94 protein-coding genes and 4 tRNA genes (1 of these 98 running past the window's edge) are annotated in these 115,343 nt (G+C 57.3%); 54 read left to right on the top strand and 44 right to left on the bottom strand.

Features of this window, described 5'->3' with window-relative positions; all coding sequences use genetic code 11:
• The 5 genes from hisF to AD948_RS14580 all read right to left on the bottom strand — a co-directional run.
• Positions 1 to 266, bottom strand: partial view of an imidazole glycerol phosphate synthase subunit HisF gene (gene hisF / locus AD948_RS14600; protein ID WP_006557736.1) — the start only. Its footprint begins 523 nt before the window's first position; the window shows 266 of its 789 coding nt (coding positions 1–266); its start codon is at positions 264 to 266; its stop codon lies beyond the left edge, outside the window.
• A complete protein-coding gene (gene hisA / locus AD948_RS14595) occupies positions 266 to 1,600 on the bottom strand; it encodes a 1-(5-phosphoribosyl)-5-[(5-phosphoribosylamino)methylideneamino]imidazole-4-carboxamide isomerase (protein ID WP_006557735.1) in 1,335 nt (444 codons plus the stop codon). The genes hisF and hisA overlap by 1 nt, the downstream gene beginning before the upstream one ends.
• Positions 1,600 to 2,262: an imidazole glycerol phosphate synthase subunit HisH gene (gene hisH / locus AD948_RS14590; RefSeq protein ID WP_061472503.1), complete on the bottom strand. Its 663-nt coding sequence runs from the start codon at positions 2,260 to 2,262 to the stop codon at positions 1,600 to 1,602. The genes hisA and hisH overlap by 1 nt, the downstream gene beginning before the upstream one ends.
• Positions 2,263 to 2,387: 125 nt before the next feature.
• A complete protein-coding gene (hisB, locus tag AD948_RS14585; protein ID WP_061472508.1) occupies positions 2,388 to 2,984 on the bottom strand; it encodes an imidazoleglycerol-phosphate dehydratase HisB in 597 nt (198 codons plus the stop codon).
• A 64-nt stretch (positions 2,985 to 3,048) separates the two neighbouring features.
• Complete coding sequence (locus AD948_RS14580; protein ID WP_061472502.1) at positions 3,049 to 5,130, bottom strand: NAD(+) synthase; 2,082 nt, start codon at positions 5,128 to 5,130, stop codon at positions 3,049 to 3,051.
• A gap of 160 nt (positions 5,131 to 5,290) precedes the next feature.
• Between AD948_RS14580 and AD948_RS14575 the strand changes: the two genes are divergently transcribed.
• Positions 5,291 to 5,365 (top strand) — tRNA-Gly (locus AD948_RS14575).
• Positions 5,366 to 5,780: 415 nt separating this feature from the next.
• Here AD948_RS14575 and AD948_RS14570 read toward each other — a convergent pair.
• The gene (locus AD948_RS14570; protein WP_061472501.1) at positions 5,781 to 8,249 is read right to left on the bottom strand and encodes a glycosyltransferase; all 2,469 of its coding nucleotides are present in this window, start codon (positions 8,247 to 8,249) and stop codon (positions 5,781 to 5,783) included.
• A 184-nt stretch (positions 8,250 to 8,433) separates the two neighbouring features.
• On the opposite strand from AD948_RS14570, the gene AD948_RS14565 reads away from it, so the two are divergent.
• Together AD948_RS14565 and AD948_RS14560 are read left to right on the top strand one after the other, a co-directional pair.
• On the top strand, positions 8,434 to 11,304 hold the full coding sequence (locus AD948_RS14565) for a glycosyltransferase (RefSeq protein ID WP_211264493.1): 2,871 nt from the start codon (positions 8,434 to 8,436) through the stop codon (positions 11,302 to 11,304).
• A gap of 376 nt (positions 11,305 to 11,680) precedes the next feature.
• A complete protein-coding gene (locus AD948_RS14560; protein ID WP_006557726.1) occupies positions 11,681 to 13,114 on the top strand; it encodes a beta strand repeat-containing protein in 1,434 nt (477 codons plus the stop codon).
• Between the two features lie 322 nt (positions 13,115 to 13,436).
• Here AD948_RS14560 and AD948_RS14555 read toward each other — a convergent pair whose 3' ends face one another.
• On the bottom strand, positions 13,437 to 14,366 hold the full coding sequence (locus AD948_RS14555; protein ID WP_061472500.1) for a rhamnan synthesis F family protein: 930 nt from the start codon (positions 14,364 to 14,366) through the stop codon (positions 13,437 to 13,439).
• Positions 14,367 to 14,479: 113 nt separating this feature from the next.
• Between AD948_RS14555 and AD948_RS14550 the strand changes: the two genes are divergently transcribed.
• Positions 14,480 to 14,749: an HU family DNA-binding protein gene (locus AD948_RS14550; protein ID WP_006557723.1), complete on the top strand. Its 270-nt coding sequence runs from the start codon at positions 14,480 to 14,482 to the stop codon at positions 14,747 to 14,749.
• A gap of 130 nt (positions 14,750 to 14,879) precedes the next feature.
• Here AD948_RS14550 and AD948_RS14545 read toward each other — a convergent pair whose 3' ends face one another.
• The 4 genes from AD948_RS14545 to AD948_RS14530 all read right to left on the bottom strand — a co-directional run bounded on the left by AD948_RS14545 (position 14,880) and on the right by AD948_RS14530 (position 19,940).
• Positions 14,880 to 16,130 (bottom strand): MFS transporter, encoded by a 1,251-nt coding sequence (locus tag AD948_RS14545; protein WP_061472499.1) that lies wholly within the window; start codon positions 16,128 to 16,130, stop codon positions 14,880 to 14,882.
• Between the two features lie 50 nt (positions 16,131 to 16,180).
• The gene (gene prpB, locus AD948_RS14540; RefSeq protein ID WP_035382543.1) at positions 16,181 to 17,113 is read right to left on the bottom strand and encodes a methylisocitrate lyase; all 933 of its coding nucleotides are present in this window, start codon (positions 17,111 to 17,113) and stop codon (positions 16,181 to 16,183) included.
• The gene (gene prpC / locus AD948_RS14535) at positions 17,110 to 18,282 is read right to left on the bottom strand and encodes a bifunctional 2-methylcitrate synthase/citrate synthase (RefSeq protein WP_006557720.1); all 1,173 of its coding nucleotides are present in this window, start codon (positions 18,280 to 18,282) and stop codon (positions 17,110 to 17,112) included. Before prpC ends, prpB begins: the two co-directional genes overlap by 4 nt.
• A 77-nt stretch (positions 18,283 to 18,359) precedes the next feature.
• Positions 18,360 to 19,940: an MmgE/PrpD family protein gene (locus tag AD948_RS14530; protein WP_061472498.1), complete on the bottom strand. Its 1,581-nt coding sequence runs from the start codon at positions 19,938 to 19,940 to the stop codon at positions 18,360 to 18,362.
• Positions 19,941 to 20,059: 119 nt separating this feature from the next.
• Between AD948_RS14530 and AD948_RS14525 the strand changes: the two genes are divergently transcribed.
• Entirely contained in the window at positions 20,060 to 21,478 is a 1,419-nt protein-coding gene (locus tag AD948_RS14525; RefSeq protein WP_006557718.1) for a helix-turn-helix transcriptional regulator, read from the top strand.
• Between the two features lie 11 nt (positions 21,479 to 21,489).
• Here the strand turns inward: AD948_RS14525 and AD948_RS14520 are convergent, their stop codons facing one another.
• Positions 21,490 to 24,132, bottom strand: coding sequence for a glycosyltransferase family protein (locus AD948_RS14520; protein WP_061472497.1), 2,643 nt, complete (start codon positions 24,130 to 24,132; stop codon positions 21,490 to 21,492).
• Positions 24,133 to 24,395: 263 nt separating this feature from the next.
• Between AD948_RS14520 and AD948_RS14515 the strand changes: the two genes are divergently transcribed.
• Positions 24,396 to 25,760: a DUF2142 domain-containing protein gene (locus AD948_RS14515; protein ID WP_169797418.1), complete on the top strand. Its 1,365-nt coding sequence runs from the start codon at positions 24,396 to 24,398 to the stop codon at positions 25,758 to 25,760.
• A 318-nt stretch (positions 25,761 to 26,078) separates the two neighbouring features.
• Here the strand turns inward: AD948_RS14515 and AD948_RS14510 are convergent.
• The 5 genes from AD948_RS14510 to AD948_RS14490 form a co-directional block, all read right to left on the bottom strand.
• Positions 26,079 to 26,153, bottom strand: a tRNA-Gln gene (locus AD948_RS14510).
• 70 nt (positions 26,154 to 26,223) lie between these two features.
• Complete coding sequence (locus tag AD948_RS14505; protein WP_061472495.1) at positions 26,224 to 26,874, bottom strand: hypothetical protein; 651 nt, start codon at positions 26,872 to 26,874, stop codon at positions 26,224 to 26,226.
• A gap of 99 nt (positions 26,875 to 26,973) precedes the next feature.
• Complete coding sequence (proC, locus tag AD948_RS14500) at positions 26,974 to 27,795, bottom strand: pyrroline-5-carboxylate reductase (protein ID WP_061472494.1); 822 nt, start codon at positions 27,793 to 27,795, stop codon at positions 26,974 to 26,976.
• A complete protein-coding gene (locus AD948_RS14495; RefSeq protein WP_035382550.1) occupies positions 27,795 to 28,295 on the bottom strand; it encodes a type III secretion system chaperone family protein in 501 nt (166 codons plus the stop codon). Before AD948_RS14495 ends, proC begins: the two co-directional genes overlap by 1 nt.
• Before the next feature lie 93 nt (positions 28,296 to 28,388).
• A complete protein-coding gene (locus AD948_RS14490) occupies positions 28,389 to 28,679 on the bottom strand; it encodes an accessory factor UbiK family protein (protein WP_035382658.1) in 291 nt (96 codons plus the stop codon).
• Positions 28,680 to 29,080: 401 nt separating this feature from the next.
• On the opposite strand from AD948_RS14490, the gene AD948_RS18425 reads away from it, so the two are divergent.
• Both AD948_RS18425 and AD948_RS14485 read left to right on the top strand, forming a co-directional pair.
• On the top strand, positions 29,081 to 29,251 hold the full coding sequence (locus tag AD948_RS18425; protein ID WP_006557708.1) for a hypothetical protein: 171 nt from the start codon (positions 29,081 to 29,083) through the stop codon (positions 29,249 to 29,251).
• A complete protein-coding gene (locus AD948_RS14485; RefSeq protein WP_006557707.1) occupies positions 29,248 to 30,174 on the top strand; it encodes a DnaJ C-terminal domain-containing protein in 927 nt (308 codons plus the stop codon). Before AD948_RS18425 ends, AD948_RS14485 begins: the two co-directional genes overlap by 4 nt.
• Before the next feature lie 142 nt (positions 30,175 to 30,316).
• Here AD948_RS14485 and AD948_RS14480 read toward each other — a convergent pair whose 3' ends face one another.
• Positions 30,317 to 30,733, bottom strand: a complete 417-nt coding sequence (locus AD948_RS14480) for a hypothetical protein (RefSeq protein WP_148262717.1) — start codon at positions 30,731 to 30,733, stop codon at positions 30,317 to 30,319.
• A 180-nt stretch (positions 30,734 to 30,913) separates the two neighbouring features.
• On the opposite strand from AD948_RS14480, the gene AD948_RS14475 reads away from it, so the two are divergent.
• Entirely contained in the window at positions 30,914 to 31,210 is a 297-nt protein-coding gene (locus AD948_RS14475) for a hypothetical protein (RefSeq protein ID WP_061472493.1), read from the top strand.
• Positions 31,211 to 31,407: 197 nt separating this feature from the next.
• Here the strand turns inward: AD948_RS14475 and AD948_RS14470 are convergent, their stop codons facing one another.
• The 5 genes from AD948_RS14470 to AD948_RS14450 form a co-directional block, all read right to left on the bottom strand.
• Positions 31,408 to 32,166, bottom strand: coding sequence for a 2OG-Fe dioxygenase family protein (locus AD948_RS14470; protein ID WP_061472492.1), 759 nt, complete (start codon positions 32,164 to 32,166; stop codon positions 31,408 to 31,410).
• On the bottom strand, positions 32,159 to 34,825 hold the full coding sequence (locus AD948_RS14465) for a mechanosensitive ion channel family protein (protein ID WP_408736073.1): 2,667 nt from the start codon (positions 34,823 to 34,825) through the stop codon (positions 32,159 to 32,161). The genes AD948_RS14470 and AD948_RS14465 overlap by 8 nt, the downstream gene beginning before the upstream one ends.
• A 33-nt stretch (positions 34,826 to 34,858) precedes the next feature.
• Positions 34,859 to 35,503, bottom strand: coding sequence for an RDD family protein (locus AD948_RS14460; protein ID WP_006557700.1), 645 nt, complete (start codon positions 35,501 to 35,503; stop codon positions 34,859 to 34,861).
• Positions 35,504 to 35,571: 68 nt separating this feature from the next.
• Positions 35,572 to 36,819, bottom strand: coding sequence for a bifunctional glutamate N-acetyltransferase/amino-acid acetyltransferase ArgJ (argJ, locus tag AD948_RS14455; protein ID WP_061472490.1), 1,248 nt, complete (start codon positions 36,817 to 36,819; stop codon positions 35,572 to 35,574).
• Between the two features lie 75 nt (positions 36,820 to 36,894).
• The gene (locus tag AD948_RS14450) at positions 36,895 to 37,851 is read right to left on the bottom strand and encodes a peptidylprolyl isomerase (protein ID WP_061472489.1); all 957 of its coding nucleotides are present in this window, start codon (positions 37,849 to 37,851) and stop codon (positions 36,895 to 36,897) included.
• 236 nt (positions 37,852 to 38,087) lie between these two features.
• Here AD948_RS14450 and secA point away from each other — a divergent pair, with 236 nt between their 5' ends.
• From secA to thiD, 17 genes are all read left to right on the top strand, one after another.
• Positions 38,088 to 40,811: a preprotein translocase subunit SecA gene (gene secA / locus AD948_RS14445; protein WP_061472506.1), complete on the top strand. Its 2,724-nt coding sequence runs from the start codon at positions 38,088 to 38,090 to the stop codon at positions 40,809 to 40,811.
• A 39-nt stretch (positions 40,812 to 40,850) separates the two neighbouring features.
• On the top strand, positions 40,851 to 41,600 hold the full coding sequence (locus tag AD948_RS14440) for a YebC/PmpR family DNA-binding transcriptional regulator (protein ID WP_035382568.1): 750 nt from the start codon (positions 40,851 to 40,853) through the stop codon (positions 41,598 to 41,600).
• Positions 41,601 to 41,602: 2 nt separating this feature from the next.
• Positions 41,603 to 42,109 carry a crossover junction endodeoxyribonuclease RuvC gene (gene ruvC / locus AD948_RS14435; protein WP_006557695.1) on the top strand — a complete coding sequence of 169 codons (507 nt, stop codon included), beginning with the start codon at positions 41,603 to 41,605 and terminating at the stop codon, positions 42,107 to 42,109.
• Positions 42,106 to 42,714 carry a Holliday junction branch migration protein RuvA gene (ruvA, locus tag AD948_RS14430; RefSeq protein ID WP_006557694.1) on the top strand — a complete coding sequence of 203 codons (609 nt, stop codon included), beginning with the start codon at positions 42,106 to 42,108 and terminating at the stop codon, positions 42,712 to 42,714. The genes ruvC and ruvA overlap by 4 nt, the downstream gene beginning before the upstream one ends.
• On the top strand, positions 42,711 to 43,790 hold the full coding sequence (gene ruvB, locus AD948_RS14425) for a Holliday junction branch migration DNA helicase RuvB (RefSeq protein WP_006557693.1): 1,080 nt from the start codon (positions 42,711 to 42,713) through the stop codon (positions 43,788 to 43,790). The genes ruvA and ruvB overlap by 4 nt, the downstream gene beginning before the upstream one ends.
• Positions 43,787 to 44,200: a tol-pal system-associated acyl-CoA thioesterase gene (ybgC, locus tag AD948_RS14420; RefSeq protein WP_006557692.1), complete on the top strand. Its 414-nt coding sequence runs from the start codon at positions 43,787 to 43,789 to the stop codon at positions 44,198 to 44,200. The genes ruvB and ybgC overlap by 4 nt, the downstream gene beginning before the upstream one ends.
• Before the next feature lie 95 nt (positions 44,201 to 44,295).
• Positions 44,296 to 45,036, top strand: a complete 741-nt coding sequence (tolQ, locus tag AD948_RS14415; protein ID WP_176364784.1) for a protein TolQ — start codon at positions 44,296 to 44,298, stop codon at positions 45,034 to 45,036.
• A 3-nt stretch (positions 45,037 to 45,039) separates the two neighbouring features.
• Positions 45,040 to 45,471 carry a protein TolR gene (gene tolR, locus AD948_RS14410; RefSeq protein ID WP_039905388.1) on the top strand — a complete coding sequence of 144 codons (432 nt, stop codon included), beginning with the start codon at positions 45,040 to 45,042 and terminating at the stop codon, positions 45,469 to 45,471.
• Positions 45,472 to 45,498: 27 nt separating this feature from the next.
• Positions 45,499 to 46,491 carry a hypothetical protein gene (locus AD948_RS14405; RefSeq protein ID WP_061472488.1) on the top strand — a complete coding sequence of 331 codons (993 nt, stop codon included), beginning with the start codon at positions 45,499 to 45,501 and terminating at the stop codon, positions 46,489 to 46,491.
• A gap of 25 nt (positions 46,492 to 46,516) precedes the next feature.
• On the top strand, positions 46,517 to 47,881 hold the full coding sequence (gene tolB / locus AD948_RS14400) for a Tol-Pal system beta propeller repeat protein TolB (RefSeq protein ID WP_006559844.1): 1,365 nt from the start codon (positions 46,517 to 46,519) through the stop codon (positions 47,879 to 47,881).
• Positions 47,882 to 48,323: 442 nt separating this feature from the next.
• Entirely contained in the window at positions 48,324 to 48,800 is a 477-nt protein-coding gene (gene pal, locus AD948_RS14395) for a peptidoglycan-associated lipoprotein Pal (protein ID WP_006559846.1), read from the top strand.
• 137 nt (positions 48,801 to 48,937) lie between these two features.
• Positions 48,938 to 49,825 (top strand): tol-pal system YbgF family protein, encoded by an 888-nt coding sequence (locus AD948_RS14390; RefSeq protein ID WP_082741173.1) that lies wholly within the window; start codon positions 48,938 to 48,940, stop codon positions 49,823 to 49,825.
• 89 nt (positions 49,826 to 49,914) lie between these two features.
• Positions 49,915 to 51,144 (top strand): tRNA lysidine(34) synthetase TilS, encoded by a 1,230-nt coding sequence (gene tilS, locus AD948_RS14385; protein ID WP_248846052.1) that lies wholly within the window; start codon positions 49,915 to 49,917, stop codon positions 51,142 to 51,144.
• Between the two features lie 177 nt (positions 51,145 to 51,321).
• A complete protein-coding gene (gene ftsH, locus AD948_RS14380; RefSeq protein WP_045541832.1) occupies positions 51,322 to 53,268 on the top strand; it encodes an ATP-dependent zinc metalloprotease FtsH in 1,947 nt (648 codons plus the stop codon).
• Positions 53,269 to 53,337: 69 nt separating this feature from the next.
• Positions 53,338 to 54,372 carry a dihydropteroate synthase gene (gene folP, locus AD948_RS14375; protein WP_061472486.1) on the top strand — a complete coding sequence of 345 codons (1,035 nt, stop codon included), beginning with the start codon at positions 53,338 to 53,340 and terminating at the stop codon, positions 54,370 to 54,372.
• A 135-nt stretch (positions 54,373 to 54,507) separates the two neighbouring features.
• Positions 54,508 to 55,866 (top strand): phosphoglucosamine mutase, encoded by a 1,359-nt coding sequence (gene glmM / locus AD948_RS14370; RefSeq protein WP_058987760.1) that lies wholly within the window; start codon positions 54,508 to 54,510, stop codon positions 55,864 to 55,866.
• Positions 55,867 to 55,891: 25 nt separating this feature from the next.
• Complete coding sequence (gene thiD, locus AD948_RS14365; protein ID WP_061472485.1) at positions 55,892 to 56,719, top strand: bifunctional hydroxymethylpyrimidine kinase/phosphomethylpyrimidine kinase; 828 nt, start codon at positions 55,892 to 55,894, stop codon at positions 56,717 to 56,719.
• Between the two features lie 61 nt (positions 56,720 to 56,780).
• On the opposite strand, the gene AD948_RS14360 is transcribed toward thiD, so the two are convergent.
• Positions 56,781 to 57,539 carry a response regulator transcription factor gene (locus AD948_RS14360; protein ID WP_039903913.1) on the bottom strand — a complete coding sequence of 253 codons (759 nt, stop codon included), beginning with the start codon at positions 57,537 to 57,539 and terminating at the stop codon, positions 56,781 to 56,783.
• Between the two features lie 466 nt (positions 57,540 to 58,005).
• Here AD948_RS14360 and tsaE point away from each other — a divergent pair, with 466 nt between their 5' ends.
• The 6 genes from tsaE (at position 58,006) to AD948_RS14330 (ending at position 68,119) form a co-directional block, all read left to right on the top strand.
• The gene (gene tsaE / locus AD948_RS14355; RefSeq protein WP_082782472.1) at positions 58,006 to 58,452 is read left to right on the top strand and encodes a tRNA (adenosine(37)-N6)-threonylcarbamoyltransferase complex ATPase subunit type 1 TsaE; all 447 of its coding nucleotides are present in this window, start codon (positions 58,006 to 58,008) and stop codon (positions 58,450 to 58,452) included.
• 102 nt (positions 58,453 to 58,554) lie between these two features.
• Complete coding sequence (gene addB, locus AD948_RS14350; protein WP_061472483.1) at positions 58,555 to 61,671, top strand: double-strand break repair protein AddB; 3,117 nt, start codon at positions 58,555 to 58,557, stop codon at positions 61,669 to 61,671.
• On the top strand, positions 61,668 to 65,234 hold the full coding sequence (gene addA, locus AD948_RS14345) for a double-strand break repair helicase AddA (RefSeq protein ID WP_082782471.1): 3,567 nt from the start codon (positions 61,668 to 61,670) through the stop codon (positions 65,232 to 65,234). Before addB ends, addA begins: the two co-directional genes overlap by 4 nt.
• Before the next feature lie 124 nt (positions 65,235 to 65,358).
• Complete coding sequence (gene trxA / locus AD948_RS14340) at positions 65,359 to 65,685, top strand: thioredoxin TrxA (RefSeq protein WP_006558158.1); 327 nt, start codon at positions 65,359 to 65,361, stop codon at positions 65,683 to 65,685.
• Between the two features lie 152 nt (positions 65,686 to 65,837).
• A complete protein-coding gene (gene accD, locus AD948_RS14335; protein WP_045541761.1) occupies positions 65,838 to 66,758 on the top strand; it encodes an acetyl-CoA carboxylase, carboxyltransferase subunit beta in 921 nt (306 codons plus the stop codon).
• Positions 66,759 to 66,769: 11 nt separating this feature from the next.
• Entirely contained in the window at positions 66,770 to 68,119 is a 1,350-nt protein-coding gene (locus tag AD948_RS14330; protein WP_061472505.1) for a bifunctional folylpolyglutamate synthase/dihydrofolate synthase, read from the top strand.
• 70 nt (positions 68,120 to 68,189) lie between these two features.
• On the opposite strand, the gene AD948_RS14325 is transcribed toward AD948_RS14330, so the two are convergent.
• Positions 68,190 to 68,264 (bottom strand) — tRNA-Thr (locus AD948_RS14325).
• Between the two features lie 160 nt (positions 68,265 to 68,424).
• On the opposite strand from AD948_RS14325, the gene cysS reads away from it, so the two are divergent.
• Together cysS and AD948_RS14315 are read left to right on the top strand one after the other, a co-directional pair.
• Positions 68,425 to 69,771, top strand: a complete 1,347-nt coding sequence (cysS, locus tag AD948_RS14320; protein WP_061472481.1) for a cysteine--tRNA ligase — start codon at positions 68,425 to 68,427, stop codon at positions 69,769 to 69,771.
• Positions 69,768 to 70,541 (top strand): RNA methyltransferase, encoded by a 774-nt coding sequence (locus AD948_RS14315; RefSeq protein ID WP_006558163.1) that lies wholly within the window; start codon positions 69,768 to 69,770, stop codon positions 70,539 to 70,541. Before cysS ends, AD948_RS14315 begins: the two co-directional genes overlap by 4 nt.
• Before the next feature lie 451 nt (positions 70,542 to 70,992).
• Here AD948_RS14315 and AD948_RS14310 read toward each other — a convergent pair whose 3' ends face one another.
• On the bottom strand, positions 70,993 to 71,658 hold the full coding sequence (locus tag AD948_RS14310) for an alpha/beta hydrolase (RefSeq protein WP_035382606.1): 666 nt from the start codon (positions 71,656 to 71,658) through the stop codon (positions 70,993 to 70,995).
• A 136-nt stretch (positions 71,659 to 71,794) separates the two neighbouring features.
• Entirely contained in the window at positions 71,795 to 72,007 is a 213-nt protein-coding gene (locus AD948_RS18230) for a hypothetical protein (protein WP_140385826.1), read from the bottom strand.
• Between the two features lie 115 nt (positions 72,008 to 72,122).
• On the opposite strand from AD948_RS18230, the gene AD948_RS14300 reads away from it, so the two are divergent.
• From AD948_RS14300 to AD948_RS14275, 6 genes are read left to right on the top strand one after another with little or no spacing between them, the layout of a single operon-like run.
• Positions 72,123 to 73,268 (top strand): cysteine desulfurase family protein, encoded by a 1,146-nt coding sequence (locus AD948_RS14300; protein WP_061472480.1) that lies wholly within the window; start codon positions 72,123 to 72,125, stop codon positions 73,266 to 73,268.
• Between the two features lie 57 nt (positions 73,269 to 73,325).
• The gene (locus AD948_RS14295) at positions 73,326 to 74,510 is read left to right on the top strand and encodes a cysteine desulfurase family protein (RefSeq protein ID WP_061472479.1); all 1,185 of its coding nucleotides are present in this window, start codon (positions 73,326 to 73,328) and stop codon (positions 74,508 to 74,510) included.
• 43 nt (positions 74,511 to 74,553) lie between these two features.
• Positions 74,554 to 74,868 (top strand): ferredoxin family 2Fe-2S iron-sulfur cluster binding protein, encoded by a 315-nt coding sequence (locus AD948_RS14290; RefSeq protein WP_006558169.1) that lies wholly within the window; start codon positions 74,554 to 74,556, stop codon positions 74,866 to 74,868.
• A gap of 34 nt (positions 74,869 to 74,902) precedes the next feature.
• Positions 74,903 to 75,985: a tRNA 2-thiouridine(34) synthase MnmA gene (gene mnmA, locus AD948_RS14285; protein ID WP_006558170.1), complete on the top strand. Its 1,083-nt coding sequence runs from the start codon at positions 74,903 to 74,905 to the stop codon at positions 75,983 to 75,985.
• A gap of 12 nt (positions 75,986 to 75,997) precedes the next feature.
• Positions 75,998 to 76,669: a glutathione S-transferase gene (locus AD948_RS14280; protein ID WP_061472478.1), complete on the top strand. Its 672-nt coding sequence runs from the start codon at positions 75,998 to 76,000 to the stop codon at positions 76,667 to 76,669.
• Positions 76,670 to 76,702: 33 nt separating this feature from the next.
• Positions 76,703 to 77,842 carry a glycosyltransferase family 4 protein gene (locus AD948_RS14275; RefSeq protein ID WP_061472477.1) on the top strand — a complete coding sequence of 380 codons (1,140 nt, stop codon included), beginning with the start codon at positions 76,703 to 76,705 and terminating at the stop codon, positions 77,840 to 77,842.
• Between the two features lie 85 nt (positions 77,843 to 77,927).
• On the opposite strand, the gene AD948_RS14270 is transcribed toward AD948_RS14275, so the two are convergent.
• From AD948_RS14270 to rfbB, 7 genes are all read right to left on the bottom strand, one after another.
• Positions 77,928 to 78,599 carry an RluA family pseudouridine synthase gene (locus tag AD948_RS14270; protein WP_061472476.1) on the bottom strand — a complete coding sequence of 224 codons (672 nt, stop codon included), beginning with the start codon at positions 78,597 to 78,599 and terminating at the stop codon, positions 77,928 to 77,930.
• Positions 78,596 to 81,190, bottom strand: coding sequence for an FtsK/SpoIIIE family DNA translocase (locus AD948_RS14265; RefSeq protein WP_061472475.1), 2,595 nt, complete (start codon positions 81,188 to 81,190; stop codon positions 78,596 to 78,598). The genes AD948_RS14270 and AD948_RS14265 overlap by 4 nt, the downstream gene beginning before the upstream one ends.
• A 180-nt stretch (positions 81,191 to 81,370) precedes the next feature.
• Positions 81,371 to 82,360: a glycosyltransferase family 2 protein gene (locus tag AD948_RS14260; protein WP_248846050.1), complete on the bottom strand. Its 990-nt coding sequence runs from the start codon at positions 82,358 to 82,360 to the stop codon at positions 81,371 to 81,373.
• 69 nt (positions 82,361 to 82,429) lie between these two features.
• Positions 82,430 to 83,341, bottom strand: coding sequence for a dTDP-4-dehydrorhamnose reductase (gene rfbD / locus AD948_RS14255; protein ID WP_061472473.1), 912 nt, complete (start codon positions 83,339 to 83,341; stop codon positions 82,430 to 82,432).
• A 15-nt stretch (positions 83,342 to 83,356) separates the two neighbouring features.
• Complete coding sequence (gene rfbC, locus AD948_RS14250; protein ID WP_006558177.1) at positions 83,357 to 83,914, bottom strand: dTDP-4-dehydrorhamnose 3,5-epimerase; 558 nt, start codon at positions 83,912 to 83,914, stop codon at positions 83,357 to 83,359.
• Positions 83,915 to 83,982: 68 nt separating this feature from the next.
• Positions 83,983 to 84,864, bottom strand: coding sequence for a glucose-1-phosphate thymidylyltransferase RfbA (rfbA, locus tag AD948_RS14245; protein ID WP_211264495.1), 882 nt, complete (start codon positions 84,862 to 84,864; stop codon positions 83,983 to 83,985).
• Positions 84,865 to 84,890: 26 nt separating this feature from the next.
• A complete protein-coding gene (rfbB, locus tag AD948_RS14240; protein WP_039903931.1) occupies positions 84,891 to 85,949 on the bottom strand; it encodes a dTDP-glucose 4,6-dehydratase in 1,059 nt (352 codons plus the stop codon).
• A gap of 169 nt (positions 85,950 to 86,118) precedes the next feature.
• Between rfbB and AD948_RS14235 the strand changes: the two genes are divergently transcribed.
• Together AD948_RS14235 and AD948_RS14230 are read left to right on the top strand one after the other, a co-directional pair.
• Complete coding sequence (locus tag AD948_RS14235) at positions 86,119 to 88,290, top strand: hypothetical protein (protein ID WP_211264492.1); 2,172 nt, start codon at positions 86,119 to 86,121, stop codon at positions 88,288 to 88,290.
• Between the two features lie 15 nt (positions 88,291 to 88,305).
• Positions 88,306 to 89,001: a histidine phosphatase family protein gene (locus tag AD948_RS14230; protein ID WP_061472471.1), complete on the top strand. Its 696-nt coding sequence runs from the start codon at positions 88,306 to 88,308 to the stop codon at positions 88,999 to 89,001.
• A gap of 42 nt (positions 89,002 to 89,043) precedes the next feature.
• Here AD948_RS14230 and treF read toward each other — a convergent pair whose 3' ends face one another.
• The gene (gene treF / locus AD948_RS14225; RefSeq protein ID WP_248846049.1) at positions 89,044 to 91,506 is read right to left on the bottom strand and encodes an alpha,alpha-trehalase TreF; all 2,463 of its coding nucleotides are present in this window, start codon (positions 91,504 to 91,506) and stop codon (positions 89,044 to 89,046) included.
• Positions 91,507 to 91,711: 205 nt separating this feature from the next.
• Between treF and tldD the strand changes: the two genes are divergently transcribed.
• From tldD to AD948_RS18420, 3 genes are all read left to right on the top strand, one after another.
• Positions 91,712 to 93,169: a metalloprotease TldD gene (tldD, locus tag AD948_RS14215; RefSeq protein ID WP_039905898.1), complete on the top strand. Its 1,458-nt coding sequence runs from the start codon at positions 91,712 to 91,714 to the stop codon at positions 93,167 to 93,169.
• A 187-nt stretch (positions 93,170 to 93,356) separates the two neighbouring features.
• Positions 93,357 to 94,616 (top strand): tyrosine--tRNA ligase, encoded by a 1,260-nt coding sequence (gene tyrS / locus AD948_RS14210; RefSeq protein ID WP_061472469.1) that lies wholly within the window; start codon positions 93,357 to 93,359, stop codon positions 94,614 to 94,616.
• 38 nt (positions 94,617 to 94,654) lie between these two features.
• Positions 94,655 to 95,050, top strand: coding sequence for a hypothetical protein (locus tag AD948_RS18420; protein ID WP_169797416.1), 396 nt, complete (start codon positions 94,655 to 94,657; stop codon positions 95,048 to 95,050).
• 263 nt (positions 95,051 to 95,313) lie between these two features.
• Here AD948_RS18420 and AD948_RS14200 read toward each other — a convergent pair.
• From AD948_RS14200 to AD948_RS18885, 8 genes are all read right to left on the bottom strand, one after another.
• A tRNA-Thr gene (locus AD948_RS14200) sits at positions 95,314 to 95,388 on the bottom strand.
• A gap of 66 nt (positions 95,389 to 95,454) precedes the next feature.
• Positions 95,455 to 95,868, bottom strand: a complete 414-nt coding sequence (dksA, locus tag AD948_RS14195; RefSeq protein ID WP_035382626.1) for an RNA polymerase-binding protein DksA — start codon at positions 95,866 to 95,868, stop codon at positions 95,455 to 95,457.
• 184 nt (positions 95,869 to 96,052) lie between these two features.
• A complete protein-coding gene (locus AD948_RS14190) occupies positions 96,053 to 97,387 on the bottom strand; it encodes an O-antigen ligase family protein (protein ID WP_156479051.1) in 1,335 nt (444 codons plus the stop codon).
• 48 nt (positions 97,388 to 97,435) lie between these two features.
• Positions 97,436 to 97,996 (bottom strand): single-stranded DNA-binding protein, encoded by a 561-nt coding sequence (gene ssb / locus AD948_RS14185; RefSeq protein ID WP_061472466.1) that lies wholly within the window; start codon positions 97,994 to 97,996, stop codon positions 97,436 to 97,438.
• A gap of 309 nt (positions 97,997 to 98,305) precedes the next feature.
• A complete protein-coding gene (gene rsmD, locus AD948_RS14180) occupies positions 98,306 to 98,920 on the bottom strand; it encodes a 16S rRNA (guanine(966)-N(2))-methyltransferase RsmD (protein ID WP_061472465.1) in 615 nt (204 codons plus the stop codon).
• Between the two features lie 2 nt (positions 98,921 to 98,922).
• Positions 98,923 to 99,702, bottom strand: a complete 780-nt coding sequence (locus AD948_RS14175; protein WP_006558633.1) for a pseudouridine synthase — start codon at positions 99,700 to 99,702, stop codon at positions 98,923 to 98,925.
• Positions 99,699 to 100,427, bottom strand: a complete 729-nt coding sequence (locus AD948_RS14170) for a gamma-glutamyl-gamma-aminobutyrate hydrolase family protein (protein WP_006558634.1) — start codon at positions 100,425 to 100,427, stop codon at positions 99,699 to 99,701. The genes AD948_RS14175 and AD948_RS14170 overlap by 4 nt, the downstream gene beginning before the upstream one ends.
• Positions 100,428 to 100,557: 130 nt before the next feature.
• Positions 100,558 to 100,689 carry a hypothetical protein gene (locus tag AD948_RS18885; RefSeq protein WP_254909387.1) on the bottom strand — a complete coding sequence of 44 codons (132 nt, stop codon included), beginning with the start codon at positions 100,687 to 100,689 and terminating at the stop codon, positions 100,558 to 100,560.
• A gap of 280 nt (positions 100,690 to 100,969) precedes the next feature.
• Between AD948_RS18885 and AD948_RS14165 the strand changes: the two genes are divergently transcribed.
• The 5 genes from AD948_RS14165 (at position 100,970) to AD948_RS14145 (ending at position 109,394) form a co-directional block, all read left to right on the top strand.
• Positions 100,970 to 101,437, top strand: a complete 468-nt coding sequence (locus AD948_RS14165) for a nucleoside deaminase (protein WP_006558636.1) — start codon at positions 100,970 to 100,972, stop codon at positions 101,435 to 101,437.
• A gap of 277 nt (positions 101,438 to 101,714) precedes the next feature.
• On the top strand, positions 101,715 to 103,178 hold the full coding sequence (locus AD948_RS14160; RefSeq protein ID WP_375600760.1) for a trypsin-like peptidase domain-containing protein: 1,464 nt from the start codon (positions 101,715 to 101,717) through the stop codon (positions 103,176 to 103,178).
• A gap of 465 nt (positions 103,179 to 103,643) precedes the next feature.
• Positions 103,644 to 104,774, top strand: coding sequence for an efflux RND transporter periplasmic adaptor subunit (locus AD948_RS14155; protein WP_248846048.1), 1,131 nt, complete (start codon positions 103,644 to 103,646; stop codon positions 104,772 to 104,774).
• Complete coding sequence (locus AD948_RS14150; RefSeq protein ID WP_006558640.1) at positions 104,767 to 107,859, top strand: efflux RND transporter permease subunit; 3,093 nt, start codon at positions 104,767 to 104,769, stop codon at positions 107,857 to 107,859. The genes AD948_RS14155 and AD948_RS14150 overlap by 8 nt, the downstream gene beginning before the upstream one ends.
• Entirely contained in the window at positions 107,856 to 109,394 is a 1,539-nt protein-coding gene (locus tag AD948_RS14145) for an efflux transporter outer membrane subunit (RefSeq protein ID WP_156479050.1), read from the top strand. The genes AD948_RS14150 and AD948_RS14145 overlap by 4 nt, the downstream gene beginning before the upstream one ends.
• On the opposite strand, the gene AD948_RS14140 is transcribed toward AD948_RS14145, so the two are convergent.
• On the bottom strand, positions 109,374 to 110,147 hold the full coding sequence (locus AD948_RS14140) for a Crp/Fnr family transcriptional regulator (protein WP_061472462.1): 774 nt from the start codon (positions 110,145 to 110,147) through the stop codon (positions 109,374 to 109,376). The genes AD948_RS14145 and AD948_RS14140 overlap by 21 nt on opposite strands.
• Positions 110,148 to 110,443: 296 nt before the next feature.
• Between AD948_RS14140 and AD948_RS14135 the strand changes: the two genes are divergently transcribed.
• The 4 genes from AD948_RS14135 (at position 110,444) to AD948_RS14120 (ending at position 115,248) form a co-directional block, all read left to right on the top strand.
• A complete protein-coding gene (locus tag AD948_RS14135) occupies positions 110,444 to 111,289 on the top strand; it encodes an OmpW/AlkL family protein (protein ID WP_035382689.1) in 846 nt (281 codons plus the stop codon).
• Positions 111,290 to 111,293: 4 nt separating this feature from the next.
• A complete protein-coding gene (hemN, locus tag AD948_RS14130) occupies positions 111,294 to 112,673 on the top strand; it encodes an oxygen-independent coproporphyrinogen III oxidase (RefSeq protein ID WP_061472461.1) in 1,380 nt (459 codons plus the stop codon).
• A gap of 140 nt (positions 112,674 to 112,813) precedes the next feature.
• Complete coding sequence (locus AD948_RS14125; RefSeq protein ID WP_061472460.1) at positions 112,814 to 113,491, top strand: 2OG-Fe(II) oxygenase; 678 nt, start codon at positions 112,814 to 112,816, stop codon at positions 113,489 to 113,491.
• Positions 113,492 to 113,610: 119 nt separating this feature from the next.
• The gene (locus AD948_RS14120) at positions 113,611 to 115,248 is read left to right on the top strand and encodes an electron transfer flavoprotein-ubiquinone oxidoreductase (protein WP_035382646.1); all 1,638 of its coding nucleotides are present in this window, start codon (positions 113,611 to 113,613) and stop codon (positions 115,246 to 115,248) included.
• Positions 115,249 to 115,343 lie beyond the last annotated feature (95 nt).

The following is a 115,343-nucleotide window of genomic DNA, read 5'->3' as shown; positions in this document are numbered from 1 at the left end:
ATGTCTTCTGTGGCGCGCACACCGCCACCTACCGTCAACGGCAGGAAAATCCGCTCTGCAGTGCGGCTGACCACGTCCAGAATCGTGTCACGGTTTTCGTGGCTGGCGGTAATGTCCAGAAAAGTCAGTTCGTCAGCGCCAGCGGCATCATACAGTGCTGCCTGTTCAACCGGGTCCCCCGCATCGCGCAGGGAGACAAAATTGACGCCTTTGACAACGCGTCCGTTTTTGACATCCAGGCAGGGAATAACGCGCAGTTTGAGCATCAGGCCAGAACCTTGAGCGCTTCTGCGGGAGAAACACGGCCATCATACAGAGCACGGCCTACAATCACGCCCTCGATACCGGGAGCCTGATCGGCGGCTTTGCGCAGGGCTGCCAGATGGTCGATCGAGCCAACACCGCCGCTGGCGATAACCGGAATGGTGACCGTATTGGCCAGAGCAACCGTCTGTTCCAGATCAAGACCTTCCAGCATGCCGTCCCGGCTGATCTCCGTGAAAATAATGGCGGCAACGCCTGCTTCCTGCATGCGCAGCGCCAGTTCCGTGGCCTGCATGTCTGAAACTTCTGCCCAGCCTTCCGTGGCGACGTGGCCGGAACGGGCATCAATGCCCGCCACAATGCGGCCCGGAAAGGCGCGGCATGCTTCGCGCACCAGCGCCGGATTTTTTACAGCGACCGAACCAAGAATAACGCGCGTGACGCCAGCTTCCAGCCAGGAGGCAATGGCCTTCATGTCACGCAGTCCCCCGCCAAGCTGCATGGGGACAGTTGATGCTTCCAGAATGGCCCGTACGGCGGGCACGTTGGCGGACTGCCCTGCAAAAGCGCCGTTCAGATCAACGGCATGCAGCCACTTGAACCCGGCATTACACCAGGCACGGGCCTGTGCTGCGGGATCATCTGAATAAACGGTGGCATCTTCCATCTCGCCCCGGCGCAGACGTACGCAGGCGCCATCTTTCAGATCAATGGCGGGGTAAAGCGTCAAAGGGCGGGAAGAGGAGGATGTGTATTCGGCGGGAGCAACGTCTGCCTGGGTCATGCGGGGTGCTTCTGCTGTTGCGGGACGGGCGTTATCAAGAAGTTTGGTAAAGAACAGGCCAGATACGGTCTGATCGCCAATGCGGGCATAGTGTGGATGGGTACCCCACTGTTCAAAACCCGCCTTGCGGAACAGATCAATGGCGGCGGTCTGGGTTTCTGGCACATCCACGTTCAGCACACGGTAGCCCATGCTGCGGGCGGCGTTTTCCACCTCCTGCAACAGGAGGGTGCCTAGCCCCTGCTTCCGGGCATAAGGCGCAACAAACAGGTGCATCAGCGTGACGCACATGGCCTGAGCCTCGTTATTGCGGGCGGCGCGGACCAGTTGCGCACAGCCGACAATCACGCCATCCAGCCGCACGGCAAACAGCATGCGTTCGGGCACCAGAAGCAGCCCTTTGAAATAGCGCGCCAGAACCTGCCGCCCCTGCGGCTGTATCCAGCCAAAACCGCCACCGTCCAGAATGGCGGCATCTACGGCTTCACACAGGGCCTGAAGATCATCTTCATCCAATTTAAGGATACGTTGAACGGGTTTTTTCCGAGACATCAGACCGCCCAGCGTGTTTCAGGCTGCCAAGCCAGAAAATTGGCCAGAATCCGCAGCCCGACGGTCTGGCTTTTTTCAACATGGAACTGCGTGCCCGCCACATTGCCGTTGCAGACAAAGGCGGGCACGGCCCCTCCGTAATCCGTGGTGGCGATCAAGGTCTCCGGCGCAGCCCCTTGCAAGGCATAGGAATGCACAAAATAACCGTGCGGAGCGGTGCCCAGTCCTTCCGTCAAGGGGTGGGGCTGGGTGAGGTTGAGTTCATTCCAGCCCATCTGTGGCAGCCGCAGGCCGGGGGCTTCCATGGGCGCAATGTCTCCCTTTATCCAACCAAAGCCGGGGGTGACGCCGTGTTCCAGCCCGCGCTCGGCCATAAGCTGCATGCCCACGCAGATACCCAGAAAAGGCGTGCCGTTGCGTGTGGCGGTGAGCAGCGCATCCTTCAGGCCCGGCTGCGTATCCAACCCTTGCGCGCAATCCGCAAAGGCTCCCTGACCGGGCAGGACGATACGGTCGGCCTCCAGCACTGCGGAGGGTGAATTGGTAATGGTGACTGTGGCCGCAATGCCAGAGAGTTCGGCCGCGCGTGCTGCTGCGCGTGCTGCGGAAGCCAGATTGCCGCCTTCATAATCAATAACGGCAATGGAGAGAGACTGGGTCATGGGACCTCGCACTTATGGTCCTGTTTGGAAAACGGGCTGGCATACCCCGGAGGGGCAGCGCCCGCTGGATCATTCTGAAACAGGCTGAGCAGGCAGCCACGGCGTGGCGCCAGACCCGGCCCTGTTTACAGCACTCCCTTGGTTGAGGGAATGGCCCCCTGCGCCCGAGGGTCCATCTCAACTGCCATGCGCAGGGCGCGGGCAAGAGCCTTGAACGCGGCTTCTGCAATATGGTGGCAATTTTTACCTGCTTTTTCCGTCAGATGCAGGGTGATCATGCTGGACATGGCAAAGGCGCGGAAAAATTCTTCCACCAGTTCGGTATCCAGTTCACCAATGCGGTCGCGGTCAAAAGTGGCGTCAAATGCCAGATAGGGACGGCCGGAAAGGTCAACCACAGCTTCACACAGCGCTTCATCCAGCGGCACAAGCGCGTGGCCAAAGCGGCGCACACCCCGTTTGTCGCCCAGCGCCTGCCGCAATGCCTGGCCCAGTGCTATCCCGGTATCTTCTACGGTGTGATGACCATCAATATGCAGGTCTCCCCGCACTTTTACCGTCAGATCCAGCAGGCCATGTTTGGCCAGCGCTGTCAGCATATGGTCAAAAAAACCGATGCCGGTATCAATGTCTGCCTGTCCTGATCCATCCAGATCAAGAGTGACGGCAATATCTGTCTCGCTGGTAACGCGATGAAGGGTGGCTTGGCGCGGAGTGCTCATGATGCGGAGTCTATAGCCGAAGAGTGCGGCAGATACCATCATGCATGCGGTGGGGCAGAACCTCTCAGGGAACGTTCTGTTCCAGTTCCGTCAGCCAGAGTGTGGCATTGCCATCAGACGGAGCGCGCCAGTCTCCACGGGGAGAAAGGCTGCCGCCAGCCATGATTTTCGGCCCGTTGGGCATGGCGGAGCGCTTGAACTGACTGGTGGCGAAAAATCGCCGCAGGAAAACGCGCAGCCAATGTTTGATGGTGGGCAGATCATACGTCTTCCGTTCGGCTTGCGGAAAGCCAGGTGGCCACGCGCCTGCATCGGCGTTCTGCCATGCCTGTTGCGCCATGTAGGCGATGCGGGAAGGGGGGAAGCCGTAGCGCAGCACGTAAAACAGGGTAAAATCATGCAGGGCGTAGGGACCAATAATGTCTTCCGTGCTCTGGATGCTTCCATCCGCGCCCGCAGGCACCAGTTCCGGGGAGATTTCCGTGGCCAGAATGGTGGAGAGCAGGGGCGTGACATCAGCCGAGAAATGGCCCGAGGCGATGGCCCAGCGAATGATGTGCTGGATAAGGGTTTTTGGCAGGCCCGCATTCACATTGTAATGGGCCATCTGATCGCCTACGCCATAAGTGCACCAGCCCAGTGCAAGCTCCGAAAGATCGCCGGTGCCAATCACCAGTCCATTATGCATATTGGCCAGCCGGAACAGGAAATCCGTGCGCAGTCCTGCCTGCACGTTCTCAAAAGTGATGTCATGCACGGGCTCGCCTTGTGCAAAGGGATGTTTGATCTCCTTGAGCATAAGGGTAGCTGCGGGGCGGATATCCAGAAGCTCGTTGCCTGTGCCAAGAGCCGCCATAAGGGCCTGCGCACTGGCGAGGGTTTTTTCCGTCGTGCCAAAACCGGGCATGGTGTAGCCCAGCACGGCGGAACGCGGCCAGCCGAGTTCATCTGCGGCGCGCACGGCCACCAACAGCGCCTGCGTGGAATCCAGCCCCCCGGAAATGCCGATGACCATGGTTTTGGCGCCACTGGCGCGCAGGCGTTGCTTGAGGGCGGTTACCTGAATGGTAAAGGCTTCAAAACAGTCCTGCGCCAACCGCGCGGGATCACTTGGCACAAACGGAAAACGTGCAAGTGGGCGGCGCAGTCCCAGGTCTGCCTGTGGTGGGGCGAGTATGAAGGATATTCGCCGCCAGTCTGGCGCGTTGGCTGCCATGGCCTGCGCGTTGGCCGCAAAGGAGCCCATGCGCAGGCGTTCCTGCCGTAACAGCATGAGATCAATATCTGCCGTGACTGTCTGAGCCGTGGAGGGAAAGCGTTCGCTCTCGGCAAGCAGGACACCATTTTCAAAGATGGAAATCTGGCCATCCCACGCCACATCGGTTGTGGATTCGCCAGCGCCTGCGGCGGCGTAAATATAGGCCGCAACGCACCGCGCAGATTGGGACTGGCACAGAAGTGTGCGTGTCTCCGCCTTGCCGACTGTGATGTCACTGGCGGAGGGATTGGCGAGCAGCGTAGCCCCCGCCAGTGCTGCCAACGTGCCGGGCGGGACGGGGACCCACATATCCTCGCAAATTTCCACTCCCAGACAGAACCCGGGTAGATCTGTGGCATCAAACAGCAGATCCGCGCCGAAGGGCACAGCCCTGCCATCAAGAAGGATGCTTTGCCCACGGACTCCTGCACCCGGGGTAAAATGCCGGGCTTCATAAAACTCCCGATAGTTTGGCAGAAAGCTTTTAGGCACGACCCCCAGAATGGTGCCGCGATGCAGAATGACGGCACAATTATACAGGGTGTTGTTGTGGCGAAGGGGAGCACCCACAACCAGAACGGGCAGGAGAGATGCTGACGCTGCAGCAAGGTCTGTCAGCGCTTTTTCCACAGCGTTGAGCAGAGTTTCCTGCTGGCGCAGATCATCAATGGCGTATCCTGACAGCCCAAGTTCGGGGAAGACGCACAAAGCGCATCCTTCTTCCGATGCTGTTTGGGCTGCGGCAAGAATACGCTGCACATTGGTGGCCGGGTCTGCCAGAGAAACAGGAACGGTGCAGGCCGCCACACGGGCAAAGCCCTGATGATACAGGGCGTGAAATGGGGAAACCGGCATGAACAGCCCTCCTGAACCTGAAACGGGCGTCATGATTACAGACAAGCCTTTTTAACGCCAATATGCAGGCGAACCATCCCTCCAAATGGTGATGAGGGAAGGGAGGCAGAGAGGGCTGAAACAAAAGCATAAAAAAATTTGAAATACCCTCTTGCGCGTTTTCTCTTTCCCTCGTAGAAGGTGGCCATCCGATGCGGGCGTAGCTCAGGGGTAGAGCACAACCTTGCCAAGGTTGGGGTCGTGGGTTCGAATCCCATCGCCCGCTCCAGATTTTCCCAAGAAAATCAGGAGCTTAGATGAATGAAAATTTTGTTCATCTAGCTGCATCGTATATCATCAGAATGTAAAAATAAAATCGCTAATGTTTGTCATTATGGCAGGCAGATTTGCGCGCACATTTTTTGAAGAAAAGTAGCCTGAAAGCTCCTGTTAAGCTGAGGCAGGGGAATCGCTTTCTTGAGATGGTCCTTATTTAACGCGATTTACGTCCCATCACAGTCTGCCAGGTCGCTTGTGCCTCACACGAAAACCTATGTGCAGGCACGCCACAAGCATTGGTTGAATCATAAAGTTTAGCCAACCACACAAGACTGACCACTCAGAAGGCGTAGTGGAAAGGCAGACGTGGGAAACATCGAAAAGAGGTCTGAAATCATGCTCTGGATATGACAGCCAGTTCAATTTTAAACCGCTGTCTCTGTTGGTGTGTCGTCTCTGGGGGCAGCGTGGGGGTGTGTCAGGCGCAGCCAAGGGTGCCGTGCTTCCAGAAGTGACACAATCTGAGGTTTGTGATCAGGCGTTTCTGTTACCGCATTCGTCATGGACGATGTGTGGCGGCGGTACTGCGCCAGAATTTCCGGTACATGGACACCAACGAAGCCGCGTTCTGCAAAATTGCACCAGAGGTCAAAGTCCTCCCAGCCCATGGCGTCACGCTGCACATAATAGCCGCCTACGGCTGCCCATGCCCATTTGGCCACCATGGCCATGGCATCAATGTAGTTGGATGGCACAAAGGCAAGAGGTTGAAAGGGACGGTTACCCAGAACGCCGTTATGGATACGGGCACCGAATTGCTCGATTATAGGATAAGCAAAGGCAGCCCCTTCAGTCTTTAGCGCCTCAATAAGGCGCTCACAGGCAGTTGGTGCCAGCCTGTTATCTGCATCCAGTTGCATGACGTAAGGGGTTTCTGTTGCTGCCATACCAATATTGCGTGCGCCGCCAAGGCCTGCGTTGGAAATAGAGCGCAAGACAAGCAGCCGATTGAAACGGGATGTGTGTTTTGCCGCCCATGCCAGAATCAGGGGTACGGAGCCATCGGTGGAGCCGTCATCCACAATAATCAGGTCAAGCATGTCCAGCGTTTGCGCCACGACACTTTCAAGGCCTTCCAGAATGAAATGTTCATAGTTGTAGGAGGTGACCACAACACTCACATCAGCCTGATCCAGTTGGTCATGCAAAAAGAGTGTTTCACTATCCGGTACAACGGGGATAAGAGGTGTCGTGTCTCTGCTGCCGGTTATCAGGCGGGCGCTGGCTTGAGCACACTCCAGCCCGGCACCCATGGAGAGCACGGCATCGCGTGCCAGAAAGCTCAACCGTTCCGGGCCAAAGAACCACAGGGCGCAGTTGAATGCGTTGCAGGCCAGTTTCTGCCGAAGAGCAGGATCGCGAATAAGCGTAAGCAGGCCCTCCCGCCATTCGTCCGCCGTGCTGGCGAGCAAGCCATTCTGCCCGTGTTGGATAATCCGCCGGAAGGGGGCGGTGGGTGAGGCTATGGAACAGACATTTCCAAGCGCTGCTTCAAAGAGCTTGATCTCGCTTTTGGCTTCGCAGAACACATTGTCAGTCTCAAGCGGAATGATGGAAATATCAAACCGGGCCATTTCGGCAGGAAGATCGACAAGAGGCACAAAGGTGCGCCATTCAATTTGTTCTTCCAGCCCGCTCAGTTCAGGAAATTCTTCCATCAGCAGCAGAGGAAGGGTGTCGTTCACTGTAAACAGCACAAGCCGTAGCCGGTTATCTGCCCGCAACAGGTCTGCCAGCACCTGTGAAACAAGTTTGAAGTCTCGTTGATGCGTGCGTGACCCGGCGGCGTATCCAATGCGGATAAGACCATCTGGCCCGATAAGCTGCTTGCGGCGGGCGGCAAGGCGGCCCCGGCGTTGGGTTTCATGATCAAATGTGTTCGGTAGCACCACCACAGGTCTTACGCCGGTCATGAAGAGTTCGTCGGCCAGTTCGAGGGTGGTGGTGAACGCCATGTCACATTTTTCAACGGTTTGTTTGAAATCTGTGAAAATCTGGCAGGTGGTTTCTTCTGTAACTGTCCAGCCGTGACGAATGCCGTCAATAATCTCGATTTTTGCGAGGTCCGGCCGGAAAACCAGATCATCGATGTCAAAAATTGTAGGCTTTCCCTGCTCCTGAAACAGACGCAGCATGATGCTGACATGCTCACTCATGCGGGTACGCCAGATGACAAGGGCATCCGCCCAGTTGACATCATCCGGCCCTACAACAGGGCAATCAAGCACGCGCACTTCAACGCCAGCCGCCGCAAAGGCTGCCGCCATCCGTTCGCACCGATAGATGCGGCCTGTAGTATCCAGCTCTCCGGCAACAAACAGAATCTTGCGCGGCCCGCTGTGAGGGGGCGGAAGAGGCCGATGGGCGGGACGCTGTGGAAGAGAGGGAGGAATGGAAGGAAGAGCTTCCAGAACGGGTGCGTCAGGTAAGGCCGGTGTTACAGGAGGATAGCGCAGAGTGCGCCAAAGACGACGCAGGCGGGAGGGGTGAGGAGTCAGCGTCCGGGCTGTTTCTGCCAGTGCTCTCTGATGGTCCGCCAACTGGGTGGTGATAACCTGGAAGGCGCGTTCTCGTTCTGCCTCGGCCTGTTCGAGCAACTGGATGCGTCGTGTTTGATCCGCAAGGGCGCTGCGGGCGAGGGAAAGTTCTGTCAGGGCGTCTGCCAACGCAATTCTGAGTGCCCGATTGTCTGCAGGAGTCTCCGTCTGCGGGGTGTTGGCCGGAGCAGGAGGGCGTGGATGGAGCGAGCCATGCTCTGCATGGGCCGGAAAAGGAGAGGCCTTGTGCTCTGACAGGTGGGTAGCAGACACTGAGGCGGAGGGACGCTGGGGCATTCTCTTCTTTTCACTTTGAAAACGGCAAGCCGAAACTGAAATCAAATAAACCAAATATCTGAGTGATATATAAATCTTCGGGAAGGCCCGTCAAAGTGTGCGTGTCAGGAACGATCTTCTGTTCAGGCGTTTCTGTAGCAAAGAGCCAGTATTACTGGGGCATTTGAGGGTATATCTTGTTTTTATGGACAGCCATGAGGAAGAACGGCATGTTTCGGGCATGACTGACGTGATGCGTGATCCGGTTTCTTTGCTTGGTGTAAAAGAGGACCTTCCTCAGAGCGAGGGGGCCTCCGCGGATGATGCGCTCCTGCAAAAGCAGCTTCACCTGGCGGAAGATCTGGTGGTGGGATATCGCGCTAGTGCGCGCCTGCATTCCCTGCGATCAGATGGCATGTTCTCTGCTCTGGCGTCCGAGCGTCATTACCGGCATCTGGAACGGACATCTCTTTCATGGAAAGTGACCATGCCTCTGCGGGCGGTGAGGTCTCTTGCGGCAGGGCGCATGCCCTCCGGGCGGCCGGTAAAAGAGGTTGTGCAAAGGGTGCGTGAGATTGCGCAGGATGAGGGGTGGCGCGGTGTGGCGGAGCGCCTTCATGCCCGTTTGCCGGATATTCCACGGATAGGGGTTTTCGGGCGCAAATCCGTAAGGTCTCTTTCCAGATCAACCGAGAAAGAAAGCCGCAAACGCGCAGAAGACGTCTACCTCAGTTCCCTCCCTGCCCGAACGACGGATGATTTCCAGCCTCTGTTTCTGATCATTGCTGAACTTTCCATTCCGCAATGCGCCAAATATCGCGTGTGGCAACGGCAGGAGGCGCTGGAAAGCCTCGGCTGGCGGGTTGTTGTGGTGGAATGGTACGATATTACGCGTGCGCTTTCCCTGTTGCAGGTCTGTACCCGGGTGGTCTTCTACCGCGTGCCTGGAAACAAGGATGGGATGCAACTGATAGATGAGGCGCATCGGCTTTCCCTTTCACCATGGTGGGAAGTGGATGACCTTATTTTTGACCCGGCGTCTTATGAGAAAAATACCAACCTGAAAACACTCTCCGGGGCAGAGCGGCGTAATGTGCTGGAAGGCGTAGCCAATTATAGAAAAGCCCTGCTTGCCTGTGGTCGGGCTATAGCGTCTACCCGCGGGCTTGCGGACGCCATGCGCCAGGCCGGCGTGAATGATGTTGCCGTTATTGAGAACGCCCTGGATGTAGAAACACTCACGTCGGCAAACGCGCTCCGTGCCCAGCCTGCTCAGGCAGAAGGAGAAGATCAAAGCCAGATCGTTGTCTTTTACGGGTCTGGCACCAAGACGCATGATATGGATTTTCGGGTTGCCGCACCGGGAATCCTGGCCGCCATGCAGGCAAACCCACGCATACGGTTGCAGATTGTTGGTGATCTGACTCTTCCATCAGAGTTTGACGCTTTGGGAGACCGGGTGGAAAGGCTGCAAGGGCGCTCCTATGCGGCCTATTTGCAGCTTCTTGCGCAGGCGGATATTGCCATTGCTCCTCTGGAGCCCGGCCTTTTCAATGATGCAAAAAGCAACATAAAATATCTGGAAGCGGCAGTTCTCGCTGTTCCCTCCGTCTGTTCTCCGGCTCAGGCCTTTGCGGATGCTATTGAGACGGGAACAAACGGCTATCTGGCCGCGACCCCGGAGGACTGGAAAACGGCTTTGCTGGCGTTGGCGGATAATACCGCGTTGCGCCATGACATTGGCGAAAAGGCGCGGGCCGATATTCTGGCGCGTTATCGTCCGCAGGCGGTGGCACAACAGCAGGTTCTTCCCGCATTTGGCGCACCCGTTAAGCCTGATTATACACGACCCCGCCTTATGGTTGTGAATGTGTTCTTTGAGCCCCGTTCATTTGGCGGGGCAACGCTGGTTGCGGAGGAAATGGCGAAAGCCATGCAGCAGCGGGGCATGGATGTTGCGGTCATGACCTCTCGTCCGTCTCTGGAGGATCTGCCGAACTCAGCCCTGCGGTATCAGGTGCATGACATGCAGGCACTTTCTGTTCCCGTGCCGGAAGACCCTATTGCAGGTCTGGATAACCCGGCGATTGGAGAAATTTTCAGAAGTTGGGTTCAGGCCTGGCAGCCGGAGATTGTGCATTTTCATGCAACCCAGGGGCTGGGCACATCCTTGGTGCGTGTGTGTCAGGAACTGGGCGTTCCTTACATTGTCACTTTGCACGATGCGTGGTGGTTATGTGATCGCCAGTTCATGGTGCAGAAAAACGGCCGATACTGTTTTCAGAAAACCATAGATCTGCGGGTGTGTGAAACCTGTGTGCCCGGTGCGCGGCATCTGTCGGAACGGATGCTCATGATGCAGGAATGCCTGAAATATGCCTCCCGTCTCCTGAGCCCTAGCCAGTCTCATCTTGAGCTGTATGCAGCCAATGGCGTTCCGGTTGACCAGCTTGTTGTCAACAGGAACGGCTTTGTCTGGCCCAAACGCCCGCATCTCAGGCGTAAACCGGGGGCACCTGTTCGCTTCGGGTATGTGGGGGGGAATGAGGCCGTAAAAGGGTTTCCCCTTGTAAGGAAAGCCTTCGAGGCATTGGAAAGAACAGATTGGGAACTGGTGCTGGTTGATAATACACTCAAGCTCGGATTCAAATCGATTGATACACGTTTATGGAAAGTAGGCGGGAAAGTGGAGGTCATTCCGTCCTATACTCCTGAAGAAGTTGATGATTTTTTTGATAGAATCGATGTTCTTCTTTTCCCTTCCCAATGGAAAGAAAGTTTTGGCCTGACAGTGCGTGAAGCTCTGGCGCGTGATGTATGGGTTGTCACAACCGCGCCCGGTGGTCAGTCTGAAGACGTGGTTGATGGGGTAAATGGCACTTATATAGAACTGGATGGGCGGTCTGAAGGATTGAGGCGCGCCATAAGCTCATTACTTGAGAATGCCGCCATGCTGGAAAATTATGAAAACCCTCTTAAGGGGGCGCTGCCCACCTATTCGGCGCAGGCGGATCAACTTTTGAGCCTGTATGAAGCAGTTCTTTCCGAAGAAAAACAGAGTCGAGTCTGCCTGTAAGAGGGAAATGACAGCAATATTTTCTCATTTAGATAGAATGCAGAAATGTTGCTGTTGAGAGGACAGGCGAGTAGAAAAGGCCGGTCGTTGTGCAATTGTGCGCATTGGCGAGTCTATTGGCTGTAAACCGCAAGAAAAATGCTCTGCTATCTTGGTGCGGTACTTGACGCTGTAGTTTTGTAACGTACGGTCAAAAGAACTGACCGCGTTTCTGTTATGAGACGGGGGTGTTAAAAAAGCGAATATACCCGGCAAATACTCAAAATATGCTTGCAAGCTCGCGGATGATTCGCCTAGAACTGAACATGACAGAAGTATGCCGCTGTGAAGGTAAGGGTTTTTCGCGCCGCAGCGGAGAGTGAGAAGGACGAAATAAATGGCGATTATCACCGTTGTCGGTGCGTCAGGTGGACAGGTACAGGTTACTGTCGATGGTTCGCAGAACTCGACCCTCGTCAAGCAGGCTGACGCTCTTTCCTCTAAGCTGAGCGGCGTTGTCGATACGCTTGATGTGCGGTACCTGACCCCGGGCGCTAATAATGGACAGGCTGGTAGCAACCAGGCTGGATACGGAGTGATCACCTCCGCTGGTTCCTACAACGTAGCAGGCAATACCGAATGGCTGTCCATCGGGTCTGACCCCACGGCGCAGGCGGGTTCCGCTCTTGCCGGTTGGGTGAATGTTGATATCACCAAGGACACGGCACAGAACGTAACGGTTCTGGGTGGCACCGAAGCCGGTATCTCTTTCCGCGCAGGCAGCCAGAGCGGCACGTTCCTGGCTGGTTCCGGTGACAACCGTTTCCAGGGCAGCAACCTCAGCACCGCTGGTGACTGGAACATCCTGACCGGTGACGGCAACGATATTATTGATACCGGTGCTGGCAACAACACGATTGCCGCAGGCGCTGGTGACAACACCATCACGCTGGGCACGGGTGTTAACTATGTCCACTCCGATGGGCAGGACACCATTACCGCAACGGCAGGCACGCAGAACATCACCCTGAACGGTGCCAGCTCTGTTGTGCAGGTGGGTGCAAACTCTCTGGTTGTTGATAACAGCGCCGATGGTGAGCAGATCACGGTTGGCGGTGGAAGCACTGTTATCGGTGGTTCCAACGGTAATGATACCAGCGTTCCGCACACCTCCATCAACCTGGCCGGTTCTACCGGAACGGTTATTGGTGGCCAGCTGAGCACCATTTCCGCTGCTTACGGTGACTTTGAAGTTTCCAACACCAATGCAGCCAACGTGGATGTCAGCGGTTCTCTGACCTTCATCCGTGGCACGGGCGTTACCACCATCACGGCTGGCCAGACCACCATCTTCGGTGCAAACGGTCTGGATGCGATTGTCAACTCTACGGCTGGCACGTCTCTGTTTGTTGCAAACGAAGGCAACGAAACGCTGGATGGCGCTTCTTCCGCATTCGGTATTCATGCATTCGGCACAACCTACGGCACGGGTAACCAGCTTTTCATCGGTGGTTCTGCCAGCGATACGCTGGTTGGTGGCGTGGGCAACGCAACCATGCAGGGTGGCACGGGCGCAGCAAACGTGTTCGGCTTCCGTGACGGGATTGCTGGTGCAGACTACACCATCTCTGACTTCGGTAGCGCAGCCGGCAACTCTGTCCTGCTGGTAAACTACGGTTACAGCGATGCAGACCTGCAGAAGGTTCTGGATGCTGCAACGCATAAAGATGGCAACACGACCATCACTCTGTCTGACCAGAGCCAGATTACGTTTGTTGGCGTTGACAGCCTGAACACCAGCCAGTTCAACATTGCTAACAACATTAAATAAGATCTCAGTTTAGATTTTATGTGTTGAAGAAACCGGGCTTAACAGCCCGGTTTTTTTATGGGGAATGTTAAACAACGAGGTGGTATGCCTTTTAAAAGGGCTGCACATAAGAGTGTATTCATTTCTTAAGTGATAGTATCATTATTGTATTTTATTCGGTCAATATTTCGATGTGGCGTTATTCCTGATAGAAATTGTTTTTCTGTAAAATGATAAGTAGAATCGAATAGAATTTTTCAAAAGAGAATAATAAAAATATATTTTCTGTAATAACAAAATATTAAGAGTTCAGTCTTTTTCAGTTTTTGATTGCGTCAAAATTCTAACATTTAAAATAATCAGATATGCTTACGGCTTTATAAAGTAATCGTCCTTTCCAGGTTGATTTCTGCCGAAATGACCGAGGAGGATGTTGGCTCAGGTACGTTTCAATCCATTCCGGGTCAAAACCACACTGTGGAGGAATGATCGAGCGCCAGTTTTTGACTTCTGAAAGAGCGAAAGGGTTATCGCGAAGTAATTCCTGTTTCAGAAAAGGAACTCGGCCTGACTGAATAAGCGAACGCCAATGGGAATGCATGGGGTTGGTGGGGAATATACGGGCGAATGGACTGCTTTCATCACTCCATAACGCATGCAGAGGAATTTCTGCTGAACGCAGAGCAACGGAAAGCCCAAGTTCGCCATGCCATATAATTTCAGCGCGTGTCATGTCTTCAAAGGGAAGGGAGAAGACTCTTTGAACGGCATCCTGTTCAAATGTGGCACGAGAAAAGCCGATAAACCAGGACTGCAGGTGCGGCGTAACGGCACGGGACGCCACTAGTCCCCACGCAGGGCGTGTATCGGCCTGTAAAAGCCGGAGAAGAGGGGGAAGGGGAGCGAGTGGACCAAAGACACTATCATTCGCAAACAGGATATAGGGCGCGGTCTGAACGAGGTTCTTGCCGAGCAGAAAACGCCATGCGCCAAAATCAAGGCCGCCATTGGGCCGGTGCCAGACGGTAAAAGCCTGCGCGTTACAAAACAGACGCGTTTCTTCTGTTATAACTGAACAGCCGGAGAGTACAATATGCACTGTCAGGCCACAGCGTTTGAGATTTTTCAGGTAAAAACAGGTATATGGCGGCAAATTACCATTTGGCGTATAGGCAGCAAACAGGCAGACTGATCCCGGTGGAAGGGGACCCGAAGGGGCACTTTCAACAGCGTTTTCGCTGATGGTGGCGGGAGAAATCGAAACTGAATGCATTTTTAAGTTGGTTTTTTCGTGAAAATATGACTACAAGCCGCGAGTGTTGTTGGTTATCGTAACCGAATAATTGTTACTCACATAGTTCTGTCTGAAAAGGAGATACGGTCTCAATGAGCAAGGCCTTTATTGCTGCGGTGATCCAGGATTCGATCAACTGCACCGGCGTGGCCGCCAATCAGGCAGCGAACGATCTGATGGATGCGATCATAGAAGAACTGAAGCGGGAAGGTGGGTTTACCCTGCCGTCTTTCGGAACGTTCACTGTCCGCAAAACCAAAGCTCGCAAAGCGCTGAATCCTCGCACGGGTGAACCTGTGAAGGTGAAAGCCGGCAAGACCGTTCGTTTCAAGGCCAGCCCCAACCTGAAAAAGGCGGTCTGAGCCTTTACGGCCACACGCAGGAAGCATTTCAGTTTTATTACAATGTTTCTTGGTCGAAACAGCTCGGAAGGGAGACCTTCCGGGCTGTTTTTATATGAGACCAACCGGACAGGCTGGAGGATTGTACCGATCAGTCCGGTTTGATGTCTTCCAGCCGGTCGAGTTGCCTGAGACCGGGGAACAGGGTCATCCACAGGCCCGTAATGGCCAACGTCCCCAAGCCTCCAACAACAACGGCAGGGACGGCGCCGATCAGGCTGGCCAGCATGCCGCTTTCAAATTCGCCAAGCTGGTTGGATGAGCCAATAAACAGCATGTTCACGGCGGAAACGCGCCCACGCATTTCATCTGGTGTGCCTAACTGAACAAGAGAGCTGCGGACCATCACGCTGATAACGTCCGCCCCGCCCAGAACCGCCAGCGCCAGAACGGAGAGCGGAATGGAGCTGGAAAGGCCAAACAGAATGGTGGCAACGCCGAAGATGGCGACGGAAACAAACATCCATTGCCCAGCGTGCCGCCCCAAGGGGTAGCGGGCCAGCACAGCGGCTACGCCCAACGCCCCAATGGCAGGGGCTGCCCGCAGAAGACCCAGCCCCCATGGCCCAGCGTGCAGGATGTCCGTGGCGTAGAGAGGCAGCATGGCGGTGGCGCCCCCTAACAGCACAGCAAACAGATCAAGCGAGAGTGCACCCAGCATGGTGGGACGGCGGCGCAGGAAGGCGATACCCCCAAAAACCGCCGCCAGGCTTGCTGGCTGCCTGGCACGGGCGGGAAAGCGGAGCGTCATGGAAAAGGTGGCGAAGGCCGAGATGGCAAATCCAATGGCGCAGAGGGCGTAGCAGACGTCGGCTCCCAGCCCATAAAGCAGCCCGCCTAAAGATGGCCCGGCGATGGATGCCACCTGAAAAAGGGAGGAAGAAAGTGCTGCCGCCCTGGGAAAAACCGCAGCGGAGACCATGGAGGGCAAAAAGGTCTGCTGTGCGGGCATTTCAAAGGCGCGGCACATGCCAAACAGGGCGACCAGCCCATAAATCATGCCTGGTGCAAGATGATGGCTGAAGGAGGCCACCGCCATGAAGGCGGCTGCTATGGCTTCGATGGTCTGGCAGGTGATGACAATCCGGCGTCTGTCATGCTGGTCCGCCGCGTGGCCTGCGGGAAAAATGAACGCAACCATGGGAAGGAACTGTGCCAGCCCCACAAACCCGAGCGCGGCGGCGCTGTGAGTGAGGGCATAAATTTGCCAGCCCACAGCCACGGCCTGCACCTGAGAGGAAAAAGCAGACAACGTGCGTGCTGTCAGAACGGCTTTCAGGCCGGGTAAAGCGAGAAGAGGCGTAGAAGCCGCCGGATGATCTGTCATGATGAGGCTGTTCATAGCAGGATAACAGTGCCGGAACAGCCTCTGGCGTAAAAACGGCTGTGTGATCAGGCCGCTTTAGGAGTACCTGCCCGTGTTTCTGGCAGGACGGTGGTGATGATGCTGGCATCCAGCGCTTCATACTCGTGATAGCGTAGGGTTTTGTAGAGTTCTTCCCGAGTCTGCATTCGGCTCAGCATGGCTTCCGTGCTGCCGTTCTGGGCCAGTGTGGCGTACAAGTCCGCCTGCGCCTTGTTTGCGACTCGTAATGAACTGACAGGCCAGATGACCATGCGGTAGCCCATCTCTTGGAACTCCGACGCTGTGAAAAAGGGCGTGCGTCCAAATTCCGTCATGTTCGCCAGAAGGGGGACATCCGGCAGGCGGCGGGCGAATTCGCGGAACATCTCCGCCGTTGTCAGCGCTTCGGGGAAAATGGCATCTGCCCCGGCTTCATAATACAGGCGGGCGCGGGCAACGGCCCCGTCCATGCCTTCCTGTGCGGCGGCATCCGTGCGGGCAATGACCACCATGTCCCGCCTGGCTTTGGCGGCGGCGGCCACTTTCAGCGCCATATCATGCGGTGTGCTGAGCTTTTTATCGTTCAGATGGCCGCATTTCTTGGGCAGAATCTGATCTTCCACATGCACGGCGGCGGCTCCCGCTTCTTCAAAGGCCCGCACCATGTTCATCACATTCAGAATTTCCCCATAGCCCGTGTCTCCATCCACCAGCAGCGGCAGTTCTGACGCGCGGACAATCTGGCGGATGAAGAAACAGACCTCATCAACCGTGATAATGCCCAGATCCGGCAGGCCCATGCTGGCTGTCATGGCGGCACCAGAGAGGTAGAGGGCATTGAACCCGGCATCCTTTGCCTGCAAGGCCGCTTGCCCGTTATGCGCACCGGGCAGTTGCAGAATGCCTGGTTGTGCCAGCAGTTGCCGGAACCGTTGGCCAGCAGGAATGGTGGGCTGCGTTTTGCCTGTTAGGTACGTCATGCTGCGTTCTCCAGTCCATCCCGTTCATGCAGGGAAGGGAATCGGCGGTTTTCGGGGCCGGTATAGGTGGCAGAGGGGCGGATGATCTTGCCGTCCTGCCGTTGTTCCAGAACATGCGCGCTCCATCCTGCTGTGCGGGCGATGACAAACAGGGGCGTGAACATGGCGGTGGGAATGCCCATGTGGCTGTAGGCCACGGCGCTGAACCAATCGAGATTGGGGAACATCTTGCGCTTGTGCGCCATCACCCCCTCAATCCGTTCGGCTACATTATAGAGGCGGCGTGACCCGCTTTTCTGCGCCAGCTTCAGGGCGGCCCGCTTGATGATCTCGTTCCGGGGGTCCGAGATGGTGTAAACTGGGTGCCCGAAACCGATGATTACTTCCTTGGCGTCCAGCCTGCGCAAAATGTCGGTTTCGGCGTCCTCTGGGCTGGTGTAGCGCTGCTGGATTTCAAGCGCGACCTCGTTTGCCCCGCCATGTTTGGGGCCACGAAGCGCACCGATTCCCGCCGTAATGGCGGAATAAATGTCCGATCCCGTGCCCGCCACCACACGGCAGGTAAAGGTGGAAGCGTTGAACTCATGCTCCGCATAGAGAATGAGTGAGCTGTGCATGGCGTTCACCCAGTGTTTGGGCGGCGTGCGTCCGTGCAGCAGGTGCAGGAAGTGCCCGCCAATGCTGTCATCCTCCGTTTCCACGGCAATGCGGCGGCCATGGTTGGAGAAATGGTACCAATACAGCAGCATGGACCCCAGACAGGCGATCAGCTTGTCCGCTATGGTGCGGGCTCCGGCGCTTGGAGTATCCGGCCGTTCGGGCAGAACACAGCCAAGGGTGGAAACGCCCGTGCGCAGAACATCCATGGGGTGTGTTGCGGCTGGCAGGGATTCCAGAACGCGCATTACGGCATCTGGCAAGCCCCGCAGGCTGCGGAGGCGTTCTTTATAAAGCTGTAGCTCAGCACTATTGGGCAGATGCCCATGAATCAGCAGATGGGCGACTTCTTCAAAGGAACAGGCTTCGGCCAGATCCTGAATGTCATATCCACGGTAATGCAGATCATTCCCGCTCTGGCCGACGGAGCACAGAGCGGTGTTGCCTGCTGAAACGCCAGAAAGAGCCACGGATTTTTTCTGGCGGGGATGGAGCGTCGTGGTGTTGTCCATATCACGGGTCTCCCAAAGCGGGTGCCTTGACGGCACTTTTGATCTTGTTGGTGGCGATGTGGTCAGGCTGGTAAGGGTCAGGCCGAAGTGGCCAGAGCCGGGGTTTCTCGTGCAGGTGCGTCCGATGGATTCTGGCGGGTCGCGCTTTGGCTGAAGTCAAAAATGCCGGGGTTGAGATTCCGCGAGATACGGTTGGGCGGCACCACAAGGTCCAGCGCGAGCAGATCGGCCGGTTTCAGATCAGGCAGCCTTTGCACCAGTTCCAGAAAACGTTCGGATTCGGAAGGCGAGATCAGATCTTCCGTCAAAGTCTTGAACTTGCGGATGTAGTCTGCTCGCTGCCAGGGCGTTCTACCCAGCGGATGGGCATTGGCCACAGCCTGTTCTTCTTCCAGAACGCGTCCGTCTTTCATGCGGATGATGATCTTGCCGCCAAACGCTTTTACAGCCGGGTCTTCTGCATGGTAACGCGCCGTCCATTCCGGTGTTTCCACGGTGCGGATTTTACGCCACAGGCGCACGGTGTCCGGGCGTTGAGCGCGCCCGGGCTCGTAGGAATGGACGTGGTGCCAGCGACCATCCTGCAGGGCCACCGCCACAATATACATGATGGAATGGTCGAGCGTTTCACGCGATGCCGTGGGGTCAAATTTCTGCGGGTCGTTTGAACCGGTGCCGATCACATAATGGGTGTGGTGGCTGGTTTCGATCAGAATGTCTGCCACATCCTCAAAGTTTTCAATCTGCTTGCCTAGACGGAAGGCCAGATCAATCAGGGCCTGACTCTGATACTCAGCAGAATGTTCCTTGGTGAAGGAGGAGAGAATGGCCCGTTTGGGTTCGCCGGGTGCGGGGAGGGGAACGGTGTAGTGTGCGTCCTTCCCGTCCAGCATCCAGGCAATCACGCTGTCTTCCCCTTCATAGATCGGGCTTGGTGCGCCTTCACCCCGCATGGCGCGATCCGTGGCTTCCACGGCCATTTTTCCGGCGTGGGCCGGGGCAAAGGCTTTCCAGGAGGAAATCTCGCCCTTGCGGCTTTGGCGGGTTGCGGTGGTAACGTGCAGAGCCTGCCCAATGGCCTGATAAATAACGGCGGGCGGCAGTTTGAGCAGTGTGCCAAGACCAGACGCTACGGAGGGACCAAGATGCGCAACGTGGTCAATCTTGTGCTTATGCAGGCAGATGGCGCGGGTGAGATCAATCTGGATCTCGTACCCGGTGGCAACGGCTCGGATCAAATCCGCACCGGAGGAGGCGCATTGTTGGGCGACCGCCAGCAGGGGAGGGATGTTGTCTCCCGGATGGGAGTAGTCCGCTGCCAGAAAAGTATCGTGATAATCCAGTTCGCGCACGGCAGTTCCGTTGGCCCACGCGGCCCATTCTGCGTGCACGCGGATATCCGGCCCCAGCCCGAACAGGGTGGCCCCGCCAGGGTGAGCGTGTGCGACAGCCTGAGCCCGCGCACTCATGACCGGATGCCGGTTGAGAGACGCCAGCGCGACGGAGGCGTTATCAATCACGCGGTTGATGACCATTTCCGCCACCTCGGGTTCCACCGGCACAGGGTCAGCAGCGACTTCGGCAATTTTCCATGCCAGTTGTTCTGTGCGGGGCAGGCGGTCGGTTTCGGGGTGAACGGTAACCTGATGGGATTGCATGGTCAGACCCTTTGATTTGTATCCTTGGCCTGAGTGTTGCAGAGTAGCCCCTCAAGAAAGAAGCTGGATAAAAGCGGAAAGAGGCGAAGAAAAACGCCCGTATTGCAAAGATTGCGAACATGAAAAAACCAGCCACAAAGCTGTTTGTAGGAAGCCGGTTGAACACGCTGCGGCAGCAAGCCGGATTGACGCAGGCTGTTCTGGCGCAAAAGCTGGGTATTTCAGCCAGCTATCTGAACCAGATAGAGCGGGATCAACGCCCCCTGCCGGAGCGGCATCTGGAAGATGTATGCCGGGTGTTTGGCGTAAGCCCTGCATATTTCAGCGATATGGAAGAAGTGCGTCTGGTTCAGGCTTTGCGGGAAGTTCTGGCAGACCCCCTGTTTGACGCAGCCCGGCCGAATTTTTCAGAAATGCTCACAGCCGCGCAGAAAGCACCCGCACTGGGGCATGCAGTTATGCAGCTTTACAGTGCCTACAGAAATGCACAGGAGCAGGCTGCATCTCTGGCGGATGCACCGCCGCAGCCCGTGATAGAGCCGTATGAAGCTGTGGGGGACTGGGTGCAGGCCAATCACAATTATTTTCATGCGCTGGATAGTGCGGCTGAAGCCCTTTACGGAAAGCTGGCCCCGAAGGAAGGATGGTTGCACCCCGCACTGATACAGTATCTGCAAGATGAGCACCGCCTTCAGATTGTAACAGATCACGCCCTGGAGCAGCGCGGCGTGCGGTGGCGTCTGGAGCAGAAAACCAATACCCTGTTTCTGTCTCAGGATGTTTTGGCTGAAGATAGTCTGTTCTGTCTGGCGCAGGTTGTAGGGCAACTGGAGCAGGGGGCCGTGATGGACCGTATTCTGCGGCGGTCCGGCCCCAAAGGGGAGAACGCCCGTGCTCTGGCCAGGCTGTATCTGGGCAATTACTTTGCAGGAGCTCTTCTGCTGCCTTATGAATTATACAGAACGGCGGCAGTGGAAATGCAGCATGATATAGACCGGTTGCACCGTCGGTTTGGTGTTAGCTTTGAGCAGGCCTGCCACCGGCTGAGCACGTTTCAGCGTCCCGGGGCGGAGGGTATCCCGTTTTACTTCATGAAGTTGGATATTGCAGGAAACATTCTGAAAAGTTTTTCAGCAAACCATTTCATGCAATCACGTTTTGGTGGTCCTTGTCCTTTGTGGAACATCTTTCGGGCGTTCACGACACCGGGGCAGGTGCAGGTACAGCTTTCCCGCATGACGGATGATGTTGTGTACCTGAATGTGGCCCGCACCGTGCGGCATAGCAGCATGTCTTATTTTGATCGCCCGCGTCAGGTTGCCGTTGTGCTGGGTTGCGATATTCGTCACGCAGGGCGGATGATTTACGCAGCAGGCTTGGATGTAGCCGATCAGAGAAATGCGGTGCCTATTGGCCCAGGCTGCCGGGCCTGCGCGCGGGATGATTGTCGCCACCGCTCTCTTCCTGTTTCAGGAAGAGGTATAGATGCAGGAAGTGAGGAGCGCGGGGTTGTACCGTACCGCGCTGCCAAGATGTAAGTGGACAGTGTTTAGTGCAAGGAGATGGAACGAGATCGGTAAAAACCTATTCCCGTTCCCAACAATCCAACAATAAACAGGAAAAGCATTAACATTCCTTTGGGTGGAGAATAGGTGAACGTAATGGTGTTGTGGCCAGAAACAAGATTTGCTGTCTGAAAAAGCCCGTCTTTTGTAGCCCCTGTTTTTGTGTGCACACCGTTTACAGTGACATGCCATCCCGGATAGGCAATTTCCTGACGAACAAGAGTGTCTTTGTTTTTGCAATCAGCTTCAAGTTTCTCTGTAGAGTGAATTGTCAAATGACAGTTGTCTGCAGAAAAATAAGGGGCAGAATTGGAAAGTTTCCATATGGTTATGTAAGGATCCTGATAGGAAAGCGTCACATAGTCCGGTGGATCAAATTCTGTCTGAAGTGGCATCATGGGAGACAGTTCACCATTTTCTTTATTCTGCCACACCCAGACTGCCGGTTTAATGTTATTGCCATCTGTAGAGATGGACCAACTTAAGTCTTCAGGGCCGGTGATAGCCAGTTTCTGATCAAGAGAAATAAAGATAACGGTGTTGTCCGGAGTTTGATCTACGGATGTCGTTCCTGATTGACACACATCGTTGCTACATAATCTGACATTGATTTTTCCTGTAGCTCGCCCAGAAAAAGTGCCAACGGCAATGCCAACCTTGCTTACAGCGGCCCCCTTGTTGCGGGGAGCAGGGATATGGCCGGAGAGGGGGCCTGCGGTGAAATCATATGCTTGAGCATTTCCTGCAACTGGGTGAGTTAGAAGAATGTCTTGCCAGATATTTTTTTCGGGGGAAGCTGCGACGAGCCCGACGCCATGTTGGCTTAGCCAGTGCAGGCTGCTCAACGTATTGGGTGAAGACGCGGAAAGGTAAAGATTCATATCATGGATAGATGAGGCATCACTGTATTTCTGACCGAGACCTGGTGTATAAAACCCGCTAGGATCGATATTCGGATCGATGTTGGCGTCTAACGTTTCTGCAAAAACACGCGGAACCGGCAGGTAAGTATAGTTAACAGACTTAATACCGTAATAGGCGCCATAATTTGGCGGAAGAGTTCCAAAAGAGACAACACGCGTGAAGGCTGTTTCTCTTTTGAGCCAGTCAAGGGCCGGATAGTCAATTTTTGCGTTACGTGATCCACACAGCAGGGGCACACAAAATAACAGAACAGCATTTGTTATGCCGATAGACGAAAGAAAAACATCTTTCTTTTTTGTGCTGATAGCTACAAAAACAATTAAAAATAGAATAGAAAATCCCCATAAAGTAGAAGCATAATTCAATAAATTGGCATGGGGAAGATGTTGTTGCAGCGTCAGTGCATGCCTTGCGTAAAGAAGAGAGAGCAATGCTGCCGAAAAAATAATGCCGCCCATTAAAAAGATCGACGATTTCTTCGATGTTTTCATATGTGAATAGCTATCAATTGTTATGGCAGCCAAAAGAGTTAATGCAAACCACCAGCCCGGTGAGGCATAGACAAAAAACATTGTCTGCCGAATGAGGGGTATCAGGTCTATAATTTTGCTAACAAAATGTACACCCTCGGCTTTCATGGCTGTAAAAACAAGCCACGCACCTAAGAGATAACGCAAACTACTGTATGATGTTGATGGTATTGTAAACGCAAGAGCCGCTAACGTAAGCAAACCCAGATCAATATATCCTCCCGTATGCCACCAGAGCTCTACTAGATCCATACTCCCTTGTTCCGCACCAAAAAGAGGAGGGCCAAAAAGGTAGGGGAAAAAATGAAGGGCTGTACTGCCGGAAAGAAAATGAGCATTCCCGAAATCAGCATTCATACCAACAAGAGAAACAGGCAGAGAAAGGGCAAAAGAAAGCCATGCCGGTGCTGAAAGACAGAGCCCCAAGATACCACCGCAAAAGATGCGGAAGATAATGGCTTTTCTATAAAAACGGGGCGATTGGAAAACACGCCATGTAATAATAGCAAGTGCCAACAGCCCATTCATGTAAGCTGTTTCTGGAAAGCCTGCAAGAATACTGCCTGCAATGGCAAGGGTTACAAGGAGCCATCCCCCACGTTTTTTATTTTCAACAGCGTTTGCAACATTAAATCCTCCCCAAACAAGAAGAGGCAGAAATGGCAGAGGCATTATTGGGCCATGCCCAAACCATGCGAATGTGCCTGAAAATTCACAAAGTATTCCCATGAAGATACAAGCTGGAAGGCTCAACTTCATGGATTTTCCAAGACCAAATGCGCATAAACCGGTCAGAACCTGAAGGGCTGCTTTAATGAGAATGACACCATGCGGCAAAGCAAGAAGTAATATGAATGGAAGAAATAAAGCAGAGTTTTGCATTTCAGCGGCTAAAGGCATCCCTAAGCCTGTGTAAGTATTCCACCAGGGAATATGCCCTGAAAGCCATTGTAATGCAGCCTCGTGACCGAGAGCTTCCGTTGTTGCGCCCGCATTGGGATCAACCCACCCGGGGGTTCCAAACAACAGCCATGAGATGCCACGCACGCCGGGCCCTGCTGTACGGTAGGCGGGATCTTCAATGAGTAAACCCAGAAGGTCAGGTAAGTGTGCAATGAACGGCAGCAGGACAAGGCATAAAATTGGAAGATAAATACGTGGGGAAGAGTTCACGATATAAAACTTTCATCCAATTAAAAGTTGTATTTCTAGTTTGTTATTTGTTTAATATAGCAGAATGCAAGGGATTTAAAATCAATAAATCAGAAAGTGTTTTCTTTTTGATTTCCTAAAGCAAGCGTTGGTGTTATCTTCCTGCCCCGCTACTAAGTATAATTTAATTTTTGGATTGCGGGACTATGAAATTCACATGGCGCCTTGGATCTCTTCAAATCAAGAGAAGTCTTTTGCCCATACATTGGATTTATGGAATTTTCATGCTGATAGCGGGGTTGGAGTGTGTTGTGCTGACGCCTCCCTTTCAGGTGGCAGATGAACTTAACCATTTTATGCGTGCTGTTCAGATCGCGGAAGGTGGGGTGATTGGCACGCGCCTTAGCGCAACACAAAGTGGTGGTGTGCTGCCTTCTCCCCTGTTCCCCATGGCGCAGTCATTTGATTATTTGAAATTCAATCCCGCTAAAAAAGTTGATCTTGGTGGTCTGGCGCAAGCATATATGACACCCTGGTCAGGCAAAACCGAATTTGTTGAGTATCCCAATACAGCTTTTTATCCTCCATCATCCTACGGGGGAGTGGTTTTGGGAATTTGGCTGGGGGATGCTCTGGGTGTCCGGCCTTTGACAAGCTTGTATATTGCCCGAGGCATAAACGGCCTTTTGTGTACAGCCATTGCGATGTTTGCTATCGCTCTGGCAGGGCAGATGGCTCCATTTTTTTGTGTCATTCTTAGTCTTCCCATGAGTGTCAGCCTCATGGCGTCGGCCTCGCAGGATGGCATCCTGCTTTCCTTCAGTGCGCTTGCATGCGCTTTGATCGGCCAGTGTTTCAAACGGCCAGATAACAAGACATCTCACGGTTTCATACTCTTGGCTGGTGTTATTTTGGGGTGTATTGCGGCTGCAAAAGTGCCTTATGCCCCTATTGTGCTCCTTCCTTTGGTTTTACTTATAAGAAGAGGGGCAAGCATTGTATGGCCGTTGTTATCCTCTTTTCTGGGCACAGGCATTTTTTTGATATGGTTTGTAATCGGCATACACCCGACAATGACAACAATCGCTGTGCGGGGTGTTTCTGTTCATAATCAAATGCTGTTCGTTCTTGATAATCCGTTGAAAATGGCCAACATGTTTGTTCATTTTGGGATCGAAAACTGTAAGCCTTTGCTGCATGAAGCGATAGGTGTTTTGGGGTGGCTTGATACCTCTCTCCCCCCTCTTTTCTATCATGTGGCTGAAGTCTGTCTGATTCTCTCATTTTTGGGAATGTTTTGTGCACAGACGCCACAAATACAGACAAGACAGATTGTCTTTACATCTGGTGTGCTTGCTCTTCTTTGCGGTTCTGTCTTCGGTATTATTCTGGCCTTGTATCTGAGCTGGACCGCCGTTGGTGCCGATCACATTGAAGGGGTGCAGGGGCGTTATTTCCTGCCACTGATACTACTGCTTCCTGTTGGGATACAAATTCTATATATGAACAATAAGAATATTGTAAAAAGCGAAAAAACTTTGAAAATTCAGAGTAATATAGATTTCTCGCTGCAAGCCATGGTCTTTATTTTCATGATATTCTGCGTGTTCACACTTTATAGCAGTCTCAGCGTTCGATATTGGCCCTGATAAGCCACGCCACGCATGTTTTGTTACGTGCAAAGGAACATAAAAAACGCGGCATAAAAGGATGGCGCGTTGAGTGCTAAGGGTTCATTTTTGCGGTGAGCGGTGACGTTGAAATGGCGTGTTTGTGGTGCCATGCCGCTCACGCTGTGTCCCACTGCAGGGCGCGCAAATAAGGGATGATGAGGTCTTTCTTGTCTGTTCCCCTCAGTTGGGTAGGGAAACATTTTCTATCGTGAAGAGGCTAAAACAAGCGGGTCTGACGCTTCGGGCCCGTGATGAGGCATTCGTTTGCGATAGATATAGTGTGACAGGAAAAGATGGCTGGGGCGGGAGGATTCGAACCTCCGCATGGCGGAATCAAAATCCGCTGCCTTACCGCTTGGCTACGCCCCACCAGAGAAATGCGGTTGGCCTCTATTAAGACCAACCAGCACGGTTCGTAAAGAGGCTGGATGCGCTGTTTTTACTCTTGCAGCGTATTTTCGGCGTGGGGGGGGAGCGGCGGTTCGGGTTCAGCGAAATCCAGATCTGGCAGGCCGCCCGCGTTGACATCTGTATCGGCAGGGAAAAGGCGGAAGCGGGTTGCCTTGTCCAGGGCCTGATCCAGCGCCGCCATGGTGCTGCCCATATCTTCGCTGTCGTCCTTTTCCCAGGTGCGGAGCGTATGGGTCCATATGCCAACCACCATGTTCACACGCACAAGGCCGCCCAGCCCCGTGGTGTTGATACCAGCGGCATCGGCCATCCAGCGCATGCTTTCCAGTGTGGCGCCTCCCAGGAGAAGAGCCAGTGGCGGATCAAACGGAAGGGCGCGGAGTACAGACTTGATTCCGTTCCGGTATTGTTGAAACACGTCCAGACGGCGCATGAGCAGATCAAACAGGCGTTCGCGTGCATTACCGGTGGCTGTATCATCCGCCAGTGCGGAATCATCGGCTATGCGGCCCAGACGCAGAAGCAGAGAAGCCCGGAACGGAAAACGCTCCCGTGTGGCTGGTAGGGAGAGCCCAGCCGTGCGGGCGGCATCAAGAAGAGAAACGGAAGACCATCCACCCTGTTCTGCCTGCGCCATGGCGGCGGCAAGAAGGGCTGTGTCAAAATCATCTGTATCCATAGCGAAAGGCCTGTTAGCGAAAAAAGTGATCAGAGCGTGGCCCATTCTGTCCGAACACCATGATGGTATGCGGGCAGAAAAGGCCAGCGGTCAGAAAAGTCAGGAAGAAAGTTCTTTGGCGCGGCGTGCCGCAGCCTGTATGGCTTCGGAAACCGTGGCAGGCCAGGCATCCGGGGCCATCAGAACAGCCAAAGCTGCAGCCGTGGTGCCACCGGGGCTGGTGACCCGTGTGCGGAGTTCAGCCGCATCAAGCGGCGACTGATCCATCAAGGCTCCCGCGCCGAATATCGTCCGGCGCGCCAGTTTTCTGGCGGTCTCGGCAGGCAGCCCTTGCTCCACGCCAGCTTTTTCCATCAGTTCGGCCAGCAGAAAGACATAGGCGGGCCCACTGCCAGAGACGGCGGTTACGGAATCGATCAGATCTTCCTGCTCCACCCATACGGTTTCTCCCACAGCCTGCAAAAGCTGGTCACAATACTGCTTTTGCTGATCTGTTACGGTAGGAGCGGCGTAGAGCCCGCTTATGCCTGCCCCAATAGCGCAGGGTGTATTGGGCATGGCGCGGATAATGGTTGGCTTGGCTGCACTGTTGGCCTCGCTGAAGCGTTGTGCCAGATTTTCAACAGTCCGTCCCGCCATCACGGATAGCAGGGGCGTTGTGGGGAAGCGTTGCCCAAGTTCACCCAGAACCTCATCGGCCTTCTGTGGCTTTACAGCCAGAATAATAATGTCTGGCGTGAAGTCTGCCGGAATATCGGCCAGTGTGCGGGCATGCTGGTGCGGCGCGGGCAGCGTATGGTCATGACGATCCATGACCACAGAGGGAGCAAGCCCATGGCGAATCCAGCCTTCCAGCATCGCTCCGCCCATTTTGCCGCATCCAACCAGCAGTACGGATGGCAGAAGAGAACTGGTGTTCATCAGGCTTCTCCCACGCAATCCAGCATGGCGGCTGCCAGCGCATCTGCCGGGTTCTGCCCACCCCAGAGGAAAAACTGGAATGCGGGATAAAAACGCTCACACTCTGTCAGGGCGATGTCGATCAGGTCTTCAAACATCTCTACAGAAAGGTGTGCGCCGCGCAGAAGCAGGGCGTGGCGGAACAGCAGGACGCCGTCTTCCTGATCCAGACTGAAATGCCCGATCCAGATGCGTTCATTGGCCATGCCGATCAGTTCATACAGGGTGCGTTGCTGCGGGGCGGGGGCCTTCAGATCAAACGCACACGTAAAATGAATGGCACCCAGTTCGGCCGACCATGAGAAGAACAACCCGTAGTCACACCATTTTCCGGGTGCTTCCACGGCCATTTCTGTCAGGTTGCAGCGTTCAAAGTTCCAACCCAGGCCGCCAATAACCTGTTCCATCAGATCAAGCGGGTTGGCGGGGGACAAGGTGGTATCAGTGCTTAACGCGGGCATGGCTCACTCTCAGCTGCGGGGGGTGATGCGGGCAGATGTTCTGGCCGAATGGCAAAAGCGTGCTTTCGCCATTCCCGGAAAAAGCGGAACGGTTCAGGCCTGATGGTGAGTGTGGGTACCGTGAGCCTTGTGCTCCAGTGCTTCCACACGCGCTTCAAGGGCTGCAATGCGGCGTTCGGCTTCTTCCTGCCCGATGCGGGCCTGCGCTGCGAGTTCGCGCGCAACTTCAAATTCTTCACGGCGTACAACCTGAAGGCTGCTGAGCACTTCATCCACGCGGCTGCGCACAATGGCGTTGATTTCTTCCCGCACACCGGTCAGGGCTGAAAAAGCGCCACCGGCTACGCCGGCCAGATCATCAAAAAAGCGCGGTTTGTCAGTCATCACCGGTTCTCCACTCAAAAAGTCGCTTTGGCAGGTTGGTTTTTCTGTCAAAGCTGTTCAGTCTCCTTACGGCTTATAGTGAGTATGACGGCCAGAGGCTATTGGTTCTTTGGAAATGTCTGAATGGTCTGTTGTTCAGATACGGCATTGCCCGACAATTCCTGCCTGGTGGCGAAAGCAGTTTCCCTTCGCATCAGGCTTGTGCATGGGCAGAAAAGGTGGAGCATTTCTGGCAGGCAAGGTGAGAGTATCTGCCGACGCGGGATGAGGGGCTGGTGATCGTCCTTGTCCATTGACCATGGGGGAGCCCGTTCCCATTATTATTATCAAGATATTGAAACCATTGAAGGTACGCAAAAAACAGGGCGCACTTTCAAAGAAGATGTGGAGAACGTGACTATATGAACACGCTATCGGCGGAGGCTTTTCTGAAACCTCGGCTAGAAGCTCTTGTTGCGGAGGCAGAGAAAGCCGGGTTTGCTCAGGATGTGACCATCGCTCTTCTGATCAGTCTGCTTGATACGGACAACTTCGCACCGGCTTCTGATACAGCACAGGGAGACAAGGCATGAGTGCGCGTGATCCGTATGAGGTGCTTGGCGTCTCAAAAACGGCCAGTCAGGATGATATTCGCAAGGCGTATCGGAATCTGGCCAAAAAATACCACCCCGACCTGAACCCCGGGGATAAAAAGGCGGAAGAGCAGTTCAAGGCCATTGGTCAGGCGAACGAGCTTTTATCTGACCCTGAAAAACGCGCCAGATTTGACCGGGGTGAAATTGATGCCTCCGGGCAGGAGCGTATGCATCCCGGCTATGGCGGTGGCGCAGGTTATCGTGATTTTGGGGAAGGCATGGGGGGCTTCCGTTATGGTGGCCCTGGCGGTCCCGGTGGTCCGGGCGGCGGTTTCTCGGAAGAAGATCTGAGCGATCTGTTCGGGGGGATGTTTGGCGGTGGCGCACGGGCCCGCCGTGCTGGCCCGCGTAAGGGTGCCGATCGGTCCTATTCCCTCAAGGTCAGCTTTCTGGAAGCCGTGAATGGGGGGACATCCCGCATCACGCTGCCGGAAGGGGCGACGCTGGATGTCAAAATCCCCCCCGGCATAGAAGACGGGCAGATGCTGCGTCTGCGTGGGAAAGGCGAAGCCGGAGCGGCTGGTGCGCCAGCAGGAGACGCCCTGATCACCATAACGGTGCTGCCGGATGCTCGTTACACGCGGGATGGGTTTGATCTGCACGAGACATTGCCGGTGGATTTGAAAACGGCGGTGTTGGGTGGCTCCATTACCGTGCCGACTCCAACAGGTGACGTAAAAATGAACGTGCCTGCGGGGTCTGACAGCGGCAGCAAACTGCGTTTGCGCGGCAAAGGGGTGCAGGCGCATGGGTCTCGCCCGGCAGGAAACCTGTATGTCACCTTGCAGGTCAAGATCGGCAAGGCTGATGCGGCATTGGAAGAGTTTCTGAAAAACTGGACGCCTGAAGAGGCATCCTGAAACGACGGGTTTTTTTGAGAGGTCCTGCAGGCGGGTTTAAAGTCAAAGCCGCCAGATCCTGCAAAAACCCTTCAAGACTCAGCAAAAAATGGCTCCCTCCTGTATGGACGGGAGCCGTTTTTGTTGAGGAGGCTGTTTTCAATCAGTTGTCGCGGTAGAGCGGCAGATCCAGCTTGTGATTATCCTTGCCCGTTATGTGAATCTGGGCGCTGTTTTCAGAAATCAGGGAAAAGGTGAGCGTTGCGTCCCCCGAGGTGCCTTTCCAGGAGGTGCCGGACTGACGGGAGAGTGAGAAGCGGTCCTGCCCGACAATTTTCTTCAGGGAGTCTGGAAGTGTCACCAAAAGGCGCGCTGCGGGGCCGAGCGCCTTGTTGGCTGCTACGGTCACGGGACTCATGGCCATGATGGCCCACTGCCCTTCAAACAGGCTGGTGGGGTATTGCGTATGGGCGTCCGCCAGAGGCGGAGGGGCATCCCCCGCATGGGCCGTGGCAGGCAGGGCGAAGCTGGTGCCCAGTGCAGCCACACAGGCAAAAGACAGGGCAGACAGGCGTTTCATGGCAGGTTCTCCGAAAAGAATGGTCCCTTTCATGTGCCTGCCCAATGGCGGTTCGTCCATCCCTTTGCAGCGGGAAGCCGGTGCTCACTATTTGGCAAGCGCCTCTTGACGGAGGGGCGATTGATCACCAGATCAGTGTGTATTACAAGTCTGTATTGCAAAAAATGAAAGGGTTTTGCCATGACAGGAACAGAGTCATCTCATGATGCACCCGTCCCCATGCAGCCCTTCACGTCGCAACAGAAATTGAACGCACATGACGCAGCGGTGGAAGAAACACGGAACACGGTAACGGCTGAAACCTCAGCCGAGATGGCTGATCCCGTTATCCCGGTAACGCCAGCACCTGTTCAGGCCGCACCAGTGAAGGAGTATGATATTAGTATGAAAGAAATTGTTCAGATGGTGGGCGCCATGGTGTTTGTGTTTGGCTTTGCCGCACTTGGTCTGCACGCCATTTCTTATGTGGGATATTAAATCTCGTTCTGATGAAGTGGGACTAAAGTCCATCATCATCTTTTGCAGCTGACGGCGTAGGACTCTTTTGTCCCGGTGGCCTCGCAGCAGACTATCAAATTCCGGTTTTAACTTCTGGAATCCCTCCTATCTTCTCAATGGCTGACTTTTCTGCCAGCCTTGAGGAAGAAAGAGGCGTAATTGTTAGCTTTGCAGACTTACTCGTGCCGCAGAGTGACAACCAGAACATCCCGATACGCCGGACGGGATGGATCAACGGGTTTCACGGGCGTTACCCCGTGATAAACCCGGCTATCATTTACAAAAGCGGCATCTAGCGGGTGAGCCAGGGTGAAGCTGCCCACAGCCTTGCGGTTGAGGTCATGAATGGTTGTCTCACCGCTGGCAATATTCTCCCGGTTCACCATCAACACACAGACCCAATCCACACCATCCCGGTGCAGGCCTTCGGGTGTCGGCTGCCCTGAAGATTCAGGACTGGCTTCAATGCGGAACTGATGCACTTCCGCATGCCATGCCTGAGGCTGCAAATCTGCAGGTGTCAGATCTGACGCGATACGATGGGTCAGTTCCAGAATGGCCAGCAGCGCCGGGTGGTGGCCCGTTGCGTCCGTAACAGGTTTGAACCACCGCTCAATCCCGCCATTCAGGGTATTGTAATCCCGGCTTTGGTAATGGGGTTGATGCGGCTTACGGAGAATCTGATCCGGTGTGAGGGAGTAAGTGGCATACCGGCGGCGGCGATACCGTCCGCCATCCGCCATATACCGATCTACCCCCAGATGGTCCCAGCTTTCAGCAAAGCTGTTCCATTGTGCCAGACCAAACTGTTCCAGCAGGGGACGCATGAAGCCGGCCTGCTGGTATGTGTAGCCTTCCTTGGCCAGAGGTGTTTCCAGTATGCCGAGCATTTGCGGCACAGTCTGGTCAACGGGATGGTCTGCGTCATCAGGCATGTGCTGGACCTTCTGGAGAGGTTTTCCCCTGCGGGTTTTCCTCGGTGGGGTGGGGTGCCTGTGGTTTCTGGACGTCCGCCTGAGGGGCAGCGACCGGGGGCTGAGTTGCCGGAGCAGCTTGCGCAGCACCAGCCGCGGGCTGAGGCGGGGTCCACTCAGGCATGGCGTCCATGGCCAGATGCATGGCGTTGCCCGGCGGCGTGGTGTAGTACGATGTCGGTGTGTAGAATTTAACGCCAGCAGCCGCCATGCGGTTAGCCAGACGGCGATAGAATTCGCGCTGGACCTTCCACTTCATCATGGGGGCAGTACGGATGCTGCCAACCAGCACCGCGCCGTTACTGTCGCTGCAATCAACTCCCAGATCATTGTAATCGGAGAAAATGATATGGCGGAAACTGTCTTCCGTCCGCATTTCCTTCACTACCTCTGCTAGGATGTGCACCACTTTTTTCTGGTCTTCGCCCAGATCCAGCACCTGCTTGATGATGATCTGGTTGAAGCCGCGGCCAGTGTTGGCAATGGAGGTAACGGACGAGAACGGGATGATATGCAGATCACCATCAATGGACCGCACACGAAGCGTCCGGATGGAAAGCTGTTCCACCGTGCCGGACACGCCGCTGGTTGTGACCCAGTCCCCCACCTGAATGGCGTCTTCCGCCAGCATGAAGAAGCCCGTGATCACGTCTTTCCACAAGCTCTGGGACCCGAAGGACAGGCCCACACCCAGAATTCCGGCACCTGTCAGCAGGGGTGTGACATTGATCCCGATCTGAGAGAGCGTTGTGACGGTGACAATCACCACAATGAACACCAGCAGCACGGTACGGATAATGGGCAGAATGGTGCGTAGCCGCGTGGCCCGAGCTGATTGGGAGGATGTTGTGTAACGGTCAATCTGCTTGTTCAGCAGACCGTTGATAACTTCCCACGCCACGGAGGCGATGACCAGACCCAGTGTCAGGATCACGGCGGCACTGACCAGACGCGAGCCAAGTGGATTTTCAAAGAAGAAATGGAAGCTGGGGATATTCCAGCTCTGCGCAATGCTGATGGCGGCAACAAAGACGATAAAGACCGTCAGCATGCGCCGCACGAAGGGATAGTAATAATCCGCCCGTTTTTGCAGACCGGGATATTCGGCCTCCACGGCATCGCTGATACGGAACAGACGATCCTGCAACCCGTAAGCCAGCACAGCGATCAGACGCGCGAGTACCAGGCAGACAAGCGTGAGCAGGGTGCCACGCAGGATCCACTGATAGCCGCCCTTCAGGTGTGCGGCCCACACAAACCACAGAGCAATATCCAGGAACAGGACGGGAATCCACCAGAAGCGCGCCATGGCCCCGACAAAGGCCCAGAAGGCATTTTTACGGAGTTCCGGGGATGGCTGGAGCGAATTGGCCACAATATGGCGCACCCGCCAGATAAAGGCGGCAATGATCAGATGCTGCACCAGCACCACAGCACGGAGCATGGCTTCCGTGCCGCGGGGGGCCAGATTGAATTCGCTGCCCAGTGTGGAAAGACAGATGACCAGAGAGGGAGCCGCAACCAGTACGTTCCACCACCGCGTCAGCATCCGTGCCGTGTTGTCTTGTGCAGGGATAAGCCGGATGGCCGGAGAACGGGGGGCGAGCCCTGTTTCCAGAAGCAGGTAAAGGCCGCGTGCCACAACATAGGCGTTTGTCAGCGTGATGGTGACGGTGCGCGCCTGCGATGTGGTGGTCAGAAATTCCGCGCCCAGATAACCAATGGCCAGAACGACAACCACAGGCAGCAGTTTGAGCAGGAAGTGCAGGAAATTGTAAGGCACACGCACCAGATAGCGCATGACTTCATTCCGCCGTCGCTGATCATCCGCGCGGGTCTGGGTGTTGTCTCCATCTGGTGTGGAGGTGGCTGCCTGAACAGATTCGACTGCGGCCGAAGCTTCCTGTTTGCGTTCGCGGGCTTCCGCATGAGAGGTGACAGCGGTAAGCGGCTTTTTCAGCATCAGGCTGGTGCCGCGTTCCAGAGCCAGGGCTGCCAGCAGAATGATTGCGGCGCGGCTGAAGGCGTCCAGCAGGGTTTTCCGGGTTTCCGGATTGCTGATCTGGCTGCGGAACCATGAGCCGACAAACCCCAGATCCTTGAACAAACCGGCAAAATTCTGAACATATCCCTGCATGGATGATGTCAGATTATCCAGCTCTGAATTGACATCACTATCCACAACAGCGGGGGCAGCGGCGGCAGGTTTGGCGGCTGCTGGCGCTGCGGCAGGTAGGCCTTTTGCCATCAGGGAGAGTGTGTGGGTGAAATCCTCGCGCTTTTTCGGGTCATTCAGCACGTTCAGAAGCTGTTGGGCATCATCCTTGCTGAGCGAACCCGTTGCACTGGGCGTTGCGGCGGCAGGAGCATCTGCCGCGTGCGCCAGAGAGGCAAAGCCGGGGACCATACCTGCCAGAAGCAGGCAGAGGCAGCAGAGCGCAAAGAAAGATCTGCTCCATAAAGATAAAGACGAAGAAAAAGCAGATTGAGTTCTGGTCGAGCCCCGCTCCAGGCTTGTTGCCGCCATGGCGTGCCGTCTCCTTGTATTCAGCGCGATGAGAGAATGGGCGGTGAATGCCCGATAAGTGCGCTCAAGGGTAGGGGGCAATTCCGGCAGTATCAAGACCGCCGGAGGGCAGGGATGGCCGGCGTTTCAGGATCGGGGTTCGAAAGTTACAACCTGTGCAGTTTCAGACCGGATAACCAGCGTATCCGCAATCAGGTCATGCAGCGCCTGTTTGTGGCGCGTGAAAGCCACCATTAGCACCCCGATGTAAAAAAACGGGAACGAGATGAAGGCCTTTACCAGAAAACGCACTGTCGCCCGGCCAATGGAAATCTGTCTGCCGCGGGTGGTGGTGACTTCCAGACGGCATAGCCGTTTGCCCGGTGTGGCGCGGAAGGAGGACGATTCAAAGAAAATGAAATACAGGGCCGGAAGCAGCGCCAGAAACAGGCTGGGCAGATGCCAGTTGCCTGCATGAATATGCGGAATAAGGACGGAAGCCGTTTCCGGCTGCACGAAGGAGGCGATATCCACAACATCCATGGTCTGGCCGGATGCGTCGGGAATGGGGGTTTCCTCCCATTCCACTTTCAGGTCAGGCAGCATGAAGAAGCCCAGCACGCCATCCACCACGCTCAGAATGACGCTATCAATTATAAAAGCCCACACACGCCACCAGAAGCCAGCGTAAATCCACATCGGGCGGCCAATGCCCTCCTGCGGAGTATAGAAACCGTTATCCGAATGTTGCGACGGGCCTCCCCAGCCGGGCGGCAGATCAGAAGCGGACATCAGGCCTGTTCCTTAAAAACTGTTGCTGGCGAGGCAGCGAACATGAACCGTCCGTGTGGGCGGCGGGGCTAACTGCGGTAGGAGCCGTTGATATCAATATAGCCGTGGGTCAGATCACAGCTCCAGACCTGAGCTGATCCTGTGCCAAGGCCAAGATCAACGGCGATATCAATTTCCTGCCCCTTCATGTGGGCAACCACGGGCGTTTCATCATAGTCCGCCACAACCGTGCCATCACGGGCAATGCAAACACCGCCTATGGAAACGGAAAGTGTGTCGCGGTCTGCCGGTTCGCCGCATTTGCCTACGGCCATGACAACGCGGCCCCAGTTTGCGTCTTCTCCCGCAACAGCGGTTTTCACCAGCGGGGAATTGCCAATGGCCATGCCAACACCCCAGGCGGACGCATCAGAGACTGCACCCGTCACCCGAATGTTCATGAGTTTGGTGGCCCCTTCTCCGTCCCGAATGACGAGAAGTGCCAGGTCATGCAGCACCGCTTTCAGGGCTGCACGGAAATCTGCCAGTGTGGCGTCATTCAGGGCGTCAATTTCTGCTGTAACAGGCGGATTCTGCGCCGCACCTGTGGCGAACAGCAAAACCATGTCTGAGGTGGAGGTATCAGAATCGACCGTGATGCAGTTGAAGGTGGTTTTGACATCTGCTGAAAGCAGGCTTTGCAACACAGGTGCCGGAAGAGCGGCATCGGTCGCTACGAACGCCAGCATGGTGGCCATGTCTGGCGCAATCATGCCGCTGCCCTTGGCAATGCCCTGAATGGTCACAGTGGTGCCGTTCAGCGTGGCAGTACGTACAGCGGCTTTCGGAAACGTGTCAGTGGTCATGATGCCGCGTGCTGCGGCTTCCCACCCGGTTTCGCTGAGTGCAGTGTGCAGCGCGGGCAGCGCATTTGTAATGCGCTCATGCGGAAGAATCGCCCCGATCACACCAGTGGAGGCCAGATAAACGGCATCCAGCGAACATCCGGCCAGTTTGGCTGCGGTTTCCGCCGTGGCTTCGCAGGTTTCGCGGCCTGCGCGACCGGTAAAGACGTTGGCGTTCCCGGCATTGACCACCAGCGCCCCTGCCTGTCCGTGCGGTAGAACGGAGCGGCACCAATCAACCGGTGCGCCAGCACATTTTGTCTGGGTAAAGACACCCGCCACTGTGGTGCCGGGGGTAAATTCGGCCAGAACCAGATCTGTCCGGCCTTTGTAACGGATACCTGCTTCCGCCGCGCCAAGGCGCACCCCGCGAATAACACCAAGCTCAGGAAGAGGCCGGGCGAGAGGAGAAACGGGGAGGGCGTGTGCCATAACGCTTTATGTCCTTGAAACGGCAGAACCGCCATGCAGGAAGCATGGCGGCTGGAAGAGGGTGGTCAGATCAGATTATTTTTTGGCCGGAGCAGCCGGTGCTGCGCCCGGTGTGCCGGGAGGAGGCGCATCAGGAAGCTGCTTGCCGGTTGAGGGATCAAACCGGACAATCTTGACATCACTGGTGGCTTTGCCAACGGCTTCACGCACGTATTTCTGGATCAGAGCCTGACGGATCTTGTCTTTCACGCTGTCCAGGGACGGCACGGGATCGGTGCGGGTATCAAGCACCTGAATGACATGGTAGCCGTACTGGCTTTTGACCGGCGTGTTGCTGATATCGCCCTTTTTCATGGCGAAGGCAGCGGTTGAGAAGGCCGGGATCATGTCTTCTTTCTTGAACCAGCCCAGATCACCACCGTTCTGCTTGGCGCTGCCGGTATCGGTTGAAACTTCCGCAGCCAGCTTACCAAAGTCTGCGCCAGCTTTCAGCTTCTTGATCACATCGTTGGCTTCAGCTTCGGTCTTTACCAGGATGTGGCGGGCATGCACTTCCTGTTCCGGCGGCTTGCCAGCGTAATTCTGCTGATAATACTGCTCAATGGCCGCATCCGTCAGCTGGGGCGTAACCTGCTTGGACAGCCATGCATTCTGCAGCGCATTGATGGAAGCAGCATCCATCATTTTCTTGACGTCTGGTGTCTTGTCCAGACCTTCCTTGCGGGCAACAATCTGGATGGCTTTCTGATCAGCCAGCTGATTGACCAGCATCGGGAAGATCAGGTTCGGCGGCAGCTGGCGCATCTGCGGCGGCATGTTGGACAGGGCGTCCTGCACATCAGACACCGTGATCTTTTCACCGTTCACGGTAGCGACCACGGCATTCGGGTCTACCGGCTTTGCTGGAGGAGCTGCCGGCGTGGCGGGAGCCGCTGCCGGTGCAGCCGGAGCCGCAAAAGAAGAAGCAGAAAAGGCAGTGGAGGCAAGCAGGGCCGTAGCTGCAAGAGCGAAGGCCTGTTTGGTAAACCGCATGAGGACAAACCCTAAACTAAGGACTAAACAGTGTTACCTCTATGAAGGAGGCTCCCCAGCCCTGCAAGCCCTCTTGCCGGGTGCAAGGCAAGAAACCGGGGTGATTGGTTGACCGCAGGCGGCCTCGGCCCTATTTTGCCCCCGAGCCACTCCATGCTGATGCCTTGTTCTGTCTCCGCCGGTCTGGTTCCGGATGGAAGGCGGAAGGGGTCGCGCATTGTTCCGGAAAGGTTTTCATGCTCGCAAGCTTCGTCCGCGCCCTGTTCGGCACTGCCAATGATCGGACGCTCAAGATGTTCCAGCGCCGCGTGCCGGAAATCAACGCCCTGGAACCCCAGATGCAGGCGCTGGATGACGCCGCGCTTGCAGCCAAGACGGGAGAGTTTCGTGAACGGCTGGCCCAGGGGGCCACGCTAGACAGCCTCCTGCCTGAAGCGTTCGCTGTGGCGCGTGAGGCATCCCGCCGGGTGCTGGGTATGCGGCATTTTGACGTGCAGCTTATTGGCGGCATGGTGCTGCAGGCTGGCCGTATTGCCGAAATGCGCACCGGGGAAGGCAAGACGCTGGTGGCAACGCTGGCAGTGTACCTCAGTGCCCTGGCTGGCAAAGGCGTACATGTGGTGACGGTGAACGACTACCTCGCCTCCCGCGATGCGGCCGAGATGAGCAAGCTTTATGGCTTTCTGGGGCTGACCACCGGGACGATCGTGCCCAATATGCCTGATGAAGCCCGCCGTGCGGCCTATGCGGCGGATATCACCTACGGCACCAATAACGAATTCGGCTTTGATTACCTGCGCGATAACATGAAGTATCGCTTGGAAGAGATGGTTCAGCGCCCCTTCTACCACGCCATTGTGGACGAAGTGGATTCCATCCTGATTGATGAAGCGCGTACGCCGCTGATTATTTCCGGCCCTGCGGAAGACAGTTCAGATCTGTACCGGGCTGTGGATGAAGTTGTAGTCCGGCTGGTGCAGGACCCCGCAACTTACGAAAAGGACGAAAAGTTCCGCAGCGTTGTGCTGACGGATGCCGGGTCTGACAAGGTGGAAGACCTGCTGCGGGAAGCTGGCGTGCTGGATGAAGGCGGGTTGTATGACCTGCATCATGTGGCTGTGGTTCATCATGTGCAGCAGTCTCTGCGGGCTCATACCCTGTTCTCGCGTGATGTGGATTACATCGTGCGGGGCGGCAAGGTGGTGATTATTGATGAATTCACCGGCCGCATGATGGAAGGCCGCCGGTATTCGGATGGCCTGCATCAGGCGCTGGAAGCCAAGGAACATGTTGAGGTCCAGCAGGAAAACCAGACGCTGGCCTCCATCACCTTCCAGAACTTTTTCCGTCTTTATCCCAAACTGTCCGGCATGACCGGCACGGCCATGACCGAGGCCGACGAATTTGCGGAAATCTACAAGCTGGATGTGGTGGAAATTCCCACCAACCGGCCAGTTGCCCGTAAAGATGAAGATGATGAGATCTATCTGACGGAAGCGGAGAAATTCGCGGCTGTCACGCGTCTTATCCGTGAGGTGCATGAGCGCAACCAGCCTATTCTGGTGGGCACCACTTCCATTGAGAAAAGTGAAGCGCTTTCCGCCCTGCTGAAGCAGGAAAACATTCCCCATAATGTGCTCAATGCCCGTTTCCATGAAATGGAAGCCAAGATTGTGGCGCAGGCGGGGTCTCCGGGTGCTATCACCATTGCTACCAACATGGCCGGACGTGGGACGGACATCAAGCTGGGCGGCAATGTTGACATGCTGATAGAGCAGCAGCTTGAAGGCATGGAGCCGTCACCGGAACGGGATGCGGCCGAGCAGGCCATTCGGGACCGTGTGACCCGTGACCATGAGATTGTGAAGCAGGCCGGTGGCCTGTTCGTTATCGGCACTGAGCGGCATGAAAGCCGCCGGATTGATAACCAGTTGCGGGGTCGCGCCGGCCGTCAGGGTGATCCGGGTAATTCACGGTTCTTTATCTCCCTGCAAGATGACCTGATGCGGATTTTCGGGTCTGACCGCATGGGCGGCATGTTCCAGAAAATGGGCATGAAAGAAGGCGAGGCCATTGTTCACCCCTGGCTGAGCAAGGCGCTGGAACGGGCGCAGAAAAAAGTTGAAGCCCGCAACTTCGACATGCGCAAGAACACGCTCAAATATGATGACGTGATGAATGACCAGCGCAAGGAAGTGTACGCCCAGCGCCGGGAATACATGTCTACCGAGGATGTGTCCTCCATCATTGCGGAAGCGCAGGAAGATGTGATTGACGCCATGGTGGCGCGCCATATTCCTGAAAAATCCTTTGCGGAACAATGGGATGTGGCCGGCCTGCATGCGGCGGCAAACAAGATATTCGCGCTTGATCTGCCGATTGCCGAATGGGCGAAGGAAGACGGCATGGATGCGGAGCAGGTTGCTGAGCGCATCAGTCAGGCTGCTACGCAGGCACATGCCGCCCGGGCTGCCAATCTTGGCCCGGATCTGATGCGGTTCATTGAAAAACAGGTCTTGCTGACCACCTATGATGCCGTTTGGAAAGAGCATCTGCACGCGCTTGATCAGATGCGTCAGGGCATCGGGCTGCGGGCATACGGCCAGAAAGATCCGCTGAACGAATACAAGCATGAGGCCTTCCAGCTCTTCACCATCATGCTTGAAGAAATGCGTGAACGCGTTGTGTCTCTGGTGGCGCGTGTGGAAGTGGCTCCGGCTGGCACGGTTGATCCGTTTGCCGATACAGCAGAAGTTCACGCAAACCCGGAAATTCCGGGCTTTGAGTCCGAACCAGGGCCGGGATTGTCTCCGGGTGCTGCGCCTGAAATGGCAGTACCCATCGGGGCCAGCGCCATCATGCCGGATGATCCGTCAAGCTGGGGCGAAACACCGCGTAACGCGCCATGCCCCTGTGGTTCAGGCAAAAAATATAAACATTGTCATGGCCGCCTGATCTGAGCAGGCGGGAGTGTGGACGGGACAGTTAGGTAAGGAACTATGGCGGGTCATTCCCAATTTAAGAACATCATGCACCGTAAAGGTGCGCAGGATGCCAAGCGGGCCAAACAGTTTGCCAAGGTTATTCGTGAACTGACGGTTGCTGCCCGTTCCGGCCTGCCTGACCCTGCGTCCAACCCGCGCCTGCGGGCGGCTATTGCCGCCGCGCGTGATGTGAATATGCCCAAGGACAATATTGACCGCGCCATCAAGAAGGCAACGGGTGCTGCGGGCGGTGAAGATTATGTGGAAGTGCGCTACGAAGGTTACGGCCCGGCTGGCGTTGCTGTTATTGTGGAAGCCTTGACCGATAACCGTAATCGCACGGCATCTGATGTGCGCGCGGCGTTCTCCAAATATGGTGGGTCTCTGGGGGAAACCAATTCGGTCTCTTTCATGTTCCGTCGCCTTGGTGTGATCACCTATCCGCTTTCCGTGGCTTCAGAAGATGACATGCTGGAAGCGGCCATTGAAGCAGGGGCTGAAAATGTTGTGTCTTCAGACACAACGCACGAGATCACCTGTGAAGTGGAATCTTTCTTTACCGTGCGGGATTCGCTGGAAGCCAAGTTTGGTGAACCGGAAAGCGCCAAGCTGGACTGGCGGCCGGAAAACAGCGTGACGCTGGATGAAGAAAAAGCCACCAGTGTGTTCAAGCTACTGGACGTTCTGGAAGACAATGACGACGTGCAGAACGTTTACGCCAATTTTGATCTGCCGGATGATCTGGCCGAAAAACTGTCTTCCTGACAGTGGTGCGCCTGCTCGGCATTGATCCCGGCCTACGGTTTACCGGTTGGGGTGTGATTGATGTCGAGGGTAACCGGTTGCGGCACGTTGAAAACGGCGTGATTGCAACCAACAGCGCGGATAGCGTGCCAGACCGACTGAAGGTGCTGCACGAAAACCTGACATTGCTGATAGACCGTCTGGCTCCGTCTGAAGCGGCGGTTGAAGAAACTTACGTTAACCGTAACGGCACCGCCACGCTCAAATTGGGATACGCCCGTGGCGTGGCCCTTCTGGCTCCGGCTTTGGCCGGGCTGGACGTGGCGGAATACGGCGCGTTGTCTGTTAAAAAATCTGTTGTGGGCACAGGCTCTGCCGATAAGGATCAGGTGGAAATGATGGTGCGCCGTCTGCTGCCCGGGGTTAAGGTTTTGCGGGCAGATGCGTCTGACGCATTGGCAGTGGCCATTTGCCATGCGCATCATCGGGCCAGCGCCCGCCACATTGCGGCCGGGGTAAGAATGGCATGATTGCGTTTCTGTGCGGGTTGGTCATTCAGGTTGAAACAGGATCGTGCGTTATTGATGTGAACGGCGTGGGATATCTGGTCTCGGCGTCCACACGCACCTTGGCGGCGCTGCCCAACCCGCCGGAAAAAGCCCGCGTGCTGATTGAAACAGTGGTGCGGGAAGATGCCATTCTTCTGTACGGCTTCATGGAAAGCGCGGAACGTGAATGGTTCCGGCTGCTGACCAGCGTGCAGGGCGTTGGGGCCAAAGTGGCCTTGGGGATTCTGTCCACACTTTCTCCGGGTGAACTGGTGGCTGCGCTTTCCACAGCGGACAAAGCCAGCCTGACCCGTGCACCGGGTGTGGGGGGGCGTCTGGCCGACCGAATCCTGACGGAACTGCGTGATAAAGCGGGTAAAATGCCCGGTGGTGGCGGTGGGATTGTGTTCCCTGCTGCGGCCACACCGGGCGGCGGGATTGAGGCGGATGCCTTGATGGCGCTGGCCGGTCTAGGGTTCCGTCGCTCGGAGGCTGTGCCGGTTGTGCGGCGCTTGCTGGACGAACGCGGCGCAGCCGCCACGCTGGATACAGTGCTGCGGGATAGCCTGAAGGAGCTGGCCCGATGAGCGGTGCTGACTTCACGCCTGAACGGGAAATCGACGCTGGCCGCCACGAAGATGATGCGGGAGAAGGGTCGCTTCGCCCGCAAACTCTGGCGGATTTTACCGGACAACGTGCGAGTCGGGAAAATCTGGCCGTGTTTATTGCCGCTGCCCGCCAGCGGGGAGAGGCCCTGGATCATGTTCTTCTGCATGGGCCACCGGGGTTGGGCAAAACCACACTGGCGCAGATTGTCTCTCGTGAACTCGGGGTCGGGTTTCGGGCAACATCTGGCCCGGTTATTCAACGGGCTGGTGACCTGGCGGCCATCCTGACCAACCTTCAACCGCGGGATGTGCTGTTTATTGATGAAATTCATCGCCTGCAGCCCGCGATTGAGGAAATTCTCTATCCCGCGATGGAAGATTTCCAGCTTGATCTGATTATTGGGGAAGGCCCGGCCGCACGGTCTGTACGAATTGATCTGCCCCCCTTTACCTTGGTGGCGGCAACAACCCGTGCGGGCCTGTTGGCCACGCCCTTGCGGGACCGTTTTGGTATTCCGCTTCGGCTGGTGTTCTATACGCCGGATGAACTCCGGCTGATTGTGGCGCGCGGTGCGGAAAAGCTCGGCTTTGCGCTTAGCAGCGAAGGGGCAGAGGAAATTGCCCGCCGTTCCCGTGGCACACCCCGTATTGCGGGGCGTCTGCTGCGCCGGGTGCGGGATTTTGCGCTGGTAAGCGGCAAAGGCACGGCTCCCGTCAGTCGTGAGGTTGCAGATGCGGCTCTCAGTCGTCTGGAAGTGGATGCACTGGGGCTGGATGCCATGGACCGCCGTTACTTGCGCCGCATTGCGGAATACCACCATGGCGGCCCGGTTGGCGTAGAGACACTTGCAGCCGCCTTGGCTGAAGCGCGGGACACACTGGAAGACGTGATTGAGCCTTATCTGATTCAGGAAGGGCTGATTATGCGTACCAGTCGGGGGCGCATGCTTGGGGAGCGGGGCTGGCGGCATCTGGGGCTGACCCCACCGGCCAGACCGGATGAGCCGCGTTCAGCCCAGATGGATCTTCTGCCGGAAGATGAGGAGGGCGAATGACCACGCATAGCATCGATTTTCGCATTTATTATGAAGATACAGATGCAGGGGGCATTGTGTATCACGCCCGGTATCTGGCGTTTGCCGAGCGGGCCCGCACGGAGGCCATTCGCAGCTTGGGCATGCCGGCGGCCAGTCTTTTATCCGAGTTCGGGCTGGTGTTTGTGGTGCGGGACGCCACGATCAATTACCGGGTGCCGCTCACGCTTGATGATATTGCAACTGTCACCACGCGCTTGCTTGAGCAGAAGGCGGCAAGTTGCAGACTTGAGCAGGTTTTTACCCGCGGTGATGAATTTTGCGCGCGTGTTGACGTAGTTCTGGCCTGCGTCAAAGCAAAAGATGGTCGTCCTGCCCGATTTCCGCCGTTATGGCGTGATCTTTTACGCCGACTTGAAGCGGAAGAGTAGAGGCCCTCTTCTGCTTTCGCACGGAAGACAGTAAAAACGGTGCAGTTGGGCAGCATAGGTAAAAGCCCGAGTCGGTGACTGGTTGCCCACTATGGGTGCAGAGGCAGGAGGCGTTTTTGGATCGTGCGGTTGACGCGGCAAATCTCGGCGTAGCAGCGGCGGGAGATCTGTCGGTATGGGGCATGTTTATGAATGCCTCCTTTATGGTCAAACTGGTCATGCTGGGGCTTGTGCTGTGTAGCGTGATGGTTTGGGCCATTATTTTCGACAAGATTGTTACACTGCGGCGGATCAACAAACAGGCCTCAGCCTTTGAAGACCGGTTCTGGTCTGGCGGCAGCCTTGATGATCTGTATGAAAGTGATGGCGCCAAGCCGGTGCATCCGCTGGCTGCCGTATTCGGTGCCGCTATGGGGGAATGGCGGCGTTCTGCCCGTATCCCCGGTGTGGATCTGGTGCGCGGGGGTGTGAAGGAACGTGTTGACCGCGCCATTGGCATTACGGTGACGCGTGAAATGGACCGCCTGCGCCGTTGGGTGATTTTTCTGGCAACAGTGGCACCTGTTGCACCGTTTGTCGGCCTGTTTGGCACGGTGTGGGGGATCATGCATTCCTTTGCGTCCATTGCCGCCATGCACAACACCAATCTGAGCGTTGTGGCCCCCGGTATTTCAGAAGCCCTGTTTGCAACGGCCATTGGCCTGCTTACGGCTGTGCCCGCTTATGTGGCCTATAACGTGATCAGCAACAGCCTTGATCTGTTCCAGGACCGTCTGGAAGGGTTTGGCACGGAATTTGCGGCCATTCTCTCCCGCCAGTCCGAAGAAAGGGCCTGAGCCATGGCGATGCCGTCGGGAGGAGGGGGGCGCCGCAGGCGGCGTCCGATGGCCGAAATCAACGTGACACCCATGGTGGACGTCATGCTGGTTCTGCTTATCATCTTCATGGTCACATCCCCCATGATGACAAGCGGCGTGAACGTGGACCTGCCCAAGACCGATGCCCGGCCCGTTAATTCAGATACCAAACCCATAACGGTGTCCATCAAGTCTGACGGAACGCTTTATCTGGGAGATTCCGAAGTCTCGCCAGACCAGTTGGTGACGCAGCTCAAGGCTGCTGCCAATAACGATGCGGAACACCGTATTTTTGTCCGTGGTGATGCTCATATTGATTATGGGCGTGTCATGCAGGTGATGGGGCAGATCACCGAAGGCGGCTTCACCCACGTGGCCCTGCTGGCGCAGCAACCCGCCAGCAGCGGGCACTAAATTCTCCCACGCGGAGAGGACAAACTCATGGTGCGGCCACGCCGTTCCGAACAGATTCTGCTTCGGCGGTCTCTCTATCTGTCAGGCGGGGCGCACATTGCGCTTCTGTTGGCGCTTCTTCTTTCCCTGCCTGCCCCCAAGCCGCCGGAGGAACCTCCTCCGGTTGTGGAAATGCAGTTTGAAAGCGCTGACAGTGGCGGCTCCACGGCCAAGGCTGACAAGCCTTCCCCGACACCTGCGCCCGCTCCGGCCCCTGTGCCGAATGATGCGCCGCCTACGCCGGAACCGCCCAAGCCTGTTCCGAACGAGGAATCGCCACCTCCGCCACCCCCACCGCAGCCTATTCCGCCACCGCCCGTGCCGGAAGCGGAAAAGCTGCCTGATACGCCCATTCCGCCCAAAGCGGATGAGCCTTCTCCGGATGTGGTGAAAACGCCGCCGTCTCCGCCGTCGCCCCCAAAAGCGACGCCGAGCGTGGCGCCGCCTTCTCCCGTGACTGAACCCACGGATACGCTGCCTGATACGCCTATTCCGTCGCATATCACGCAGCCGAACAAGGCGAAGAAAACCCAGACGGACAGCCATTCTCTGCTGGAGACCCTGGATTCATTCCGGTCGGACCAGAAGCAGACGCATGCGCCCACGGCAAAGGCCAACCCCGTGCAGGGTGGTGCGCCCAATGGGGGTGGGTCACCCACCGGGGATATTACGCGCAGCCTGAGTGTGGGTGAGCAGAAGGCCATCGGGGGGGCAGTGCGGCGCTGCTATACGGAAGATACGGCCGCAAAGAATTACGCGACCTTTGTGGCGCACCTGATTGTGACGGTGGATGCCGCAGGGGAGGCGCGTATTGTGCAGTTTGCTCCGCAGACACAGGCACAGATGAACGCTGATCCTTCCTATCGTGCTCTGGCGGAACGGGCGCGGGCGGCGGTTTTGAGCCCGACCTGTTCCAAGCTGCCAATTCCCAAAAACCTTCTGGGTCAGACCCGGCAGTTGAAATTTATATTCAGGCCTTGATTCAGGCCACAGGGAGAAAAAACGTATGCTGACGAATACCCGGCCGATTATTTCTGACCAGGATGCCGACAACCTGAAGTCTTTTCTGGGTCGCCGTACCGTGATGGGAGCTGGGCTGGCAGCAGGGGGCCTGCTGGCAACCCCGCTTTCCGCCATGGCAGCCGCTGCCGCCGCGCCAGAAGCGGAAATTACCGTTGATCAGGCCCGCACGGCACCGATCCCCATTATCCTGCCCAATTTTGGCGGTGGATTGGGTGCTCAGATTGCTGAAGTGCTGAGCAATGATCTGACCAATACAGGCCTGTTCAAGGTTCTGCCGGGTGGGGCCTCCACGGGCGCGCCAGATTTCTCTACCGCAAAAGCAACCGGTGCTCGGGCGCTGGTAACAGGTACAGTTTCCGGCAGCGGGTCCGTCCGGGTGGAAATGCGTCTGTGGGATGTACTGACACAGCAGCAGATTCAGGGCACGGCCTACACAACCTCTTCCGCCAACTGGCGGCGGATCGCCCACATTGTGGGGGATGTGATCTATGAGCGCATGCTGGGTGAAAAAGGGTACTTTGATACCCGTATCGCCTTCATTTCCCGCTCTGGCGCGCGGGCCCATCAGCGTACACGCCTTGCCATCATGGATCAGGACGGTGCGAACGCCCGCATGTTGACGGCAGGCAACTGGCTGACCCTGACACCGCGCTTCAGCCCGGTGAAGGATCAAGTGGCCTTCATGTCCTACGCCAATAATCGCCCGCGGGTGTATCTGTTTGACCTCGGCAGTGGCCGCCAGCAGATTCTGGGTGAGTTTGCGGGCATTTCCTTCGCGCCCCGTTTCTCTCCAGATGGTCGCTCCGTTGTTCTGTCCGTTACCCGTAATGGCGGATCAGACCTGTTTGTGGTTGATCTGGCCTCTGGCTCGCGCCGCCAGATCACGGCATCCGGCGCCATTGACACCAGCCCCAGCTACAGCCCCGATGGCTCACAGATTGTTTTCAACTCTGACCGTGGCGGCAGCCCGCAGTTGTACATCATGAGTGCGTCTGGCGGCGGGGCACGCCGTATTTCTTACGGCAATGGCACGTATGGGTCTCCGGTATGGTCTCCGCGTGGGGATCTGATTGCCTTTACCCGTATTGCCAATGGCAGCTTCTCTCTGGGGGTCATGAACCCGGATGGCACGGGTGAACGGATCATGACCGAAGGCTTTACAGTGGAAAGCCCGAGTTTCTGTCCCAACGGCCGTGTTCTGGCCTATTGCCGTCAGACTCGCGCTGGCGCAGGGGGGGCAGGCTTTAACTCCACGATCGGCATGGTGGATATCACCGGCTTCAATGATCGCGTTCTGCCAACACCGGGGCAGGCGTCTGATCCGGCATGGTCTCCTCTTAACGGCTAAGAGGCTTTAGTTTGCGCGCCTAAGGGTGCGCGAAAACGAGGTCATGAAAGGCGGACGGGAAATTTGCCCGCTCCGCCTTTTTTATGCCGCATTGGGGCGGATAATGGACAACAAGACACCCGACTCCAACTGGAGAGGTGTGGATTGTATCGAAATAAAAAGCCCGAAATGCGATTCGATTACTTCGCATGCTTAGTAAACTGCTGCCGTTGACGCCCTTCTGTGGCTATTTGGCATCGGTTTGCGAATGGCTGTCATCTAAATCTGAGATGTCGCTTGACCGGAAGAATAAGCTATGGCTTAGGGCAAGGTGGTCTCCAAAATTCGTCGGCTCTTCGAAGGCTTCGGAGAGGAGCAGAAGAATACGCGGGGATGCAAGCACTTAAGTTTGTTTTTTCTCTCCGAATAGTTCTCATATTGAACTAATCTCAGGATCCGACACATGAGACTGAAGTTTATCGCTGCACTTGGTATGGTTGCCCTTCTTTCTGCCTGTGCGCATGAAAAGGCGGATACCGGTGCGTCCACGGGTGCAGCAACGGCACAGCCGAGCGGCCCAGTTCCCGGTAGTGAAGCCGATCTGGTCGCCAACGTTGGGGACCGCGTGTTCTTTGATCTGAACAAGAGCGGCCTGACCTCTGACGCCCAGACCACCCTGCAGAAGCAGGCCTCCTGGCTGGCTCAGTACCCGCAGGTCAACGTTGAAGTTGCCGGCAACTGCGATGACCGCGGCACGGAAGAATACAACATTGCCCTGGGTCAGCGTCGTGCAAACGCCGCGCGTGACTTCCTGGTGGCCAAAGGGGTTGATTCCTCCCGCATTTCCACCATCTCCTACGGTAAGGACCGCCCGACCGCAGTTGGTGATGATGAAAGCGCATGGGCCCAGAACCGTAACGCGATTACTTCTGTCAAATAAGTTTCGAGTTCGTTCATATTTGGTCTGAAAAAGCAGGCTGGGTGGTTTTCGCCCAGCCTGTTTTTGCGTTCAGGCTCTTGTTTTCCGGGCTGGAATGATGAAATCCTTGCCCGCTTTTTTAAAAGGGTGAGGTCTTTATGAAACGCCTGGTGATGACATCAGTTTCCGCCTGCGGGCGCATGGCCGTGCTGGGTCTTCCGTTGGCTGCCGTGCTGGCCGCCAGCACACCGCTTGCGCATGCGCAGGAGGTTTCCAGCCGTGAAGGGCTTGCTCTGCAAAACCAGATCATGGCGCTTCAGCAGCAGTTGAGCCAGATCCAGTCTTCAGGGGGAAGTGGCGCACTGCCTGCGCCATCCGCTACCCCCGCTCCGTCATCCGGTGGGGGTGGGGATCTCACAGCCCAGCTTCTGGAACGCGTGAACACGTTGGAACAGCAGCAGCGTGAAATGCGAGGTGAGATCGATCAGCTTACCAATGATCTGCAAAAGCAGACAGCCGCGCTTTCCAAACAGGTAGCGGATGCACAGTTTGCCGCGCAGAACGGCGGCGGCGGGGCTGCTGCTGGTGCCGCAGCAGGGGCGGCAACTGCTGCGACCGCGTCCGCAGCAAGCGGGAGTGGAACGGATGCTGCGGCCAAGCCGACAACGCCTGACGCCATGCTAGCCGCCGGGAAAGCTGCCTTGCAGAAGCGTGATTACGCAACCGCTCACGAGAACGCCGAGGGCGCTTTGAAAAACGCCAAAGGCAGCTTCAAGGTCGATGCCCAGTTCCTGCTGGCGCAGTCTCTGGCCGGGGAAAAGCAATACCGCCAGTCTGCGGTAGCGTATTATGATGCGTACCGTCAGGCTCCCAAAAGTGCACGTGCGCCGGATGCCCTGCTGGGTGTTACGGCTTCCCTGCTGGCGTTGGGGGACAAAAAGGCGGCGTGTCAGGCGCTGGGAAAACTGAAGTCAGAGTTTCCCTCACCAACACAGCGCGTTTCTCATGCTGCTGAAATTTATGCCGGTCGGGGCGGCTGCCAGTAATTTCTGGACTGACCGACTTTGAAGGGGAGGGACTCTGGCGAGCCGATGGTGCTCTGCCTCCTCTCTCTCCTTTTTCTGACACTCCTGTTTTGCCCGCGCAGTTTCAGGCCATTATCACACGCCTTGGGCCATGGTTGCCGGATGATCCCTCCTTTCCACCCATCGCCCTTGCGGTGTCTGGCGGGGGGGATAGTCTTTGTCTGGCGTGGCTGGCATCGCGCTGGCGCAAGCGGCTTATTGCGTTTGTGGTTGACCATGGATTGCGCCCCGAATCCGCAGAAGAAGCCCGTTTAACGGTAAGTCGTCTGGCGAATCTGGGCGTGCCCGGACGTATTCTGACCCTGACAGATCTGGCAAAAGGTCCACGCATGGCAGAGCGTGCCCGGCAGGCGCGCTATGCGGCGCTGGCACACGCATGCCGGGAGATGGGCTGCCTTGATCTCCTCTTGGGGCATCAGGCGGATGATCAAGCCGAAACTGTTGCTATGCGGCAACGTGCAGGCAGCGGCCCAACAGGACTGGCGGGGATGGGGTGGAGCACGGTGCTGCCCGATATGCGGCTGGTGCGTCCTCTTCTGGGGTTTTCTCGCGCGGCGTTGCGCAACACATTGCGGCAGGCCGGTGTAGCGTGGGTGGATGATCCCTCCAACGAGGATACCAAAGCGGAACGGGTCCGTGTCCGGCAGGCTCTGCTCACTGGAAATAGGCGAGACACCTTATGGCAAGAAGCCATCCGCTATGGTCGGGCGCGTATGCAGCAGGAAGCGGAGTACACGCACTATCTGGCGCAGAACGCAGCGTTTCTACCAGAAGGGTGGGTGTGTCTGGGGGCTACCTTGCCGGAGCCAGCGCTGCTTTCTTCCCTTATCCGGTGTGTGGGCGGATTGCCTTATCCTCCATCTCCCTCTGCCGTCGCGCGCCTGTGTGCGGAACCGCAACCAGCCACGTTGGCGGGGGTGCAGATGCTTCGGCATAAAGGGCAATGGATTTTACTGCGTGAGGCCGCAGCCATGCAGGGTCGTGTGATCGCACAGAATGGAAACCTATGGGATAACCGTTTTGTGTTGCACCTGCCTTCAGAGCTTGAGGCGGAAGGATTACGGGTGGGTGCGGCAGGGATAGGCGTGCCCCGCGCCAGCCGCGCCGGGTGGCCCGCACGCTTATGCGCAACCCTGCCAGCCCTGTGGCGCGGGGGGCAGCGTGTTGCGGTGCCTCATTTAGATATATGGGAAGATCCGGTTCTGTGTGGAGCAGGGTTTACTTTCCGCCCACCTGTTCCGGTTTCTGGCAGCGGTGTGTATGGAGAGTTGCCAGAGTAGGGCAGGAGAAAAAAGCGCTGCGCAGGCCCCCAAACAGGCAGAAAAAACTGTTTGCGGGGTAGGAATATCCGTACAGCGTCCCATTTATAACAGCAGAGGTTGCATTTTCCGGCATCTGCCGCTCAGATTGGGGGCTCTCCGGCGCTCTCGCACGATAAGTATGGAAACACAGCCAAGATGAACAATTTAGGCCGCAATTTGGCTCTCTGGGTCAGCATCATCGTGCTGCTGCTTTTGCTGGTGGATGTTTTCCAGCCGGGGAGCACACAGCATGCGGCCCAGCAGCTTGCCTATTCAGATTTCGTGGCAGACGTGGATTCAGGCCATGTCCGCTCCGTTGTGATGCAGAATCACAATATCTCCGGCACTCTGACCGACGGGACCGCCTTTGAGACGTTTGCGCCGCAGGATCCTTCACTTGTCACCCGTATGGTCGGCAAGGGAGTTGAGGTTGTGGCCAAGCCGCTGGATCAGGAAGGCAGCCCGCTGCTGCGCTACTTCCTGAACTCTCTGCCCATTATCCTGCTGGTAGGGGCATGGCTGTTCATGATGCGCCAGATGCAGGGCGGCGGCGGTCGGGCCATGGGCTTTGGCAAATCCCGCGCCAAGATGCTGACGGAAAAGCATGGTCGCGTCACGTTTGAGGATGTGGCTGGCATTGATGAAGCCAAGAGCGAGTTGCAGGAAATTGTCGATTTCCTTAAAGACCCGCAGAAATTCACCCGTCTGGGCGGTAAAATCCCTAAAGGGGTTCTGCTGTGTGGTCCTCCGGGCACGGGTAAAACCCTGCTGGCGCGCGCCATTGCGGGTGAAGCCAATGTGCCGTTCTTCACCATTTCCGGCTCTGACTTTGTGGAAATGTTCGTAGGTGTGGGCGCCTCCCGCGTGCGTGACATGTTCGAACAGGGTAAGAAAGCCGCACCGTGCATTATCTTCATTGACGAAATTGACGCCGTAGGCCGCCACCGTGGGGCAGGCATGGGCGGCGGTAACGATGAACGCGAACAGACACTCAACCAGATGCTGGTTGAAATGGACGGCTTTGAAAGCAACGAAGGCGTTATTCTGATTGCGGCCACCAACCGTCCTGACGTGCTGGACCCGGCTCTGCTGCGTCCCGGCCGGTTTGACCGTCAGGTTGTGGTGCCGAACCCGGATGTGTCTGGCCGTGAAAAAATCCTGCGTGTTCACATGCGCAAGGTTCCGCTGGCATCTGACGTAGACCCACGCATTATCGCCCGCGGCACGCCCGGTTTCTCAGGGGCTGATCTTGCCAATCTGGTGAACGAGGCCGCTTTGGCTGCTGCCCGTCTGGGCAAGCGCACGGTTGCCATGCGTGAGTTTGAAGACGCCAAGGACAAGGTGCTGATGGGTGCTGAGCGTCGTTCCCTTGTCATGAGTGATGAGGAAAAGAAGCGCACGGCGTATCATGAAGCTGGCCATGCCATTACGGCTGTGCTGGTGCCGGAAAGTGAACCCATTCACAAGGCGACCATTATTCCGCGTGGGCGGGCACTGGGTATGGTGATGCGTCTGCCTGAAGGTGATCGCCTGTCCATGAGCAAAAAGAACTGTATTGCTCATCTGGTGGTGGCCATGGGTGGCCGCGTGGCAGAGGAAGTTGTTTACGGCAAGGACAACATCTGCAACGGCGCGATGGGTGATATCCAGATGGCGACCCGTGTTGCCCGCAGCATGGTGACCGAATGGGGCATGAGCGAAAAGGTTGGCATGATCGCCTTTGCCAATGATGATCAGGGCGGTGGCATGGGCTTCTTTGGTGGGGCTGCCAAGAACTTCTCTGAACATACGGCCAAGGAAATTGATGCTGAAATCAAGCGCCTGATTGACGAGGCTTATGATCAGGCCCGCAATTACATGCACGATCACGTGGATGAACTGCACCGTCTGGCCGAAGCCCTGCTGGAGTTTGAAACGCTGACAGGCGAGGAAATTCGCCAGATCATGCGTGGACAGCCGATTGAACGGGTGGAGATTGATGACTCTGCTCCCGTGAACCGTCGGTCTTCCGTGCCTCAGGTTTCCGGGCCGGACATCACACCGCCCGGTTCCAAGCCGGAAGGGGATGAGGGTGGCATGACACCCGTGCCTCAGCCGGGCTAAGAGCAGGATCAGCTAAGGTTAAGGGAAGGCGGCAGCAATGCCGCCTTCTTTGCGTTTTGGGGGAAGGTAATGGACTTCAGACGGTTGGTGGAACCCGCAGGGCTGCTGTATGGCGTAGCGGCCCGGCAGGCAGTGCAACGTGGAAATGCCTTGCCGCTGGCAGGGGGGCCTGCGGCTTTTACCTGTGCCGATTTGATAGAGGATGATGCACGGAGCGGGTTTGTTCCCGTAGCCTCTATCCCTGCCAGTTGGCAGCCGGAGCTGGCGCGTGTTGCAAGAAGCCCGGTCAGCGGGATGTTGCCCGAGACCCCCTTGGTTATGGGTATTCTCAACCTCACGCCAGACAGTTTTAGTGATGGAGGCCATCATCTGGAAACTGCTAATGCGGTCACAGGCGGGCTGGCGATGGTTCAGGCCGGTGCGGGTGTACTTGATCTGGGTGGGGAAAGCACTCGGCCCGGTGCCCTGCCCGTCACACCCGAGCAGGAGTGGGATCGGATAGGGCCAGCCCTCATCGCCCTGAGGGCGCAGGCCAAAGGCACGGTTCTTTCCGTGGATACCCGTAATAGTCTTGTGATGGAACAGGCTCTGGCTGCCGGCGCTGATGTGATCAATGATGTTTCAGCCCTGGTGCATGATCCGGATGCTTTGCCGCTTCTGGCGGAGCGTGAATGCGGCGTGGTGTTGATGCATATGCGGGGCGTTCCGGAAACCATGGCGCAGCATGCCGTGTATCAGGATGTGGCATGTGAGGTGGTGAGGGAACTGGGCCAGAGAGTGTGTGCTGCGGTGGAAGGTGGCATTGCACGTGAGCGGCTGGTGATTGATCCCGGTTTGGGTTTTGCCAAAACCACAGAACAGAACCTTGAAATGCTGTCCCGTTTACCTTTGCTGGCCAATCTGGGTTGCCGCGTGCTGCTGGGGGTGTCCCGCAAACGTATGATCGGAGCGTTGACAGGAGTATCAGACCCCGCGCTGAGGGACCCGGCCACTCAGGCCGCCACATTGGAGGCTCTACCTTTGGGGAACAGTCTTTTGCGCGTGCATGCGGTGGAAGGAATGGTGCAGGCAGTAAAGTTGTGGCGGGCCGTACACGCAACCTGAAAAAAGACGGCTGTTAGGGGTCTTCACGGTTTCTTCACACCCTGAATCGTTTTAGGGAGAAGGGAAGAAAGAAAAAAGCCATTTTCGGGCGTCACATCGTCTGCAAAACGGCCAGACGGCATGGAGAGAGATGACATGAGCAGGACAAGACGTCTTTTCGGGACAGATGGCATCCGGGGGACCGCGAACATTGCTCCCATGACCGTGGAAACTGCTCAAAAGCTGGGGCAGGCCGCAGGGCTGCGTTTTACGCGCGGTGATCACCGTCATAGCGTTCTGCTTGGCAAGGACACCCGCCTGTCCGGCTACATGATTGAAAGCGCGCTGGTGGCCGGCTTTCTGTCTGCTGGCATGGACGTTACTTTGGTGGGGCCTTTACCCACACCGGCCATTGCCATGCTGACGCGCTCTCTGCGTGCCGATCTGGGGGTCATGATCTCCGCCTCGCATAACCCGTTTGGGGATAACGGTATCAAGCTGTTCGGGCCCGATGGCTTCAAACTGTCCGATCAGGATGAAACGGATATTGAAGACCTGATGGCTGCCGATCTGACCGGGCGGCTGGCAACGCCGGAAAAAATTGGTCGCGCATCCCGCCTGAATGATGCTGCCGGGCGGTATGTGGAAAGTGCGAAAGCCTCCTTCCCGCGCAAGCTGCGGCTGGATGGCATGAAGATCGTGATTGATTGCGCCAATGGGTCAGCTTACCGCGTGGCGCCTACGGCCCTGTGGGAACTTGGGGCGGAAGTGATCCGGATTGGATGTACGCCTGACGGCGTGAACATCAATGAAGCATGTGGCTCCACCCATCCGGAAGCGTTGTGCAAAGCGGTGGTGCAGCATAAGGCCCATCTGGGGATTGCACTGGATGGTGATGCAGACCGCGTTCTGATTGCAGATGAAACGGGCTGCCTGATTGATGGTGACCAGATTCTGGCTCTGATTGCCCAGTCCTGGGCGCGGGAGGGGCGGTTGGTTGGCGAGGCTGTTGTGGCCACGGTCATGTCCAACATGGGGTTGGAACGTTTTTTGAACACTTTGAACGTGAGCCTTGAACGCACCGCTGTTGGAGACCGTTACGTGGTGGAACGCATGCGGGAGCTGGGCACCAATATTGGCGGCGAGCAGTCCGGCCATATGGTGTTGACAGATTTCGCTACCACGGGGGATGGCCTGATTGCTGCCCTGCAAATTCTGGCCGTACTTGTGGAAGACGGACGTCCTGCCAGCGAAGTCTGCCGGATGTTCAAGCCTTTCCCGCAGAAATTGCAGAACGTACGCTTTACGGGAGACAGCCCGCTTGAGGCGGATAGCGTGCAGGCCAAGCAGGAAGAAGTAGAGAAAAAGCTTTCAGGCCGTGGGCGGCTGGTTCTGCGCAAGAGTGGCACGGAGCCTCTGGTGCGGGTGATGGCGGAAGCCGAAGATGCCGCTTTGGTGGATGAAGTTGTCGCCCAGATGTGTGATGCGCTCCAGGCTGTGAGTGAGCCCGCCTGAAGCGCTAACGGGGGAATAAAACCTGATGGACGGACGGCGGCAAAGCGCTCCGGCGCGCGTGCTTTCCATCGCGGGAAGTGATTCGGGCGGTGGCGCAGGCATTCAGGCCGACATCAAAGCGATAACGGCGTTGGGTGGTTACGCCATGACGGCCATTACCGCGCTGACAGCCCAGAATACCTTGGGTGTGCAAGGGATTTATCCCGTTACTCCGGATTTTCTGCGTCAACAGATTCGCAGTGTGCTGGATGATCTGGGCACAGATGCCTTTAAAACCGGCATGCTGGGAGGGCCTGCTGAAATTCAGGTTGTGGCGGAGGAAATTGCGGCCTACCGGCAGCAGACTCCGCACGCGCTTCTGGTGCTTGATCCTGTTATGGTGGCGAAAGGTGGCGCTGCCTTACTGGCTGAGGATGCCATCAGCATGGTAAAGACCCATCTGTTTCCGCTTGCGACTGTGTTGACCCCCAATCTGCCGGAAGCGGAAAGGCTGACAGGCCGTTCTTTGCAGACTGTGCAGGATATGCGGCTGGCGGCCAGACAATTGCGAGAGGAAACAGGGGCAGCGGTCCTGCTAAAAGGCGGTCATTTATCAGGTGAAGATCTGGTTGACGTTTTTCTGGACGATACGGGCTTTACGGAATTTGCGGATAAACGGATTGCAACCCGTCATACGCATGGTACGGGCTGCACACTGGCCAGTGCGCTGGCAACGCTGCTTGCCCAAAATCATTCCATGACGGATGCCATTGATTTAAGCCGCCAGTATGTGCGGAACGCTATTCTTGAAGCACCCGGGTTTGGCCAAGGGGCAGGGCCACTATGGCATGCACATTCTTTTGTGAAGTTATGAGCCAAGAGGCCTGAAAAAACCTCTTGGCTCATGACTTGTGCCTCATTTTTGGGGCAGTCTTCTACTCCCCGGCAGCCTGAAGCTGGGGAACCCGGTTTTCCTGATAATGCGTGGCGGGACTAATACGGTTTGCTACGGTTTTTTTGGGTTGGGAGTCATTCAGAACATAACCGCGTCCCCATATGGTGGAGATAAGGTTGCCGGCCCCTGCCGCCTGAAGTTTTTTGCGTAATTTGCAGACAAAAACGTCAATGATCTTGATGTCAGGCTCATCATGTCCGCCATAGAGATGATTCAGCAGGGCTTCCTTGGTTAAGGAAATACCTTTCCTCAACACAAGCAGTTCCAGAATGGCAAATTCCTTGCCAGTCAGATGAACAGGAACGCCTGCTACGCTGACTGTGTGCTGATTAAGATCAAGGGCCATATTGCCCACTTCTGTAACAGGCTGGCTGTAGCCGTTTGAGCGCCTTAAAATCGCCTGAACACGCGCAACAAGCTCTTCAGGGTCGAATGGCTTTGTAAGATAATCATCAGCCCCGATTGAAAACGCCTTTATTTTTGAATGAGGTTTGTCAATCGCTGAAAGAATGACGATAGGCGTCTGGATTTTTCTTGCGCGCAGAGACGCAATAAAATCGTAACCATCCATATCTGGCAAAAATAACTCTACTATCACCAAGCCATAATTATAATTGCGCAGCATTTCAATCGCGCCGCGCCCTGTATCAGTCACATCTACGTGAAGACCCGCGTGTACAAGCACAGGAAGGATCGTCTGGGCGGATGTGTTGTTATCTTCGGCCAACAAGATTCGCATGGCGTTAATCCCTTCTCCCGGAAGAGAGTGTGAGCACACCTTATGGTTGTGCTTTATGTGTTATAATATCAATTCATATCGCTTCATATAACGTAAACGAATTTTTTACCACCATTAGTTGTATCGTGATGAGGGTATGCACTTATCGCATGGCGCATCATGCAACCGTTAACCACAACTTATGATTGAATATTTTCACTTAAGACATTTGATTGAGGCAAAGATGAAAAGACTATCGTCAAATGGTTTTCCATCATTATTTGTAAAGAAAATAATATCAAATAGTAATAATTTTTTTGAAACATTCTTTTCTTAAATAAAATCACAAATCAATTTTTGGATCGTACGTGGTGCCAGCTAAAGAAAGCCCTGCCTGTGTGCTGCACTGTGCGGATCTGATAAAAAGACCTGAAGATAATATTCAGTCAGGCAAGGCATGAGGTGGGGGAGGGGTATGGGAGCGAGCATGATTCTCAAAGATGAAGAAGCTACAGAGAATTTTTCCATGCAGGTTGCAGGAATGGTGCGTTCTGGAGATACGATTTTGCTCTCCGGTCCACTCGGGGCGGGGAAAAGTGTGTTTGCACGCGCTTTTTTACGCGCCTTGTGTGAAAACCCCAGTCTGGAAGTGCCAAGCCCGACTTATACCCTTGTTCAGACCTACGCCGCACCACAGGGTGCGGTGTCTCATTTTGATCTATGGCGCCTGAGTGGTCCGGATGAACTGGAAGAGTTGGGATGGGAAGAAGCACGTGACGGCATTGTGCTAGTGGAATGGCCAGAACGGCTTGAAGATCTGACACCGGAAGATGCGTTGCATCTGACTCTTTCCGTGCAGCCTGATGGCAGCAGGCAGGTTTCCGTTGAAGGATGGTCCCATCGACTTAAAGAAGCCGGTCTGTTTGTTGGCTGACAGGCACAGGTGTAAAAGGCGGTTTGAACAGTCTGGCGGCTTCGATCTGAGGGCTTTTTTGCCGCGCCAGAGAACGCCTGAAGACGATAGGGTCAGAACATTATGAGTTTGGCGACAATTCCAGCGCATCTCCCCTTTCTGGATCATCTGGCGTTACGGTGGATTGAAGCGGCGGGTGGAGACCCGGAGGCAATTGGTGAAGGCGTTATTGTTCTGCCTGGCCGTCGGGCTGCGCGTGGGCTGACAGAGGCCTTTTTACGCCACATGGACGGTAAGCCCATGTTGCTGCCTCGTATTATGCCAATCAGTGCCCTTGACGAAGCGGAACTGGGGCTGGCGTCTGATCTGGGAGGAACGGAGGGGCTGGATCTGCCGCCTCCTGTTGCCAGCATGACCCGTCTTGCCGTGTTGACCCGTCTGGTGTTGCAGGCAGAAGGTGCGTTTGGCACACGGCCCACGCTTGATCAGGCATGGCCTCTGGCCAAGGCGCTTGCTGATCTTATGGATGAAGCGGAATGGGCGGATGTTGATCTTGCAGCGCGTCTGCCAGAAGCGGTGCAGGATGATTTTGCCAAGCACTGGCAAACCATTTTGCAGTTTCTGGATATTGTTACCAAAGCGTGGCCGGAATGGTTGAGCGGGCAGGGTTTGATGAACCCCGTCGCGCGGCAGGTGACTCTGCTGCGGGCGCAGGCAAAACTCTGGCACGAACAGGCTGAGCAGGGGGATCAAAGCCGCTTATGGGCAGCGGGTTTTACAAATCTTATGCCCGCTACGGCAGAAGCGCTGCGGGCCGTTATGGCCTGCCCCGGCGGGCTGGTGGTGCTTCCGGGGCTGGATACCGCCATGCCGGAAGAAACCTTTGCCCATCTGCCGGATAGCCACCCGCAGGCTGGTCTGAGCCATCTGCTTGCATCATTGGATGCCGTTCGGGCAGATGTTGATGTCTGGATGGCGGGAGGGGGCTACCCGGAGCGCGCGGAGGCGCTCAGCCGTTCCCTGCTACCGGCCTCTGCGTTGGAAGACTGGGCGCGGGCTGGACAGGTGACCCTGCCTCACGTAACCCGCCTGGACCCGGCGGATCAGCAGGAAGAAGCCGTTGTTATCGCAATGCTGATGCGGGATGTGATCGAGCAGCCGCAGAAACGGGTGGCGCTGATTACGCCTGACCGTGGTCTGGCAGCCCGTGTGGTTACGGAACTCTCGCGCTGGGGTGTTCTGGCGGATGATAGTGGTGGGGCCTCTCTCATTGGTACGCCAGGTGGTGTGTTGTTGCGGCTGGTGGCGCAACTGGTGGATAACCGGTTTTCTCCGGTTTCTCTTCTTTCTGTTCTGAAACACCCTTTGGTGGCCTGCGGGCTTTCTGCCGGGGTGTGTCGGGCCTCGGCCCGCCTTCTGGAGCGAGTGGTGCTGCGGGGGCCTGCACCGCCCCCCGGCTTTGCGGCGTTGCGGGCTGCTGTTGAACGTGCGTTGGCCGAACACACGCGCGATGAGAGAAAAACGGAACGTGTTGAAGCGGGAGCAGAGGCAGATCGTCCTTTTGGGCCGGAACCGCTTCTGATGTTCATGGACCGGCTGGCAGTGTGTTTCGAGCCGGTGCTGGCGTGGCCTCAGAATGAGGGCGCAGAGGGAGATGTGCCGGAGCATCTTCAAGGTTTGGCCGATACCTACCGGGCTCCGGTGCCGGAACTGCTGGAAACCTTGATCAAGACAGTTGAGCGTCTGGTTCGTACAGATGCTGAAGAAGCGGCTGATCGTTTATGGCGGGGGGAAGAGGGAAATCTTCTGGCCAATCGTCTGACGGACCTGATGATGGCATCTGATATTTTGCCGCCTCAGCCTCCTGCCGTTCTGGATGGTCTGCTCAGCGCCGTTCTGGCGGAAGAGCGTGTGGCTAGCAGGCGGGGGGGAGACCCGGCAGCGTTGCATCCGCGCGTGCTGATCTGGGGGCTGTTTGAAGCACGCCTGCAAACAGCGGATACAGTGATTCTGGGCGGCTTGGCGGAGGGTGTCTGGCCGCCGGTGGCCGAAGCAGGCCCGTGGATGAGTCGCCCCATGCGCCAGCGTGTGGGGTTGCCTTCACCAGAGCAGGGAGTGGGGCAGGCCGCGCATGATTTTTTTGCCAGTGCGACGGCGGCGGATGAAGTGGTGCTCTCCTGCCCCAAAAGACGTGAAGGCGCACCCGTTGTGCCTGCCCGCTGGTTATCCCGGCTGGATGCGTTTCTGGCTGGGCGTGGTCTGTCTGTGCCAATGCATCCGGTTATGGAATGGCTGCATCAGGTGGACCGGCCAGCAGGGCCGGTACGCCCGGTTGCGCCGCCGCGCCCCATGCCGCCCGTCGCCCTGCGCCCCCGCCGCCTGAGTGTGACGGAAATTGAAACATGGATGCGTGATCCGTACGCTATTTATGCACGCCATGTGTTGCGGCTTCAGCCTTTGCAGGAACTGGAAGAACCGGCAGATGCGTCCGATTACGGGATGATTGTGCATGAAGCCCTTGAACGCTGGTTCAGTACGCATGGCACAACATGGCCAACCAATGCCGAAGCAGGTCTGCAAAAAATATTTCAGGATGTTCTGCATGCCCAAACGCTACGCCCTGCCTTGCGGGCCTGGTGGGAACCGCGCCTGATGCGTATTGCCACCTGGGTGGTGCAGGCGGAAGAAACATGGCGTGAAACGGCGGGAACACCTCATGCCATCAAAACCGAGTTGCGCGGGCGTGTGGAGATACCAGATGCGCCGTGCGGTCCCTTCCGTCTGGTCGGGCGGGCTGACCGTATTGATTTTGATGCGCAGAACCGCGTGATTGTGCGGGACTACAAAACAGGCACCTTGCCAACGGCGCGGGATGTGCAATCTGGGTGGAGCCCGCAGCTACCGCTTGAGGCTGCCATGATTCTGCGTGGTGGTTTCTCAGGATTACCGAAAATGGATGCAGAAGAGGCGCCAGAGATTGGCGGCCTGATCTACTGGCGACTGACCGGCGGGGCAGAACCGGGAGGAGAGGTGGCTGTCTCCGCCGGGAAGGATATTTCGCTGACAGACCTGGCGGAGCAGACATGGGCACGTTTGCGGGACCGTGTGGTGGCGTATGACAATCCGGCCCAGCCCTACCTGTCTCATCCTCATCCGGGACAGGAACCGCGTTTTGCCGATTATGCGCGTCTGGCCCGTGTGCCGGAATGGAATACTGCCCGAGTGGAAGACGAAGCATGACTGAGCGTACTCTGGTGTCTGATGCGATTGAACAGGCTAACCAGCAACAGGCGTTGGCGTCAGATCCGTTGGCGTCCGTGTTTGTATCGGCCTCGGCGGGCAGTGGTAAAACCAAACTGCTGATTGATCGCCTGCTGCGCCTGATGTTGCCGCGTCGTACGCCTGAAGGTGAGACTGTACCGGGCAGTCATCCTGCCCGTATTCTGTGTCTGACTTTTACCAAGGCCGCAGCGGCAGAAATGGCCATCCGTCTGCAAACCCGGCTGGGGCGGTGGGTTACCTTATCTGATACGGAACTGGACAAGGAACTGAAGGCCCTGTTCGTGCCGTGCACACCAGAAGCACGGCGGCAGGCACGGGCATTGTTTGCAGATGTTCTGGATTTGCCTGGCGGTATGCGGATTGGCACCATTCATGCGTTTTGCCAGTCCCTGTTGCGCCGGTTTCCGCTGGAAGCCGCCATGAACCCGCATTTTACGGTCATGGAAGAAACGGATGCCTCCCTTGCCTTGCAGGGATGTGTGGAAACAGTGCTGGGAAGCCGTTCCTCCGCCGTGCTGGCGCCTGTGGCCGGACAGATTGGTCTGGGCGATTTTGTCAGTCTTGCAGGGGCGCTGCGGCATGATTCCCGCGCTGAGCGTATCCGGGGATGGGTATCAAAAAAACCGGAAGATCTGCCAGCAATTTTTTGTCGGGTTCTGGGGCTTGCAGCGGGTGCGTTGAAGGGAAGCAATCAGGAGTTTCTCCAGCGGGCCTGTAAAACGTTTTCTGGTGAGGAGACGCTACGTCATTTCCTGCGTCTGCTGGCAGATGAAGGAACAGAAGCGGTCAAGCGCAATGCGCTGGCGTTGCTGGACTGGTTGAGTAGTGAGCCGCCTCAGCGCGCAGCACAATGGGATATCTGGCGTAATGGCTTCCTGACCAAAGAGGGAACATTACGCAAAACAGGTCTGATTACCAAAAAACTGACAGAGAAATATGCGGAGCAGGCTGAATGCCTTGCGCGGGAGGCTGAGCGTATTCAGGGCATAGAGGAATCCTTGCGTGCCCGTGAACTGGCGCGCCTGGGGGTAGCTCTTCTGAAAAACGCCGCTCCTGTAGCTGATCTTTATGAGGCACGTAAAACACAGCGCGGTCTTGTGGAGTATGATGATCTTATTCACCGAACATTGGGGCTTTTGAAAGAACCGGGTGCTGCCTGGGTTCTATATAAGCTGGATGGCGGAATAGATCATCTGCTGCTTGATGAGGTTCAGGATACATCGGGCGAGCAGTGGCGCATTGCCGGAGATTTGACCGAGGAGTTTTTTGCGGGCGAGGGCACCCATGCGCCAGAGGCTGGCCCGCGGACCGTTTTTGCTGTGGGAGACTATAAACAATCCATTTACGGATTTCAGGGCGCAGACCCGGATGCCTTCCGCACATGGCGCCGTGTGTTCCACAATCGTGCTACGTCAGCTGGCCTGCCATGGCGGGAGCCGGAACTGACCGTTTCCTTTCGTTCAACAGCACCTGTTCTGAAACTGGTTGATTCTGTCTTCTCTCTTCCAGAGGCAGCCAAGGGGGTGGCGGAAGAAGATGGTCGGCCCATGCACCACATAACGGCCAGACCGGGGCAGGGTGGCCGGGTTGAACTCTGGCCACTGGCGGAAGCGACGGAAGAGGAGGCTGATCCTGCCAGCCCGTGGGAGCCGCCGCTGGCCAATGCCACGCGGCAGAATCCTCGGCAGAAACTGGCGGATACATTGGCGCGCCATATTGCACGTTTGCTTGCCACGCCGCCTGCGCCGGGTGAAAAACTCCTCACGCCGGGCGATGTCCTGATTCTGGTGCCGCGCCGGTCTCAGTTTGTCACGGCTCTTGTGCGGGCGTTGAAAACCGAGAACGTGCCGGTGACCACATTGGTGCGCACCGGGTTGGCAGACCAACTCGCCGTGCAGGATCTGATGGCGCTGTGTGCCGCCCTGCTGCTGCCGCAGGATGACCTGACGCTGGCGTGCGTGCTGACCTCTCCATTGGGGGGCGTGTCGGATGACAGCCTGATGCTGCTGGCTACCGGACGCAAACCTGCCGAGCCCTTGTGGTCCGCGCTCAGGGATCGGCATGCAGAGCGGCCGGACTGGGCGCAGGCATGGGCGCTGCTGGATAGTCTCTTCCGCCGGGTGGATTATCTGACCCCGCATGAACTGCTGTCTGAAGCACTGGGCCGGGCAGGAGGCCGGGCACGCCTGCTGGCGCGGCTGGGGCCGGAAGCTGCGGAATCGGTAGATGAACTTCTCTCGGCGGCTCTCCGGTATCAGGATATGCATCCGCCCTCTCTGCAAGGCTTTCTGCACTGGCTGCGTAATTCGGAAGAAAGCGTGAAGCGTGAGGCCGAAGCCGGGGGAGATTCCGTGCGGGTGATGACAGCCCATGGGTCCAAAGGTTTGCAGGCCCGGTTGGTCATTCTGCCAGACACGGTCAGCAGGCCCCGGTATGAGGATCGGCTGTTCTGGGCAAAGGACAACCATACAGGGCTGGACGTGCCGGTATATGTGCCGCGTGGGGCGCTTGCCGTAGGGCTGACGCAGGCCTTGCGGGCTTCCATGCAGGCCAGCGCCATAGAGGAGTACAATCGCCTGCTCTACGTGGCGCTGACGCGTGCGGCGGAAAGGCTGATTGTGTGCGGCTGGATGCCGGGCCGGCATGTACCTGCTGAAAGCTGGTACGAGCGTTGTCGTCAGGGGTTTGACGTTGCGGGCGCCCAGCCCCAACCGTGGACGGAAGGTGATTGGGCAGACACCATACTGGTTCTGGAAGAACGGGCAGAGGTCAAGGAGCAGACCCCAAAGGCGGATGCGAATGCGCTACCCGAAACCGGTAAACCGACAGTCTCTTCTCTGCCCACGTGGATGGGGCGAGCCCCAGACTGGCGGCCTGTGCCACCTGTGCCTGATGCCAGACTGGCCCGGCCTCTGGCCCCCAGCCGACCGGATGATGCCATGCTGGGGCCGTTGCCACCTGTGCGTTCCCCATTGGATGTTGCCGCTGTGACTCCTGCCGCAGCGCGTGAGGCCGCGTTCCGGCGCGGCACACTGGTGCATGCCTTGTTGCAATATTTGCCAGGGCTCCCGCCTGAGCGGTGGGTCGATCTTGCGCACGGATGGCTGGCGCGCCCCGCCAGTGGCCTGAAACCGCAGGAGGCCAAAGTACTGGCAGATCAGGTGCTGGGGGTTCTGGCTCTGCCGGATCTTGCGCCCTTGTTCACGCCTGAGGCGCGTGCGGAGCAGCGGTTGGCGGGCGTAGCAGGCGGGCAGGTGATTGTGGGGCAGGTGGACCGTATGCGCGTTCTGGCAGACCGCATTGTGGTGTGTGATTTCAAAACTGGTCGGCACACGCCCCGTACTGTGGCAGGTACGCCGGTTCTGTATCTGCGGCAGATGGCGGCCTATCGCGCTCTGTTGCAGGGCCTTTATCCCGATAAGCCTGTGCGCTGTGTGCTGGTGTGGACGGAAGGCCCGCGGGCGGACGTGTTGCCTGATTCGCTATTGGATGCACATGCTCCGGGTAACCCTGCATCTTGACCGCCTGCGTTGCCGCCTTAAGTGTAGGGCTATCAGATGATGCGGAACCGTTTTTCGGCATCCGGTTTATGGCAGCCAAGGAGGCAGGGGCTGAAATGTCCCGCCCAGAAAAAGGAACAGGTTAATGAGTGAACATACGCTTGCTGTCAGCGATTCCACCTTTGAAGCCGATGTGCTTAAGGCATCCGGTCTGGTTCTGGTGGATTTCTGGGCGGAATGGTGTGGCCCGTGCAAGATGATCGGCCCGGCACTGGAAGAAATCGGCAAGGATTTTGCTGGCAAGGTCACGGTTGCCAAAGTGAACATTGATGAAAACCCCGCAACGCCGACCGCTTATGGCGTGCGCTCCATTCCGACCCTCATGCTGGTGCGTGATGGCAAGGTGGTGGAAACCAAGGTAGGCGCTCTGCCCAAGAGCCAGCTTAAAGCCTGGGTTGAAGGCGCTCTGTAACGCCTGAAACACTCAGGGTTGGGCTTTTCTGGCAGGCTGTGTGCGGGGTACGTTCCGGCGCATAATGCTTGGCAGGAAGGCCCAAGCAGCGTAATGCACGCCTCATTGGGGCTGCATGCCCATTTTCATGTCTCGCAGTTGCAAGGTTCAAAATGAGCTGGATCACCGAATATGTCCGTCCCAAAATTCGCGGCCTTCTCCGCCGTGAAGTGCCGGATAATCTGTGGACCAACTGCGAGTCCTGCAGTCAGATGATTCTGACCAAGGAACTGCACAAGAACCTGAATGTGTGCCCGCACTGTGGCCACCACATGAAGGCTCCTGTGACGGAACGCCTTGAATGGACATTTGATAACGGCGAGTTCACCCGTATTGAACTGCCCTCCGCTCCCGTTGATCCGCTAGGGTTTCGGGATCAGAAAAAATATACGGACCGTCTGAAGGACGCCCGCGCCAAAAGCCATGTGGATGAATCCCTTGTGGTGGCGCACGGTACCATTGGCGGGCATCCTGCCGTTGTGGCCGTCATGGCGTTTGAATTTATGGCAGGCACCATGGGCGCGGCTTTTGGCGAACGCTTTGTGGCCGCCGCACGTCTGGCTGTTTTGCAGAAATCTCCGCTGGTTGTTTTCACCGCATCTGGCGGGGCGCGGATGCAGGAAGGCGCCATCAGCCTGATGCAGATGCCCCGCACCACCATTGCCGTGCAGATGCTGAAAGAAGCCGGTCTGCCTTACATTGTGGTGCTGACCAACCCGACAACGGGCGGGGTTACGGCCTCCTTCGCTATGCTGGGTGATGTGCAGATTGCAGAACCCAATGCCCTGATCGGGTTTGCAGGCCCGCGCGTTATTCAGGATACCGTGCGTGAAAAGCTGCCCGAAGGCTTCCAGCGGTCCGAATATCTGCTGGATCATGGCATGTTGGACATGGTGGTGGTGCGTAAAGACATGCGTGCCACGCTGGGCCGCGTGATCGGGCTGCTGACGCGTGCTCCGGTTGGTGCTGAAAAATCAGCACCTGATCGGCCTGCGCCGGTAGAGGAAGCACCCACCGCGGCTCCGTCTGTCTGAGTTTGGCGAGCGTGCCCGCTTCTGCCGCCGGCGCAGCGCCGACAACCGAATTTTCTGGTCGCACAGGTGAGGTGCTGGAGCGCCTCAACCATCTGTACCCTGCGCTGATTGATCTCTCGCTGGGGCGGCTTGAAGCCCTGCTGACCAAACTGGGTAACCCCGAAGAAAAACTGCCTCCTGTAATCCATGTGGCGGGCACCAATGGCAAAGGCAGCACCTGTGCCACGCTGCGCGCCATGGGTGAGGCCGCAGGCTGGCGTGTGCATGTAATGACATCCCCGCATCTGGTGGATGTTACTGAACGCTTCCGTATTGCGGGAAAATTGGTCAGCGAGGCTGAACTGGTCTCTACGCTGGAAGAGATCGAGCGGGTGAACGCAGGCGCGCCCATTACGGTTTTTGAGGTGCTGACCGCCGCTGGTTTTCTGCTGTTTGCTCGCCATCCGGCAGAACTGGCGATTATCGAGGTCGGGTTGGGTGGCCGGTGTGATGCTACCAACGTGCTCAAACACCCGGCCGCATGCATTGTTACTTCTGTTTCCATGGATCATGAGGCCTTTCTGGGCAACACGCTTCAGGCCATAGCGGCAGAAAAGGCCGGAATTTTCAAACCCGGCGTTCCGGCTATTACAGGCGCACAACCGGAAGCCGTGATGCAGGTTTTAGAAGTGGAAGCGCAGAAAGTCGGGGCGCCTTTGCATCGGCGTGGGCACGAGTGGCAGATTACGCCAGAACGTTCTGCCGAGACCGCACAACCGTCTTCCGCACTCATCTTTACGGATGGGCAAGGGACCTTGGATCTGCCTGCTCCGGCATTGTCTGGCCCGTGGCAGATTGAAAATGCCGGTCTGGCCGTGGAGGCTTTGCGGGTTTCCGGTTTGTCTGTTCCCGCCACGGCGTGGCAGGGGATTGGGAACGTTTTCTGGCCAGCCCGCATGCAACGCCTTCATGGCGCTCTGGCTGCGCGTGTGCCGGAGGGATGGGACATCTGGCTGGATGGCGGCCATAACCCCGGCGCTGGCCATGCGCTGGCTAAGGAACTTCAGAACTGGGATGATCGTCCGCTCCACCTGCTGGTGGGCATGAAGCAGACCAAGGATGCATCCGGCTTTCTTGATCCTGTGCTGCCGTACGCCACGACGGTCTGGGCTATCAGTGAACCCAAGCAGCATTTGGCATTGCCGGTAGAGGCCATTGTGGCAGCATCCGGCGGGAAGGCGCAGGTTGGGCCAACACTGGCGCAGGCGCTTGATGGCCTCAAGGCGCAGTCTGAAGGAAAACCGGCGCGGGTGCTGATTTGTGGCAGCCTGTATCTGGCTGGTGTGGCGTTAACGCAGGATGGCTGGCAACCGGGCGCATAAAAGTGCCTGCCAAACATAGCCGTCACCAGTCCGCCAAGCGGAAGAGGCTTTAATAAAAAAGGGGAGAAAATGGTGCCCCCAGTAGGATTTGAACCCACGACCTACCGCTTACAAGGCGGTTGCTCTACCACTGAGCTATAAGGGCACAGCACAACTTGGTGCAGGGGCAGGATTAAAACGGCAATTTTTGACGCACGTCAAGGGCTGGTTTTCACTCCTGGTACAGATTTTTGGCTGTTATGATATTGCATCCCGCAAGGCGCTGGCGCATCTAGGCGATCATGCCGTACTCAGAGCCTGCACCAATGCCCCTTCTTTCTCTGCACGACAGCCAACGCCGCGCAACAGTGCCTTTCACACCGCTCGATCCGGGCCATGTGAAGGTCTATTACTGTGGGCCTACGGTGTATGATCTGGCCCATATCGGTAATCTGCGCGCCATGTTGACGGCGGATGTTCTGGTGCGGCTTCTGCGGCATCTGTTCCCGCGTGTCACGTTTGTGCGAAACATCACGGATGTGGATGACAAGATCACCGCCCGTGCCCGCGCAAACGGGGAGGATATTGGTTCCCTGACGCAGCGGACCACGGAAGAGTTCCATGCCGATCTGGCTGCCATGAACGTGCTGCCGCCTGATATTGAACCCCGTGCCACCCATAATATTGGCGAGATGCAGGCCCTAATCGCCCGCCTGATTGAAAACGGCCATGCGTATGAAGCCGATGGTCACGTGCTGTTTTCTGTCGCCTCTTTCCCATCTTACGGTGCGCTTTCCGGGCGTGATCCTGAAGAATTGGTGGCAGGTGCCCGCGTGGAAGTGGCTACCTACAAAAAAGATTCTGGCGACTTTGTGCTCTGGAAGCCCTCCGATGCAGACCAGCCAGGATGGGAAAGCCCGTGGGGCCGTGGGCGTCCGGGGTGGCATATTGAATGTTCGGCCATGTCGCACCGCTATCTGGGCGAGAGCTTTGATATTCATGGTGGTGGGTCTGATCTGCTGTTCCCGCATCATGAAAATGAACGGGCCCAGAGTCTGTGCTGTTTTCCTCAGGGCAAGTTCGCCAACTACTGGGTGCATAATGCCATGCTGCTGGTGGAAGGGGAGAAGATGTCGAAATCGCTCGGCAACTTCCTGACCGTCCGTGATGTGCTGGCTCAGGCTCCGGCAGAGGCGCTTCGCCTGTTGCTGCTGGGGGCGCATTATCGTTCCACGCTGAATTATACGCAGGCAGGGTTGCAGGAAGCGCGCAAAACGCTGGACCGGTTCTACCGCGCGCTGGCCGCAGGCCCTGTGCCTGAAGCGGATGTGCCGGAAGGTGTGTTGAAAGCCCTGACGGATGATCTCAACACACCCATGGCTATTGCCGAACTGCATGCATTGGCAGGGCTGGCACTGGCGGGAGACCGTGCAGCGGCGGGGGCTCTGAAAGCCGGAGCAGGCATGCTGGGGCTTTTGCAGGAAGACCCGGAAAAATGGTTCAAAGGGGATGCTTCAGAAGATGATGCAGCCATTGAAGCCCTGATTGCCGACCGTCTGGCAGCAAAGAAAGCACGGGATTTTGCAAAGGCCGATGCGCTGCGCGATCAGCTTCAGGCGCAGGGGATTGTGCTGGAAGACAGCAAGGACGGCACCACCTGGAGGCGTGCATGACCGGGCGTGACGGCGGCGCGCCGCTGGAGCCGATAGGCAATACGCCGGTTGTTATTCTGGTGCGGCCTCAGCTTGCTGAAAATATTGGCACGACGGCACGGGCCATGGCTAACGGCGGCCTGTTTCACATGCGCATTGTGGCCCCGCGTGATGGCTGGCCGCAGGAGCGTGCATGGCGTGCCGCCTCTGGCGCAGACCGGATTCTGGATGCTGCAACGGTGCATGAAACGGTGGATGATGCAGTGGCGGACTTACACCATGTGTTCGCCACCTGTCCGCGCCCGCGCCACATTGTAAAGCAGGTCATGACCGCCCGTGGAGGAGCTGCCGAACTCCGTGCTGCAACCAACCGGGGGCTGCGTGTGGGCCTTATGTTCGGGCCGGAGCGGGCTGGTCTGGATAATGAGGATATGGCGCGGGCGGATGGGTTGATTCGCTATCCGCTCAACCCGGCCTTCATGTCCCTTAATCTGGCGCAGGCCGTCATGATCATGGCGTATGAATGGTGGCTTGCTGCGGATCAGACCCCGCCGCGGGAACTCATGACCAATGAAACCCATGTTGCCACCAAGGGTGAGCTTGAAAATTTCATGGGGCATCTGGTGCGGGAACTGGATGAGTGCGGTTTTCTGCATAATGAGCAAAAACGCCCGGGCATGGTGCGGAACCTCCGTCATTTCTTTACGCGGGGGGAAGTGACCGAGCAGGAACTGCGCACCATGCATGGGGTGGTGCGTGAACTGGCCAACAAGAGGCGCGCAAAAGTCTGACTGGTTTTTCAAACTGTCTCTGATCTGTTGGGGGCGGTTTGAAATAAAGGAGCTCCCCAAAGCGACCGGTAAGGACGGACCCGTTTGGGCACACGGTTTGGCGGAGTTACGGTTACCCTGAGCGGGGTGTGTGAGTTACAGACCCACTCTTACGCAGAAGGCTGCGGCCTTCATCGGAAATCAAAGAGAACTGTTTGAAACAGTTGCTCAGGTCGGTCCGGTTTTCTTTTGGCGGCTGAGTGTGCAGGATTTTCGTCCAGATTGTCCGGCATTGAGCCTTCAGATCCGGCTTTATCAGCCTTAAAAACCCTCGTGCCCCGTAAGTGCTGACTTTTCAGGCAGCGTCCAAGCCGAGTTCGTGTTTTTGCGAGAGAAACAGGGAGGCCGGTTATGGTCCCTGTTGAGAGTTTATCTGTCAGGCATGAGGACACACCTGACAGATAAAAAATCCTCAGTCGGCAGCCAGCGGCATGTTGCGCTGAGCCATGGCGGTGGTCACATGGTCTTCCAGTGCAGCCGTAATCTTGTCGGCCTGCTTGGCAAAGATATGGTCCGCTTCCGGAAAGACGCGATAATCAACCGTTACACCCTTCTGGGTGTTCAGTTTGTCTACCAGTTTATGGATGGCAGGTTCAGGAGCCATGTCATCCTTGCCACCAGCAATCATCAGCCCACCACAGGGGCAGGGAGCCAGAAAGCCGAAATCATAGTAGGTGGCCGGCGGCGCAACGCTGATCCACCCGGTAATTTCCGGACGACGCATCAGAAGCTGCATGCCCACAAATGCCCCGAAGGAATAGCCAGCAATCCACAGGCCGGAAGCATTGGGGTTAACCATCTGCATCCAGTCCAGTGCTGCGGCGGCATCTGAAATTTCGCCAATTCCGCCATCATACCGGCCCTGAGACCGGCCGACGCCGCGTGAGTTGTAGCGCATGACCGAAAAGCCCATTTTTTCAAAGGACCGGTACATCGCATACGTAATACGGTTGTTCATGGTGCCGCCGTGCAGCGGGTGGGGGTGCAGCACGAGGGCAAGCGGCGCATTGGGCTCGTTTGAGTGATGGTAACGCCCTTCAAGGCGACCGTCAGGGCCGGCAAACATAACCTCAGGCATTTGTATTCCGCATAATCTTTGAATGCGCCCTTGGGCATGACGCATCCAGGTTTGGCGAAGGTCCCAGCATGGAACGATGCCGCGCACCGTGCCGGAACAGGCGGGTTATCAGGCCCGCAAAAAGGTCAAGAACTGTTCATCCGCTACCATGGAGGGAAGGCAGAGGGCGGCGGGCATACAGTATGGACATGGTATCATGCAAGACGCAGGAAAAGGGGGAGGCAGTTTTTCCGGCATTGACGGCGTCGGAAATGAGGGCATAATCCCCTCGTTCTGTCTCGCGGCCTTCTGTTATGGAAACAGTGTTTCCACAAAAGACGGCCTTGCTGCGCTGTATGGTATCGACCATAAGCCCCTCTATAACGGGTGCGGAGCCGAAATTTCCACATAAATCGTTATAATGGCTGTTTTGTGCCCTTTGCAGAGGACACCATTGCACCCCAGAAACAGGCAGGAACGGGATCATGACCGCACATACACACAGCAGGGATGGCCAGAGCCGTGTTGTGTATCTGGATGCCAACGCCACAGAACCTCTGCGTCCACAGGCAAGGGACGCACTGCTTGAAGCGGCGGACATGACGGGAAATCCCTCATCCGTGCACAGGGCGGGCCGTATGGCGCGGGCCGTGCTGGAAAGCGCGCGGGATACCGTGGCCCAGATGTTCGAGGTTGAACCGCTGAACTGTATTTTCACCTCAGGCGGCACGGAAGCCAATGTGTTGGCTATGCATGGTCTGGGGGAGGGACGTCGTTTTCTGGTGGGGGCGACGGAACATGATGCCGTGCGCAAAGGTGTTCCGGATGGAGCACTGGTTAACTGGTTGCCGGTCACCCACAATGGGCAGGTAGAACTCGACGCATTTGAGGCAGCCTTGGCGGCGGACGAGTCGCCTGCCTTTGTGTGCCTGATGCTGGCCAATAATGAGACAGGTGTGCTGCACCCGTTGGCGGAAGTTGCAGCACTTTGCCAGCGTTATGGGGCGCACCTGCATGTGGATGCCGTGCAGGCAGCCGGACGAATGGCGTTTTCCATCGCAACCATTGGTGCGCAGAGTGTGGCGATTTCCGGCCACAAGATTGGGGGCCCAAAAGGCGCGGGGGCCCTGCTGCTGGCTGGCCCCGCTCCGGCACGGGTAGCCCCTTTGTTTGAAGGCGGTGGGCAGGAACAGGGGCGGCGGGGCGGCACACAGCCATTGCCAGCCATTGCCGGGCTTGCTGCCGCTTTGAAAGCCGCGGTTGAAACCCCGCGTGACCTCAGTCCTTTGCGCAACCGGCTGGAGCAGGCGGCAGTAGCGGCGGGCGCTGTGGTGTGTGGGGCGGAAGCGCCGCGTCTGGGCAACACAACCTCACTGGCGCTGCCCGGGCGGCGGGCCCAAGGGCAGTTGATGCGGCTTGATCTGGCCAATATCTGTGTATCGGCAGGCTCCGCGTGCTCCTCGGGCAAGGTGGCGTTTTCCCATGTCTTGCAGGCCATGGGGTTGGATACTCTGGCTGGAGAGGCGATTCGTGTGTCTCTGCCCTGGAATGTGCAGGAACAGGACATAGATAGGTTTATTCAGGCTTATGTTGGTATGGCGCAAAGTGCCTCCCCGGTTCTGGGGCTATAAGATACCGGCTGCTGGCTGTTCAAAAAGTCTTTCCGCAGACGTCTGATGGGGGACCAAATGGAAGAACTCTATTTCGATCACGCTGCAACTACCCCTTGTGACCCGCGGGTACAGGCTGTGATGATGGCGGCCCTTGAGCAGGAAAACGGCAACCCCCACAGCGCGACACACGACTCGGGCCGGAGGGCGGCTGCACTGGTGGAGGCAGCGCGGCAGCAGGTGGCCGATCTTCTGGCAGCCGACAGCCGTGAGATTATTTTTACGTCTGGAGCGACAGAGGCCAATAATCTGGCCATCAAGGGCGCAGCCCGGCATCTTGCCTCACAGGGCAGCCCGCGCAAACGCATCATTACAGTGGCGACCGAGCATAAATGCGTGCTGGAAAGCGTGCGTGACCTCGCCGCAGAGGGATTCGAGCCCGTTATTCTGCCGGTGCAGCCTGACGGCCAACTTGCGCCCGATGTGCTGGCGCGCGCACTGGAAATTCCGACGGCAGTGGTCTCCCTCATGGCGGCCAATAATGAAACGGGCGTGCTACAGGATTTCACGACTCTGGCTCCTCTTGTGCAGAAGGCAGGGGCACTTCTGCATGCGGATCTGGCACAGGCCGCAGGCAAGATACCGGTAGATGTTTCAGCCATGGGGCTGGCTCTGGCCTCGGTCTCTTCCCATAAACTGTATGGCCCGAAAGGTGCCGGGGCGTTGTATGTGCGGCGGCGGCCCCGTGTGCGGTTGGAACCGCTGTTTTCGGGCGGCGGGCAGGAGCGCGGCCTGCGCTCCGGCACATTGCCCGGCTTTTTGCTGGCCGGATTTGGGGAGGCCTGCCGTATTGCACGTGAAGAGATGGCGAAGGATGCCACCCATCTGGCGACTCTGCGGAGTCTCTTCATGCAACGGTTGACGGAGCGCCTGCCGGGTGTTGGCATCAACGCGGAAAATGCGCCCCATTTGCCCGGCCTGTTTAGTGTGCGTCTGCCAGCCGGGCTGCGCGCGCTTGATGTGCTGGAGGCCGCAACCGGCATTGCCGCCTCGCTTGGTTCGGCCTGTTCCTCGGCTGAACTGGCACCGTCCTATGTGCTGGAAGCCATGGGTTTAACGCGGGAAGAAGCGGGAAGAAGCTTGCGTCTCTCCCCCGGACGTTTTACCTCACCCGCCGAGGCGGAGCGTGCGGCGGATGTGCTGGCGCAGGCCGCCCTGCGGGTACGCGGCCAACGCATGCCCGAAGAGACCGCATGCGTGTGACCCTCACCGCAGTTGAGACAGCCTTGGCAGGATATAAAGACGAATGCCCCAGATGACGTTTGTTGAGCAGGACGGAACAGAGCGTACGGTTGATGCGCCGCTTGGCCTTTCCGTGCTGGAAATTGCCCATAAGCACGGTATTGATCTTGAAGGTGCCTGCGAGGGCTCTCTGGCCTGCGCCACCTGCCACGTGATTGTTGATCCGTCCTGGGCGCCGAAGCTCAATACGCCGACGGATGACGAAGAAGATATGCTTGATCTGGCGTTCGGGCTTGAAAAAACTTCTCGCCTTGGGTGCCAGATCGTGATGACCGAAGATTTGAACGGGCTGGTGGTGCGTCTGCCGCGCACGGCCTGAACACACACCGTTTAACGTAAGAAAGGGAGCGCCCATGCGCATTCTTGTGGCCATGTCCGGGGGGGTGGACAGTTCCGTGGTTGCCGCCCGCCTTCAGGCAGAGGGGCACGAGGTGATAGGCGCCACCCTCCAGCTTTATGATTCGCGCGGAGCCGCCAAAAAGGGGGCCTGCTGCGCGGGGCAGGATATCCGTGATGCACGGGCCGTGGCTGATCGTCTTGGCTTTCCGCATTATGTGATTGATGCCGAGCGCCGCTTTCAGGACAGCGTGATAGAGCGTTTTGCCGATGCCTATGCAGCGGGTGAAACACCAGTGCCCTGCGTGGCCTGCAATCAGGGCGTGAAATTTACTGATCTTCTGGGGTTGGCCAAGGAAATCGGCGCGGATGCCATGGCCACAGGCCATTACGTGCGGCGCGTGGAAGGCCCCGATGGCGTGGAACTGCACCGTCCTGTGGACAGCGCGCGGGATCAGTCTTGGTTTCTGTTTGCCACCACGCGCGAACAGCTTGCGTTTCTGCGCTTCCCCTTAGGTGACATGCCAGACAAGGGTGCCGTAAGGGCGGAAGCGGAAAAATTTGGTCTGATTGTTGCAGGCAAGCCCGACAGCCAGGATCTCTGCTTTGTCAGCGATGGGTCCTATGTGGATCTGGTTGAGCGCATGCACCCGGAAATGGCCGGGCCTGGCGAAATTGTGGACAGTGCCGGGCAGGTTGTGGGCCACCATGAGGGCGTGATGCGCTTTACCGTGGGGCAGAGCAAACGGCTGGGCAATGCGGCGCGCCTGAATGGTGAGCGTCAGATGGTGGTGGGCGTGGAACCGGGCCGCCGCCGTGTGATTATCGGCCCGCGTGAGCACTCTTTTGTCAGTTCTCTTTCCGTGCGGGATGTCAACTGGTTGGTGGATGCGCCGCCGGAGGGCCTTGTCTGCCATGTGCAGATGCGCGCGCGGGAAGTGCCGCGTCCGGCCCGGGTTATTCCCACGGCAGACGGGGCGCTGGTGCAACTGACCGAACCGGCAATGCCTGCGCCCGGTCAGGCCTGTGTGTTTTATGATGGCAGCCGTATTCTGGGCGGTGGTTTTATCCGCCGGGAAGCAGCCGCGTCGGCAGCCTGAGGGAGAGACAGCATGGCAGATGGTCGTCTTGTTATCGGCACGCAGCGTTATTCATCATGGTCTCTGCGTGGGTGGCTTATGGTGAAGCTGGCAGGGCTGAACGTCTCCACACAGGTTGTTCCGCTTGAAGGGGCTGGCCAGACCAAGGCGCTTAAAACCCTTTCTCCCAACGGGTGCGTCCCCTATCTGGAACACAATGGGGCGCAGGTGTGGGATTCGCTTTCCATTGCTGAATATTGTGCGGAGCAGGCCCCGGCCCTGTGGCCTGCGGACCGGTGCGAGCGCGCTGTTGCCCGGTCTCTCTCGGCAGAAATGCATTCGGGGTTTCGTGGCGTACGCTCCACATTCCCCATGAATCTGGGGCGGGACGCTCGTCCTCTGGCAACACCCCTTGATGCGGATGTTCTGAAAGATATTGCGCGTATTGATGCCATCTGGACCGATGCACGTACGCGTTATGGTCAGGGTGGACCCTTCCTGTTCGGGGCGCAGTTCGGCAATGTGGATGCCATGTTCGCGCCAGTTGTCTCGCGCTTTTTGTCCTATTCTGTGCCAGGGCTTTCCGAGACGTCTCTGGCCTATATGCAGGCAGTGCGTCATCATCCCCTGATGCAGGAATGGTACGAGGCTGCGGCGCGTGAGCCGGAAGCGTGGCATCTGGACATGTACGAATCCATTGCGTGATCCCTGACGGGAGGCATCAGGTTTATGATGTCGATGCAGGCTTCTGCCTCAAGACCACAGGATGAGGACGCAATGCCGTTGAAGGTGATGACGGTCCTGCCGCCGAGAGAGCGCTTTGCGGTGGGGGAGGCTGGTGCAATTTCTCTTCTGGTACAGCGCATGGCTGCGCCGGGAGAAATTGTGGTGGGGTTGCCGCCGGACAGCGCACCCTTTGCTGGTATTTCTTTTCTGCCCGTGCAGCGCGTTTTTCGGCCTTTCAGCCGTATTCACCGTTACGCTGGTGGGGTGGCGCGTCTGGCGCGGCAGGTGCAGCCTGATCTGCTGGAAGTGCATAATCGTCCGGATGTGGCGCTTGCCTTGCGCAAACTGTGCCCTACCGTGCCGGTTGTACTGGTGCTGCATAATGATCCCTGTGGCATGCGGCGCGCGCGAACATCGGGGGAGCGCGACAAGCTGGGGCAGGCGGTCGCCATTGTGGCCGTGTCAGAATGGGTGCGTTCGCGCTTTGTCAGCCAGAATGTCAAAGCCTGTGTACGGGTTTTGCCCAATAGTTTGACGATGGCCTCTCTCCCCGCCCAACCGGACCAGCGGGAAAAACGCCTGCTGTTTGCAGGCCGGGTTGTGGCGGACAAAGGGGCCGATGCGTTTGTTGCGGCCTGTGCCCAGCTTCTGCCCCGGTACCCGGACTGGCGGGCGGATATGATCGGTGCGGACCGTTTTGGCCCGGATTCGCCAGAGACTCCCTTTCTGGCAGCACTCCGCCCTAAGGCGATTGAAGCAGGGGTAGTGTTGCATGGCTACCAACCGCATGAGGTCGTGTTGAACGCCATGGCGCATGACGCCATTGTGGTTGTGCCCAGCCGTTGGCCGGAGCCTTTTGGCATGTCCGCGCTGGAAGCCATGGGATGCGGGGCCGCCCTTGTGGCATCACGCAAAGGCAGCCTGCCCGATGTTGTGGGCGACACAGGCCTGTATGCAGACCCGGATGATCTTCCCAAACTGGTTCAGGTTATTGAGCGCCTGATGCTGGATGAACCGCTGCGCCAGACCTTGGGGCAGGATGCCCGCCAGCGGGCGTGGTTGTTTGATACAACCATCGTGCGTGAAAAGCGGCGCCTTCTGCATCAGGACATTGTGCGGGAATGGCGCTGGAAAGGCACCTTCCACGCCTGAAAGATAATTTTGAAAATTTACTCAGACTCGACAAATAGGTCTTTTTTCGCAGGATAAGAGGGGTTTCAAAGGAGTCGCCCCGATTCTACCCACAGTTCCATCCACAGGCTTGTAACGCTGCTTGCATACCCTTGCGAGGTGGGGCGACGGCCTTCACTGGTGGCGTAAAAGGCAACGTCAGGCTACGTGCCAGCAGGTGAAGCCCCTCCGGATGGGGCGCCCCGTAAAGTGTATCCCCTACAATGGGGCAGCCCATGGCGGCGCAATGGACTCGAGCCTGATGGGTCCGGCCCGTGTGCAGATGAAGTTCCAGCCAGCAGAGTGAGTCTGATCGACCCAACACGCGCCAGGACGTTCGGGCAGGAGTGCCTTTTTCGCTGGTGATCATCCGCCAACCGCTGCGATCTGTCTGTTTGAGAAGGGGCAGATCAATTTCGCCAGTATCATTCTTGGGGCCGCCTTGAACAACGGCCCAGTAGGTTTTCTGCGCTGTTCTGCTGGCAAAAGCCTGTTGCATAGCCAGCAAAGGTTGCTTGCGCAGTGCAATGGCCAGGCAGCCGGATGTTTCCGTATCCAGCCTGTGGGCCAGCCATGGTCCATCCTTGCGCCGCGACAGGAGCGGAAAGTAGTCCTCCACACAGGGGCCACCTTTCGGCCCCGCATGCACAGGGATACCCGCCGGTTTGTCCAGTATCACCACATGCTGGTCCTGATACAGCACGGAGAGAGGAAAGGGCGGAGCTGAAAGGGTGCTCATTCCTCGCGGGCGGACCCCACCAGAACCTTGCGGCGGCCTACATGGTCGGCCCGGCTGATAATGCCTTCCTTTTCCATCTGTTCAATCAGTTTGGCGGCGCGGTTGTAGCCAATGGAAAGATGCCGCTGCACGAAGGAGGTCGAGGCTTTCCCTTCCCGCGTTACAATGGCTACGGCTTCATCATACATGTCTGATTCGCCGCTATCTCCGCCGCCCGACTTGCCGCCGCCAGCGGGCGCTTCTTCCACGGGTTCGGCCAGCACGTCATCATCGTAAATGGGTTCGCCCTGTTCTTTCAGGAAGCTGACAACCTGCTCCACTTCGCTATCGGCCACAAACGGACCGTGCACGCGGGTAATGCGGCCGCCCCCCTGCATGAACAGCATGTCACCCTGGCCCAGCAATTGTTCCGCACCCTGTTCACCCAGAATGGTGCGGCTATCAAACTTGCTGATCACCTGAAAGGAGATACGGGTGGGGAAGTTGGCCTTGATGGTGCCGGTAATCACATCCACGGAGGGGCGCTGCGTGGCCATGATCACATGGATGCCAGCCGCACGCGCTTTCTGGGCCAGACGCTGCACACACGCGTCAATTTCCTTGCCGGCGGTCATCATCAGATCCGCCATTTCGTCAATAATCACGACGATATAGGGCATCGGGTCCAGCGTGACGGACTGTTCCTCAAACACAGGGTTGCCGGTTTCAGGGTCAAAGCCCGTCTGCACACGGCGTACCACTACTTCACCATCAGCACGGGCTTCGGCGGCGCGGGCGTTATAGCCGGCAATGTTTCGCACCTGCATGTGCGCCATGGTGCGGTAACGGCGGTCCATTTCCCGCACCACCCATTTCAGGGCGTTCACGGCTTTTGGGGGTTCTGTCACAACCGGGGTGAGCAGGTGCGGAATACCATCGTAAATGGAAAGTTCCAGCACCTTGGGGTCAATCATGATCAGGCGGCATTCATCGGGGGAAAGCCGATAAAGCAGCGAGAGGATCATGGCGTTTACGCCAACCGATTTCCCTGAACCCGTGGTGCCCGCAACAAGCAGATGCGGCATGCGGGCCAGATCACTGAACACGGGCTCGCCCGCAATGTCTTTCCCCAGAGCAAGGGAGAGGTGGGCGGGATCATTCTGCCAATCCGGCTGGCTGAGCAGTTCAGAAAGATAAACCGTCTCGCGTGTCTGGTTTGGTACTTCAATACCAATCACATTCCGCCCGGGCACGGTGGCGATACGAACACTCAGAACCGAGAGCGAGCGCGCAACGTCATCCGCCAGCCCGATCACACGGGCGGAGCGGATACCGGCGGCGGGCTCCAGTTCATAAAGCGTGACCACAGGGCCAGCGCTCATGCCCACAATGGTTCCCTGCACACCGTAATCAGAAAGCACCTGTTCCAGCAGGCGCGCCGTGGCGTTCAGTGCTTCGGCAGAGGGGCCATATTGCGTGTGGGCGGGGGCTGGTTTCAGCAGATCAAGGGGTGGCAGTTCCCAGCCGCCTTTTTTGGCAGATACGGCGGGAGCCTTGGGCGTGCTTGGCCCGGTTGCGTTTTCCTTACCTGTAAACAGGCGACCCAACAGGCCGCTTTTGGGGGCTGGGGTTGCGGCCGTTACAGGTTGCGGCGCAACAGCAGGTGTGGGGGCTGGTGCTGGTGGCTCACGCAGGGCTGGAGCGGTAGAACCTGCACCGGGTGAGACTGCCGGTGCGTCTTCTTCCCGCAGGGCCAGAGCGGTGCCAGGGGGAGTGTGGTCAGGAAGTGAGAGATCATCTTCCTCTTCTTCCTGCGCAAAAAGGGAGTGGGCAGAGGCTCTGCTTGCCGCGTAGGAGGTTTCCTCCGCGGTGGCAAAACGGCCTGCCGTACCAATGGGAGTTTCCTCCTCACGCGGTTTGCGGCTGGCATAATAGCGTACAAAGCGCATGCCGAGCTGGCCCGGCAGACGGAGCACAACCATCACCCCGTGCCATAGCGTTGCCCATTCCTGACGGCGCAGCCCGGTGCCCAGCGCCAGAAGCAGGCATGACAGAAGCAGACCGAGAATCCACACCAGCATGCCACCAGCCGGACCAATGGCGGCTGTCCCGGCGGAAAGCGAGGTCTGGGCGATGGAAAACCCGATACCGCCGCCAATACCAGCTTCTGTGGGCCAATGCATGGGGGGGAGGGCAGTAAACAGAAGGGGGATGGCGGCCAGCAGGGCGCCACTTACCGGTAGAAGGCAGAGGATAGCCAGAAACCGCAAGCCAAACACCACAAGGGATTCGTGGCCCAGCAACCGGTGGCTCATGAAGCGCCAGCCCCATGCCATCAGAATAAAGGCAGGCAGCACGGCCGCCATGCCAATACCTTGCAGCAACGTGTCTGACAGCACAGCGCCCACCATGCCAAGCAGGTTGGTGGGGGGCTGGCCTGTTGCCGTATTGAAAGAGGGGTCTTTCGGGTTGTACGTGGCCAGAGCAACCAGCAGCGCGCAGGCAAGCACACAGAGAAGGAGGCCTCCTCCTTCTTCAAGCCGCAGCCGAAGCGCGCTCTTGTAAGTGGGAAGGACATAGTCGGCAGATCGTGTGTGGCTCGCTCGCGCCAAGGGTCTGGATCCTGACTCCAAATGGCCCTGAAGATCATGCAGGCCAAATGGCAGCCTGTTTCTTTCAGGACAGTTAATTCAAAAACATCGTTCGGAAACGGTGGCCCAACCTACCGTGAACTTCTGCTGTAAAGAAGGTTTGTAAGGCAGAGTTTTGGCAAAATGCCCGTTTTTTGCGCTTTACCCGAGCAGAAACCACAACCGGAACACCAGTTGCTCCAGTTTTTCATGTCGCCGGAGCTGTTCCATCTTCTGCAACAGGGAGAATCGGGCAGCTAGTCCACGCCACCCACGGCCAAGCCCCTGTTGAATAAGGCGCAGGCTTTCCTGATTCTGCGGAGTCAACAATTGGCGGCGGCTGAGCAGGTACAGGGTATTGGCACGGAAGATGTCCATGAAAAGGCTGGGGCCGCGTCGTAAGGCGCCCAGAGCACGTTGCATGAAGCGTGCAGGCGCGCCAACAGCGTTTTGTCCGTGCTGGCGGTAGAGCAGAACAGGCCGGTTATCTGTCAGAATATTCCCTCCCGCGCCAGCGACAAGAAGATAGGCCCACCAGTCATGCAGGATATGCGAAGATGCTGGCATGGCTTTCTTCAGAAGAGCGCACGCTGCGGGGGAGAGCATGATGGTGCAGCCGGTTGCAATATTCTGGGTGAGAGCCGCCAGAAAAGACGTTGCCTGTGGCAGAGGCGGAGACAGACCAACAGGTGTGAGATTTCTGTCTGTCAGGGTTTGCCGGGCGCAGTACAAGCCGGGCTGCGTGGGGGGAAGAGTCGCAAGGGCTTTTAGCCCACGTGCCAGTTTATCAGGTAGCCAGACATCATCCTGATCACAGAATGCAATGGGCATATCAGGCGGAACAACTGCAAGAAGGTGGGAATAGGAGGCTGTAACGCCCAGATGCTGGCCATTGCGGGGTGTGACCATGATGCAGCGATGGCCCATTTTCTGGCTGAAATGCTGCATCAGGGAGAGCGTGCCGTCGGTAGAGCCGTCATCACGCCAATAGAGAACCCAGTTGGTGTGGGTTTGGCCTTCAAGGGAGGCAAGCTGTTCGCTCAGATAGGTGCCCCCATTATAGAGCGAAAGCAGAATGGCAACGGGGGCATCTGACAGGCCCGATTGTGCAGGGAAGCGTCCGGGCATGGTGCTCTGACTGTTATCCTGCACTCGGTGTCCTCTGACAGGGGGTGGAAGGCTGCTTCTGTAACGCAGTCAGAAGCAGCAGGTGCGTTTTGCTCAGGCTGAAGGAGTCTGGGCAAAAATCTGGTTTACAACCTTCTTTACGCTTTCTTCCCACGCCGGCATGGTGATGCCAAATACACGCGTGAGCTTGGAATTGTCCATCCGTGAATCAGCGGGCCGTTTGGCCGGGGTGGGCCAATCTTCGGTGCGGATAGCGGTGACTGTGGGCATGGCCTGCCCATGGTCTGCTGCATCTTTCAGCGCTTCTACCGCCAGACCGTGCCATGTGGTCTCACCGGTTCCGCACACATGGTAGATCCCGGCAAAATCATCTTTCCAGCCGTCTTTTTCGAGAATGGCGAGAACGGAAAGAATGGCGCGCGCCAGATCATCTGAACTGGTGGGATTGCCTTTCTGGTCCCCGACCACTTTCAGGGCCGGATTTTTGGCACCTGCGTTCAGCATGGTGCGAACAAAGTTCTTGCCATGAGCCGAATACACCCAGGAGGTCCGGAAAATCAGGGTCTTGGGATTGGCGGCCAGTGCCTGTTTTTCGCCTTCAGCCTTTGTGCTGCCATAGACCGTGTCAGGGGAGACTGCATCTGTTTCCACATACGGTGTGCCTTTGTCTCCGGAAAAGACGTAATCAGTGGAAACATGGATCAGCGGAATATTCTGCTGGGCGCACAGACGGGCCAGTTCTGCCGGACCACTCGTGTTGGCGCGGGCGGCTGCTTCAGGTTCCTTTTCCGCCAGATCAACAGCAGTCCAGGCTGCGGCATTGACCACGGCAACCGGTTTGACGGCTTCCAGCGTGGCGGCCAATGTTTCAGGTTTGTCAAAATCAAAACCGGGACGTCCAACGCAATGAATGCGCGGACCACCAAGCGTGACCAGAGATGTTGCAAGCTGTCCGGTGCCACCGGTGACCAGAATGGGACCACCCTCAGATGCCAGAATGCTCATGACGTGCTCCCGTTCTTAAAATTGAAACCAGCCTTTGGCGGCAGAAAATTCCGGTGCTTCCAAATCTTTTTCTGACAAAATGGCGTCTTCAGGTTTGACAGGCCAGTCAATGGCCAGTTCCGCACTGTTCCAGATCACCGCCCGTTCAGAAGCCTTGTTGTAAAGGCCGGTGCATTTGTACTGAACTTCCGCATTTTCAGTCAGGGTGCAGAAACCGTGCAGGAAGCCCGGCGGAATCCAGAGCTGGGACCAGTTTTCTTCTGACAGTTCAGCCGCAACCCATTTGCCATAGGTCGGGGAGCCAGTGCGGGCATCAATTGCGACATCCCAGATGGCCCCTTTGGTGCAGCGTACCAGTTTTCCCTGAGCATATGGGTCAAGCTGGCAATGCAGGCCACGAACAACACCTTTCTGGCGGGAAAGGCTCTGGTTATCCTGAACGAATGGCTGGGTAATGCCTGCGTCACGCATGCGGTCGATATTGTAGGTTTCGGAGAAGAATCCCCGATTGTCTCCAAAGCGCGGCGGCGTAACAAGGATGACGTCCGGAATGGCGAGACGATCAACTTTCATGAAGGCAGATCTCCAGAAATTAAGACTGGCATAAAATTAAGGCGGGCATAGAAAAAAGGGCTGCCTGATCAGCAGCCCACGGGAGCAGAATCGGCAACCTGCATCAGCAGGCGGCCCAGTTCGGTTTTGATCATGCGTTGTGCATGAGCCCGCAACTGGTCTGCATCAATAAAGCCCATGCGATAGGCGACTTCAGCTGGAGAACCGACCAGCATGCCCTGACGAGCCTGAATGGTATGCACAAACTGACCGGCTTCCATCAGGCTGTCGGGAATGCCGGCATCCAGCCAAGCGCAGCCACGGCCAAGGCGGTCAACATGCAGGGATCCTTCTTCCAGATAGAAGCGGTTGAGATCCGTGATCTCCAGTTCGCCGCGGGCAGAAGGTTTGACCCGCTTTGCAAAGTCCAACACTCGGTTATCGTAGAAATAGAGCCCGGTAACTGCCCAGTTGGAAGGAGCTTCCGTCGGCTTTTCCACAATGCTCAGCGCGCGACCGGTGCTGTCAAACGTGACCACACCGTAGCGTTCCGGATCACGTACCTGATAAGCAAATACTGTAGCGCCCGTAGGACGAAGGGCCGCGGTTTGCAGGGCGGCGCTCAGGTGATCAGCAAAAATAAGATTGTCACCAAGCGCCAGTGCGCAGGGAGCGTTCCCCAACCAGTCTTCCGCGATCAGGAAGGCCTGCGGAATCCCATCCGGAGACGGCTGGACCCGGTATTCAAACCGTACGCCAAACTGGGACCCATCTCCCAGAAGGCGTTTGAACTGCGGCAGGTCAGCAGGCGTGCTGATGATCATGATATCCTTGATGCCCGCCAGCATAAGCGTGGAGAGCGGATAATAGACCATCGGTTTATCATAAACCGGCAGCAACTGTTTGCTGGCAGCCAGAGTCATGGGGTACAGGCGCGTGCCGGAACCACCGGCCAGCAGGATGCCCTTCATGGGCGTGGCGACAGGGGGTTTCTGTGTCATTCTGCGGCAGTTCCCAGACGGTTTCCGGTATAGCGGCGGGCGCGGATGGCTTCCCACCAGTCACGATTATCCAGATACCACTGCACAGTGCGGCGGATTCCGGTTTCAAAATCATGTTTGGCTTTCCAGTCCAATGCCTGTTCGGCATGGGATGGATCAATTTCATACCGGAAGTCGTGACCAGGACGATCGGATACAAAGCGGATCAGACGTTCACGCGGGCCAGCGGCATCCGGTGACAATTCATCCAGAACCTTACAGATGGTCTTGACCACTTCCAGATTGCTGCGGGGCTGACGGGCACCAATGGCATATGTTTCGCCCGGCACGCCTTTTTCCACGGCCTTGACCAGCGCTTCTGCGTGGTCTTCCACGAACAACCAGTCCCGCACGTTGGCGCCATCGCCATAAACAGGCAGATCCTTGCCTTCAATAGCGTTGATGGTGATCAACGGAATCAGCTTTTCCGGAAAATGCCAGATACCGTAATTGTTGGTGGTGTTGGTCACAAAAGTGGGCAGGCCATAGGTATGGAACCAGGCGCGCACCAGATGATCAGAAGAGGCCTTGCTGGCGGAATACGGGCTGCGCGGATCGTAAGGCGTAGTTTCCGTAAATGGCGGGTCATTGGGTTCCAGCGCCCCGAACACTTCGTCGGTCGAGATGTGGTGGAACCGGAAGGCTTCACGATCTGCCTTGTCCAGGGTGAGCCAATATTTCCGTGCCGCTTCCAGCAGGGAATAGGTGCCGACCACATTGGTCTGGATAAAGACACCGGGGCCATCAATGGAGCGATCCACGTGGCTTTCAGCCGCCAGATGCATCACGGCGTGCGGGCGGAACGTCTCGAACAGACGGCTCATCTCGCTACCGTTGACAATATTGGCCCGTGCAAACTCGTAGCGTCCGCTGGAGGGGGCATCTTCCACTGTTTCTTCAGAAGCTGCATAAGTCATGCAGTCAACATTCAGAACAGAGTGATCGGTTGACCGAATAATATGCCGGATTACCGCAGACCCGATAAATCCGCATCCGCCTGTTAATAAGATACGCATAGAGTTTCCGCTTTTGTGACCAAAGAAGACGTTCAAATTTCTACATAACAGGCATAACGCAGAAAATTCCGGTTCGCCAGTAATCATGCATAATTTGCGCAATTAGGGCGGGCAGCAGTATGAAAAGGGCTAAATGACGCGGCGTGACTGACTGGTAGGGACGAAGAGAATGTTTGCCGAAAACCTGACGGAAGCGCTGTTGAGGGTATTGGAACGGCCTGAACTGAAAGTTCTTGCGCAGTTTTGTTGTATTACCCTTAACCCCTCCATCGGGCACCCGTTTCAGGTCGACCGGCAAGGCAACATAGTCCTTGGAGCCCCCTGTTTAGGCGAAGAAACAGTGGTGGCGTTTCACCTGCGCCATGCGCTTGAACTGGCCGTTCTGCTGAAAGGCACGGCCGAATCGCCCTGCGAAACCGCTAAAATCCTTTTTGCCGCAACCCGCACAACAGCCCGATTCTGGCTGTTGGACAGTTTTGCTGATCATCCTCAACCCGAATCCTGGGTACGGCTTTTTACGGCGGCTGATGTCCCTGCAAAGGCTGCATTGAAGGCAGTTTACCCCGCTCTTTTGCCACTTGTGGCAGAAGCTGGAAGCCCTAAACAGTACACGCTTTCTTCTGAGGAATGGGACGAGATTCTCCGTTGGCTGGGGGGAGCATGGGGACTGATCGGCCCGGTAGAAGCTCTTATGGCTGAAGGGGGCGATGCACGCCTCACCGTGGGAGTGCGCACGGGGCTGAATCATTATGGCTGTTCGCATCGACCGCGCCCATGGGCTGTGACCTTCGCGTCCTCTACTGCTTCATCGTTGTCTGAACGGGGATTTACTGGCGGAGAACTTGCCCGGTTGGCCTTGATGCGCGCTGTGCTGCAAGGCGATGCTCTGGCGTTCTTGCGAGAACAGGCGCGGGATATGCGACGTTTTCTGGCGGGCTTCTTTGGGGTGGCCGACTCCGATGCCGTCATTCTTTCTCCATCTGGCACGGATAGCGCGCTGGCTGTGCTTGCGTTGTCGGCGTCAGGTGGGGTGCCTGTCACCACAGTGCTGACCGCACCGGACGAAACAGGAAGTGGTATCCCCCTGGCTGCGCAAGGATGTCATTTTGCGCAGGAAACAGCGCGCGGTGTCTCGGTTGAAAAAGGCGCGTTGATAGAGGGGTTCCCCGCAGATGCGCGGAGTCTGACGCTTCCCTTGCGGAATGTGGAAGGCGGTCTGTGCGTATCAGAAGACGTTGTGCGCGCCTGTCAGGTTATGGTGGCTGAAGAGGTTGCCGCAGGACGGCGCGTTCTTCTCCACGTGCTGGATTTGTCCAAAACGGGCCTTCTGGCACCAGATATGGAGGCTGTTGCAGCCTTGTGTGCCGCTTATCCCGGGTGGCTGGATGTGGTGGTCGATGCCTGTCAGACCCGCCTTATGCCACAGCGGATCAGCGCGTATCTGGAGAGAGAGTGGGCCGTGATGGTCACGGGCTCCAAATTCTATACGGGCCCGCCCTTCTGTGGGGCGTTGCTGTTACCGGCTTCCTGGAAGAATCGCCTGGCAAAAGGAACACTTCCGGTGGGGCTTGCAGCGTACGCCAACCAGTGTGAATGGCCGTCCTCTTCCGCCTGCCAAGTGCTTGCAAGCAGTGCCAATCATGGCCTGTTGTTGCGCTGGGCCGCCGCCCGCGCGGAGATGGAAGCTTTTGCCGCCATTCCGGCTGATGTGGTCTCCGAGCGTCTCCATAGTTTTCTTCATGCCGTAACGCAGGCGATTCTTGCTCAGCCTGATCTGCAATTACTAACCCCGTATGTGCCGCAACGTCCCGCTTTGACGGATGACTGGGACAGGCGGCAGACAATTCTCTCTTTCATGGTTCGGGCGCCGGAGGCACCGGATATTGATACACCGCTTGATTTTGACCGATGTCGAAAAGTGTATCAGTGGCTGAATGCGGATGTCTCAGAGTACGTGCCGCAGGCTGATCGCAAGCTGGGGGCGCTTTTGTGCCATATCGGTCAGCCCGTGGCACTTCCTCATCCTCATGCACGAGGGGGAAAGGCGGCAGCCTTGCGGCTTTCTGCCGGAGCACGCCTGATTTCGGGTGAACCGTCTCATGATGGGCTGGGAACCAAAGCCAGAATGGCGCGCGAGATCGCAGACGCCCTCAAGGTTCTGGAAAAAATCAGCCTTATTCTGGTGCATTGGTCCGCCATCGCCAAGGCAGATCCGCCAGCTTCATATGCCCCCAGGGTTCAGGCAGGTGTTCTGGCTTCGGGGGCAGAGCCCCGCGATTACGCATCAGGCCAGAAGCAGACGAGCGTTACAATTTCTTCTCTTGCCTTGGGTCGTTCCTGACAGCACAACAACAGCATGAGTGCATCTGTAACCTCTCCCCAAATCGTACAATCCAATCAGGGCAACTTTCTGGATACGCCTCAACTGGCCACGGGTGTGACCCGTTTCTGGTTTATTCGCCACGCGCTGGTGGAACAAAATGCCAGAATGAGCCTGTATGGCACTCTGGACGTGCCCCTTTGCCCAGATAGCCTGATTGCCCAGCGCCCGATGTATGAAGCACTGGCGGCACGCCTGCCTCGCAAGGCCCGCTGGCTGATCAGCCCCCTCTCGCGCACGCGGTGCACGGCGGAAGCCATTCAGGATGCCGGATATGGGCCTGCCGAGCTAAAGGTTGAGCCAGCCCTGATTGAACAGAATCTGGGGGAATGGCAGGGAATGGCGCATCAGGAATTGCCGGATCACCTGCATCTTGCGCCACATCCGTTCTGGTCCGTTGCGGCCTCTGAATGCCCCCCAAAAGGGGAAAGCATGATTGATGTCTGCGCCCGTGTGGGGCGCGGACTGGACCGTCTGGCAGAAACCTATGCCGGGCAGGATATGATTGCTGTCAGCCATGGCGGTGCCATTCGTGCGGCTTTGGCCCATGCTCTGCGTATTCATGCTGAAACGGCTTTGCATTTTTCCATCCAGAATCTATCTCTCACCATCCTGGAACGGCTGGAAGAGGGATGGCGGGTTGTAACCGTCAACGAACTGCCGGGCATCTGATTTTTTAAGCAATCGGCAGCAGAAATCAGGCTTTATCCCTTCTCAGGGAGTGCCAGATTTCTGCTGTTGCTGTTGCTGTTGCTGTTGCTGTTGCTGTTGCTGTTGTGGCGAAGGCGGTGCGGGTGACAGCGGAGGCGTGACCACAGGCGGTTTTCCGTTTTCTGCCGGTGGTATGGGTTGTGACGCGGCTGGCGGGTTTTGCTGCACGTTAGCTCCCGTAGGGGCGTCTTTTCGGGGCTGATCATCCTGTGCGTCTTCTTCTGTATGCAAAGCAGAAAGCGGTACGCCCTTAAGCGGAGATTTTTCGGTCACAGGAATATCCGGTCCCTTGGCATCCCACGCGTCAACAGGGGGAAGCGGCTGCTGGGATGGCTGATCAGCCAATGGGTTTTTGTCCAGAACTTTTCGGGTGCTTTGCGGGTAGCGGTTCATCAATCCCAGCAGGGTGCCGTTTGTCCAGCCAAAGCCGACCTGCATGGGGTATTCTCCACCGCCCTTGCCGCCGGTGGGGCTTATGTCGTTTGCCACAACATCATATTTTTCCAATAGAACACCACTTTTTTCAAAGGTGCCAATAACGCGTGCCATCCATCTGCGGCCAATATCGGCTGCCAGATCATGATGCCCGTACTGTTCCAGCCCCTTTATGGCCATCCACTCTTCAGGAGCCCACCCGTTCGGGGCATCCCATTGCTGGCCGGTTACCTGATCCGTTACGGTCAGCCCGCCCACATGCAGCAACCGTTTCTGGATGGTGTGCGCCACGGCATCGGCCTTGTCCTGCGGGGCCAGATGCAGGAAAAGCGGAACAGCCGTGGCAGTGGACAGAATGCCGGTGGGTTTGCCGGTTTTCCAGTTGTAATCGAAATAGGCGCCTTCTTTTTCATCCCACAGATAATGGTTGATGGCGTCCTGAAGCTGTTTGGCCTGCTGCATGTATGACGCGGATTTCCCTTTATCTCCACTCAGCGCGTAGGCGTGGGAGAGGGTCTGCATCAGATGCACCATCAGACAATTATATTCTATTGTCAGGAGCGATGTTGTCTGGATGGTTGAAAGGGTTTTGCCGTCCGCCAGCCAGCGTGAGGAATAATCCCATCCGGTTTCAGCGCCCGCGCGCAGATCACGCCAGAGATCATTGGCGTTGCGTTGTGTTTGGCGGGCAGTGGCCAGATCCTGCGGGTAGCTTTCATCGCGAGGCGTGTTCATGTCATCCCATGGGCGAAACATGAGTGTTCCGTCAGGGAGTTTTACGGCGTGTCGCCACGCGTTTCCGGGTTTGAGTGTGGCGGCTCCATCCGTCCAGTAATCATATTCGCGCTGCAGTTCTGGCAGGAAGGACGTGTAAACCACCTGCCCATCATGGCTGGCGAGCAGATCCAGCATCACGGAGAAAAACGGAGGCTGAGACCGGCTGAGATAATAGGTGCGGTTTCCGTTGGGCATATGCCCATACCGTGCGATCAGGGAGGCAATATCCTGCACCATGTTGCGCATCAGATCGATGCGCTCGTCCTCATAGAGGCCAATCATGGTAAAATAGCTGTCCCAGTAATATATTTCTGAAAAACGTCCGCCGGGAACAATGTATTTTTGTGGCAGTGCGAGCAGGGAAGACCACGGCACGGCAGTATCGGCGTCACGCGTCAGGACATCCCACATGCCGGTAATGTAATCGCGCACGTTTTCATCAGGTTTGCGTGAATAGGCAGCAGACCGCAGCACAGGAATGGTGAAATGTTCTGATACAAACAGCTTCAGGTTGAAATCGGGCAGGTCTTTCTGCTGCTTCCACATGGCAACCAGATCAACAGGAGCCTGATCAGGAATTGCATCGGCCACGGCTTTTGCATCCGTGAAGATTTTGGCTGCATGAATGGCGGCGAACAGTTCTCCCAGCGCAATGGACGGCGGACGCAGATCCTGCGGAATGGAGAGAGGGTGATCTCCCGCATGAGGAGCAGGAAGCCGATTGAACAGTTTGGCCTGCACGGGTGGCGTTGCATCATCCTGCTGGTCCAGCGCGGGAGAGGCATCACGAGGGCTTGCGGGCTGCGCCACGCCAACGTTGCTTTCAGGAGCAGGAGCAGGAGCAGGAGCAGGAGCAGGAGCAGGAGCAGGAGCAGGAGCAGGAGCAGGAGCAGGAGCAGGAGCAGGAGCAGGAGCCTGCGTTGCGGTGGAGGTGAGCCTAACCACGGAGGACGGTGCCGCGAGGGCCGGCGTTGGTTTTTCTCCTTCCACCTTAGAAGTCTTCACTGAGGGGAGGGCTCGTGCGCCTATTGGAGCGTCTGCCTGCATGGAGGAGGAAGTTGGGGAGGGAAGCGGCGCAGCAGACTGCGCCCACCCGCTGAGCGGTGTGCTGGCCAGAAAAAGGAACAGGGCTACAGAGCGCAGGCGTGAGCGAGAGATAGTGGCAGCAGGCAACGAGCGCGGAGTCAGCACGGAAGAAGGGAATATGCTGGAAATATGGGCTGTAGGGCTTGTTCTGTCCGTATGCGCGCTCATGTCTTTCTTTCGGTCGAAGTCTTTCTGGCCAACGCAAAACCTGTCAGCCTCTCTTGCCAAGGCGGAGGAATGGAAACCTCCGGCTGGTACGTAAAGAACGGTGCAACCGGGATCGGGTTTTGCGTAACACCGGAACTGTCTATGCTTTTCAGCCATGCTGGGCGATTGTGGCCCGCGCACTTTAGTCCTGTCAGGAGTTTTGTTCATGTCGTCCCCTCTTTCAAGCCCCGGGGCTCTGGCCGTTACGGATGACCTGTTTTTCAAGCGGCCCAACGCCTTGCTGCAACGGGACGAAGCCGAAGGGCTGACCCGCGATGCGCTGACAGGCATGGATGATGGTGAACTTTTTCTGGAATACAGGGAAAGCGAGAGCATTGCGCTGGATGATGGTGTGATCCGCTCCGCCTCTTTTGATACCAGTTGCGGGTTTGGTTTGCGGTCTGTGCTGGGTGAGGAAACCGGCTTTGCCCATTCTGATGATCTGAGCCGTTCAGCGCTGAAGCGGGCTGCTGATGCGGTCAGTGCTGTGCGCAATGGTCGGTCCGGCACCATGGCGGATGCGCCGCGCTCCACCAACACGCGCCTTTATACGGATGCAAACCCTCTGGGGGATACGGATTTTGCCGCCCGCTCCGGGCTGCTGTCCCGCATTGATGCCTATGCCCGGGGCAAGGACAGCCGTGTGGTGCAGGTTATGGCGTCTCTTTCTGGTGAGTGGCAGGCCGTGCAGATTATCCGTGCGGACGGGGTGCGCGTGGCCGATCTGCGGCCTCTGGTGCGCTTGAATGTGTCCGTGGTGGTGGAACAGGGTGGCAAACGGGAAAGCGGCAGCCATGGGCTGGGCGGTCGCTATGAAATCAACCGCCTGCTTGAAGAACCGACCTGGCAGGGCGCAGTGGATGAAGCCCTGCGGCAGGCATTGGTCGCTCTTGAAGCCCGTCCTGCTCCGGCAGGTGAGATGGAAGTGGTGCTCGGCGCTGGCTGGCCCGGTATTCTGCTGCATGAAGCGGTTGGGCATGGGCTTGAAGGAGACTTCAACCGCAAGGGCACATCCGCTTTTGCTGGCCTTATGGGCAAGCGGGTGGCGGCTCCCGGTGTCACGGTGATTGATGATGGGTCTTTACCAGACCGGCGTGGCAGCCTGACCGTGGATGATGAAGGCACCCCCACAGGCCGTACCGTGCTGATTGAAGACGGTATTCTAACGGGTTACTTGCAGGATCGCCTGAATGCCCGGCTGATGCACATGGCCCCTACCGGCAATGGTCGGCGTCAGTCTTATGCGCATGTGCCGCTGCCCCGCATGACCAACACCCTCATGCTGCCGGGCCAGGCGTCAACGGAAGATATGATCCGCTCCATGAAGCGCGGTCTGTATGCGGTGCATTTTGGTGGTGGTCAGGTGGATATTACCTCCGGCAAGTTCGTGTTCTCAGCATCTGAAGCCTATCTGGTGGAAGATGGAAAAATTACAGCTCCCGTTAAAGGCGCGACGCTGATTGGCAGCGGTGCGGAAGCCATGACGCAGGTTTCCATGATCGGGAAAGATATGGAGCTTGATCCGGGCATTGGTACCTGTGGCAAGGCCGGGCAGGGCGTGCCTGTGGGTGTGGGGCAGCCCACCCTGAAAATGGCAGGCCTGACCGTGGGCGGCACGGCCTGAGCATAACAAAGGGGATACGCGTGGCAGCGTGTGCGGGCTGACGCGCGGATTTTATTGAACCGAAAAAGGCGGCAGAAGGAGCATGCGTGGGCGAATCGAGAGGTTTCTGCTGTTTGACCTCTCGTGGTAGAGCGTGGTGCGGAAAGACCACGCGGCGTGCTGGCGCGTGACAGACAAGGGTAAGAGAATGGTCGAAAACGGGTATCAGAGTCCTTTCATGCAGGAAGCCGCCGCCCGCGGTTTCATTTTCCAGTGCACGGATGCACAGGCGCTGGATGATGCCATGGCGAAGGGGTCTGTCGCCGCGTATATCGGGTTTGATCCCACGGCAGACAGTCTGCATGTGGGCAGCCTGATCCAGATCATGATGCTGCGTCTGCTGCAAAAGCATGGCCACCGGCCTGTAGCCCTTATGGGCGGAGGCACGGCGCGGATTGGGGACCCGTCTTTCCGCGAGGAAGCCCGCAGGTTGATGACGGAAGAGACCATCACCACCAATCTGGCAGGTATTGAAGGCTGCCTCCGCCAGTTTCTGACATTTGGTGAGGGTGCTTCTGAGGCCAAGCTGGTCAACAATGCGGACTGGCTGGACAAGCTGGCCTATATTGACCTGCTGCGGGATGTGGGCGTGCATTTTTCCATCAACCGCATGCTGGCGTTTGATTCCGTCAAAAGCCGCCTGGACCGTGAGCAGGGCCTGACCTTTCTGGAGTTCAATTACTCCATTCTCCAGTCCTATGATTTCCGTGAACTGAACCGCAGGCATGGCGTCACGCTTCAGTTGGGTGGATCAGACCAGTGGGGCAATATTGTCTCGGGTGTGGATCTGGTGCGTCGCACAGACCAGAAAAGCGTAATGGGGCTGACCACGCCGCTGCTGACCACCGCATCAGGCGCCAAGATGGGCAAGACTGCCAACGGCGCGGTGTGGCTTTCCGAAGCTCGTCTGCCGGTGTTTGATTACTGGCAGTTCTGGCGGAATACGGAAGATGCCGATGTCGGCCGCTTCCTGCGCCTGTTTACAGATCTGCCTTTGGAAGAATGCGCCCGTCTTGAAGCGCTTGAAGGCGCGGAGATCAATGAGGCCAAGAAAGTTCTGGCAACTGAAGCCACGGCTCTCTGCCATGGGCGCAAAGCCGCTCTGGCTGCGGCAGAAGCGGCCCGCCAGACTTTTGAAGAAGGCAAGGTGGCCGCAGCAGACCTGCCAGTGCACGAAGTTCCACTCTCTGTGCTGACGGAAGGGGTGCCGGTGTTCCGTCTGCTGGTGGAGGCAGGGCTTGCCAAAACCAATGGTGAAGCCCGGCGTTTGATTCGCGGTGGGGGAGCACGCGTGAATAACCAGCCTGTTGCTGATGAAAACAGGCTGGTGACTCAGGCAGACGCGGTGGAAGGGGCTGTTCGGCTTTCTTCAGGTAAAAAGCATCATGTGCTGATCAAGGCCGGGTAAAGGGACTGGCCTGTCAGAGATGACTGGCGGAGAGAAAAATGAAGCGCATTCCTCTACTCGTGGTCTGTCTGGCTGTAACCTGCTCTCTTTCAGGCTGTGTGGGCCCGGATGTGGGATACGGAACATATGGCTATTCAGGCTATGGCTACGGCCCACAATATGATGGGTATTACGGCTATGGTCCCGGCCCACGGTGGGGCTATGCGGCCCGCCGGATAAGGCCCATGCCGCCGCCGCCTCGCCCTGGTGGAAGGCCGGGTGGTGGCGGACGGCCCGGAGGTAGACCCGGAGGCGGTGGTCGCCCGGGAGGCGGAACTCATGGTGGTCCGGGTGGGCGTCCTGGCGGAGGTCCGGGTGGCGGCGGTGGCCAGCGCGGTCCCTCAAGAGGCGGCGGCGGAGGCCATAGTTCCGGCGGTCCACGCGGCCCTCGCTAAAACGGGCCCGTTTACCGTTTTTAAAGAAATCAAAAGAGAGGAAGCCGTCACGCTTTCTCTCTTTTTTTGTCTGCTGGACATGAATTTGCTGCGGTATGGTCGCGCAGATATTCCCCGTCCAATTTTTTAACCAGAAAGTGTCTCGCTACCGTTTTTTCCTACTGAATTTTCAAACAGCTTTTCAGAAAAAATGAAGGGGGAGAGATTCGCCTCTGCCTTACGCGGGCAGAGAGAACGCAAAGATTGTTTTTTGTGGAGAGAACTGGTGCTGCTGGACAGGATTGAACTGTCGACCTCTCCCTTACCAAGGGAGTGCTCTACCACTGAGCTACAGCAGCGACGTTGGCGGCGTTCTAGCGTTTCACGCGCAACGCCGCAAGTCTGTTTCCGCTTAAAAAGCGGAATTAATCATCACGGTGGGTTTTTTCCATCCGTTCATGCTGTTCCTGCGCCTCAATGGAGAGGGTCGCAATCGGGCGGGCTTCCAGACGGCGCAGGGCAATGGGTTCCCCTGTTTCTTCACAGTAGCCGTAACTGCCGTTTTCAACACGCTGCAGAGCAAGGTTGATCTTGCCAATCAGCTTGCGGGCACGGTCACGGGTGCGCAGTTCCAGCGCGCGGTCTGTTTCCACGCTGGCGCGGTCTGTGATGTCTGCTTCATGAATCCCGCCTTCGGAAAGGCTGGCAAGAGTATCTCCTGCCTCTTTGAGGAGTTCGGCACGCCACTTGAGAAGCTTCTGCCTGAAATACTCCGTCTGAAGAGGGTTCATGAACTCCTCGTCGTCTGACGGGCGGTAGTCCGGCGGTAGAGTGATCATAGTCAGTGTCAGCCTTTGCAATGACAGGAATCCTGCCTTGAAAGAATGACGCGGCTTATAACGGGGGCTGCCCGGAACGCCAAGAAGATAATGAAGGCAAGAGCCAAGAAAAGCGGAGGGCTGCCCGGTAACTATGCGCCATAGTTCAAGAATTCGGCCAATGCTTACCAGTTATGGGAACGGATTATTTGGTCCGTACGTGCGGATCATTGGGCACGGTCACGTTTTTGCGCAGGGGTGCCGCGTTCTGCGCTGCTGCCATCAGCCATCCGGCAAACAGAAAGACCCACCCCGCAGTAGGGAAGGAGAACAGGGCGCTGGTGGAGGCTATGGGCCACAAGACGGTGCAGCACATCACAAACAGCATGGCCTGTTGGGGGGCGCGGGTGGGGGAAAGATGCCGTGCGCCAGCCCTCAGCCAGCACACAACCGTAGTGGCAAAAGCAGCAAGGCCCAGAAGGCCCGCCGTTGTGGCAACCTGAAGATAGTAGTTGTGGGGGTGAATATTGCACCCTGTGCCTGCCGGGCTATCAAGTGGCGGAAGCCCGAGCGCGGAAATACCAGCGCTATGCATGCCCAACTGACAGAAATTACGAAACCCATCCACGCCTAGCCCGAGCCATGGGTGGTTGAGCATCATGATGCTGGCCTTGGTAAAGAGCTGCCCATAATCACTGGTGGCAAAATGCTGGAGCTGATTGGAAAATTTCAGCACCAGTTTGGCATAGGTGGGCGGGGAGATCACCGGCAGGCTGGCAAGGGCCGCAGCAACGCACGCCAGCAACGCGACAAACGGCCAACGGAACTGCCGCACCAGCAAGGCGGTCAGAAACAGGCCAAATAGCAGCAGCACATTGCTCATGCGCTGGCCAATCAGCACCATGGTCAGGGCTGAAAACAGCAGCAGCACGCAGCCACCAACCCACGCTCCACGGTTTTTACTGTGCAGGGCATGCAGCACCACGGGCATGATGCCGGGGAAGAACAACATCAGGAAGGTAAAGCCCGCACGGGGTTTAACAAACGGGCCGGTCAGGGAGCCGTCTCCCCATCGGGGGGCTCCCATCAGGTTGGTGCCCGTCAGATATTGTTCCCAGCACTGGCTCATAAGCCATAGGGCCAGCAGAAAAAACACGCCTCCCAAAGCCATGCGCCGAGTCTGGCGGGCGAGAATCCAGTTCTGGGTGGCGGCGGTCAGCAAAAACAGGCGTGGCAGACACAGGGCCTGTGTCCAGGCTCCCTTGAGTCCAACATGCACGGAAGAGATCAGGCACAGCCCACAGAACAGGGAGGCGGGAATGATCCATGGCTTGCGAAGCCATTGCCAGTCCCGCATCAGGCCAGAATAAATCAGAAAGAAAACGCCAATAAGCGTTGCAGCAATATCGCTGAGCGCCCGACTGTAAAACATCAGCAGGGGCAGCAGCAGGGTGCAGGCCGTGCCAGTGAGTGTCAGGCTTTTTGCCAGCACTGTCTGCCAGCGGGGGAGGGGGGCGTCCATCAGGTCAAAACGAGTCACATCAGAAGCCCGCTCGCCTCATACGGGCGGGCCTCCGGGTGTCCGGACTTAGAACGGAATTTCGTCATCCAGATCGTTATTGCTGCTGGGGGCATCCCAACCGCCAGAGGAGCTACCGCCACGAGAAGGCGTATTCTGGCGCGGAGCGGAAGAGCCGCCGCCAAAATCACCACCGCCGCCATATCCACTGCTGCCACCACCGTAGCTGCTACCGCCGCCGCCAAAGCCGCCACCGGCATCATCACTATCATTGCTGGAACGGCTATCCAGCAGAACCAGTTCCCCACGGAACCGTTCCACAATCACTTCGGTCGTGTAGCGTTCCTGCCCGGACTGATCTGTCCATTTCCGGGTTTGCAACGCACCTTCCAGATAAACCTTGCGGCCTTTGCGCAGAAAGCGTTCCGCCACATCAGCCAGCCGTTCATTGAAGATCACCACACGGTGCCATTCCGTGCGTTCACGGCGCTCGCCAGACTGACGGTCGTTCCACGTGTCACTGGTGGCCAGTGTCAGGGAAACAATTTTCATGCCGCTCTGGCTGGTGCGCACTTCCGGGTCCTTACCCAGATTGCCGACCAGAATAACCTTATTGACACTGCCAGCCATCAGAGACCCCGTTTCGCTGTACCATTTAAAAAGAATGTCACGCCCGTGTAGCGCACTCCGCTACGGCTATAAAGTCCGTGAAGCTGTTTGGCTGCTCTTTCTACCCATGAATGTGAGAAGCTTCTTGCGGTCAGAAGACCGTATGCCCCCTGCTACATCCCCCTTTTTCGTTTCGGGTATTCTCCGTCAGATTTTCTGCACGCGCCTTATAAATCCGTCTCGGATGCCCACACGGGTTTCCTGCGGACAGGCACGATAAGAAACGACGCAGAGGAGATCAGAACCGAAAAAGTAAGGAGAATGACAGCCTTATCCCTCTATCCGCCAGACCGATATCCGCGCTGCGCCATGCTTGCGTTCGGCCAACAGGGCGCCAGAAAAAACAGGAAGAGGATCATCCGTCTCAGGCACGGAGACACCCTGTTGTTCAATGTCCAGCAGGGGCAACGGTTCCTGTGCGGAGGTTTCGATAACGGCAATGGCGTGTGGGGCAATCCATCCCTGTGCCTTTAGCGCTGCAAGCGTGCGGGCTGGGAGGTTTTGGCGGTAAGGAGGGTCCAGAAACAGCAGTGAGCACGGTATCGCCGCACGTGGAGGGGAGGTGACATCCTTTGCAAAAACCTTGCATCGGTTCTGCCAGCCGCACCCGGCAATATTGGCACGCAGCGCTGCTAAAGCGGCCCGATCAGTTTCAAAAAAAGTGGCCTGTGCCGCCCCGCGAGAGAGCGCTTCCAGTGCCAGCGCCCCAGTGCCTGCAAACGCATCCAGCACATGGGCATTGTCCAGAAGGCGCGAGCCCCCCCACGGTGCATGGAGCAGCATGTCAAACAATGCCTGCCGCACGCGGTCCGCTGTGGGTCGGGTGGTTGTGCCCTGTGGGGCGGCCAGCACGCGGCCTTTGCGGGCTCCAGCAATAATGCGCATGTCTAGCGCGTTGGGCGGGGCTTGGAGGCGGAGGTGCGGGACCCGCTTTTCTCTGGCCCTTTGGGCATTTGTTCACGCAGAATCTTGCCTGGCACTTCTTCCAGTTCTCCGCGCTTGAGTGTGCCAAGCTGGAAGGGGCCGTAGCTGGTGCGGATCAGGCGGCTGACATGCAGGTTAAGGCCTGCCATCACTTTACGGATTTCACGATTCTTGCCTTCGCGGAGGGAAACCGTAAGCCACGCATTGTCGCCCTTGCGGGAATCCAGCCCTGCATCAATGGGGCCGTAGCGCACACCTTCAAACACGCTGCCTTCCGCTAACGCCGCAAGACGCGCTTCATCCACCACACCAAACACCCGCACACGATAGCGGCGAATCCACCCATTGGAAGGTAGTTCCAGCCGACGTGCCAGTTCACCATCATTGGTCAGCAGCAGCAGGCCTTCACTGTTCAGATCCAGTCGGCCGACGCTGATAACACGGGGCATTCCTTCCGGCAGAGAGGCAAAAACCGTGGGGCGGCCTTCCGGGTCTTTATGTGTGGTTACCAGCCCGTCGGGCTTGTGGTAGCGCCATAGCCGGGTGCGGTCAGGGGAGGAAACGGCCTTGCCATCCACCTGCACCAGATCCTGCTCGGTCACAAACGTGGCGGGATGGGTCACAGGTTGGCCATTCAGGCGCACCCGTCCTTCCTCAATCATCCGTTCCGCATCGCGCCTGCTGGCTACACCTGTGCGGCCCAGCCATTTGGCAATGCGTTCTCCACGCGGTTCCTGCGTCACTCTGTTTCTCCTGCCGCCTGAATAAAGGCGTTAAAAATCTTCCGGTCGCCCGGGTCTATGCCAAATTCGGGGTGCCATTGCACCCCTAGGCAAAATCGTTGGGTGGGGTCTTCTATGCCTTCAATCAGCCCATCTTCTGCCATGGCGTTCACAACGGCCCGGCCGGGCGTGCGCACGGCCTGATGATGGGAGGAATTGACCGCCATATGGCTGGTGGTGGCAATCTGCGCCAGCAGCGTGTGGGGCGTAATGTTTACGGCATGGCTGGCTTCATCACGGGGGTTGGGTTGCTCATGCGGCAGGGCATCCGGGAAGGAGGCTGGGATATGCTGGATCAGCGTGCCCCCAAGGGCCACGGCCATAAGCTGCATGCCCCCGCAAATGCCCAGAACGGGGGTGTTCTGATGCAGTGCTGCTGCCAGATAAGCCGTTTCCGCCTGCGTACGGCGGGGGCGCAGGGTGATGGTCTCATGGCAGGTGGTGTCACCATACAGGGTGGGGTCAATGTCAAACGCCCCGCCTGTAATCAGCAGTCCGTCAATATGGGGAAGATACTCCCCCGCCAGTTGCGGGAAGAGCGGCAAGGCCACAGGCAACCCGCCCGCTGTAGAGACAGCGGACATGTAATTCTCTCGCAGGGCATACCACGGAAATCTGGAATAACGGTCTGTGCCGCCTGCTTCATGATCAAGCGTAATGCCAATAACAGGACGGCGTGCGGTCATTTATCCGGGTTCTTGAGTAAAAAGCGCAAAGGTAACGTTTCTTCACTGCCATAGCGGCAGATGTTTTGCACGCGCTTATCTGCCCGTTACCGGAGTGTCTTTAATTTTTTGGTTGAAAGAAAAGAGGGCGTTAGCCCGGTAGAAAAGACGTATGATGAATGGTACGCGCCGGTGTAGGAGAGGGTTCATTAACCGTCCGGTCCACAACAGAGAGTCCAAGGCCGATGGCCGCAGCGGCCAGGATGAGAGACAGGCTATGCATTGTACTGATCCTTTCCCGCAAGATCAGGCTTTTGAGGGCCTGATGGAAACAACCTACCGCGCGATCTGTTACAGAACAGATCATGGCATCTATAAGGCATGATGACAGCAAAGGTTGCAGAGATGCAAGAAAAAACCGTGCCTTAATTTGGGCCAGATAGGCTTTGGGTCAGAACAGTGTGTGAGGATTGACACATTTTGTGAGGCAGGGGCGCGGCATCCCCTGTTGAAACGTTACATACCGGCACTATCGTGCGTGGCGGCAAGCGCGGAGGGAGTGCATGAAAAACGGAATGGAGCTTGCTCTCCAGCAGGCGCAGGCGGCGGCCAGCCGGGGCGAAGTGCCGGTGGGGGCCGTAGTGCTTGGGCCTGATGGCGCTGTGCTGGCCCAGAATGGCAACCGTGTTGAGGAATGGCATGACCCCTCTGCCCATGCGGAAATGTTGGTCATGCGCGAGGCCGTGCGGCTACGGGGGGGGCAGAGGCTGGCGGATTGCACGCTGGTGGTCACGCTTGAGCCCTGCCCCATGTGTGCCGCAGCCATTACGCATTTTCGCGTCGGGCGCGTGTTGTTTGGTGCGTATGACCCAAAAGGGGGAGGAATGGAGCACGGGCCCCGTGTGCCCTATCGCCCGGAAAGTCTGCACAGGCCGGACGTAATTGGCGGGGTGCGGGAGCGCGAAGCCGCTGATCTGCTTAAAACATTTTTTCAGACTCTGCGGGGCGCACCGCTGTCAGCGGATTCCTGAACTCAGGGTCTTTTGTTTTTGGGGGCAAGGAACCATCTTATCCTTACAAGCGTCTGGCACTAGGCAAAAAAGGCCGGTTAAGATGCGGGAACAGGGTGGCCCAATGCCGCGCCCGGGTGGGGCACTGCCCTGCCTGACAATGCAAGGAACAGTCGGAAACGTGATGTCGGAAAAATCTGTGTCAAAATTTTTCGGGCGGTCTCGCCGCAAGACACTGCTGGCCCTGCTGGCCGGGGTAAGCCTGATGGTGGATGTGGGCGCAGGACCTTTAGCGATTATGGGCTATAACGCAGCCCACGCACAGGATGCCGGGGCTATCAAACCCAGCGGTCAGGGCCAGAAAATTCCAGATTTTGTCAATCTGGTGAAACAGGTCAAACCTGCTGTGGTTTCCATCACGTCCATGCTCAAGGCGGATTCGGTGGAAGATGAAAACGGTGGCATGGGTGGCGGTATGGGCGGCATGCCCTTTCCCTTTCCTTTCCCGTTCCAGATGGCCCCTCAGCACTCCCGCCAACTGGTAGAAGCGCGCGGGTCAGGCTTTGTCATTTCTGCTGATGGCTATGTGGTGACCAACAACCATGTAGTGAAAGGGGCCACCAAGGTTACTGTCACGCTTGATGACGGCACCACCCTTCCGGCCAAGATTATCGGGCGGGACGGAAAGACCGATCTGGCACTCTTGAAAGTGACATCCTCCCAGAAGCTACCCTTTATCGAACTGGGTGAATCGGACGATGTACAGCCCGGTGAATGGGTTGTGGCCGTAGGGAATCCTTATGGTCTGGGCGGTACTGTTACTGCGGGGATCGTCTCGGCCCGTGGGCGTGACATCAATGAAGGCCCGTACGACAACTTCATTCAGATTGATGCGCCCATCAACCGTGGTAACTCCGGCGGTCCGCTGTTCACGCAGGATGGCAAGGTTGTTGGGGTCAATACGGCCATTCTCTCCCCTTCAGGCGGTGGGTCCATTGGTATCGGATTTGCCATTCCGTCTGACACCGTGCGGAGTGTCACGGATCAGTTGCGTAAAACCGGCCATGTGGTGCGCGGTTATCTGGGCGTAAACGCGCAGGTGATCTCCCCCGCCATGGCCAAGGCGCTCAACCTGCCGTCTTCCAGCGATGGCTCGGCTCCGGCCGGGGCGCTTGTGGCGAGTGTAACGCCTGATAGTCCGGCAGAAAAAGCCGGCCTGAAAGCGGAAGACGTCATTACCGATTTCAACGGCCAGAAAGTGACATCACCGCATGATCTGGCGGTGCGGGTGGCGTCTCTTGCACCGAATACAGATGCCAAAATGGGCTACATTCGTGCAGGCAAACCGCAGACCGTTACCATCAAGATCGGTAATCTGGCCACGGCTGGCAATGATGGTGGTGTAGGTGGCGGCGCGGCTTCCGGCCCGCATCTGGGCGTTTCTCTGGCCCCGCTGAATGCGGATGTGCGTCGCCAGCTTGGTCTGGGCAATGATGTGCATGGCGTTGTGGTGAATGATATCCAGCCCGGTTCTCCGGCAGATCAGGCTGGTATTCGCCCAGGAGACATCATTCAGTCTGTTGGCGGGCAGTCGGTGGATGCGCCACGGGCGGCCGTTACGGCGGTCAGGGCGACTCTGGCAGCCAAAAAGCCGGTGCTCCTGCGCGTTCTGCGTGATGGTCAGTCCCTCTTCATCGCTATTTCTCCAGATGGAAGTTCTGGCGGAGATTCGTCCGATAATGACGGGAATGATGACGACTAATAAACCAAGCCGGTAAGAAAACCGGAAAAGCGTCGGCCTTTCGGGGCTGGCGCTTTTTTTATGGAGGGTCTGTTGTCGCGAGCTGGATCGTTTGACGGGCTCTGTACAAGAACAGCAAAGAAATCCACTGTAAAATTTTGATTAAAAACACACGAGCAGGGTGAATTTTTCTGCACGTTCGGCTTAATGCACGGTGTGTCATGGAGCAGGATGTCTTTGAACGTGTTTTTAAGTTTTGCTTTTTATCGGCAGCCTGTGCCTATGGGGCAGGTTTCCGGGTTGAAATCAGTGTCCCGGTCAAAGCTCTGGCAAAGGTCTGGCGGGTTGTTTACATACGCACCCCATACACAGAATAAGACCCCTGAGTTTTAAGTCTCCACAAAGTGGCGCTTTTCCGTCTTGTGTAAAAATGTGCGGACCGATGCGTGCTTTTCAGGTTTTCTGCCGTCGGGACGGATTGTTGTCATGATGTTTAGCTTCCCTTTTTCCCTGCGTTCTTTTCACAGGCCCTTCATGGCGGGCGCTCTGGCCGTGGCTCTCTGCACGCTGCAGGGAGAAGCATACGCCACGGGCACCACCAGCGTGGTTGTGGGGCTGGACGGCACGCTGACGGTTCCGGAATCGTCACCATTGCGGCAGCAACTGCAGGTGACCCCGGTGCGGATGTCTGCCCCGCGCGATACGCTTTCCGTGCCGGGTTCCATTGTGGCTGAACCGTCCCGTGTTTTGCCCGTGTTGGCCCCTGTTACAGGGCATGTGGTTTCTGTTTCTGTTGTGCCCGGTCAGCACGTGCGCAAAGGGCAGGACCTGCTGACCCTTCTTTCCGGGGATATGGCGCAGGCCACGACGGATGAAGCCAAGGCGCAGGCCGGGCTGGTGCAGGCGCGCGCTGCTCTGGCGCGTGCGCAGGAGGTCCGGCAGGCAGGCGGTGCCGCCACCAAGGATGTGGAGGCAGCCCGCGCAGCCTTGCAGGAAGCGGAAGCCGAAGAACGCCGCGCGCAGGCAAGAGTCGCGTCCCTGACGAATCAGGTGGATACAGACGGCAAATTGGTCATGCGGGCGCCCATGGATGGTGTGGTGGCGTCTGTCACGGTGGCGCCCGGCATGAATGTGACGGATATCACAGCTCCCCTGCTGCGGGTGGAAGATCTCTCTGAAGTCTGGGCAGTGGCGGATGTTGCCGAGGCGGATGTGGATGACATGCATGTGGGCCAATCCGTCTCCATCACGCTTCCGGGGCGGGAAGGCGTGGTGCTGCCAGGGCAGATTGCAACGGTGGAGCCGGATCTGCACCCTGAAACGCGCCGGCTGCGCGCCATGATCCCGGTGCCCAACCCGGATGAAGACCTCAAACCCAATATGTTCGCCACGGTGGCCATTCAGTTAAGGCAGCCTCCCGGCCTGATGGTGCCGCAATCGGCCCTGCTGATGAACAATGACCGGGTGACCGTGTTTGTGGAGGTTGCGCCATGGACGTTTCAGCGGCGTGTTGTGACGATCTCCTATGATGAAGGTGAAGATACCGAGGTGCTCTCCGGCCTGAAGGTAGGGGAACGGATTGTGACCCGCGGCGGGGTCCTGCTGAACGATGATTGAGCGGATTATCGCAGCCTGCCTGCGGGAGAGACGGATTGTTTTTGTGGCCATGGCCATTCTCGCCCTGTGGGGCGGCTGGGCGTGGAAAGACCTGCCTGTAGAGGCTTATCCTGATCTGGGCGCGGTCTCGGTTCAGGTGACCACGCAGAGCTCCGGCTTGGCGGCGGAAGAGGTGGAACAGCAGATTACCATCCCCCTTGAACGCCAACTGGCTGCCACACCGGGGCTTGCCAGTAGCCGGTCCAGCAGCACATTCGGATTATCCCTCATCAACCTGATTTTTCGGGATGGGGTGAATGTGTATGCCGCCCGCCAGCGGGTGACGGAGCAACTGGCGCAGGTTACTCTGCCGCCAGGGGTCACGGCCAGCCTCGGCCCTGTCAGCAGTCCATCGGGTGAAATTTTCCGCTACACGCTGGAATCAGACCGGCAGAACCTGATGCAGCTTTCCGAGATTCAGCGCTGGATTGTGGTTCCGGCGCTGACCAAGGTTCAGGGTGTGGCGGCCATCAACAATTTTGGCGGCTTTACGCGGGAATACCAGCTCTTGCTCGATCCTGCGGCGTTGTACCGTTATGGCATCGGGGTGAATGATGTTCTGGATGCCATTCGCAACAGTAGCGTGAATGCGGGCGGCGGCCGCGTGGCGCGTGGGGAGCAGTCCTATATTGTGCGCGGTGTGGGCATGATCCACACGCTGGATGATATGGGTGATATTCCGGTCTCCCAACATGATGGCGTACCGGTTTTCCTGCGTGAACTGGGCCGTATGCAACTGGGGCATCAGGTGCGGGAAGGGATTCTGGGCAAGGATTCCAACCCCGACACCATTGAAGGCATTGTCACCATGGTGACAGGCGAGAATGCCTCCCACGTTCTTCAACTTCTTCATGCGCGTGTTGCGGCCCTGCAAAAGCAGCTTGAACCGCAAGGCGTGCGGATTGTCCCCTATCTGGACCGCGATAATCTGGTTCACGCCACCACGGAAAAAGTGACCCATACCGTCATGGAAGGTGTGGGGCTGGTCTTTGTCATTCTCATTCTGTTTCTGGGCAGCCCGCGAAGCGCCATTGTGGCGGCCATCACCATTCCGCTGGCCTTGGCCACGGTGTTTGTCATCATGAGTCTGCTGGGCATGCCGGCCAATCTGTTCTCACTGGGGGCGATTGATTTCGGCGTGATTGTGGATGGCGCGATTGTGGTGACGGAATCCATTCTGCGTATGCGTGAAGCCCGGCCTGACCATACCATGACGCTGGATGACGTGGAGGGCATGACCCGGCACGTGGGCCGCGCCATCGTGTTTTCCACACTGGTGATCATTGTGGCGTATAGTCCATTGTTCGCCTTTGTGGGGGCGGAGGGACGGCTGTTCCGGCCCATGGCCTATACGGTCAGCTTTGCTCTGCTGGGGGCATTGCTCAGCGCCATTGTGCTCACGCCGTCTCTGGCGTTTCTGGCCATGCGCAAGCCCCACAAGATCTTTCATAACAAGCCGCTTGAAAAGCTCCACACGCTCTATCATCAGGGGCTGGACCACGCCATGCGTCGCCCGCGACTGGCCTATCTGGGTGCGGTTGTCGCGTTTATTCTGGTGTTGGTGCTCGGCGCCCATACCGGGCGGGAGTTCCTGCCCGATATGGATGAAGGCGCTTTGTGGCTTCAGGTGCAGTTACCCTCCGGCCTTTCTCTGGAAAAAGCAGGCGCCATGGCAGATGAAGTGCGCAAGGCTATCCGCTCGTTCCCGGAAACATCCTACGCCGTCACGCAGCTTGGCCGGAATGATTCCGGCACAGACCCATGGACTCCCTCTCACATTGAAGTGCCCGTTGGCCTGAAGCCTTATGACACATGGCCGCATGGGGAGAACAAGGCGCAGTTTATCGTCAAGTTACGCAATCGGCTGAACCAGATTCCTGGCATTACCTTCGGCATCAGTCAGCCCATTGCCGATGGTATGAATGATCAGGTAGGTGGTGCCCATTCCGCTCTGGTGCTGCGTGTTTACGGGAACGATGCGCGGGAACTGCGGCATATTGGCAGTCAGATTGTATCTGTGCTGAAGAGCGTGCCCGGCACAACCGAAGCCTCCATTTTTCAGGAACCGGAAATTCCGCAGCTCAATATTGTGGCCAATCGTCGGGCCGCAGCGCGCTACGGTATCTCCGTTGCGGATATCATGGCTGTGGTGGGCAATGCTGTGGGGGATGCGCCCATTAGCCAGATCTATATTGCAGACCGCACCTATAACATGACCATTCGTGTGCCGCCTGCCAGCGTCAGCAATCTGCGCCAGCTTGGTCACCTTCCGCTTACCGCTGCCAACGGGGCGCAGATTCCGCTGGAAATGGTGGCGGATATCAGCCTGAAAACAGGCGAAGGCACCATCTCGCACGAGATGACGGAGCGCCAGATCACCCTGCGCGTGGATAACGGCAAACGCCCGTTGTCTGAGTATCTGGCAGATGCACAGAAGCGCATTGCCAGCGAGGTCCATTTCAATCCGGCTCTTTATCGGCTGGAATGGGCAGGCGAGTTTGAGCAACAGCAGCGCGCGCAGGCCCGGCTGAGCGTGGCGTTGGCCATCATGCTCGCCATTATGCTGGTGCTGCTGTTTGGTGAGTTCCGTAAACTCCGTCAGGCTGTTCTGGTGCTGGCGGTGGTGCCTCTGGCCCTGCTGGGTGGCCTTGTTGCGCTACAGGTGCGCGGTGAAACGCTGAATGTGGCGACGGCAGTTGGTTTTATCGCCTTGTTCGGGGTGGCGGTGCAGAACGGCATCATCATGGTCTCCAACATTAATCGGCACCGGGCAGATGGGGTGCCGTTGCGGGATGCAGTGCTGGAAGGTGCAGGGGAGCGTTTTCGCCCTGTGTTGATGACGGCAACAGTCGCCAGCATGGGCATGCTGCCAGCCGCTCTTGCCACGGGCATTGGCACGGACGTGCAGCGTGGACTGGCCACGGTGGTGGTCGGGGGGCTTGGCATTGCCACCATTCTGACCCTCTTTATCCTGCCAACCTTCTATTACGAGATGGAAGCATGGTGCGAGCGGCGAGCCGCGGCACGGGGACCGGTAGAATCGTGAAACGGATACTTCTGACAAGCTGCATTCTTACCGGCTTGGGGCTGGGCGGTTGCGCCGTGGGGCCGGATTTCAAAAAACCGGCAGCCCCTGCTGCCAGCCGTTACGGGCAGGCAGGTCAGCCTGACAGAACACAGGCGGTTACCGGCAAGGCGGAGCAGGCGGCGGCTGGCCTGCAAGGTGGAGCACAGGCGCTTCATCCGGGGCAGGATATTCCGGCCCAATGGTGGACGCTGTTCCATTCTCCGGCGCTGGATCAACTGGTGCGCAAGGCGATTGACAACAATCCCTCGCTGGAGGCCGCACGGGATGCTCTGGCCGCTGCGCAGGAAAACAGGCTGGCGCAACAGAGTGCGCTTTACCCCTCCATTTCTGGCAGTTTCAACCCGACCCGCAACAAGACATCCCGCACGTATTCACCAGTGCCTAACAGTAACCAGTGGCTCTACACGGTGCATACGGCCCAGTTGAACATTTCCTATGTGCCGGATCTGTGGGGTGGCGTGCGGCGTGGGGTGGAAGCCGCCAAGGCCCTGCGGGATGCCCAGCGTGACCAGTTACGCGCGGTGTATCTGACTCTCACCTCCTCGGTGGTGCAGGCGGCCATTGATTACGCCACCCTGAAAACGCAACTGGAGACAACGCAGTCCCTTGTTGCGTTACAGCGGAACCTGCTGGAGTCGGCCCGCAAGCAGGAAAAAGCTGGCGAGTTCTCGCAGAATGATGTGGCGTTGCAGCGTACGGCGCTGGCCCAGAATGAAGCGACTCTGGCCCCCCTGCAAAAGCAGTTGGAACAGCAGAAGCATCTGATCGCTTCTCTCGTTGGTGATCCTCCTGATGCGCCTCAGCCGGAATTTTCGCTCAATGATCTGACCCTTCCGGCTGATCTGCCGGTCAGCCTGCCAGCAAGGCTGGTGGAGCAGCGGCCCGATATCCGCACGGCACAGGCCAACTGGCATGCCGCCTGTGCTCAGGTGGGCGTGGCGGTAGCCAATCGGCTGCCCAACATTCAGCTTGGGGCAACACCCGGTTTTGCTGCGGCTTCCATCGCGCAGATGGCCGCACCCGGTTATGGTCAGTGGGAAGTCATGGCCATGGTGACGCAACCTTTGTTTGACGGCGGTTTGCTTCGGCATCAGGAACATGCCGCGCGTGCGGCGTATGATCAGGCTGCGGCTGACTATCGCACCACATTGATTACGGCGTTGCAGGATGTAGCGGATTCGCTCACCGCTATCCGGACAGATGCCACGGCCCTGGCGGACAATGCGGAAGCCGCAACGGCGGCTGGGGACAGCCTGCGTATCGCTTTGGCGCAGTATCGGTATGGCGCCATCAGTCAGGTGGTTATGCTGACAACCCAGCAGGCCCACCTGCAAACGGAACTGGCGCTGGCTCAGGCGCGGGCAGATCGGCTTTCCGATACAGTGGCGCTGTTTCAGTCTCTGGGGGGTGGATGGTGGAACAGCACTGAGTCAGATGCGCCGCATCACCCCTCCTGGCATCCGGACAAGGGGCTAAGCGTTCTCCTGCCCTGAGGCGAGGCCCCGTAATCTGGAAGGGGATAACACCCGGATTCCGTGGTGGTCCGTTCCTGTAATAATATGATCGCGCCGAAGAGCGCTGATGGTGCGGCTGACCGTTTCAATGGTCAGGCCCAGATAATCGGCAATATCCACCCGCGTCATGGGAAGAGAGACGCGGTTTTCTTCCCCCGTTGTCTGGCAGGGGCGATGGATCATACGGGCAAGCAGAAAGCTGGCCACCCGTTCCCGCGCTGTCTTGCGGCCCAGCAGCAGCATCTGCTCCTGCGCTTCGGCCAACTCGTCTGTCACTTCTGCCAGCAGGCGCCGTTCAAACTGGGGGTAATCGGCCAGCAATGTTTCCAGTTGCGGGCGCATAAAACGGCAGACCTGCACAGTGTCCACCGTTTCCGCCCCAAAGGAGTAGGTGCCTGCATTGGTCAGCCCCAGAAAATGGCCAACATCGGCAAAGCCTGTAATCTGTCTCCGCCCATCAGGCAGGGATTTGAACAGCTTTACGGTGCCAGCCGTCACGTTGAAAAAGGCTGTGGCAGCAGAGCCTTCTTCTATCAACGTCGTGTTGGGGGGGAGAGAAAGCTGTTTGGAGGATTTGGCGAGAACAACCAGATCTTCATCATCAATCGCCCGGCAGACGCTCTGATCGCGAATTTCGCATACCAGACATCTGTGCATGTCTTCTCCGCCGTTAATGACTAGCCTTCGGCGCATCGAGGCGGGCGAAGTCCGAGGTTGTGGGGCAGAAGACATCACGCACTATCCGGTAGAATCAGCCTTCCAGAACGCTAAGTTACCGGAAAACTTCATTAAAAAAGCTATGTTATTAATACTATGTGATTTTTGATATAAATCAAAGACAAGCATTCACCGAGTCTCTCGTTCACACCTGCCCCGGTTGTATATCTGGGTTGTGTAAAATGCTGTGGTTTTCAGAACACACCCCCTGCCGCATTCTGTTGAATGCTTGATCTAAATCAAGGCTGCACACTGCTGCGCGTGATTTCTCCGCTTCAGATATCACAGCGCAGTTAGAAGAGTATCAAACGATGGTGAAGCTTCGTTCCTTATTGACCGCCATGGTGGCCGGGGTGGCCGCTCTTTCTGGCACAGCCAAGGCGCAGACCACCCAGGTGGCTCCGGCCCCCGCTACGTCCAATGCTGCTTATGTCAACGCTCCGGTGCTGAGCCACATCCCGTCAGCACCGCGTCCTTACAGCGGCCATTGCGGCATTTTTGAAACCTGCGCCAGCACCAAGATCGGCCTGGGCAAGGGCGATTTCATGATCCGCCTTTCCGGCGTGGGCGTTCTGCCGCAGGATCGTGACAGCAACGTAAGTCTGCATGCTGGTGGCGCAACCATTCCCCTGCGCAACACCCACCTGTCCACCACCAATCAGGCTATGCCTGAACTGACGCTGGAATACTTCCTGACGGACAACGTGTCTGTTGACCTGATCGCCACCAGCACCCGTCATGAAGTGGCTGCACTGGGTAGCGATGTCCCGTCTCTGGGTGGTCCGCGCAAGCTGGATGTCGGGAGCGCCTGGGTGCTGCCGCCGACGCTGACCTTCGCCTGGCATTTCCGTCCGCACAAGCGCTTCAACCCGTATGTGGGTGTGGGTGCCACGGCCATGTGGTTCCACAACATGAAGGGCAACGCTGGCAGCCCGCTGGGTCTGACCAAGCTGAACGCAGGCTTCACTGGTGGTCCGTCTGTCAACGCCGGGTTTGACTATCAGCTGGTTGGCAACTGGTTCTTCAATGCAGACGTCAAACAGATGTTTGTCCGTATGCACGCTTGGGTTCAGAACCCGGCAGAAACGCTGCGTGTCCGTGCCCATGAATCTCTGGACCCGACCGTCGTTTCCGCTGGTATCGCTTACCGGTTCTAATGGCATGAGCGCGGCATCTTCTTCAGATCTGGTTCACCGTTACGGCGGGAACCTGCCGCGCTATACCAGCTACCCGACTGCCGCCAGTTTTTCTGAGGCAGTCGGCCCCGCGCAAGCAGAAAGCTGGCTGCGCGCCCTTCCGGCTCAGCAGCCGGTTTCTCTCTATTTCCACGTTCCTTTCTGTGATGAGCTGTGCCGTTTTTGTGGGTGCAACACATCCGTCATGCGGCATGAAGACGGGCGTCTGGCCTACGGTGATCTTCTGCGGGAAGAATTACGCCGTGTTGTTGCGCTGGTTGGAACGCGGCGTAGTGTAAAACATGTGCAATTTGGCGGCGGCACCCCTTCCACACTCCCGGCATCGGCTTTGCGGCAGATCATGCGGTCTGTGCGGTCCATGTTCCAGATTGAGCCGGATGCCGAACTGTCCATGGAGCTTGATCCACGCCATGTGCCCGTAGGTTATCCGGCTCTTCTGGGTGATCTGGGTTTCACGCGGATCAGCCTCGGTGTGCAGGATCTCAACCCTCAGGTGCAGGATGCCTGTGGCCGCCATCAGTCTTTTGAACAGACAGAAGCCTGCGTTACCGCTGTACGGAATGCAGGGGTGTCTGGCGTCAATATTGATCTGATCTATGGCCTGCCATACCAGACAGAAGAAAGTGTCGCAGAAACAGCACGCAGGATTGCGTCTTTGCGCCCGGATCGTCTGGCCGTGTTCGGATACGCCCACGTGCCTTGGAAACAGAAACGTCAGCGGCTGATCCCTGAAGAGTCTCTTCCCAGGCCATCTGAACGTCTTGCCCAGCGGGCCCGTATGGATACCGTGTTACGGGCAGAGGGCTATCTGCCGGTCGGTCTGGATCATTACGCGCTGCCTCAGGATGCGCTGGTGCAGGCCGCATCAACAGGCACGCTTCGCCGTAATTTTCAGGGTTATACGACCGATTCGTGCGATGTTCTGCTGGGCATGGGGGCTTCCGCCATTTCCATGCTGCCCGATGGGTACGTGCAGAATATTACCGCGGTCGCGCCTTATGCACGGGCCATGGCGGATCATGATGGTCTGCCCGTCGCGCGGGGTGTGGAACGCACGGCAGATGATCGGCTGCGAGGCAGCCTGATAGAACGGCTGATGTGCGATATGGGCGTTGATCTGGAACAGATGGAAGCCCAGCTTGATGTCTTCTCGCCGGAGCTAGGTGCGCTTGAACCGTTGATTCAGGATGGATTGGTAACGGTAGAAGGCCCCAAAATCACAGTGACAGAAAAAGGACGGCCTTTTTTGCGTCATGTGGCGGCCGTGTTTGATACCCACCGGAAAACCTTGTCTCAGGCGCCTTCCAGCGGGGCACCCCAGCCGCGTTTTGCGGGCGCGCTCTGAACCTCATTCACAGCTCTGCGTATAAGCATGAGTTGATCGTGTCGCTGTTTTGGCGCATGGAAAGAGGCTGTCCACCCCACATGCAAAGCAGATTTGCTATCAGGGAGTGGCACCCGTACCGTAACTGAAGGACAGGGCAGATGCATTCTGACGCCCAGGTTTTAGGGGCCGGCACCGCTTCCGCGTTTGTAAAAATGCTGGCGGGAACCCGTCCCGCGCCATACCCCTACCCGCACTGGATGATGGATTCTGTCCTGACGCCAGAGGCATGTGATGCGCTTGTTGAGTGGGACCCCGGCGCACAGGCGCGTGCTGGGGATGTTGGAGGGCGTCGTGAAACGCGTAACAAGGCGCGGGTATTTGTAGACAAAGCCAAGCGTGCGCAGGATGCGCGTCTTGATCGTATGGCTCATGTGCTGAACAGCGCGGAAGTGCGTCAGGCCTTTGCAGATTATTGCGGGGCACAACTGGATGGTGCAGCCCTGCGCTTGGAACTGTGTCTGGATACGGATGGGTTCTGGCTGGAGCCGCATACGGATATCGGGGCCAAAAAACTGACTCTCCTGATCTCACTTTCGCAGGATGACAATGCGGAGGACTGGGGCACGGACCTCATGACGCCGGAAGGTCAGTCCGTTGCCCGGGCATCCGGTACGTTCAATTCCGGCGTGTTGTTTATTCCGTCAGATAAAACGTGGCACGGCTTTGTAAAACGGCCCATCAGTGGCACCCGCCGCACCCTTATTGTCAATTTTGTCGATCAGAGTTGGCGTGCGGTGCATGAACTGGCATTTGGCCCGGTTGCTGCGCACGTCTGACGTTTGACAGTCATCCCTTTTTCAAGCTGGCCCACCATGACTGGTGGGCTGTTTTTTGCAATTCCGGCCTAGATCGGCTTTAGGAGGCCCCGCGCAAGCGTTCCGGGGAGAGGACAAGAATGAGCGAAACAGTGCGTGAGTCGATGGAGTTTGATGTCGTCATTGTTGGCGGTGGTCCGGCAGGGTTGGCTGCGGCCATTCGTCTGCGTCAGCTCTCGCCTGAAACCAGCGTTTGCCTGATTGAAAAAGGCAGCGAGATTGGGGCCCATATTGTCTCTGGCGCGGTGATCGAACCCCGTGCGCTCGCTGAACTGCTGCCAGACTGGAAAGAGCGCGGCGCACCGCTGAACACAGCCGTTACTGCTGAGGAAATGCTGTATCTGACAGAAACCGGCAGCGTGCGCGTGCCTTTTCTGGACAAGCTGATGCCGCACATGGCCAATCACGGCAATTACATTGTCAGCCTGGGTGAAGTGTGCCGCTGGCTGGCAACGCAGGCGGAAGAACTGGGTGTGGAAATCTACCCCGGTTTTGCAGGTGCGGAAGTTCTGATTGAAAACAATCGTGTGGCCGGCGTGGCAACGGGCGACATGGGCATCACGCGCGAAGGGGAACACGGCCCCAACTACCAGCCCGGTATGGAACTGCGTGGCCGTTATACTCTGTTTGCCGAGGGATGCCGTGGGTCTCTGACCAAACAGGTCATGGCACATTATGACCTGCGCAAAGGGGTGGACCCACAAACCTATGGTCTGGGCATCAAGGAAGTGTGGGAAATTCCGGCCGAGAAGCATCGTCCCGGTCTGGTGCAGCATAGCTTTGGCTGGCCCTTGGATGATCAGACCTATGGTGGCGCATGGCTCTACCATTTTGGCGAAAATCTGGTGTCTTACGGCTTTGTGGTCGGGCTGGATTATCCCAACACATGGCTTTCCCCGTTCGAGGAAATGCAGCGCCTCAAGCTGCATCCAGCATTCCGCAAACATCTGGAAGGGGGACGCCGCGTCAGCTATGGCGCGCGCGCACTTTCAGAGGGCGGTTTGCAGGCTGTCCCCCGTCTGACTTTCCCCGGCGGTGCTCTGATCGGGGATTCCGCCGGGTTCCTGAACGTGCCTAAAATCAAGGGCACGCATACGGCCATGAAGTCCGGCATGCTGGCGGCAGAAGCGGTGGTGGAAGCGCTGGCAAGCAACCGGCCCGAACCTGCTTCCTTCACGCAGCGGGTGAAAGACTCCTGGTTGTGGGAAGAACTACGCACGGCGCGGAATATCCGCCCGGCCTTTGCCCGTTTCGGCATGAAAAAAGGGGCCATCTACGCCGGTATTGATGCCATGTTGCTGAAAGGTCGCGCTCCTTGGACGCTGCATTTCAAGCATCAGGATAACGAGGTGCTCAAACCGGCGTCTCTGTGTGAAAAACCTGCCTACCCCAAGCCGGATGGCCAGTTGACGTTTGATCGGCTCTCGTCCGTTTTTCTCTCTGCCACCAACCATGAAGAAGACCAGCCCGTTCATCTGCGGGTGAAGAATCTGTCTCTGTGGAAAACGGTTAACTGGGATGTGTTCCGCGCACCAGAAAGCCGCTACTGCCCCGCAGGTGTGTATGAAGTGGTGGATGAAGCGACGGACCCGCGTCTGCAAATCAACGCGCAGAACTGCGTGCATTGCAAAACCTGCGATATCAAGGACCCCGCCCAGAACATAGATTGGGCCGTGCCGGAAGGCGGTGGCGGACCTAATTATCCTGCCGGTATGTGATTTTTGGTCAAAATACTGTATGGCAGCGTCTGAAAGATCCTGCATCTGCAAGCGAAAGAAGCCATGAAGATTGTAGTACCTGTCAAACGGGTTGT

This window comes from Acetobacter senegalensis (genome assembly GCF_001580995.1).
Taxonomy (GTDB): Bacteria; Pseudomonadota; Alphaproteobacteria; order Acetobacterales; family Acetobacteraceae; genus Acetobacter; species Acetobacter senegalensis.
The sequence above is the reverse complement of the archived record's forward strand: the minus strand, read 5'-3'. Positions and strand labels throughout refer to the sequence as shown.

What these genes read in the sequence shown, in the direction of transcription:
- hisA (WP_006557735.1), bottom strand. Translation starts at nt 1,600, where the DNA reads ATGTCTCGGAAAAAACCCGTTCAACGTATCCTTAAATTGGATGAAGAT.
- hisH (WP_061472503.1), bottom strand. Translation starts at nt 2,262, where the DNA reads ATGACCCAGTCTCTCTCCATTGCCGTTATTGATTATGAAGGCGGCAAT.
- hisB (WP_061472508.1), bottom strand. Translation starts at nt 2,984, where the DNA reads ATGAGCACTCCGCGCCAAGCCACCCTTCATCGCGTTACCAGCGAGACA.
- AD948_RS14580 (WP_061472502.1), bottom strand. Translation starts at nt 5,130, where the DNA reads ATGACGCCCGTTTCAGGTTCAGGAGGGCTGTTCATGCCGGTTTCCCCA.
- AD948_RS14570 (WP_061472501.1), bottom strand. Translation starts at nt 8,249, where the DNA reads ATGCCCCAGCGTCCCTCCGCCTCAGTGTCTGCTACCCACCTGTCAGAG.
- AD948_RS14565 (WP_211264493.1), top strand. Translation starts at nt 8,434, where the DNA reads ATGGACAGCCATGAGGAAGAACGGCATGTTTCGGGCATGACTGACGTG.
- AD948_RS14560 (WP_006557726.1), top strand. Translation starts at nt 11,681, where the DNA reads ATGGCGATTATCACCGTTGTCGGTGCGTCAGGTGGACAGGTACAGGTT.
- AD948_RS14555 (WP_061472500.1), bottom strand. Translation starts at nt 14,366, where the DNA reads ATGCATTCAGTTTCGATTTCTCCCGCCACCATCAGCGAAAACGCTGTT.
- AD948_RS14550 (WP_006557723.1), top strand. Translation starts at nt 14,480, where the DNA reads ATGAGCAAGGCCTTTATTGCTGCGGTGATCCAGGATTCGATCAACTGC.
- AD948_RS14545 (WP_061472499.1), bottom strand. Translation starts at nt 16,130, where the DNA reads ATGAACAGCCTCATCATGACAGATCATCCGGCGGCTTCTACGCCTCTT.
- prpB (WP_035382543.1), bottom strand. Translation starts at nt 17,113, where the DNA reads ATGACGTACCTAACAGGCAAAACGCAGCCCACCATTCCTGCTGGCCAA.
- prpC (WP_006557720.1), bottom strand. Translation starts at nt 18,282, where the DNA reads ATGGACAACACCACGACGCTCCATCCCCGCCAGAAAAAATCCGTGGCT.
- AD948_RS14530 (WP_061472498.1), bottom strand. Translation starts at nt 19,940, where the DNA reads ATGCAATCCCATCAGGTTACCGTTCACCCCGAAACCGACCGCCTGCCC.
- AD948_RS14525 (WP_006557718.1), top strand. Translation starts at nt 20,060, where the DNA reads ATGAAAAAACCAGCCACAAAGCTGTTTGTAGGAAGCCGGTTGAACACG.
- AD948_RS14515 (WP_169797418.1), top strand. Translation starts at nt 24,396, where the DNA reads ATGCTGATAGCGGGGTTGGAGTGTGTTGTGCTGACGCCTCCCTTTCAG.
- AD948_RS14505 (WP_061472495.1), bottom strand. Translation starts at nt 26,874, where the DNA reads ATGGATACAGATGATTTTGACACAGCCCTTCTTGCCGCCGCCATGGCG.
- proC (WP_061472494.1), bottom strand. Translation starts at nt 27,795, where the DNA reads ATGAACACCAGTTCTCTTCTGCCATCCGTACTGCTGGTTGGATGCGGC.
- AD948_RS14495 (WP_035382550.1), bottom strand. Translation starts at nt 28,295, where the DNA reads ATGCCCGCGTTAAGCACTGATACCACCTTGTCCCCCGCCAACCCGCTT.
- AD948_RS14490 (WP_035382658.1), bottom strand. Translation starts at nt 28,679, where the DNA reads ATGACTGACAAACCGCGCTTTTTTGATGATCTGGCCGGCGTAGCCGGT.
- AD948_RS18425 (WP_006557708.1), top strand. Translation starts at nt 29,081, where the DNA reads ATGAACACGCTATCGGCGGAGGCTTTTCTGAAACCTCGGCTAGAAGCT.
- AD948_RS14485 (WP_006557707.1), top strand. Translation starts at nt 29,248, where the DNA reads ATGAGTGCGCGTGATCCGTATGAGGTGCTTGGCGTCTCAAAAACGGCC.
- AD948_RS14480 (WP_148262717.1), bottom strand. Translation starts at nt 30,733, where the DNA reads ATGAAACGCCTGTCTGCCCTGTCTTTTGCCTGTGTGGCTGCACTGGGC.
- AD948_RS14475 (WP_061472493.1), top strand. Translation starts at nt 30,914, where the DNA reads ATGACAGGAACAGAGTCATCTCATGATGCACCCGTCCCCATGCAGCCC.
- AD948_RS14470 (WP_061472492.1), bottom strand. Translation starts at nt 32,166, where the DNA reads ATGCCTGATGACGCAGACCATCCCGTTGACCAGACTGTGCCGCAAATG.
- AD948_RS14460 (WP_006557700.1), bottom strand. Translation starts at nt 35,503, where the DNA reads ATGTCCGCTTCTGATCTGCCGCCCGGCTGGGGAGGCCCGTCGCAACAT.
- argJ (WP_061472490.1), bottom strand. Translation starts at nt 36,819, where the DNA reads ATGGCACACGCCCTCCCCGTTTCTCCTCTCGCCCGGCCTCTTCCTGAG.
- AD948_RS14450 (WP_061472489.1), bottom strand. Translation starts at nt 37,851, where the DNA reads ATGCGGTTTACCAAACAGGCCTTCGCTCTTGCAGCTACGGCCCTGCTT.
- secA (WP_061472506.1), top strand. Translation starts at nt 38,088, where the DNA reads ATGCTCGCAAGCTTCGTCCGCGCCCTGTTCGGCACTGCCAATGATCGG.
- AD948_RS14440 (WP_035382568.1), top strand. Translation starts at nt 40,851, where the DNA reads ATGGCGGGTCATTCCCAATTTAAGAACATCATGCACCGTAAAGGTGCG.
- ruvA (WP_006557694.1), top strand. Translation starts at nt 42,106, where the DNA reads ATGATTGCGTTTCTGTGCGGGTTGGTCATTCAGGTTGAAACAGGATCG.
- ruvB (WP_006557693.1), top strand. Translation starts at nt 42,711, where the DNA reads ATGAGCGGTGCTGACTTCACGCCTGAACGGGAAATCGACGCTGGCCGC.
- ybgC (WP_006557692.1), top strand. Translation starts at nt 43,787, where the DNA reads ATGACCACGCATAGCATCGATTTTCGCATTTATTATGAAGATACAGAT.
- tolR (WP_039905388.1), top strand. Translation starts at nt 45,040, where the DNA reads ATGGCGATGCCGTCGGGAGGAGGGGGGCGCCGCAGGCGGCGTCCGATG.
- AD948_RS14405 (WP_061472488.1), top strand. Translation starts at nt 45,499, where the DNA reads ATGGTGCGGCCACGCCGTTCCGAACAGATTCTGCTTCGGCGGTCTCTC.
- tolB (WP_006559844.1), top strand. Translation starts at nt 46,517, where the DNA reads ATGCTGACGAATACCCGGCCGATTATTTCTGACCAGGATGCCGACAAC.
- pal (WP_006559846.1), top strand. Translation starts at nt 48,324, where the DNA reads ATGAGACTGAAGTTTATCGCTGCACTTGGTATGGTTGCCCTTCTTTCT.
- AD948_RS14390 (WP_082741173.1), top strand. Translation starts at nt 48,938, where the DNA reads ATGAAACGCCTGGTGATGACATCAGTTTCCGCCTGCGGGCGCATGGCC.
- ftsH (WP_045541832.1), top strand. Translation starts at nt 51,322, where the DNA reads ATGAACAATTTAGGCCGCAATTTGGCTCTCTGGGTCAGCATCATCGTG.
- folP (WP_061472486.1), top strand. Translation starts at nt 53,338, where the DNA reads ATGGACTTCAGACGGTTGGTGGAACCCGCAGGGCTGCTGTATGGCGTA.
- glmM (WP_058987760.1), top strand. Translation starts at nt 54,508, where the DNA reads ATGAGCAGGACAAGACGTCTTTTCGGGACAGATGGCATCCGGGGGACC.
- thiD (WP_061472485.1), top strand. Translation starts at nt 55,892, where the DNA reads ATGGACGGACGGCGGCAAAGCGCTCCGGCGCGCGTGCTTTCCATCGCG.
- AD948_RS14360 (WP_039903913.1), bottom strand. Translation starts at nt 57,539, where the DNA reads ATGCGAATCTTGTTGGCCGAAGATAACAACACATCCGCCCAGACGATC.
- tsaE (WP_082782472.1), top strand. Translation starts at nt 58,006, where the DNA reads ATGATTCTCAAAGATGAAGAAGCTACAGAGAATTTTTCCATGCAGGTT.
- addB (WP_061472483.1), top strand. Translation starts at nt 58,555, where the DNA reads ATGAGTTTGGCGACAATTCCAGCGCATCTCCCCTTTCTGGATCATCTG.
- addA (WP_082782471.1), top strand. Translation starts at nt 61,668, where the DNA reads ATGACTGAGCGTACTCTGGTGTCTGATGCGATTGAACAGGCTAACCAG.
- trxA (WP_006558158.1), top strand. Translation starts at nt 65,359, where the DNA reads ATGAGTGAACATACGCTTGCTGTCAGCGATTCCACCTTTGAAGCCGAT.
- accD (WP_045541761.1), top strand. Translation starts at nt 65,838, where the DNA reads ATGAGCTGGATCACCGAATATGTCCGTCCCAAAATTCGCGGCCTTCTC.
- cysS (WP_061472481.1), top strand. Translation starts at nt 68,425, where the DNA reads ATGCCCCTTCTTTCTCTGCACGACAGCCAACGCCGCGCAACAGTGCCT.
- AD948_RS14315 (WP_006558163.1), top strand. Translation starts at nt 69,768, where the DNA reads ATGACCGGGCGTGACGGCGGCGCGCCGCTGGAGCCGATAGGCAATACG.
- AD948_RS14310 (WP_035382606.1), bottom strand. Translation starts at nt 71,658, where the DNA reads ATGCCTGAGGTTATGTTTGCCGGCCCTGACGGTCGCCTTGAAGGGCGT.
- AD948_RS18230 (WP_140385826.1), bottom strand. Translation starts at nt 72,007, where the DNA reads ATGGTCGATACCATACAGCGCAGCAAGGCCGTCTTTTGTGGAAACACT.
- AD948_RS14300 (WP_061472480.1), top strand. Translation starts at nt 72,123, where the DNA reads ATGACCGCACATACACACAGCAGGGATGGCCAGAGCCGTGTTGTGTAT.
- AD948_RS14295 (WP_061472479.1), top strand. Translation starts at nt 73,326, where the DNA reads ATGGAAGAACTCTATTTCGATCACGCTGCAACTACCCCTTGTGACCCG.
- AD948_RS14290 (WP_006558169.1), top strand. Translation starts at nt 74,554, where the DNA reads ATGCCCCAGATGACGTTTGTTGAGCAGGACGGAACAGAGCGTACGGTT.
- mnmA (WP_006558170.1), top strand. Translation starts at nt 74,903, where the DNA reads ATGCGCATTCTTGTGGCCATGTCCGGGGGGGTGGACAGTTCCGTGGTT.
- AD948_RS14280 (WP_061472478.1), top strand. Translation starts at nt 75,998, where the DNA reads ATGGCAGATGGTCGTCTTGTTATCGGCACGCAGCGTTATTCATCATGG.
- AD948_RS14275 (WP_061472477.1), top strand. Translation starts at nt 76,703, where the DNA reads ATGCAGGCTTCTGCCTCAAGACCACAGGATGAGGACGCAATGCCGTTG.
- AD948_RS14270 (WP_061472476.1), bottom strand. Translation starts at nt 78,599, where the DNA reads ATGAGCACCCTTTCAGCTCCGCCCTTTCCTCTCTCCGTGCTGTATCAG.
- rfbD (WP_061472473.1), bottom strand. Translation starts at nt 83,341, where the DNA reads ATGAGCATTCTGGCATCTGAGGGTGGTCCCATTCTGGTCACCGGTGGC.
- rfbC (WP_006558177.1), bottom strand. Translation starts at nt 83,914, where the DNA reads ATGAAAGTTGATCGTCTCGCCATTCCGGACGTCATCCTTGTTACGCCG.
- rfbA (WP_211264495.1), bottom strand. Translation starts at nt 84,864, where the DNA reads ATGAAGGGCATCCTGCTGGCCGGTGGTTCCGGCACGCGCCTGTACCCC.
- rfbB (WP_039903931.1), bottom strand. Translation starts at nt 85,949, where the DNA reads ATGCGTATCTTATTAACAGGCGGATGCGGATTTATCGGGTCTGCGGTA.
- AD948_RS14235 (WP_211264492.1), top strand. Translation starts at nt 86,119, where the DNA reads ATGTTTGCCGAAAACCTGACGGAAGCGCTGTTGAGGGTATTGGAACGG.
- AD948_RS14230 (WP_061472471.1), top strand. Translation starts at nt 88,306, where the DNA reads ATGAGTGCATCTGTAACCTCTCCCCAAATCGTACAATCCAATCAGGGC.
- treF (WP_248846049.1), bottom strand. Translation starts at nt 91,506, where the DNA reads ATGAGCGCGCATACGGACAGAACAAGCCCTACAGCCCATATTTCCAGC.
- tldD (WP_039905898.1), top strand. Translation starts at nt 91,712, where the DNA reads ATGTCGTCCCCTCTTTCAAGCCCCGGGGCTCTGGCCGTTACGGATGAC.
- tyrS (WP_061472469.1), top strand. Translation starts at nt 93,357, where the DNA reads ATGGTCGAAAACGGGTATCAGAGTCCTTTCATGCAGGAAGCCGCCGCC.
- AD948_RS18420 (WP_169797416.1), top strand. Translation starts at nt 94,655, where the DNA reads ATGAAGCGCATTCCTCTACTCGTGGTCTGTCTGGCTGTAACCTGCTCT.
- dksA (WP_035382626.1), bottom strand. Translation starts at nt 95,868, where the DNA reads ATGATCACTCTACCGCCGGACTACCGCCCGTCAGACGACGAGGAGTTC.
- ssb (WP_061472466.1), bottom strand. Translation starts at nt 97,996, where the DNA reads ATGGCTGGCAGTGTCAATAAGGTTATTCTGGTCGGCAATCTGGGTAAG.
- rsmD (WP_061472465.1), bottom strand. Translation starts at nt 98,920, where the DNA reads ATGCGCATTATTGCTGGAGCCCGCAAAGGCCGCGTGCTGGCCGCCCCA.
- AD948_RS14170 (WP_006558634.1), bottom strand. Translation starts at nt 100,427, where the DNA reads ATGACCGCACGCCGTCCTGTTATTGGCATTACGCTTGATCATGAAGCA.
- AD948_RS18885 (WP_254909387.1), bottom strand. Translation starts at nt 100,689, where the DNA reads ATGCATAGCCTGTCTCTCATCCTGGCCGCTGCGGCCATCGGCCTTGGA.
- AD948_RS14165 (WP_006558636.1), top strand. Translation starts at nt 100,970, where the DNA reads ATGAAAAACGGAATGGAGCTTGCTCTCCAGCAGGCGCAGGCGGCGGCC.
- AD948_RS14160 (WP_375600760.1), top strand. Translation starts at nt 101,715, where the DNA reads ATGGGCTATAACGCAGCCCACGCACAGGATGCCGGGGCTATCAAACCC.
- AD948_RS14155 (WP_248846048.1), top strand. Translation starts at nt 103,644, where the DNA reads ATGATGTTTAGCTTCCCTTTTTCCCTGCGTTCTTTTCACAGGCCCTTC.
- AD948_RS14150 (WP_006558640.1), top strand. Translation starts at nt 104,767, where the DNA reads ATGATTGAGCGGATTATCGCAGCCTGCCTGCGGGAGAGACGGATTGTT.
- AD948_RS14140 (WP_061472462.1), bottom strand. Translation starts at nt 110,147, where the DNA reads ATGTCTTCTGCCCCACAACCTCGGACTTCGCCCGCCTCGATGCGCCGA.
- AD948_RS14135 (WP_035382689.1), top strand. Translation starts at nt 110,444, where the DNA reads ATGGTGAAGCTTCGTTCCTTATTGACCGCCATGGTGGCCGGGGTGGCC.
- hemN (WP_061472461.1), top strand. Translation starts at nt 111,294, where the DNA reads ATGAGCGCGGCATCTTCTTCAGATCTGGTTCACCGTTACGGCGGGAAC.
- AD948_RS14125 (WP_061472460.1), top strand. Translation starts at nt 112,814, where the DNA reads ATGCATTCTGACGCCCAGGTTTTAGGGGCCGGCACCGCTTCCGCGTTT.
- AD948_RS14120 (WP_035382646.1), top strand. Translation starts at nt 113,611, where the DNA reads ATGAGCGAAACAGTGCGTGAGTCGATGGAGTTTGATGTCGTCATTGTT.